The organism is uncultured Hymenobacter sp., assembly GCF_964243305.1.
In the GTDB taxonomy this organism is placed as follows: Bacteria; Bacteroidota; Bacteroidia; order Cytophagales; family Hymenobacteraceae; genus Hymenobacter.
In genome coordinates this window covers 1-84,798 of sequence record NZ_CAXTEF010000017.1, presented here as the reverse complement: position 1 = coordinate 84,798, position 84,798 = coordinate 1, and the positions used below count along the sequence as shown (strand labels likewise).

The window sequence follows — 84,798 nt, the reverse complement described above, 5'->3', positions numbered from 1 at the left end:
GCTTTAGCCCGGGTGTTCACCTCTTCCCATTCCGAACAGAGTCGTTAAGCCCCGGTGCGCCTATGGTACTGCCTTCACCGGTGGGAGAGTCGGTCGCCGCCAACTTTTATCAACTCACAATGCCCTCTTGCTTTCACCAGCGTAGAGGGCATTCGTGTTTAAAGTGATTTCAGTGTTCTGGTATTATTGATAAGTTTACCATGCAAATGTCTCCTGCAAGATATAGTCGAAGTATAGACTGGCCTACCGTGCTTATCTACTTTTTTCTTGTAGCCTTAGGATGGTCATGTGTGTATGCAGCGAGTTATTCATTAGAGGCGCAAGGCAGCTCGATTAGAAACTTAAGCTTTGCTCAACTAATGAGCTTTAATTGGTTTAAGCAACTGCTCTGGATTGGTACCGCATTATTATTGGTGGTAGCACTATTAGTTATTGACTACAAAGCGTATGACACTTTAGCGTATGTTTTATACGCAGGAATGATACTGCTTCTATTGATCACCTTAGTAATCGCTCGGCCAATTGCGGGTTCCCGATCATGGTTGGAGCTTGGCCCCGTGCGGCTGCAACCAGCTGAGTTCGCCAAGTTTACAACCGCGTTGGCTGCATCACGATTCATGGCGAGTATCAATCTGAGACATCAGAATTGGTGGGACCAGTTGATGTTAGCTGGTATCACGCTGTTGCCAGCGTTACTAATCATTGCCTCAAATGAGACGGGGCAAGCACTGGTGTTTGGCGCTTTTTTACTGGCTTACTTCCGAGAGGGAATGTCACCGATAATACTATTGCTACTCGCAGCCAGCGGGATTATACTGCTAGCGGCGCTGCTGATACCTAAGTGGTGGCTGTTCGTGGCACTTACTTTGGTGCTGGTAGCAGCGTTAGTAATGAATCAGCGTTTGCTTCGGCATTATCTGCCAGCGACTATCGGCGTGTGGGCGCTGACTATTGGAATGGTGCTGGGAGTTGATTTTTTCTATAACAATGTCTTGCAGCCTCATCAACGCCAGCGCATTGAGGTGCTCATTAACCCTGGCGCCGACCCGCTAGGGAAGGGTTGGAACTTGACGCAAAGTAAGATTGCGCTTGGTTCGGGAGGCTTATTAGGTAAAGGATTCTTACAGGGCACACAAACCAAATTTGATTTCGTGCCTGAGCAAAGCACCGATTTTATCTTTTGCACGGTGGGCGAGGAATTCGGCTGGCTGGGTTGCTTGGTGGTTATTGGCCTTTACATGACGTTGCTGGGCCGCATCGTGTATGTAGCAGAGCGACAGAAGTCGGTATTCGGGCGCACCTACGGCTACTGCGTAGCGAGTATTCTCTTCTTTCACTTTACCATCAATCTGGGCATGACGATGGGGCTGGCGCCAGTGGTGGGCATTCCTTTACCGTTTTTTAGCTACGGAGGATCTTCGCTGTGGTCATTTACCACGCTCCTGTTCGGGCTGTTAGCTCTGGACGCTTACCGGAAGCAAGATTTGGTACGCTGATAAGTTCGCTTAAATGCTGCTTAAACTACGGGCGCGAACTTGCGGTCAATAAGCTTGAGCAGCTTGGCTACGTGCTCATCTTTGCGGCTCCAATCGTAGCGCTGCGCTAAGTTCTGAGTGATGTAGAGGCGCGCTTGGTCGTAGTCAGCTAAGGAATCGAGGTGTTGAATAGCGGCATGATATTCCATGTTTTCGCCGTTAAACAGCTCATTTATAAAGCTGAATCGCTGATTAATGGAAATAGCTTCACGCAACGATTCCACTTTGGGTGCCCTGCGTTCGGCTAAGGCGGCAGGCTGGGGTTGGGCGGCTCGGAGCGCGGCTGCCAGTGGGACATTTGGGGGCTGATTGGCTTTTAGCTTCTCATGCAGTGGCGCTTCGGCTAGGGCTGGAGCGGGGGGAGACAACCCGGTGCCAGTTGTTTCAGCAGATGCTTTCTCAGTAGCGACCAGACTAGGCTGGTCAGCGATTGGCTTTGCCTGGGTAGGGGGGGTAGGAACTGCCAGCGCTGGCTTTGGGGCCGGGCTGGGCGCCGAACTGATGCTGGATGGAGCGGTCACGGTTGAGGTTGAGGTTGCGGCAGGACCATCCTGCCAGAGGTCCGCCTCAGTGAGCGGCAGCAGCGCACTCAGGGCCGACACAAGCAGCTGCATGGGCTGGTGGGGCCGGTAGTTAGCTTCCTGCTGAGCCCGAAGCTGCGCAATGACTTGGTCGCGGGTTAGCGGTTCGAGGGGGGGTAGGGAAGCGAGGAAAGTGGTGAAGAACTCTTTGTTGATGTCAAAGTAGCGCAGACTCTCACGCAACTGGGCATTGGTTGGGGCTGCGTCGGAGGAGGGCAGCAAATGCTCAAACGAGCTAGCTGGGTCGGCGGCAAGCCGTAACGCGTCAGAGACAGCCTGAGCCAGGAGGGGCTCAAAAACCGGTCGGGTGAGGCGAATATGACGGGAAAGTGTGTTTTGAAACTGAATTAGGGCCGTCTGGACGGCGGGCGCGCTGAAGTCGAAATACGGGCTGCGCAGCCGATTTAGCTCTTCCTGCCATTGGTGGAGCAACTGCCGAACCACGAACAGGTTGAGTTGCCGAATAGGAGTAAAGCTCAACACGGCGGGGCCATCGAGGGTGGTGTCGGGGACGGCGCCGAAGTGCTGGTCGCAGAGGCGGGCGGCGAGGCGGCGGCCATACTGCTCGCACTTGGCGGGGCTATATTTGTCGGTCATTAGTTTAATTGAGGAAGGCCGTTAGCGGCCCGAAGTTAGCCACAAATGCCCCTGCTGATTGTTTTAAACCTATCGGGTGCCCAGGTAGAAGTAGCGCCTGGCCAGTCGTTGCTGGCCGCCCTGCAAGGGGTAGGGATTGACTGGATGCACGCTTGTGGGGCTAAGGGACGGTGCACCACCTGCCGCATTGAGCTAGCGGCCGGACTGGATAACTTAGCGCCCCTGACGGCAGCCGAGGAGCGCTACCGCGCGGCTGGCCGGATGAGCGCCTGACCTGCCAGGCCCGGCTGCTGGCCGGCGATGCGCGGGGCCGGGTACCCAGCGCCACACAGCTGCCGCACCTGCGCTATCAGGAAGAGGCATGAAGTAGCCGGCCGGTTGGGCTAGCGAGATGGGAGGGCCGCCACCGGGCGGAAAGGTCTAACTTAGAGGTTCTAAAAACCAGGATTTACTTACTTATTCAGCGTTCGTAGTGTTTATTGAACCCCGCGTTGGTACGCGCCATCTGGCCTCGCGCCGGGGCTGGCTGGAGGTGGTTTGCGGCTCCATGTTTTCGGGCAAGACCGAGGAGTTGATTCGGCGCCTCACTCGCGCCCGCATTGCCCGGCAGCAGGTCGAAATCTTCAAGCCCGCGCTCGATACCCGCTATCACGCCCAGAATATCGTGTCGCATAATGCCCAGAGCATTCGGTCTACGCCCGTAAGCTTGCCGGCCGAAATGCTGCTGCTGGCGGCGGGCTCCGATGTGGTGGGCATCGACGAAGCCCAGTTCTTTGATAACTCGCTGGTGGAGGTGTGCCGCGAACTGGCCGACGCCGGCAAGCGCGTAATTGTGGCCGGGCTGGACATGGACTTTCTGGGCCGGCCGTTCGGGCCGGTGCCGGCGCTGCTGGCCACGGCCGAGTTCGTGACCAAGGTGCACGCCGTGTGCGTGTGCTGCGGCGAAATTGCTTCTTATTCGTTCCGCAGCGTGGCCAGTCAGGAGCAGGTGCTGCTGGGTGAAACCGACTCGTACGAGGCGCGGTGCCGGCCCTGCTTTCTGGAAGGAATGCAAACCAAAAGTCCGGCGGGCCGCAGTGGGCCGGCCGCAGCCCTGGCCGCGCACTAAAGCGGGGGTAGGGGCGTTTTGCCGGGACTGTTGGGGCCAGCAAACGGCGTGAGCTTGTTAATCAGTAGCTGTTTTTATGAAGCACCTTTTCCGCATTTTAACGGCCGGCATCCTTCTTTTCTGGCTGGGCGCTCCTACGGCAGCAGCCCAGAGCCCGGCGGGCTACGGCGACTGGCAGCTGCACTTGCCTGCCAACCGTCCGCTGGCCCTGGCTGATGCCAGCGACCGGCTTTACGTAGCCACGGAAGCGTCGCTATTTTATGTCGACAAAAAGCTGAATACCACCCAGCTGCTCTCGCGCCGCGATGGGCTCAATGATGTGGGCGTCGCGGCGCTGGACTACGATTCCGTGAGCCGCCGGGCCGTGCTGGCCTATCGCAACGGCAACCTGGATGTGATTGACGCCGAGGGCCGGGTGCGTAACATCCCGGACGTGGTGCGCAAAAATGTTCAGGGCAGCAAAACTATCTTCCAGGTCCAGGTTGCCGGGCCGCTCGCCTTCGTCTCGACTAGCTTTGGGCTGCTCCGCGTCGACCTCGACCGGCTCGAAGTGCGCGACACTTATTCCAATATCGGGGTGGGCGGGCGGCCCGTAGCCGTATTCGCGGCGGCGGTCTGGCGCGATACGCTGTACGCGGCCACGGCTGATGGCCTGCTGCGAGGGCCGCTGCAAGCCAATCTGCTCGACTACCGCAACTGGACCCGGGAGCCCAACCCGACGGCCGAGACCGTGTTTCGCTTTGTAGCCGTGTACCAGAGCTACGTGTACGCGGCGGTGAATAACAATGGGGGTTTGTACCGGCTGAGTGGGGTAGGAACCCAGCGGCAGTGGCGGCAGCTACCCAACACGGTATCGCCGCAGTGGCGGCAGCTGCGGGCCACGGCCAAGGGCTTGTTCACCCTTAATGATGCCGATGGGCTGCGGCGCCTCGACCCGGCCACGGGACGCCTGGTTCCCTTGGTTGCGGGCCGGGAGGCTGCCCAGGCGTTAGATGTGGCGCCGCAGGCCGATGGCAGCTACTTTCTGGCCAGCATTGATAATGGGCTGCTGCGGCTGCGGCCGGGCAGCGCCCCGGAGCGCTTCGTGCCCAACGGCCCGCTCACCAGCCGGGCCTTCAACATTCTGGCCGATGCGCGCACCAACACAATAGATGTATTCAGCGGCGGCTTCGCTGACCGCTACGACCAGCAGGGCCAACGCGACGGCTTCTATGAGTACCAGGGCGGGCAATGGACCAACTTCGCTTCCCAGACCTTGCCAGCGGCTGATTATCCCAACCTGCTCGACCTCTCGCGGGGCACACGCACGCCCGACGGCACGCTCTACGCGGCCAGCTACGGCAACGGGCTGCTGGAATGGCAGGGGGTAGGGAAATTCCGGCAGTTCACTCAGGGCACGCCGGGCAGCCCTCTGCTGAGTGCGCTGCCCAACGAACCCGACTATACGCGCGTGACGGATGTGGCCGCCGATGCCGATGGTAACGTGTGGGTCGTGAACCGCCACGGCCGGGTAGGCCGGTCGGGCTTGTTCCTGTTTAAGCCCGTTACCAGCGAGTGGGAAACCGTGCCGTTCTTCCCCGGCTCCAACAACCTGGACCGGGTGCTGGTCGATGACAACGGCACGGTCTGGGTGTCGGAGGCCCGCAAGGACGGCGCTGGTCTTTGGGCCATCGACCGGGCGGGAGCGCTGCCGCGGCACTTTATCTTCACCGACGAAGACGGCCTGCCTTCCAATGAGCTGTACGACTTGGTCAAAGACCGCCGCGGCTTTATCTGGGCGGCCACCAGCACTGGCGTGGCCGTGTCCGACGACCCGGTCTCGGTGTTTGAGCCCGGCAACACATTTCAATTTCGGCCGCCTTTTGTGCAGCGCGGCGAGGGCAAAGGTTATAACGCCCTGTATTCTGATATCGTGCGCTGCGCGGCCGTGGACGGCGGCAACCGCAAGTGGTTTGGCACCGACAATGGCCTGTGGCTCTTCAGCGAAGACGCCGACGAGGCGCTGCTGCACTTCACCACCGCCAACAGCCCGCTGCCCAGCAACCGCATCGTGGACGTGGCCGTGAACGACAAAACCGGCGAAGTGTTCGTCGCTACCGAGGCCGGCGTGGTCAGCTACCGCGGCGCGGCCTCTATCACCGAAGGCAAGCCAAGCTGCGCGCAGGCCTTTCCTAATCCGGTGCGGCCCGACTTCGGCGGGCAGGTAGGCATCAGTGGTCTGGCCAATAATGCGGTGGTAAAAATTACGGATGTAGCCGGCCGGCTCGTTTACAGCACCCGTGCCAACGGCGGCACCGTCACCTGGAACCTGAATGATGCCACCGGCCGGCGCGTGCGCAGCGGCGTCTACCTGGTGCTGTCCTCGGATGCCGACGGCAAGAACGGCTGCGTGAGCAAAGTAGCGGTACTTTAATTCAATGGTTGAATGGCCGAACGGATGAATGATTTTCCTACCCCCCCCCTCTTCATTCGGCCATTCACCCATTCAGCCATTAATCATATGCAAATCAAGACCCGCGGCATTGTGCTGAGTTACATGAAGTACCGAGAAACCAGTATTATAACCCGCATCTACACCGAGCGGCTGGGCGTGCAGAGCTACGTGGTGAACGGCGTGCGCAAGGCCAAGCCGCCGGGGCGTATTGCTTTGTTCCAGCCCTTCACCCTGCTGGAACTGGTAGCTTACGTGGCCCGCCCCGGCAGCGGCCTGACGCGCCTGGCGGAGTTTCGCTGCGCCGAGCCGCTGCGCACGCTGCCCTACGACGTGCAGAAAAGCAGCGTCGGGCTATTTCTCTCGGAGGTAGTGGGCCGGGCTGTGCGTGAAGAAGAGCAGAACGAGCCGCTGTTTCGCTTTCTGCACGACTCCATTCTGGCGTTCGATGAGCAGGAAGTCGGCACCGAAAACTTCGCCCTGCTTTTCCTGCTCCACCTGACCACGTACCTGGGCTTCGGCATCAGCAGCGGCGGTGAGCTGACCGACCAGGTGGTGCTGGCCGGGCACGGCGCAGCGGGCTCTGCCTTCTCCACGGGCCCAGCGGTGCTGCGCCTGCGCGAGTTCGAGCTTTACTTCGACGAGCTGCTGCACGATCCAGCCCGCAGCACGATTCCCAACGGCCGGGTGCGGCGCGAGCTGCTGGCCGTACTCATCCGCTATTACCAATTGCACGTCGAGCAGCTCGGCGAAATCAAGTCGCTGGATATTCTTTCGCAGGTGTTGGCCGAGTAAGTAGCAAGTAGTGAGACGTTAGACAAAAGACGAGGGGTAGGGTCTTAGGTTTCACGTCTTGCCATTTGTGTTCTACTACTTGTGTCTTACGTCTTGCTACTTATTTAATATCAACCACCTCGATTTCGAAGCGCAGCACGGCGTTCGGGGGAATGTCGGTGCCAGCGCCCCGCTCGCCGTAGCCCAGCGGCGAGGGAATGTAGAGCACAGCCTTGGCACCCTTGGGTAGCATCGCTACGCCCTGGTCCCAGCCGGCAATCACCTGGCCCTGGCCGAGCACGAACGTGAATGGCGTGTTGCCGTGCTTAGCCGACGAGTCAAATTCCTGGCCCGTAGTCAGCACCGTGCCCCGGTAGAGTACACTCACCGACTGGCCTTTCTGAGGCAGCTTGCCTTGGCCGGGTCGCGTGATGAGGTAGTACGTGCCGCCGGGCGTCTTCCGCGCCACCGCTTTTTTGCGCTTCAAATATGCCAGAATAATGGCCTCGTCTTGCTTGAGCTGCTGCGCGGACCGCAGCTTGGCCCCGCGCTGGCGCTCGGCTTGCAGCAGTTGCTGCTGGGCTTGCATTTCGGTCGTGGTTTTCAGCGCTTGGGCGCTGGCTAGCAGTACCAGCACGTTGCCGGTGCGCTTTAGAAAAGGCGGCACGGGCTGGCCAAACGACTTGGCAAATACCGAATCAGCCGGGAAGCGAAATACGGCGCTGTCGCCGGGCAGCAGCAGCGCCAGGGCTTCTTCCATGCTGGCCTGCACTGGCTGAGGAGGCAGCAACAGCGGCACGGGCTGCCCAGTTTGTACCCGGCGCGACGCCATCATCACCGAGTCGCGGCCGGTGCGGTATTCTAGGTACAGCAGCAGCACCTGGCCGGCGCGAAGGGGGTAGGCGGCATCAGCGGCCGGCGCCAGGGGCCGGGACTGGTAGCGCCCGCCCGCAGCTTTGCGAAACAGCTGATACTCCGTGCCCGATGGCAGGCGGCTGAAGGTTCCGGCCACCGGCGGTGCAGTTGTCTGCGCCACTGCCTGCGCGGTGGACAACAGACAAATCAAAGGAAGAAAAAGACGGAAGTGAGAAGATAAAGACATGCGCAATTGGAATTTAGGGTCAAGCAAAAGGCCGTTTCCTTAGCGAAAACGGCCTATTCCAGGAAGATACTATTGAAAAGCTACTGTACCGACAGAATTTCCATGTCGAAAATCAAGGGTGTGTCGGGGTCGATAATGCTGTTCTGTTTTCCATTTCGCTGATAAGCCAGGTAAGACGGCACGAGCAGGAGTTTGCGCTCACCTGCGTGCATAAGCGGCAGACCCTGATTCCAACCAGCAATGGGGGCAGCGCCCACGGTATAGGTGCGGCAGTCGCAGAGCGTCTGGCCATCGATAGAGGTCTCAAAAATGATGTCCTCACGCTCCTGTTGAATCAGCCGGCCAATGTACTTGATGGCCACCCGCTTGCCGGTCGCAGCCACGGCGCCTTCCGGCTTGGCAGTCAGCGCAACCAGGTACAGCCCGGCATCAGTGCGCGTGTAGGAGCCGGGACCATAGTTGTGCCGGGCCAGATAAGCCTGAATAATGCTGTCGTCAATGACCCGGTACTTATTCTCGCGGTCCAGCGCGGCTTGGTTAAAGGAGGTGGAAGGGTCCTTGCAGCCAACCAGCGCCGAGCCCGCGCCGGCCAGCAGCAACAGCACGGCAAAGAAAGGAAACAGGAGCTTTTTCATGGCAATTAAAGTGAGGTCGGCCCGCTAGTGGGGAGTAGGGAATGGCGCGGGTCAGGGGCAGCGGCCTGGCGGCTTACTTTACGTCGACCAGCTCCACGTCGAAGCGCAGGGGCGAGTTGGCCGGAATGGCAGCGCCCGAACCCTGCTCGCCGTAAGCCAGCGACGAAGGAATTAAAATCGTGGCCTTGCTGCCCTTGTTGAGCAAGGCAATTCCTTCATCCCAGCCCGGAATTACCTGGCCGCGACCCAATGGGAAAGCAATAGGCTTGCCTCCGTTGCCTTTGGCCGACGAATCGAACTCCTTGCCGTCGAGCAGGCTGCCCTTGTACTGCACACTCACCGTCTGGCCGGCCTGTGCCTTGGGGCCGGAGCCGGGTTGGGTGATGACGTAGTAGATGCCGGAGGCCGTTTTCTGGGCCGTGAGGTTGTTCTTCTTGACGTACTCCTGCAGCGTCACCTCATCCTTTTTGTTTTGGGTTTCGGCGTAGGCCAGCGTTTTGCGCTGCTGCTCGGCCATCATTTTTTGCTGGTCGGCCATCGCGTCCTTGGTAGCTTCCTCGCGGCTTTGCAGCTTGTCGGCCTTGATGAGCAGCACGATGTAGTTGCCCTTTTTCTTGAGGTTGGCCGGGGCCAGCTGGCGGGCGTTGCGCATGAAGAGCGAGTCGGCGTTGAAGCGGAACACGCCGCTGTCGCCGGGCTGGAGCAGCGCGAAGGCCTCCTGCTCAGCGCCCTTCTGCTTCACTTCTTCCAGCGGCACGCGCACGGGCAAGCCAAACTGCCGCTCCCGCGACTTCATCATCACCGAGTCGCCGGCAGTGCGGTACTCCATGTGCACGGCCAGAATCTTACCCAGGCGCTCCTTATAGGTAGCGTCTTCGCCGGTGGCCAGCTCGCGAGCCTCATACTTGCCGCCCACGTTCTTAAAAATCTTGTATTCGACGCCGGATTTGGTTTTGGCGAAGGGCGCGTCGGCGCCTTTGTTGCAGGCGGCGAGCAGACTGGCGAAACTCAGCACGCCGGCGGCCAGCGTCAGGTGCCGCGCAGAGCGGAAGGTGAAGGGCATGAAAAATAGATAGTTGAGAAGAAAAACGAATCTGAAGGCAAAGTTACGCCACGGGGGGCGCAACGGCCAGCGCGGGCGCGCCGCTCACGGCCGCCGTGGTAGCCAGCGCCACCTGATAGTCGGGCAGCAGGCCCAGAAACTTGGTTACCGTGGCATCGAGGCGCTCGTGGCTGATGCCGCCGGCCGCGTTGTGGTGGCCGCCGCCCGCGAAGTGCTGGCGCGAGAAGTCGCTCACCGAAAACTCGCCTACCGAGCGGAAGGAAATCTTGACCGCCGGCCCGCGGTCGATGAAAATGGCCGCAAACACGACGCCTTCAATGCTCAGAGCAAAGTTTACCAAGCCTTCGGTGTCGCCGGTTTTGCTGTCGTAGGCCTTCAGCTCGTCCTGGGTGATGGCGATGTAGGCAGTATTAAATTCCGGCTTCACCACCAGCTTATCCTTGAGCACGAAGCCCAGGAAGCGCAGGCGCTGCTCGGAGTGCGAGTCGTAGATGCGGCGGTGCACGGCCGAGAGGTCGATGCCGGCGCTGAGCAGCTCGGCGATGATGAGGTGCACGTTGCGCGAGGTGCTGGGGTGCCGGAACGAGCCCGTGTCGGTCATGATGCCGGCGTAGAGGCACTCGCCGATGCCGGCGTCAATCAGGTGCTGGTCGCCGAGGTCGCGGATAATCTCGAAAATCAGCTCGGCCGTGGCCGCGGCCCGCGGGTTGGCGTAGTCGAGGTCGGCGAAATTTTCGGGCTCCTGATGATGGTCGATGAGCACTTTGACGCCGGGGGCGTGGCGCACGTATTCGCCCAACTCGTTGATGCGGCCCAGGCAGCTGAAATCGAGGCAGAACAGCACCTCGGCGCGGTTGACAAGGTCGCGCACCTGCCGGTCATTCTGACGCTTATCGTAGATGACGACCTCCTCATTGCCAGCCATCCAGTTTAGAAAGCCCGGATAATCCGAGGGCGTGACGACCGTGACGTGGTGGCCGAGCTTGCGCAGGTAGCCCGATAAGGCCAGTGAGGAGCCCAGCGCGTCGGCGTCGGGCTTGTGGTGGGTGGTGATAAAAACCTGCTTTGGCTGGGCCAGCAGCGCCTTAAGGGCAGAAATAGGACTCGGCATTACCAAGGATTAAGAACCGGCAAAAAACTGACCTTCCGCCGCTTGGCGCCAAACCGGGCGTCAAAAGTCGGAAGAATTCTTGGCTCAACAACCGACGGCCCCGCGAAGGTTCTCCAAATCTCTACCCCCCTTCGGGCCGACAGGCCGTCCAGGTTTGGCTACTTTTGCACGGTCAAGATTTTACCCAACCTTTCATTTTACAATTTCCAACTTCCTAATTCAATGGCAACCAACCGCACGTTCACCATGATTAAGCCCGACGCCGTGGCCGAAAACCACATCGGCGGCATCCTGCACATGATCGAGCAGGGCGGCTTCCGCATCGTGGAGCTTCAGAAAGTGGCCCTGACGCCCGAGCGCGCCGGCCAGTTCTACGCCGTGCATAAAGAGCGTCCCTTTTATAATGACCTGGTGAGCTACATGTCGAGCGGGCCCATCGTGGCGGCCGTGCTGGAAAAAGACAATGCCGTGGCTGACTTCCGCACCCTCATTGGCGCCACCAACCCGGCCCAGGCTGCCGAAGGCACCATCCGGAAAAAATACGCCAAAAGCATCGAGGCCAACGCCGTGCACGGCTCCGATTCCGACGAAAACGCGCAGATTGAGGCAGAGTTTTTCTTTGCTGTCTGAACCACGGATTTATCGGATTAAAAGGATTAATCGGATTTCGGGGACGATTCTGCCCGGCTTGATTTCGATTCCCTACCCCCCTTTGAAAAACAAAAGGCCACTTCTGCGAGTGGCCTTTTGTTTTTCAAAGGGGGGTAGGGAGTTAAGCGGAAAGTACCGGCTCCGCCTGTGGGCTCTCTACTGCGCGGGAACTGTGCTGGTGCTTAAACAGAAACACGAACAAGACAGCGATAACCAGCGCGTAGCCGGCGAACGCCAGCCAGATGCCGGGCCAGTCCTTGCTGTTGTCGGGCAACGTGTAGTATTTCTGAATGATGAGGCCGCTCAGCGAACTGCCCAGCACAGCGCCGAAGCCGTTGGTCATCATCATGAACAAGCCCTGCGCGCTGGCCCGGATGGAAGGGTGGGTCTGGGTTTCGACGAACAGCGAGCCGGAGATGTTGAAGAAGTCAAATGCCATCCCGTAGACAATGCAGGACAGGATAATCATCCACAAGCCGCCGCCCGGATTGCCATAGGCAAAGAGCCCGAAGCGCAACACCCAGGCGACCATGCTGAACAGCATCACCTGCTTGATGCCGAACCGCCTGAGAAAGAACGGGATAGCAAGGATAAACAGCGTCTCGGAGATTTGCGAGATGGACATGATAATCGCCGGGTATCGCACCGCGATAGTGTCCTTATAGGCATCCACCGTGGCGAAGTCGTGCAGGAAGGTGTCGCCGTAGGCATTGGTCAGTTGCAGGGCGGCGCCTAGCAGCAGCGCGAACAGGAAAAAAATGGCCATTTTCGAGTCCTTGAGCAGGGCAAACGAGTTTAGGCCCAGGGCTTCGGTCAGAGTCTTGTTGGGAGTGGCCCGCGACAGCGGCGGGCATTTGGGCAGCGTGAAGGAATAAAATCCCAGCAAAATGGCGGCGGCGGCGGCGACGTAGAACTGATTGGCCGACGTTTCGAAGTGCAGCAAACTCACGACCCACAGCGCCACGATGAACCCGACGGTGCCCCACACGCGGATGGGGGGGTAGTCTTTCACCACGTCGCCGCCCCGGCTTTTCAGCACCGAGTAGGAGACGGCAATCGACAAGGCCAGCGTGGGCATGTAGAATATCATGTTCAGCAGCATGACCCAGAACATAGTGCCGGGATTATCAACCAATGGCACGGTGCAGAGCACGATACCGCCGGCCAGGTGCAGCAGGCCGTAGAGCTTTTCGGCATTGATGTACTTATCGGCTAGAATGCCCATCAGCGAGGGCATGAAGATGGAGGCAATGCCCATCGTCGAGAAGATGGCACCGAACTGCGCCCCCGACCACTGCTTAGTTTGAAACCAGTACGCGCCAATCGTTATCAGCCACGAGCCCCAGATAAAAAACTGGAGAAAGCTCATTATAATTAACCGCAGCTTAATGTTCATGCAAAGTCAGTTGAGAAAAGGGATGGACAAAACGTTGCCCATAAAGATACAACCTGTCCTTCGGGGCCAGTTCAATAAAGAATTTCAGGAGAAAAGCGGCGGCGATGCGCAAGCGTGTTGCTACAGGTGCCGCCGCATTGGCCGGCCGTAAAAAAAGGCTCTTGCTGCTAGCAGCAAGAGCCTTTTTTACTAAAACAACATTCTGTGGGGGCAACGGCTACTGGGCCAGGGCCGGCTGGCCGCTCAGCGCTGGATAGTCAGTGTAGCCTTGCTGGAAGCCTTCCGGGCCGGGCGCGTAGAACGTGTTGGGGTCGTAGGGGGCCAGCTCGGCGCCCTGGCGCAGGCGCTCTACCAGGTCGGGGTTGGAGATGAAGGGACGGCCGATGGCCACGAGGTCGGCGCCGCGGCTGCTCAGGGCTTCTTCGGCTTCGGCGGCCGTGTTGTAGCCGCCGCTCAGAATCAGCGTGTTCGTGAACGCTTGGCGCATGGCCGCTACCGTTTCGGCGGGCACAGTGGGGGCGCCCATGCTCTCGTGGTCCACGAGGTGCAAATACACCAAGTTCAGCTTTTGCAGCTCCTGAGCCAGGTAGAGGTAGGTTTCGTGGATTTCGGGGTAGTGCGGCATGTCGGAAGCCACGCCCCAGGGCGAGAGGCGGATGCCGGTGCGTTCGGCCCCGATAGCCGCTACTACGGCCGCCGCTACCTCCAGCACGAAACGGGCGCGGTTCTCGACCGAACCGCCATACTGGTCGGTCCGCTGGTTGGCCACCGGGTGCAGAAACTGCTCCAGCAAATAGCCATTGGCGCCGTGCAGCTCCACGCCATCAAAGCCGGCCTCGATAGCCAGCTGAGCGCTCTTGACAAACTCCTGTACCACGTCGCCGACCTCTTCGGCCGCCAAAGCGCGCGGCGCGGGGTGGGGCTGCATCTGCTGCTGGTCGGTCCACATCTCGCCGGCCGCCGCCACGGCCGAAGGGCCCACGGCCGCGGCGCCTTCGGGCAGGTTGAGCGGGTGATGAACGCGGCCGGCGTGCATAAGCTGCACAAAAATGTGGCCGCCCTGCGCGTGCACGGCGGTGGTAGTCAGCTGCCAGCCAGCCACTTGCTGCTGGTTGAAAAGGCCCGGCATCCGGGCGTAGCCTAGGCCGTGGGGCGAGGGCGAGGTGCCTTCGGAGATTATCAGGCCGGCCGTAGCGCGCTGCGCGTAGTATTCGGCCACCATCTCGTTGGGCACGTTGCCCAGGGCGCGGGCGCGAGTCATGGGGGCCATCACGAGGTGGTTGCGGAGCGTGAGCGAGCCCAGGCGGGCCGGGCTAAACAGTTTCTGGCTCATAAGGAAGATGCAGATTAGTACGAGCTGTTAAAGCCGCAACCCATCCAAAAGTTTCGATGAGTTTAAGCAACCGCTGGTTTTTCCCTACCCCCCTGTTTCAGGCCAACTCGCCCAGCTGCCCCAGAAAGCCTGCCAGCGCCTGCACCGCCGCGCGGTTGAGCTGCACCTGTACGCAGCGGCCCTGCTTCTGGGTAGTTACCAAGCCGCTGTCGGCCAGCACCTTCAGGTGGTGCGACACGCAGGGCTGCGAAAGGCCCATCAGCTCCTGCACGCTGGCAAAACTTAGCGCTTCGGTCCGGCTCAGGGCCAGCACCACCGCCAGGCGGTAGCGGTCGGCCAGGGCGCCGGCGGCGCGTTCCACAAACTCATTTTCCATGCATATCGGGCAAATTACCACTGGCCAGCCGCTTCTAACACTGGCCGCAAGCTCCCGGTTTAGGCCCGGCCACGAAAAAGCCCCCGGCCAGGTAGGGCCGGGGGCTTCTCAAGTAGAACAAGGTAGTAGAAGACGGTGGGCAGCACCTATACCGGGTTGGCGGCCTGGTAGCGGCGGTTCACCTCGTCCCAGTTGATGACGTTGAAAAAGGCGGCGATGTAGTCGGGCCGGCGGTTCTGGTACTTGAGGTAGTAGGAGTGCTCCCACACGTCGAGGCCGAGCACGGGAATGCCTTTGCAGCCGGTGTCGGGCATGAGCGGGTTATCCTGGTTGGGCGTCGAGCAGATTTGCAGCGAGCCGTCGCTCTGCTTGCACAGCCAGGCCCAGCCGGAGCCAAAGCGCGTAGTCGCGGCTTTAGCGAACTCCTCCTTGAACTTGTCGAACGAGCCAAACGTGCGGTCAATCTGCTCGGCAATCACGCCCGAAGGCTGCGCGCTGCCGTTGCCGCCCAGCACGGTCCAGAACAGCGAGTGGTTCCAGTGGCCGCCGCCGTTGTTGCGCACGGCCGCGGGGGCCTTGGCCACATTGTGCAGAATCTGCTCGATGTCCTGGCCCTCCATCTCGGTGCCGGCAATGGCATTGTTGAGGTTGGTGACGTAAGCCTGATGGTGCTTGGCATGATGGATTTCCATCGTCTGCGCATCAATCTGCGGCTCCAGCGCATCATAGGCGTAGGGCAGCTTGGGAAGTTCGAAAGCCATAGGGGGGTAGGAGGTAGAGTGGAAAGGAAAGGAAAAAAGAAGGCAGGAACGGGGGCTCAAGCTAGTCACAGCCACAAACTTGGTAGAGCGAAGCAATTGGCAAAACCAGCCGACGCTTCAAAAGTAGATTATTTTCGTAGTGAATTGAAGAAATTTTTCATCAACGCGGCGCATTCGACTGCCAGCACGCCCGTCACGAGCGTCGTGCGCGGGTGCAGCAGCCCGGCGCCGTGGCGCCGAAAGCCGTGCTTAAGCTCCTCAGTCCCAAACACAACACCGCGCAGCTGGCTCCAGTAGCTGGCGCCGGCGCACATCACGCAGGGTTCGACGGTGACGTAGAGTGTGCAGTCGGTTAAATATTTATTGCCCAGAAAATGGGTGGCCGCGCTCAGGGCCAGCAGTTCGGCGTGGGCCGTTACGTCGCGCAGCCGCTCGGTTTGGTTATGGCCGCGGCCAATGATTTGCTGACCCAGCACCACCACCGCACCAATGGGCACCTCACCCGCTTCCAGGGCCAGCTGCGCCTGCCGTAAGGCTTGGCGCATAAAGTAAGCGTGGTCGAAAACCGGCATACGACAATTCCCTACCCCCCTACTTGAGCACAATGGCGCTCATCACGGCCCGCGCCGTAGGCTGCCACTGCGCCTGCTCCTCGGCCGGCGCCACGAACGTGAACACGTAGAGCTGCTCGTCCTTGATGGCATACTGCACCGCCTGGTAGCGCCGGATAGCCGCCAGCTGGGAGCCACGGCGGTTGTCAGCCACCGCAGACACGAACTCGAAGCTGATAAAGTCGCGCCCATTCACGGTGCGAATGTCCTCGGCCAGAAACTCTACTTTGGAATACAGGCGCAGGATGCTGGCCTTGTAAATCTTGAGCAGCACGGCGTAGTCGGCGCTCACAAAGGGGGTAGGGCGCAGGGCGACGCTGAAATCGACGCGCCCACTGGGGTTGCTGTACACGGCCAGCGGCTTGCGCGGGGCCGGATACTTGGCCGCAATGCCGTCGTCGGGCAGCGCCGCGAAGCCCACCGGCACACCCACCGTCAGCGTCGGGCTGAGCTTGACCGAGGTCAGCCTGGGCTTAGCTGGCGCTGCCGTTCGGTTGGGCGCGGCAAGGGGGGTAGGGACCGGCGCGGCGCCCGACAAGCCCAGCAACACAAAAACCAGAAACGTTAGAGAGCGGGGTTGCATGGCGCGAGGGGGGTAGGGGACTTGCAAATAAACAACGGCCGGCACGGCAGCCCGCGCGGACGCCCTTTCTAAATTGAAACAGCCCGGCAACTAGCAAAAGTTGTCGGGCTGTTGGGAAAAGCTCTGCATTCAGGCGGCGGGCCGCTTAGCGGCGGGCCGTGGGGTACTTGATGCGTACCTTCTTCCAGTACACGTAATTGCCGGTTTTGGCCTCCACGAGGTAGGTGCCGGCCGGAATTTTGCCCAATTCCACGGGCTGGCCGGTGTTCGTAGCCGGGTCGAGGGCGGTTTGGTAAATCACCCGGTTTTTGTAATCAGTCATCACCAGCGTGCCGGGCTTGGAGAAGTTCTGGGTGAAGCTCAGCATGACGCTCGTGGATTTGGGCTTGGGGAAAACATCGATGCCCGAGAGCGTTTCCACCCGCTTGATGGGGCCCTCCAGGGTGACGGCGCCGGCCTCTTCCGTCTTGGATTTGATGACGGTGCCCGCGTCGTTCTTGCTTTTGGTTTTTACTTTCGATTGCGCTTGCACGGCCGTGCCCGTGAGCAGCGCGGCGGCCAGCGCCAGATAGGGGATAAGTTTCATGTTCGGAAAGAAGGAAATAAAGTACAGCAAAGAAACGCGCTTGGTGGGCTTCTTTGCATACTCCGTACCAAAAACGCCAGCTAGGCGGGTTTCGGCCGGTCAGGCCCGTGGCTACCTTTGCCCAAAGAAAGCGGACCCACAGCCAATCCGTTTCATCTGTTAAAATCCGTTTAATCTGCGGTCCATGCTACGAACCCACACCTGCGGCGAGCTTCGCCCCGACCACATCGGCCAAACCGTGACGCTCTGCGGCTGGGTGCAGCGCACCCGCGACAAAGGCGGCATCCTCTGGATTGATTTGCGCGACCGCTACGGCCTGACGCAATTGGCCCTGGAAGAGGGGGTAGAGAGCGAGCAGGTACGCGAGCAGGCCCGCCACCTCGGCCGCGAGTTCGTGCTGCAAGTGACGGGCCGCGTGGCCGAGCGCTACTCTAAAAACGACAAGCTGCCGACCGGCGGCATCGAAATCCGCGTCGAGCAGCTCGACGTGCTCAACCCGGCCAAGTTGCCGCCCTTCCTCATTGAAGACGAAACCGACGGCGGCGACGACCTGCGCCTGCGCTACCGCTACCTCGATTTGCGCCGCAACCCCGTGCGCCAGAACCTGATGCTGCGCCACCGCATGGCCCAGGCCGTGCGCCGCTACCTCGATGGCCAGGAGTTCATCGAAGTCGAAACGCCGGTGCTCATCAAAAGCACGCCCGAAGGCGCCCGCGACTTCGTGGTGCCTTCGCGCATGAATCCCGGCGAGTTCTACGCCCTGCCGCAGTCGCCCCAGACGTTCAAGCAGCTGCTGATGGTGTCGGGCTTCGACCGCTACTTTCAGATTGTCAAGTGCTTCCGTGATGAAGACCTGCGCGCCGACCGCCAGCCCGAGTTCACGCAGATTGACTGCGAAATGGCCTTCGTGACGCAGGAAGACATCCTCAACACATTTGAAGGGCTGACGCGCTATTTGTTCAAAGAAATCAAAGGCCTCGACTTTCCCGAAGTGCCGCGCATGACCTACGCCGACGCCATGAGCGACTACGGCAACGACAAGCCCGACACGCGCTTCGAGATGAAGTTTGTGGACCTCACCGCCACCGTGCAAGGTCAGGGCTTTCCGGTGTTCGACCAGGCCGAAATTGTACTCGGCATCAACGCCATCACCTGCGCCGCCTACACCCGCAAGCAGATTGATGAGCTGACCGAGTTCGTGAAGCGCCCGCAAATTGGTGCCACCGGCCTCGTGTACGCTCGCGTAGAAGCCGACGACCAGGTGAAATCATCGGTTGATAAGTTTTACTCGCAGGACGAGCTGCGCAAGTGGGCTGCCGCCTTCGGCGCTAATGCGGGCGACCTGCTCCTGCTGCTGGCTGGCTCCGAAGCCAAGACCCGCAAGGCGCTGAGCGAGCTGCGCCTGGAGATGGGCCAGCGGCTCGGCCTGCGCGGCAAAGATTCGTTCTCCCCGCTCTGGGTGGTCGATTTTCCCTTGCTCGAATTCAACGAAGAGGAAAACCGCTACTTCGCCATGCATCACCCTTTCACCTCGCCCAAGCCCGAGGATATCACGCTGCTCGACTCACCCGAAACTATCGGTCACGTGCGCGCTAACGCCTACGACTTGGTTATCAACGGCGTGGAAGTAGGTGGCGGCTCCATCCGTATTCACGACCGGGCCGTGCAGTCGCGCATGTTCAGCCTGCTCGGCTTCACCGAAGCTGAAGCCCAGGCCCAGTTCGGCTTCCTGCTCGACGCCTTCGAGTACGGCGCGCCGCCCCACGGCGGCATCGCCTTCGGCTTCGACCGCCTCTGCTCCCTTTTCGGCGGCGCCGACAGCATCCGCGATTTCATCGCCTTTCCCAAGAACAACTCCGGCCGCGACGTAATGATAGATTCACCTTCGCCGATTTCAGATCTGCAATTGAAGGAACTGAGTATTGCGACGGCGGTGGTGGCGAAGTAGGTTTTTCTGAAATTGGAGAAACGAAAGCGGCAACTGAAATTTCAGTTGCCGCTTTCGTTTTATAAGAGCATAGCAAGTATAATCTTTTCGCCTCTAAAGATTCTGATGTAATCATCAAAATCAGCCCAGGTCCAGCAAAACATTTCGAAACTCTGAACCCCTCTATATGAGGAAATATCTTTGCACTCAGGTCGTAACTCTAGGATTCCGATTTGCTCGAATTTATCTGAGAAAGAGCGTAAAAGCTTAGGACCCATAGCTGTAATATCAAGCCCTATTTGATATCTTCCAAGTCCAGATGGAACTTTTCTTCCTAGTACTTCAGTGTTTTCAATATCAGTAATAGTTGGCTTGTCTAATCCCTTATAAGTTGAGGCAATAAAATGATAATGACAACGGCCTTGATACTGAAATATTTGCATAAGAATAGTAGCGCAGTAATTGCCATCAGGAAGTCGGAATACTAAAACTGCGTTTTCTTCAAAAATGAATTTGGTAACTGGCTTATAAACTCTACGCTTTCGAATTTTGGGATTTGGTAAGGCCAGCTTTTCGCTGAGCTTCGTCAGTTCACGCTGGCGCTTCTGGCCTTCCTTTATTCCCAACTCATCAGTCCATACTCTGACTCCGGCACCTCTTTCAATCGCTTCCTCGACTTCTGCAATTACTTCAGGTGTCAACTGTCCCGTTTGCCACAAGGCCAGGGCAAAGGCCGTAATATAAATTTCGTAGTCGAATCCATCTTCGACGTCCAAAGGCTCTTCTACTGCTTGCTTAATTTCTTGAATGGAAGCCCCTGCATCATACATTTCCATAAATGTGCCGTAGATATCAGAGGCTAAGTCGCCATCAATTATTTTTACTCCGTCGGTTGCCATTGAATTCTATTAGAATTATATACCAAAGCACAGGCAATTTACATCATGTCCTTTCGTCTTGACCGCACCGCCCACCACGCCAGCACCCACGAACAAGCCGCGCAATATCATGCCACGCATCAGCTGGCCACAATGGCGGAGCGTCTGTTAGCTGCGGCTTATCTCAATAGTGTGGCCTACGGCTATGACATAGACAACCCGCCGCGTATGGACCGCACCGTCTTCTCCACCCGCCGACACGCGCACCAGGACGAAGATAAATAAAAAGCGGCGACTGATGATTCAGCCGCCGCTTCCATTTCTTAGCAAAATTACCGTCTAGAAATTCCGCTCGCCCACCTCACGCTTGCCCAACATCACAGCGCCAACCATCGCGACTAGGAACAGCACGGAGGCCAGCTCAAACGGCAGCAGGTAGCTCTTGTACAGCACTAGTCCGAGGCGGTCTACCATGCCGATTTGCGAGTCGAGTGTAGCCGCATCATAGCCGGCGGGCTGAATGTCGCGCAGGGCAGCCACCATTATCAGCAAGAGCGAGCCACCAGCAATGATAGCCGCAATTTTCGCCAGCATAGGTTTTTGCGGCTCGGTGTCTACGTTCAGGTTCAGGAACATAATCACGAACAGGAACAAGACCATGATGGCGCCGGCGTACACGATGATGTTCACAGCGGCAAGAAACTGCGCGTTCAGCAAGATATACTGGATTGTTAAGCAGAAGAAAACACCAATTAAGCACAGGATGCTATAAATTGGATTCTTAGCAATGACAACTCCTATTGCTAGAAAAAGCGCTAAAAAAGCTGCAAAGTAGAACGCTGATGATTCAAACATGTAAACGCGCTAGTAAAGGTTTTTATAAATTAAAAATATAACTACCTAAGCGGGCTGCAATTGGGCCTTCAGCTTCTCGGCTTGTTCGGGCGTGAGCTGAATGCCGCGACCGCTGCGCTTGTCCGGGTCGGCGGGCTCCACGAGGCGGTCTTTGCCGTAGATGAACTCGTCGCGCTCGAAGCGCGGCGGCGCCAGCTTGTCGGCTTGCAGGTAGATAGCGGCTTTCGGGCAGGCTTCTTCGCACAGGCCGCAGAAGATGCAGCGCAACATGTTGATTTCGTAGCTGACGGCGTATTTTTCCTCGCGGTACAGCTTTTCTTCACCCTTTTTGCGCTCGCCGGCCACCATCGTGATGGCCTCGGCGGGGCAGGCCACGGCGCAGAGGCCGCAGGCCGTGCAGCGCTCCCTACCCGCCTCGTCGCGCTTGAGCACGTGCAAGCCGCGGAAGATGGGCGAAAACTCGCGCGTCTGTTCGGGATAGCGAATAGTGGCTTTCTTGGAAAAGAAATGCCGCATCGTGATAGTGAGGCCTTGGAAGATAGCCGGCAAGTAAGCGCGCTCGGCCAGCGTCATCGGCTTTTGAGCCAGAACTTTGGCCCGGTTACTAAGGGATTGCATAAGAATAGGAGGGGGGTAGGGCTCAGGTAAGATAATCACTTACACCAGCCACCATTTCGCCACCGGCGGAATAACGTTGAATAGAATTAAGCCGCCGGTGAGCACGATGTTAAAAATAGCCAGCGGAATCAGAATCGTCCAACCCAGGCGCATGAGCTGGTCGTAGCGGAAGCGGGGCAAGGTCCAGCGGATCCACATGAAGAAGAAGATGAAGGCGAAGATTTTAGCAAACAGACCTATCACGCCCACTATGGTAATGACATTTTGCGCCATCGCGACCTCCAGACCACGCGAGTCAATCAGCCACTGCTTCAACTCATACTGAAAGGGAAAATTGAAGCCGCCAAAATACAATACGCTCATCACGGCCGAGGCCACGAAGATATTGATGTATTCGGCAAACAGATACAGGCCCAATTTCATCGAACTGTACTCGGTGTGGTAGCCGCCGACCAACTCAGTTTCGCATTCGGGCAAATCGAAAGGGGTGCGGTTGGTTTCGGCAAATGCGCAAACCAGGAAGATGACGAAGCCGATGGGCTGCTTCACGATGTTCCAGAAGTGCCACTCGCCGGGCACCGACTGCTGAAGCGTGATGTCGCGCAGCGAGAGCGAGCCCGACATCATCAGCACCGCAATCAGGGCCATGCCCATCGCCAGCTCGTAGCTGATGTTTTGCGAGGCGGCGCGCACGGCGCCCAGCAGCGAGAACTTATTATTGGAAGCCCAGCCGCCAATCATGATGCCGTACACGCCTAGCGAAACCATGCCGAAAACGTAGAGCATCCCGACGTTTATCTCGATGCCTTGCAGGTGAATAACGTTGTCGCCAAACGTGAGCGTGTTGCCAAACGGAATGACCGCCGACGACATCAGCGCCGTGACCATTGCCAGGCAGGGCCCGAAGATGAACAGCGCCTTGCTCGCGCCGCCAGGAAAAAATTCCTCCTTCGTGAACATCTTTACCGCGTCGGCCAACGGCTGCGCCAAGCCGAACGGCCCGGCGCGGTCAGGCCCCACGCGGTCTTGCAGAAACGCAGCGATGACTCGCTCCGCGTAGGTAGAATACGTGGCAATGAGCAGCGAAACGCCGAAAACCACCAGAATAACGAGGCCTTGCCAGCCCAGGACAGGAAGAGTCATTTTATAAGTAAGTCTTAATTGCGCTAAGTCCAGTAAGCCGGCTTAGCCGATGAAGAGGGGGTAGGGAATTGCAGATGGCCTAGAATCCCTACTCCCTCTTTCCCGGCTAAAGTGCCTTTAAGTGGACGCCTCGCGCCGTTTCAATTAACCATTCAGCCCGCCTAGTTTTAGCGGCGGGTTTTTCTCCAGCTCGCGTACCGTGCTCTCCGGCAAATCGGCAATTATCTGCTGATTTAGGACCGGCAACTCGTAGTGATTAGCTGAAATAACCGACGAGCGGTCGATGTGCGCGGGGCCTTCCAGGGTCCAGTCCTGCGTTTCTTTCTTCTCGAAGCGGCACTCGTTGCAAATCCATTCCTTCACCTCGCCGTGCTCGTCCTTGCGGGCCGTGACGCGCAACACATCCTTGCCCTTGTACCAAAGTACGACGTTGCCGGTGCACTTGGGACAGTCGCGGTGCGCAGTCACGGGTTTCGTGAACCACACGCGCTGCTTGAAGCGCCAGGTTTTGTCGGTCAGCGCGCCCACCGGGCACACGTCGATGACGTTACCGGAGAAGTCGTGGTCGATGATGTTTTCGATGTACGTGCCGATTTCCGAGGCGTCACCGCGGCCGAGCACGCCGTGTACCCGCTCCGAAGCCACCTGATTGGCCGTGTACACGCAACGGTAGCACAGGATGCAGCGCGTCATGTGCAATTGGATAAGCGGGCCAATGTCGATTTTCTCGAACGTGCGCCGCTCTTCCTCATAGCGTGTGGTTCCTACCCCGTGCTCGAAGGCGAAGTTCTGCAAGTCGCACTCACCGGCCTGGTCGCACACCGGGCAGTCGAGCGGATGGTTGATGAGCAGCATCTCCACGATGCCCTTGCGCACGTCGAGCACCTGCGGGTTGGTGGTATTTTCCACTACCATGCCGTCCTGCACAGGCGTGATGCACGAGGCCACGAGCTTGGGCATGGGCCGCGGGTCTTTGGCCGAGCCGGCCGCCACGCGCACGAGGCAGGCCCGGCACTTGCCGCCGGAGCCTTTCAGGGGCGTGTAGTAGCACATAGCCGGCGGCACGATGTTGCCGCCAATCTGGCGGGCCGCGTTGAGAATAGTCGTGCCGTCGGGCACTTCCACCTCAATGTCGTCGAAAGTTATTTTAGCCATTTATATATTGTCGAAGCTTATTGATACTCCGTGGGATGAGCAGCTAAAAGGAGGGTAAGGGCGTGTTGTTGCACCTTCTGACTATCCAGCTCTTGCGCAAGTTGTTGTTCGGTGTACTGACCCTCAAAGGCTTCTAAAGAAGCACTAGTAAGCGCGGCCTCATAAACCTCCATGATGGCTTCACGCAATTCACCTGGCATGAGATAATAGCCCCCCGCCTTACGACGCTTATTCGAACGGTAGATGGCCGACACCGAATTGCGAATGGAAGCGTCCCACGAGCGAGTACTACGTTTCTCAGCGTGTTGCTTTATGAGGTGCAGCAGTAGGATTTGTAGGAAGCTTTCAATCTTGTTAATTTTTTCGTCTTTAGACATCTCTTCAAGTTCGCCTAATAGCACCAGCGCCTCCGAGTACCGGCCCGTTTCGAGCAACTCACGCATTTCCATTAGTTCTTCCATAGCTCGCGAAATTGAGGTGAAGCAGAAGCAGTTTTAAGACCTACAAATACTCACGCCAGCACCGCCGCGCCGCGGTACGCCGCTCCCGGCTGCGTCGCCTCGCGCGGGTTGGTCACGTGCCACTCAAACTCGTGGCGGAAGTGGCGCACGGCGGCGGCCACCGGCCAGGCCGCAGCTTCGCCAAGCGGGCAAATGGTGTTGCCCTCAATCTGCTTGGCGACACTCACAATCAGGTCAATATCGTGCATCGAGCCGTGGCCGTGCTCGAGGCGGTGCAGCACCTTTTCCAGCCAGCCCGTGCCCTCGCGGCAGGGCGAGCACTGCCCGCAGCTCTCGTGGTGGTAGAAGCGGCTGAAATTCCAGGTGTTGCGCACGATGCAGGTCGTCTCATCCATCGCGATGAAGCCGCCGGAGCCCAGCATGGTGCCCGTCACGAAGCCGCCATCCGATAACGATTCGTAGGTCATCAGGCGGTTTTCACCGGCCGCCGTTTTCAGAATCAACTCCTTGGGCAAAATCGGCACCGACGAGCCGCCGGCCACCACAGCTTTCAATTCCCTACCCTTCCAAATTCCGCCGCAGTACTCGTCGGAGTAAATGAACTCCTCAACCGGCACGCCCAACTCAATCTCGTAGATGCCCGGCTTGTTGAGGTGACCACAGGCGGAAATGAGCTTGGTGCCCGTGCTTTTGCCGACCCCGATTTTGGCGTACTCGTCGCCGCCCTCGTTCACGATAACCGGCACAGCAGCAATGCTTTCCACGTTGTTGACCACCGTGGGCCGGGCGTACAAGCCCTGCACGGCCGGAAACGGCGGCTTATTGCGTGGGTTGCCGCGTTTGCCTTCCAGAGATTCGAGCAGCGCCGTTTCCTCGCCGCAGATGTAAGCACCGGCACCGGGGTGCACGTGCAAATCCAGCGAATAGCCGGAGCCGAGAATATTCTCGCCCAAAAAGCCGTTGGCATACGCCTCCGCAATGGCTTTTTCCAAAATGCGCAACACGTACAGCAACTCGCCGCGAATGTAGATGTAGCTCGTGCGGGCGCCTAGCGCGTAGCTGCCCGTAATCATGCCCTCGATGAGCAGGTGCGGGAGCTTCGACATCAACTGCCGGTCCTTGAACGTGCCGGGCTCCGACTCGTCGGCGTTGCAAACCAGGTAGCGCGGCACGCCTTCGGGCTTGGCCAGAAAGCTCCACTTCATGCCCGTCGGGAAGCCCGCGCCGCCGCGCCCACGCAGGCCCGACTTCTTAACTTCCTCCACCACTTCATCGGGCGTCATCGTCTTGAGCGCCTTTTCCACGGAGCGGTAGCCGCCGTGCTTGCGGTACACCTCAAAGGTTTCAATGCCTTCGACGTTGATATGCTCAGTTAATAGCTTGCGTCCCATATGCTTAACTTAACTTCTGCTCAATATTTATTAACCGCTCGTTGAACAAGCTTAACTGGTTGCGGGTCTGCACCCCTTCGTCCCGAAATGCATTAATAAGCATCTCCGTATTAGCGCGGTCTGCTTGCATGAGTGCTTCAAACCGTTTATTATTTTCCTGCTGCTGAAGCAAAATCACCTCCGCCATACGATTAATAGCAGCTTCAACTTTTGTGAGGCGGTCATTCATCCCATGCATCTCAATTAGAATTTCGGAGACTACCAGTGGCATATCCTGATTTTGGTCGGCCATGACATTTAATTGTTTCGCAACGAATTAGGCAGGCTGTTTTCTTCCCAAGGCAGAATCGGCCGGTGAATCAAGCTACGCAGCTCATTCAGCATGGCGTCCACCGATTCTTCGGTGTCAAGCTGCTCGTAATATTTCTCCCGCACCTGCACGATGGGCGCAAAGCCGCAGGCGGCTAGGCACTCTACTTCTTTCAAGGTAAACTCGCCATCCGGCGAAGTCTCACCGACTTTGGCGCCGGTAATGCGCTCTAGGTGCGTCGTTAGCTCATCGGAGCCGCGCAACATGCAAGGGCCGGTGCGGCAGATTTCCAGCACGTGTCGGCCCACGGGCTTGAGGTTGTACATCGTGTAGAACGTGGCTACCTCATACACCTCAATGGGCTTGATGCTCAGCGTCTCGGCCACCAAATCCTGCACCTCTGGGCTCACCCAACCGCCAAACTCCGCCTGCGCGATGTGCAGCAGCGGCAGCAGCGCCGACTTGCTGCGGTCTTCGGGGTAATGCGTGAGCAGGCGCTTGATTTCGGCCTGGGCGGCCGGCGAGAACTGCGGTTTGGCGGCGGTAGTCGGTTCCATGCAGGAAGGGGGGTAGGCGGCAAAAACTAAGCGTCCAGTTCGCCGGCGATGACGTTCATGGACGAGAGAATGACAATGGCATCAGACAGGCTTGTGCCCACCACCATCTCCGGATAAGCCTGATAATAGATGAAGCACGGCCGGCGGAAGTGCAGGCGGTAGGGCGTGCGTCCGCCATCCGAAATCAGGTAGAAGCCCAGTTCGCCGTTGCCACCTTCCACGCTCTGATACACCTCACCCACGGGCGCTTCAATCTCGCCCATGATGATTTTGAAGTGATAAATCAGCGCCTCCATGTTCTTGTACACGGCCTGCTTGGGCGGCAGGTAATAGTGCGGCGCATCGGCGTGGAACGGGCCCTCGGGCAGGTTGTCCAGCGCCTGATTAATGATGCGCAGGCTCTGCCAGATTTCCTCGTTGCGCACCATAAACCGGTCGTAGGTGTCACCCTTGGTGCCCACCGGGATGTCAAACTCAAAATCTTGGTAGGACGAGTAGGGGTTCATGGCCCGCACATCATAGTCCACGCCCGCCGCCCGCAGGTTGGGGCCGGTGAAGCCGTAGTTGAGCGCCTTTTCCGCCGTAATCGGGCCTACGTTCTGCACGCGGTCCATGAAGATGCGGTTGCGGTTAAACATCGACTCGAACTCGCGCATCACCTTCGGAAACTCCCGGAGCCAGGTGCGCAGCTTTTCCAAGGCCACGGGCGTGAAGTCACGCTCCATGCCGCCTACCCGGCCCATATTGGTGGTCAGGCGCATTCCGCACACCTCCTCATAAATCTCGTAGATTTTCTCGCGCTCCTGAAACACGTACAGGAAGCCGGTGAACGCGCCGGTGTCTACGCCCAGGATGGAGTTGCAAATCAGGTGGTCCGAAATGCGGGCCAGCTCCATCATAATCACGCGCATGTACTGGGCCCGTTTGGGCACGGTCACGCCGAGCAGCTTTTCTACGGTCAGGTGCCAGCCCATGTTGTTGATGGGGCTGGAACAGTAGTTCATCCGGTCGGTGAGCGGCGTAATCTGGTAGAAGGGCCGGCGCTCGGCAATCTTCTCAAATGCGCGATGGATATAGCCAATGGTGGGCACGCCCGACACAATCCGCTCGCCATCCATTTGCAGGATGTTCTGGAAAATGCCGTGCGTAGCCGGGTGCGTCGGCCCCAGATTGAGAGTCGTTAGCTCTTGTGAGAAGTCGTTGAGCGTGGGCACCAGCTGGTTGTGCTGCTGCTCGCGGGCTTCCTGAATAATCTTGTGGGTGCCTTCCAGCGTGTCGTTTACGGCCATATCGAATAAGTCTTCTGTCATCCTGAGCGGAGCGAAGGACCTTATCCCAGTCGCGCCGCAAGCTTTAATAATTCCGACAAAAGCAGCAGTGATAAGATGCTTTCTTCGTGAGAATGATAATAAAATTTACCGACCAAAAAACAGGTCGGTTTTGTCTTCCCGCGTGCCATCTTCCAATGGATATTGCCGGCGCATCGGGAAGTAGTCCATATCCTCGACATTGAGGATGCGAATCAGATTAGGATGACCAGTGAAGATGATGCCGTAGAAGTCGTAAGTCTCACGCTCCATCCAGTTGGCCGTCGCGTAGATATCTGTGAGCGTGGGCACCACGGGGTCGGCGATGGGAAAGAAGATTTTCAGCCGCAACCGCACGTTTTGTGTCAGGCTGTGCAGATGATAAATCAAGCCCAATTCCTGCCCTTCGCTCTCGGGGTAGTGAATGCCGCACATCGTGGTCAGAAACTGAAAGCCAATTTCCTGGTCCTGCTGCAAGCCGGCAATAATATCATGAATCCGTTCCCGCGTCGTAGTCGCCGTGAGCAGGCCGTAGGGCTCGTGCACGTCGGTAAAAGCGTCCTCGCCAAAGAGCCGGTGCAGCAATGCCAGCACCCGGGCGTTCTGTGCTTGCGTGGGGTCTTCAGCAACGGCAGTTTCCTGAGCGGCTTCGGATTCGTTAAGGTCAGCCATGTGGTTGGGGTGAAGCAGGGGGGTAGGGAAACAGCCTTTTCCTACCCCCCTGCCGGCTACTTGATGTTGTAAGACGCCAGCAGCGCCTGGTACTCCGGGGCGTTGCGGCGGCGCAAGGATTCGTTTTTGGCTAGGTCCTGCACGCGCATCAGGCCGTCGAGCACCTGCTCGGGGCGGGGCGGGCAGCCAGCCACATACACGTCAACGGGGATGATGCGGTCGATGCCTTGCAGCACGGAATAGGAGTCGAAAATACCGCCGGAGCAGGCGCAGGCGCCCATTGCCAGCACCCAGCGCGGCTCGGCCATTTGCTCATACACCTGCTTCACGATAGGCGCCATCTTCTTGGCAATCGTGCCCATCACCATCAGCAGGTCGGCCTGCCGGGGCGAAAAGCTCGGCCGCTCGGAGCCGAAGCGGGAGATATCGTAGTGCGAGCCCATCGTGGCCATGAACTCGATGCCGCAGCATGAGGTGGCGAACGGCAAGGGCCAGAGCGAGTTAGCGCGGGCAATGCCGACCACTTTTTCCAGCGAGGTAGCAAAGAAACCGGCACCCTCAATGCCCTCCGGGGCGGCGACGGTTTTGATTTCGGGGACGCGGGTATCCATGTAGAGTAAGTCGAAGTAGAAGGGGGTAGGCGCCCGGTTTGGGGCCGTTAGTCGAACATCACCTTAGCGGCAAAAGTTTGGCTGAATCAGGCTTCGTTCCAGCGCAGAATGCCCTTCTTGATGACGTAGCCGAAGCCCGCCAAGAGCAAAGCCAGGAAGATAATCATCTCCACAAAGCCCGTCGTGCCGAGCTGCCGGAAATTCACAGCCCACGGATACATGAAGATAACTTCCACGTCGAAGAGCACAAAGAGAATAGCGGTCAGAAAGTACTTCACCGAGATGGGCGTGCGGGCGTTGCCCACGCTCTCGATGCCGCACTCAAAGGCCTCGTCCTTGACCCGCGAGGAGCGGCGCGGCCCAATCAGGTGCGAGGCAATCATGGAGAAGGCCACGAAGGCCAGCGCTAGTCCGAACTGCACCAGGATGGGCAGATAGTCAGAGGGTTGGTAGTTGGAATTGATGGCAAGTAGCATAGCTTTTTCGAAACAGGGAGTAAGCCAGCAAATAGCGCTGAACAGCAAAGGTAACGCCCACCGGGTTGGGGCGCAACGAGGGGGGTAGGGAAGCAGCCAACCACTTATATAGTTGAGCGGGACGAAATAAAAAAGGCTGCTTCATTGATTGAAGCAGCCTTTTGCTTTTAAGTAACATGCGAATCAACCAACTCAGAATCCGCCCTTATCCAGGTTTAAATCTTCCTTCGGCGCGGCCCCCATGAACGGGTAGCGGTAGTCGGTAGGCGGGTTAAACGTTTCCTTGATAGTGCGGGGCGACACCCAGCGCAGCAGGTTGAGGATGGAACCGGCCTTATCGTTGGTGCCGGAGGCGCGGGCGCCGCCAAACGGCTGCTGCCCCACGACGGCGCCGGTCGGCTTGTCGTTGATGTAAAAATTGCCGGCCGCGTTAGTCAACTTTCTGGTCGCTAAATCGATAGCGTAGCGGTCCTGGGCGAAGATAGCGCCCGTCAGGGCGTAGGGCGACGTGGTGTCCACCAATTGCAGCGTCTGCTCGAAGTGAGCCTCATCGTACACGTGCACCGTGAGCACGGGCCCGAACAGCTCCTCGCACATAGTTACGTATTTCGGGTCTTTGGTCACGATAATCGTGGGCTCCACGAAATAGCCTTTCGATTTATCGTAATTGCCGCCGGCAATAATTTCGCAATTCGGGTCGGTCTTGGCACCGTCGATATACTTGGCCAGCTTGTCAAATGAGCCTTCGCTGATCACGGCATTAATAAAATTGCCGAAATCTTCCACGTCGCCCATCTTAAACGAGCCTAAATCTTCAACCAGGTAACCTTTTATTTCCTCATACAAATTAGAGGGTAGGTAAACCCGCGACGCGGCCGAGCATTTCTGGCCCTGATACTCAAACGCGCCGCGCGAAATAGCCGTGGCTACCGCCCGGGCGTGGGCTGACGGGTGCGCCAGAATGAAATCCTTACCCCCCGTTTCGCCCACGATGCGGGGATAAGTTTTGTAGCGGCTGATATTCTGGCCAATGGTGCGCCAGATGTTCTGGAACACCCCCGTCGAGCCGGTGAAGTGAATGCCGGCAAAATCAGGGTGCTGAAAAATCACCTCCCCGGCCACGGGGCCATCGACATAAATCAAGTTGATGACGCCGGCCGGCACGCCTGCTTCCTCGAACAGCTCCATCAGCACCTGCGCCGAATAGATTTGGGTGTTGGCTGATTTCCAGACCACTACGTTGCCCATCATCGCCACGGCAGTGGGTAGGTTGCCGGCAATAGAGGTGAAGTTGAACGGCGTGAGGGCAAACACGAAGCCTTCGAGCGGGCGGTGCTCCAGTCGGTTCCACATGCCGGGTGCCGACTCGGGCTGCTGCTGGTAGATTTCGCGCATGAAGTGCACGTTGAAGCGGAAGAAATCAATCAGCTCACAGGCCGCATCAATCTCGGCCTGAAAGGCGTTCTTGCTCTGTCCCAGCATGGTAGCCGCGTTGAGGCGGGCGCGGTAGGGACCAGCCAGCAGCTCAGCGGCTTTGAGGAAAATGGCGGCGCGGTGCTCCCAGGGCAGCTCGCTCCAGGCCGGGCGGGCGGCCAGGGCGGCCTCGATGGCCTGGCTCACGTGGCTGGCGTCGCCCTCGTGGAAGTAGCCCAGCACGTGCTGGTGGTCGTGCGGCGGGTTGATGGGGTGCGTTTTGCCCGTGCGCACTTCGCGCCCGCCAATGTGCATGGCGATGTCGCGCTCAAACTGCTTGAGACGCTTCAGTTCCAGTTGCAATTCGGCGCGCTCCGGCGAGCCGGGCGCGTAGCCCTTCACGGGCTCATTGAGGGGGGTAGGGACGTTAAAAAAACCGTTGGCCATAACGTGCTTGGGGTTTTGGGGTGGGGTAGGGAATCGGGCCGCAAAGGTAAGCGGGCCGGCAGGGCAGCCTACAGCAGCGCCCGCAGTTCACTCAAACAGCTGATTTCGTAGGTTATCTGCATCCGGTGCCCACGTTTGGCGGGGTTGAAATACACCTGGTCGATGCCCGCGTTGTAGGCGCCGAGCACGTCGCACTCCAGGTTGTCGCCAATCATCAGGCTTTCCGGCGCCGTGGCACCGGTGCGGGCCAGCGCGTGCTGAAACATGCGCGGGTCGGGCTTGAGGTGGCCGCTATGCTCGGAGGTTATAATCTCCTGGAAATAATCTGTGAGCCCTGACGAGGCTAATTTGATGGCTTGAATATCATTAAAGCCATTGGTGATTAAATGCAAATTATACTTCGGCTTCAAATATCCCAGCAGCTCGTGCGTGTGCGGAAAAACGGCCGACTTGCGCGGTAGAATATCCGTGAACTCGGCCGAAATAGTAATTGGAACCTCTTCCTCGGGTACGCCCAAGCGGGTGAGCGTGCGCACAAAGCGCACGGCGCGTAATTGCTGCTGCGTTATTTTATTGGCCTGATATAATCGCCACAGCGCTGTGTTTATATCGCTGTAAACGGAAATAAACTGCTCGACCGTGAAGCTGCCGTAGCGAGCCAACTTGTGAGTCAGAAACAGCTCACGCAGCGTTTCGTCAGCGTTGGTTTCAAAATCCCACAGCGTATGGTCGAGGTCGAAGAATAGATGACGGTATTTCAAGCTTTAAAAAATAGAGGGGGGTAGGAAATAAAATTAATTCTTATTTAGGGTCGAGCAAAAGCCGGCTAATGGGGCGGCCGTTGGCCAGGTGCTGACCCACGATGTCGGCCGCATCCTTGGGTCGCACGTCGCCGTAGAAAACGCCTTCCGGGTACACGACCAGGGCCGCGCCGGGGCCCTTTTTGCAGTGCTTGCACAAGTCCAGGCAATTGCAGATTTGCACGCGGTTGTGCTGCTTCTCGCCCCGGCTAAGCCAGGTTTTGAGGCCCTGCTTCCTGATTTCCAGCTTCAGGGCTTTCGCCAGGTCTTTGCCCACTTCGTCTTTTTGAGCGGCGCACACAAACAAATGATGAGCTAAGGGCATAAGGAACTACTAGCTGTTCGCTGCTAACTGTTAACTGAACCTCAGGGCTGGCCGGTCCAGCGGCGGTTTTGCAGCTTATACGCGGCCAGCTCGCGGTTCGACCACAACGTCTGGTACGTCTGCTGGTCGCGCAGGAGCTGCGGGTCTTTTTCGAGGTAGCCAAGCAACTGTTGCAGCAGCTCGGTTATCTCTTCCTTGAGAAAGTAAAACATCCAGGTGTCGAGCCGCCGGAAACCCACGAGGCCCGCGTTCTTCAGATACAGCAGCTGGCGCGAGGTTTTGGTTTGCGTGAAGTCCAGCACCTGCTCCAAATCAGCCACCACCATCTCCTGGTTGCGCCACAGCAAATGCAGGATGCGTACCCGGCTCTCGTCGCCGAGCGCCTTGAAGAGCTGCTGACCGAAAGGCAGGGAGAAATGTTTAAGCCGCATTGGGGGTTATGGCCGCAGAAGGGGGGTAGGGACCGGGCCGGCCTCTTGCTTCAAAGGTAGGGCGGTCAGCTTGTGGCGGGTCGTATATTTGTTTAACTCACGTTTCCATATGCCAGTCTGCTTGCCTTCACGCCGCTTTTTCCAGTTGTTCGCCTTGCTCCTGGTAGGGCTGGGTCTGCTCATGGCCGCGCCCGCGCAGGCGCAGGGCCGGCGCAAAGTGGTGCAGTTCACGGGCATCGTGGCCAGCGGCGACAGCCTGCTGGGCGTGCCCGGCGCCACGGTGTTCGTGCCAAAAGCCGGCCGCGGGACGGCTACGAACGATTACGGCTACTTCTCGCTGGCCGTGCTCGCCGGCGACAGCATCGTGATTCGCTCACTCGGCTACCGCAATCAGACCATCACCGTGCCGGCCGACTTTCAGCGCCAGAGCTATTCCGTGATTGTGACGCTCCAGGAAGACGCCACGGTGCTGGCCGAAGTGCGCGTGTTTCCTTATAGCACCGAGCGCGAGTTCAAGCGCGCCTTTATGGCCCTGAAGCTGCCCACCGAGCGCGGCTCGGCGGCGGCCGACAACCTCAACGAGCAGCTCATGCGGCGCATCTTCAACAGCCAGCCGATGGGGGCCGTGGCCAACTACCGCCAGACCATGCAGCAGCAGGGTTACAATTTCGACCGCCGCATGGGCACCGCACCCTCGCCGCAGGCCAACAACCCGCTGCTGAATCCCTTCAGCTGGTTTCAATTGATTAAACAGGTTAAGAGCGGCGAGTTCAAGAAGAAGGAAGGAGTAGATTATTAGGCCATTGGAGCAACCCTGCCTACGTTTTTGGGGTTAAGAAGCAGGTTTTACTTGCTTCTTCACTATGGATACGAATCTTCCCGTTTCAACCCGGCCGCGGGTTGTTATTATCGGCTGCGGCTTTGGCGGTCTGCGCCTGGCCAAGGCTTTGCGCGACGCGCCGGTGCAGGTGGTCGTCATTGACCGTAATAATTACCACAACTTTCAGCCCCTGCTCTACCAGGTGGCGACCGGCGCCCTTGAGGCCGACAGCATTGCTTATCCGGTGCGTAAAATCTTTGCCGGCCAGAAAAACTTCTTCTTCCGCATGGCCGACGTGCAGCGCATAGATGGCGCCCGCAACACCATCGTAACGAGCGTAGGCGACGTGAGCTACGATTTTCTGGTCGTGTCCACCGGCTCGCTCACCAACTTCTTCGGCATCGAGAGCATCGAGAAGAACGCCATGCAAATCAAGAGCATCCCGAATGCCTTGAACCTGCGCAGCTTCATCTTCCAGAATTTCGAGAAAGCCCTGCTCACCGAAGACGCGGCCGAAAAACAGGCCCTGCTGAACATCGTGGTGGTTGGTGGCGGCCCGACGGGTGTCGAAATCAGCGGCTCGCTGGCCGAGATGCGCAAGCACGTGCTGCCCAAAGACTACCCGGAGCTGGATTTGCGAGCCATGCAGATACTGCTGGTCGAGGCCGGCCCGGCGGTGTTGGGTCCCATGTCAGCGGCTTCGCAGCGCGAGTCGCGGCAATACCTGGAGGAGCTGGGCGTGAAGGTGCTGCTGAATACTTCCATTAAAAAGTACGAGGAAAACAGAGCCTACTATTCGGACACGGAGTTTATTCCGACCGAGAATCTGATTTGGGCCGCCGGCGTGAACGGCGCGGCGCTGCCGGGCCTGCCCGAGCAGGTCGTGACGCGCAACAAGCGCATCACAGTCAACAAGTGGAATCTGGTGGACGGCTTCAGCAACGTGTTTGCCATCGGCGACGTGGCCAACATGGTGACCGACGACATGCCCAAGGGCCTGCCTATGCTGGCGCCGGTGGCCCAGCAGCAGGCCGAGCACTTGGCCGATAATATTAAACGCATCCTGCGCAACGAGGCGCCGGTTGAGTTCAAGTATGTTAATAAGGGCGTGATGGCCATCGTTAGCCGCAACAAGGCGGTGGTCGACCTGCCCAAAAACGTGCACTTCAAGGGTATTTTAGGCTGGTTTACCTGGCTTTTCGTGCACCTGATGACCTTGGTTGGCTTCCGCAACAAGGTGGTAGCATTCGTCGACTGGGCGTTCAGCTACTTCAGTTCCGACCAGGCCCTGCGCCTCATCATCCGGCCCTTCAACCGCCGCGACATGAAGGATGACCAGGGCAAGAAAACCGCCGAGCGCCAAACCGCTACGCCCGAATACATTCCCACACCACCCGCCATTCAGGAGGCGCCGGTTTTGGCCAAGTAGGGGGTAGGGAATACAAAAGGGCGGTCATGCTGAGCCCCGCGAAGCATCTCGCTCGTCACTAATCAATTTGACCCAACGATTGAATTAGTGACGGGCGAGATGCTTCGCGGGGCTCAGCATGACCGCCCTTTTGCAGGACTTTGTTAGTTCACTACCGGGCCGGCAACAACTACCTGCATCGTTTCGGGCGCCAGGTACTGCTGGGCTAATTGCTGGAGAGTGGCCGCATCGGTGTGCTGCACCTGCTCCACAAACTGCGTGTAGTAATCAGCGGGCAGCCCAAGTAGCACGGTCGTGCGGTACTTATCGGCCTGCTCGAACACGGTGGATAACTCGTTGGCAAATTTACCCAGCATGTAGCTCTTGACCGTCACTAGCTCTTCTTCGGAAATCAGTTCTTCCTGTAGGCGCCGCAGTTCCAACTGAATTTCGCGCACGGCGAGGTCAGCGCTCTCGCCGTTCACATCGGTACCGATGACGAGCGTCGAGCCGTGCTCGCGGGCCAGGCTTTGAGCGTAGATGCCATAAGTCAGGCCCTTGTCTTCACGAATATTTTTCATCAGGCGCGAGCCAAAGTAGCCGCCCAGCACCTTCACCAGCAATTGCAGGCGATGCGTATCGGGGTGCTGGGGCGTGGGCCAGTCGCGGCCCAGCCGCAGCGAGGCTTGCAGGCTGCCGGCCAGCGGCACGTGGGTTAGCGTGGCATTGACAACAGGAGGGGGAGTAGGGAAATCTGGCACCGCAATAGCTGCCGGCGAGGGCACCGCCGCGCCGCCGAACGCCTCGCTCACCAGCTGCTGCTGCTGGGCCGCCACGTCGCCGCACAACAACACTTCGGCCGCCGAGAGGGGGTAGGCGGCCTGGTGGAAAGCGCGGGCCTGCGCCGCCGTCAGGGCCTCGTAAGCGTCGGCGTCAAAGGACCGGCCGTAGGGATGTTGGGCGCTAAACATCACTTCGGCAAACCGCTCGGAGGCTAAATAGCTGGTTTTCTGACGCTCCACGCGCACGCTTTGAATGGTGCGGGTTTTCTGCTGCTCCAGCTCAGCCTCGGGGAAGCTGGGCGCGGTGAGCACATCGAGCACCAGCGGCAGCAGAGCGGGCAGGTGGCGGCTGAGGCAGTAGAGGGTAAGCGTGGCACGGTCGGGGCCAGCATCGCACTCCAGCGAAGCGCCGTAGAAGGCTACTTCGTCGGCAATCTGGCGGGCTGAGCGGGTGGCGGTGCCTTCGAGCAGCATCCGGGCGGTGAGCTGGGCCAGGCCGGGCTGCGGCTCCTGCCACTTGCCGGCCCGGAAAATGACTTGCAGGCGCACCACGGGCTGGGCATCGTTGGCCAGCACGTGCAGCCGCGCGCCAGAGGGCAGGGAATGCACTGCTGTGGGCGGCAGCGTGACGCGGGCCAGCGGCTGCACCGGCGGGGCCAGGGTTCGGTCGAGCATATTGGTGATTGGGTGATTTTATGATTGGGTGGATGGGTAATAAAACCTGTCATCCTGAGCTGGCGAAGGACCTTATCACGTGGGAACGAGTCGTTATTACGATGGTCGTTCTTCCGGAATAAGGTCCTTCGCCAGCTCAGGATGACAGAAGGGGGTAGGGAATGCGAATTCTAGACCGATTCCCTTTAAAAAAGCTTAGTCAATCGGGCTCGTGTTGCCGCCGCTGCCGTTATCACGGAAGGCTTCTTCGAGCTTGTTGAAGTTAAAGTGCAGCGAGACGCGGATAGTCTCCGAGAGTGGATTTTGCCGGGCGTTGGGCACCAGGTAGGTCCCGTCGATGCCAAACACCTGGTAGCGCACGCCCAGACCCAAGCTCAGGTACTGGCGGTCGCCCTTATCGGGGGCCTCGTAGAAGTAGCCCACCCGCGCCATAACCAGGTCGTTGTAGCTATATTCAGCACCGCCTGACAGGTTAATTTCCCGTAATTCTTCTTTAAACCCACCCGGCGCGTCGCTGAATGAGCCTAGTGCGGCGCTGATAATGGATTTCTGGGCGCGCTCATCGTTGCGGGCCTCGATGCGCGGGTCATTAGCGGCTACGCCGTCCTCGTAATAGGGCGAGGGCACGAGCAGCTTGTTGGCGTCGAAGGTGAGCGTAATCTTGTTGTACTGGTCAATCTCGCGGGTCAGGGCCGTGCCCAGGCGCAGGTTGGTGGGCAAAAAGCTGGCGTTCTCGGGGTCGGCATACGTCATCTTGTTGCCAATGTTGGTAATCGCGCCGCCCAGGGCCAGGTTGTACACCCCAGCGCCAATGGTTAGTCCCCGGCTGTAGTAAGCACCCAGGTCCACGGCAAGCGAGTTGCCGGACTGGGCGTCGTTGCTGCCATAGGCGCCTATCAGGTTGGACCGGACGTAGCGGGCTGAGACGCCCAAACCGAAATTATCGCTCAGCTTCTGACCGTAGGAAACGGTGAAGGCAAATTCCTTGGGGTCGAAGTTCCCGGTGTTAATGTTGTTGCCATCGCGGTAATCAATGTTTCCCAGAGCGAAGTAAGTCAGCGAGGCGGCCACCGCCGATCGTTCCCCAATCTTACCATAACCGGCTATGGACTGCAAGCTCATGTCATCGGTCACCTTGCGCAGCCACGGCGAATAGGAAAGCGAGACCGAATATTTATAGGGCACAAACCCTAGCTTGCCAGCATTGTAGAAGGCCGCGTTGGCGTCGGGGGAGGTAGCGGCCCCTGCTTCGCCCAGCGCCGCGCCTCGTGCATCGGGGCTTAGCGTCAGAATAGGCACCGCCGTCGTGATGGCGTGAGGGTCAAGCTCGTACTGGGCCGAAGCCACCAGTGGAGCAGCACCCAGCAAAGTCAGGAGGAGAACAGTGGGACGTGGATGCATAAGGAATGAAAACATAAAATGGAAAGGGAATGGGCCGTGCCCGGCGGCAGCGCAAGGGCTAGTTGAGGAGAACTAATTTTTCGTATTTCGAGGCCGTGGGGCCATCTTGCCCCACGCGCACGCTCAGGCGGTACACGTACACGCCCCGCGCGAGCTGGTCATCGTAGTCGTCGCGGCCGTTCCAGCTCAGGCTGCCCTCGTGGGGGCGGCTGGCGGGCACCGTGGCGCGCAAGGTGCGTACGAGGCGGCCCGTGACCGTAAATATCTGCACCTGCACGTCGAGGTCTTCGCCGCTGCGGTTGTGGTCGAAATGAAACTGGGTGACGTTGCTGAACGGGTTGGGATAGTTGAGCACGTGGCCGAGGGCCAGCTTTTCGGTGCTGGCGGCGATAAACTCAATCTCGCGCTCGGCCGGGTTGTTGTGCGTGTCCCAGGCCTTGAGCCGAAGCGTATGCGGGCCGGGCGCGAGATCCTTGAGCACGTAGCGCACCTGGCCGGCCCGGAAGTTATCCACCTCCGCCGTGTAGGCGTCGTTGAGCACCACCAGCTTGGTAGGGTCGCGGTCGAGGGTGGCCGTGATTTCGTGGCCGATGCCCGCGCCGGTCGTGTTGATGCCGCTCTCGTCGCTCAGGCGCGCCACCAGCGTCGGGTTCAGGTTGGTCAGGCCGCCGGAGGCGAACGTCGTATCGTTGAGGCCCATCCGGATTTTGGGCGGCGTGAGGTCAGTTACCGCGTTGCGGTTGGCGCCACCGATGGCTTGCGGCCGGGCGCCGTGGGCATCGGTGCCGCGGGCAGGGTCGAAGGCGTAGAGGCTGACTTTGCCCAGGCCAACGCTGTAGTTGATATCTTTGGGCACCACAAACTCCAGGCTGAAGCGGCCGTCGCGCACCGTGGCCTGCCCATCGTAGATAATGCTTTCCTGCACCGTCACGGGCCGGGATTGGTCATCGGGCCTCGACGTATTAATCAGCGTCATTACCACGGCTGGCTTGTCGAAGATGGTTACTTGCGCCGTGCCGCTGAAGCCCGCAGCCACGCCCACGCTGTTGTGCACTTCCCCTTCCAGCTTCACCCGGCTCAGCGCCCGCAGCGTGTCGGTGGCCGCGGCCGGCTGGCCATTCAGGCTTAGCGCCCGCAGCGCTACTTGCTCTTCGGGGTAGGCTAGTGCCGCCGAAGGGTCGCCGAGCAAGGTGTAATTGCGGTTGTTGATACCGCCCTGAGGGTAGTCATTCTTGGCATTCATAATGACCGTGCCCATGCCGGGGCGACGGCCATCAGGCAGGGGCTGAAACACACGCTTAAAAAAGACTTGATTCAGGCCAGCATTTAGATTGCCCTCAACCAAGCGGGTGGTGGTAAATAGGCCGATGGCGCCCCCGAGCTGCTCATTATCGGTAAGCAGCTTCTCGCCTGATGAGGTGTAATTCGGATTGTCGTAGGCGGCAAAGTCGCAAGTGCCCGTCACCATGAAAGCCAGCTTATTATGGTTTTGCAGCGCCAGCACCGAAGCTGGCGTCAGAATCTGCTCATCGGCCAGATTTATCGGGCCCCCGTGGCCGAGGTAGTTGATGATGAGAGAACCCTGCTCAAAGGATTCGTCCACGGCGCGGTTCATGGCGGGTGAGCGCTGGCCGGCCGCCAGCGAAAACTGGGGGTAGAGGTCCAGATAGACTTTGTGAATGTTGTAGGCCGGGTCGGTTACTTGCAATTCAGTGGCAATAATCTCGGAGCCCTGACCCACAAACAGCTCGCCTTCGCCGTCGTCCGAATCGTCTGAAACCAGCGTGACGCGGTTGCGCCACTTGCCATAGCCGGCCGCCGCGTCGTAGGCCAGGAGCTTGTCCACCATGCGGCGGGCCTGCTCGGTGGCCGCTGGCGAGCCCGCCGTGGCGCCCGCCGGGATGCGCACCGGCAGCCGGCCCACGCCCACGTCCATCAGTTCCGGCGCCAGGCTCAGTTCGTTCCACTCGCCCTCATTCTCATCGAGCAGGCCGTAGTAGTCTTCCGAGGAATAGCTGGCCGTGCCGTCGCCGCCGAAGCGCCCATAAAACTGCGAAAATGACTCCCGCGACTGGTAGGTCGGCACGTAGTTTTGATTAAAAGCATCCGGACTATTTTCTCCGAACGGCTTCCGCTCCTGCTTCCACCAAGCCGGCTCAAAATTAGAGTCGTTGCTGGCCTTGGACTTGTAGTCATAGGAGGCATCGCCGAACAAGAGCAGGTTCAGGTTTTTATCGGCCGGCGCGCGGTTGTATATCTGCCGCATAAAGTCGCGGATGGCCGTCACGTCCTGGGCGCCGGAGCTGTACTCGTTGTACACCTCTTGGGGTGTGACCACAGCCACGCCCAAGTTGTTGTGGCGGCGGCGGTGGGCGGCCAGCCGCTCGGCTTCGGCGCGGAAGAGGGGGTAGGCGACAATCACCAGGTCGAGCTTGCCGTCGGTATTGAGCGCGTGCAAGTTTTGGTTGGCGACCTTGCCGAAAACCCGGGGGGTAGGCAGTGCCGCGTCGGGCCGGAAGGCCACGAACTCGCGCAAGGTGTCGGTGCGGGCTAGGAAGCTGCCGCTGGCGTCGAGGGCCACGGCGGCCGGCCGGCACGGGTTGGTCACGTCCCAGACGGTGGCGCCGGTCGCGCCGCCCAGCATGTAGCGGTTCACGCGGGCCGTGCCATTATTAACTAAAGAGCGAAACTCCAGCACCGGCCCGCTGAGCGCAAGCTGTCGCAGCGTATTGATTTCCAGATAGTCCAGATAACCAGTAGATTGAGGGGCGTTGGGGCTGTTGTAGCTCAAGCCCACGCGCAGTTCGGCGGACGCGCCGGTCGGCATCACGCCTTGGTGCAGCGTGACGTTGGTTTGGGCTACTTCGTGAAACGCGTATGTGCCGACGGCCGGCACAGTCTGAGGCCGTCCAAACGGCTGTTCGTTCACGGTGAGCCCGAAGGTTGGGGCGGCCACTGCCGTAGAGGCCACCGAGGACGTAATAGTTAGCGGCGCGCCCGCCACCAGGCCCGGCAGCCCGGCAAATTCCTTTACAAATTTTCCATTATCTTCAAAACTCTCGCCCAGCCACTGCCGGCCCGATTTGAGCACATTAATCAGGTCGTGCTCATGCACGAGGCGCTCGTTGAACGTGGTGATATCCGTCGGCGCCGCGCCGGTAGGCGTCACGGCCGGGGCAGGTGCCACGCGGCGGCCGGCCGCGCCCACGGTCAGGAAATAGTAGGCCGTATCGGCGTAGATGTTGTTGACGTGCTGAAAAAGGCCATTTCTCGCCTGCCACACGTGCGGGCCGCGGGCGTAGAAAAGCAGGTACTCATTGTCGTCGAAGGTGGCGTTGCCGTTGTCGCCCACCAGCTGCACATCGTTCTGCACGAGGTCGTCGGGGCGCGGGGCGGCGTTGGGCTGGGGCAGCAGGCCAGTGGCGTTGCCGAAAAGCTGCAGGTGGCGCGGGTCGAGCTGCTGCGGGTTCAGCCCCAGCTTGCTGAGCGTGGCGCGGTCAAGCTTATAAATTCCACTTTCCGCCACTCCAATCTTAAACCAGTCGCCCGAAGCCAGCACCGAGGCCGGCGCGTAGGCGTGCGCTTCGGCGGAGCCGGGCCGGGTGCCTTTGCGCTGCGCGGGGGGGGTAGGGGCCACGTCCGCGTCGGTGAGCGTATAGACGTAATCAAAGGAAACGAGCTGCTCCGGTTGGCCCGACTGCGGGTTGCGCCGCGCGGGCTGCAAGCTCAGATAGCTCACGGCCTGCTTGCGGGCGGTGCCGTGGCTGAGGGAGGGGGTAGGACCGGCCGGCAGCTTGGCCGCGTCGAGCAGGCGAGCATCGGCGGGGCTGAAAGGCTGATAAACCGCGTTGCGCACTTCGCCGGCCGGCACGTAGCCTTCCAGGCGCAGAGCGAAGGTGCCGATTTGCTCGTCGGGGCCGTGGTGGGCGGTGGCAAACGTGGGCACTTTGCGGCGGTTGCCAGCCGGGCTGCTCACCTCGGCATACGTGCCCCAGCGCACGGTGGCGCGGGCCGTCTGAGGTGCGGCAGTGGTCTGCGCCCGCGCCGCGCTCGCTCTCAGCAATAATAACCCCGCAAAAGTCAGCCAGAGAGTAAGATAGCGCATAGACTCAAATAAGGCAGCAAGCAATAGTTGACTTCGCAGAGCGGCCCCGGAAACACGGCCGGTTCGGCTCCGGTTCACCCACGCGGCGTATCAACTTTAAGCGAAGGATAAATATTGTGGTTTCGCTAGCGAAATAAGGCGCAACAACCTAGCCACCCTGCTGCCGGGCCCGCCGGCGCGGCACCGACAACAAGACATAAAGCAAAACCACCAGCGGCACGGCCGCCGCCTGCAAAAGTAGCAGCAGGCCCGCCGTCAGGGCCAGAAACAGAAAGCGCCGCTGATTGCCGACCCAGGCCAGACTCTTGAACTTCAAGGCGAACAGTGGCAGCTCAGCCACCAGCAGCCCCGACAGCAGCGCCGTCAGCCCCAGCAGCAGCCACGGATTGAGCAGCACCGGGGCCAGCTCAAACCGGTCGTGGGTCAAAATTAGGGGTAGCGAGGCTACTACCAGCGTGCAGGCAGGAGTAGGGAGGCCAATAAACGAGTCGCTCTGCCGGGTATCGTTGTTGAACTTGGCCAGCCGCAGGGCCGAGAAAATCGACACCACAAAGCCGGCGTAGGGCAGCCAGTCGGACCAGGCGCCGCCGGCCGTAGCCTGGCGCAGCAGCTGCATCAGGATGGCGCCCGGCACCACGCCAAAGGAAACCATGTCGGCCAGCGAATCCAGGTCTTTGCCGATGGCCGACGACACCCGCAAGGCCCGCGCCACCAGCCCGTCGGCGAAGTCGGCCAGCGCGGCCAGCGCCACCAGATAGGCGCCCAACTCCAGGCCCCGCAGCGGCTCGGCCGCGCTGCCCACGAAGATGCAGTTCAGCGCCAGACAGCCGCAGAGCAGGTTCAGGCAGGTGATGGCGTTGGGAAGATGCTTTTTCAAAAGCAGTTAGCAGTGAGCAGTTATTAGTGAGCAGTTAACAAATAAAATTAGGAGCTGATAACGCACGATTGTTAACTGCTCACTGATACCTGTTAACTGATTAAAAACGGGTTGCTCTGCCGCTCGGCGCCGATGGTGGTGGCCGGGCCGTGGCCAGGGTAGACGGTGGTTTCGTCGGGCAAGGTCAGCAGCTCGGCGCGGATGCTGCGCAAGAGCGTGGCGTGGTCGCCGCCCGGCAAATCGGTGCGGCCGATGCTGCCCCGAAACAGCACGTCGCCGCCCACGAGCTGCTGACTATCAGGGTGACAAAACACGACGTGGCCCGGCGCGTGGCCGGGCGTGAAGCGCACCTCCAGCTCGGCCTGACCCAGGCGCACGCGCTGCCCGGCCGTCAGCTCACCGGTGGGCTCGGCGGGCTGGTAGCCGGCGAAGCCGTAGGGGCCAGCGTAGGTCGGCACGGCGCGCAGCGTGGGCAGGTCGGCTGGGTGCAGCAGAAACGGGATGCCGGGGTAAATGCTGAGCACAAAGGAGTTGCCCAGCACGTGGTCGATGTGGGCGTGGGTGTTGAGCAGCAGCTCGACTTTCAGCTGCTGCGTCTCAATATAGTTTTTCAGCTCCTGCTGCTCGGCCGGCGCGTAGCAGCCGGGGTCTACGATGGCAGTGGCACCGCTGGCTTCGTCAATCAGCAGGTAGGTGTTTTCGGCGAAGGTATTAAACGTGAAACTGACGACTTTCATGAAGGCGGCTTGGGCGCGAAGAAGGGGGTAGGGAAGCAAACAGCCGGCTGGCCGCGGCAAGGTACGGCGGCCCGCTCAAACCCGGTTTTGCTCGCCACCCTCGGCGGGGAACTGCTTCCGGGCCGCTGGCCTTACCTTGGAGCCCTCATGCTGCCCGCTGCCCTACCCCCCCCTTCCGCTGCTAACGCCCAGAATGCGTCGGCCGACGCTGACTACGACTTTCTGCTCGTCGGCCACGGCATTGCCGGCGCGCTGCTGGGCTGGGAGCTGCGCCGCCGCGGCTGCCGGGTGCTGGTCTATGATGCGCCCCGCCCCGACTCGGCCTCGAATGTGGCCGCCGGCCTGATGAACCCCGTGGCCGGCCGGCGCTTCGCCCTCTCGTGGCGCGCCGCCGAGCTGCTACCCGCCGCCGCCGCCGCCTACCGCACCCTGGAGGCTGAGTTGGGCCAGCGCTTTTTCTTCGCGACGCCCATCTTCAAGGTCTTCGGCTCGGCGCCGGAGCAGCAGGATATTCTGGCTCGCGGCGCGGCGCGGCCCTGGGGCGATTTCGTGGCCGAATTGACTGAAAAAGACCCGCAGCTGCCCGGCCTGGACGCGCCGTTTGGCGGCGCCTGGCTGCGGGGCGGCGGCTACGTGGCCGTGCGCGAGCTGCTGGCCGCGCTGGCGGCTCAGGGGCAGGCCGCGGGCTGGCTGCGGGCGGAAACTTTTGAGTGGGCGCACCTCGTTAGCGACGCCACGGGCGTTGCCTATGCGCCGGGACGGGTGCGCGCGGCGCGGGTCGTGTGCTGCGAGGGCGCGGCAGCTGCTCATACTCCGTACTTTAGCTGGCTGCCGCTCACCCCTAATCAGGGCGAGGTGCTCGACGTCAGGTGCCCCGGCCTGAGCGCGGCGCAGGTGCTCAATCGGGGCGCCTACGTGCTGCCGCTGGGCGCGGGGCAGTTTCGGGTGGGCGCCACCTACCGCTGGCCGCCCTTCGCTACTGGCCCTACCCCCGAAGGCGAGGCCGAGCTGACCGGCCGCCTGTCGGCGCTCACTGGTCAGCCGTTTGAGGTGGTGGGGCGGCGGGCTGGGGTGCGGCCCGCCGTGCGCGACCGCCGCCCGCTGCTGGGTGCCCATCCGGCTTGGCCGTGGCTGAGCTTCTGCGGCGGCTACGGCTCGAAGGGTGTGATGCTGGCCCCGCGCCTGGCGGTCCTGCTGGCTGATTGGCTGGAGGGAAGCGGCGAGCTGTGGCCGGAAGTTGATTTAAAGCGTTATTATAGTTTTTATAAATGAGGTCGTTGGTTATCCCCATCTATCCGTCATCCTGAGCTTGCGAAGAATATTCTCACCGCTGAACGATTATTGTAAAGACGACTCGTTTAGCAGTGAGAGTATTCTTCGCAAGCTCAGGATGACGGATGGTTTAAGATAATACGCGTATCCCTACCCCCCCCCCTTCTTTTTTGCCACTCTCTACTTCATTGAGTATGAAGCTTCGTTTTCCGCTCCAACCGGGTGCCGGGCTGGGCCTGCTGGCCGCCGCGCTGCTGACGTATCTGCCGGCCCGCGCCCAGACGGCGCAGGAGTCATTCGGGCGGGTGCGCATTCAGTACCAGGATTTTAAGTGGCAGCAGCTTAGCACCCAAAATTTTACGGTATACTACTACCAGCAAGGCGACGCCAGCGCCCGCCGCGCCGTCGAGTACGCCGAAACCGAGCTGCAGCGCATCACAGCGCTTATCGGCTACTACCCGTACTCTAAAACGTCGCTGCTGCTTTATAACTCCATCGGCGATTTGCGGCAGAGCAACATCGGCCTCGACCCCGACGGGCAGCTGGTAGGCGGGCAAACTTCGCTCACGCGCATGAGCAAGGTGCAGATTGCCTTCACCGGCCAGCAAACCGACTTCAAGCGCGAGCTGAGCGCTCAGATTACGCAGGTGCTGCTCAATGACATGATGTATGGCGGCTCACTGAAAGAAGTGCTGCAAAGCTCCTACCTGTTGCAGCTGCCCGACTGGTTTATCGGTGGCGCCTCGGCCTACGCGGCCGAGGGCTGGAGCGTGGACATGGACGGCTACATGCGCGAGATGACCCGCCAGAACCCGACCGGCAACCGCACGGCGCCCTTTTTTCTGCGCAACCCGCGCCTGGCCGGGCAAAGCATCTGGAACTACGTAGCCGAGCGCTACGGCTACACCACGATTCAGAACATCCTGAACCTGACGCGCATCACCCGCGACGTGGAGGTAGGCATCAGCTCGTCGCTGAATGTGCCCTACAAGGTGTTTTTGCGCGACTGGCTCACGTATTACCGCGAGCTGAACCAGCGGCCCGCCACGGCCGCGCTGGGTTTGCCCGACGACAAGGCGCGCCTCAGCGGCAGCAACCGCCGCAATATCGTGTATTCGCAGCCCGCGCTCAGCCCTAACGGCCAGCAGCTGGCCTACGCTGAAAACGAGCAGGGCCGCTACCGGGTAGTAGTCGTGAACCGCGACGGCTCGCGGCGCCACACCGTCAGCCGCGGCGGCTACAAAACGCCCGACCAGCAGGTCGAAACCCGCCTGCCCGCCCTGGCCTGGCGCGGCAACACCCAGCTTGCCGTGGCCGAGGAGGCGCACGGCCGCATGGCGCTGCACCTGCGCGAGGCCCGCGGCGGCGCTGCCTTGCTAAGCCAGGTGCGCGAGGCGCTGCGCTTGCGGCGGCCGGCCTCGGTGTTTGCCGATTTTGACCAGGTGCTGGGGCTGAGCTACTCGCCCGATGGCAAGGCGCTCGTGTTCAGTGGGGTGCGCGATGGGCAGAACGACCTCTACGTTTTGCGGGCCGGCGGCCGGGTGCAGCAGCTCACCGACGACTTATTTGATGATGCGCAGCCGGTGTTTCTGCCCGGCGGGCAAGGCATTGTGTTCAGCTCCAACCGCTACCTTGATTCGGCGGGGGTGGCGCGGCCGGCCACGTTCCCGAACGTGGTAAACAACTACGACCTGTTCCTCTACCACCTCGACGGCCGTCCCCGGCCCGTGGAAACGCTGGTCAGCACTATCTCCAATGAGACGCGCCCCCGCGCCTTGAGCGCCGACGAAATTGTGTATCTGGGCGAGGAAAGCGGCGTGCGCAGCCTCTACCGCTACAACCTGCAAACCCGGCAGCGCACCCCGCTGACCAGCTTCGTGAGCAACCTGGAAGATGCGGACTACAACGCCACGACCAACGCGCTGGCGTTCGTGGCCCGCAGCCAGGCCCGCGACCAGGTGTTTCTGCTGCCCGGCTTTCAGCCTGCGGCCGGCCTTGTGCTCGGCAAAACTGCCCGCCAGCAAACCCTGGAAGACCGCTCGGTAGCCGTAGCGGCGCCGGCAGTTGCGCCCGCCAGTGCAGCCGACACCACCGCCAGTGGCCAGTCGGCTACCGGGGGGGGTAGGGCCGACAGTACGGCAGCCCGCCGGCCCAGTCAGGCCGTGAATACCAGCGACTATGAGTTTGAGGAAGACGAGCCCGTAGCGACTACCAACCGCCGGAACCGCCGTGCCGCCCCAGTGGCCGCCGCGCCGCGCAACCCCGCGCTGACGGAAGCGCCGCAGGTGTCGGGCCCCTACCGCTACGACACGCGCTTTATGATTGAGAACGTGGTCTCGTCGGTGGCCGTCGACCCGTTGCTGGGCATTGGGCTGGTCGGGCAGGCCAACCTGACTGATGTATTTGAGAATCAGCGTATCAAAGCCAGCATCTTCGGTTTGCTTGATTTCCGCACCAGCAACATTCAGCTCGGCTACACCAACAGCACGCGCCGCGTCGACTGGGGCATCAACTACCAGAAGCAGGCGTATTTCTTCGACCAGATTCAGACCTATCAGCTGCGCTACGGCCGCCACGAGGTGGCGCCGTTCGTGGCCTACCCCCTCTTTCACAACCTAACCCTGCGCGGCGGCCCGCGCTACGTCAACATCAGCCGCACGCGCGTCAACAGCCTGGATAACCTGCTGGACGTGACGCGCAGCTACGTGGGCGTCAACGGAGAGCTGGTTTATGACAACGCCATTGCCACGGGCGTCAACATGCTGGCTGGCACCCGCCTGAAAATCGGGATGCTGCAACTCAACAGCCTGGACAACAAGAACCTGAGCTACGGCAAAATTTACGTCGACATCCGCCACTATCAGAAGCTGGTCCGGCAGCTGGTTTGGGCCAACCGTGTCAGCTACGGGCAGTTTCTGGGCTCGGCGCCGCAGGTGTTTCGCCTCGGCGGCATGGACAGCTGGCTGAACTTCAAGTACGAGGACGAGCAGGTTATTTCGGCCCGGCCCAACGGTTCCCCCGCGCCCGACCCCACCGAAGTATTTGCCCAGCAGTTCGTGACCAACCTGCGCGGCTTCGACTACAGCAAGCGCACCGGGCCGCGCTACGTGCTGCTAAACAGCGAGCTGCGCCTCCCGATTGTGCAGTTTCTGACGCGGCGCCCCATCTACTCCGGCTTCTTCCGCAATCTGCAACTGACCAGCTTCGTCGATGCCGGCACAGCCTACTCCGGAACCAACCCATTCGGCGAGCGCAACTCCTACAACACGCAGGTTTCCGGCGGTTTCGGCAACTACTTCACGGCCAACGTCGTGAACTTCCGCAACCCGTTGCTGGTCGGCTACGGCTTTGGCGCCCGCACCACCGTGCTGGGCTTTTACCTGAAGGGCGACGTGGCCTGGGGCGAGGAAAACTTCGTGCGCTCCGGCCCCAAGTTCTACTTTTCGCTTGGCTACGACTTTTAATCGCAGCTGGGGCCGATGAACCAAGCTGAAGGCAGTTGCAATGCTGCGCCACCGGATTTCTCCGGTGGCGTTTTTGTTTGCCTTTGGCTGACTGAGGGGGGTAGGGAAGAGATACCATTTCAGGCAATGAGCGCTGCGGCGGGTTGTATCTTTGGGCCATCTCACCAAGGCCGTCCGCCGTGCGCTTGCTCCAGGAAATCACATATTTGCTCCAGAAAGACTTCCGGCTGGAGTGGCGGCAGCGGGCGGCGCTGGGCGGGCTGCTGCTCTACGTGGTCGGCACCGTGTTCGTGTGCTACCTGAGCTTCAGCTTTCGCGGCGGCAACCCGCCCGCCCCGGCCTGGAACGCCCTGTTCTGGATAATTATGCTCTTCGCTGCCATCAGCGCCGCCGGTCGTGGTTTCGCGCAGGAGTCGGCCGGGCAGCGGCTGTACTACTACACGCTGGTGCGCCCGCAGGCGGTTATTCTGAGCAAAATCGTTTATAACTCCCTGCTGCTGCTGGCGCTGGCCCTGCCGGCGCTGCTGCTCTACGCCGGCCTGCTCGGCAACCCGGTGCAGGATTGGCCGCTGTTTGGCCTCACCGTGGGGCTGGGCGCGCTGGGCCTGGGCAGCACCCTCACCCTGGTGGCGGGCATTGCGGCGCGGGCCGCGGCCAGCAACGGCACGCTGCTGGCCGTGCTGGGCTTTCCGGTGCTGGTGCCGCTGCTGCTCATGCTGGTTAAAGTGAGCAAAAACGCGTTGGATGGCCTTGATTTTAGCGTTAGCCGGGGCTCTATTTTGACGTTGCTGGCGTTGAATCTTATCGTGGGGGCAGTGTCTTATCTGCTATTCCCCTTCCTTTGGCGCAGCTGATATGAGAGTCGATATGAAAGCTTCCTGGTGGAAAATTCTAACGGTTGTCCTGCTCGTTTACACCGTCGTGATGGGCCTGCTGGGCCGGGTGCCGCGCCTGCCCATCCTCAACGAAACCGAGCGCAACCTGTATTTCCACGTGCCGATGTGGTTTGGCATGACCATCATTCTGGCCGCCTCGGTTGTGAACTCCGTGCGCTACCTGCGCAACCCGAGCCCGCGCCTCGACACGCTGGCCCACGAGTCAGCCAAAACCGGCGTGCTGCTCGGCGTGCTGGGGCTGGCCACGGGCAGCCTCTGGGCGCGCTACACCTGGGGCACGTGGTGGACCACCGATGTCAAGCTCAACGGTGCGGCCGTCACCATGCTCATCTACGGCGCCTATCTAGTCTTGCGCGCGTCCATTCAGGACGAGCAGCAGCGGGCGCGGCTTTCGGCCATTTATAATCTGTTTGCCTTCGCGGCGGCCATCCCGCTTTTGTTCATCTTGCCGCGGCTGGCGCAGGCCTCGCTGCACCCCGGCATGGGCGGCAACCCCGGCTTCAGCAAATACGACCTCGACAGCCACATGCGCCTCGTGTTCTACCCCGCCGTCATCGGCTGGACGCTGCTCGGCGTCTGGATTACGGAAGTGGCCTGCCGCTACGAGTTCGTCAAAGAGAAATTCTATGAAAAACAACTGGCTTAAGGCCTGGCGCCGTCTTGGCGCGGTCCTGCTGCTGACCTTGCTTTCCCTACCCCCCCTGCTGGCCCAAACCGCTCAGGCTGCCGCCGACACGCCCGAGATGGCCGACGCGCTGCGCCAGAGCGGCAAAATCTACGTCGTCGTGCTGGTTATCCTGCTTATTCTGGGTGGGCTGCTGTTTTACCTGGTGCGGCTCGACCGCAAAGTGGGCCGGCTGGAGCAGGAATTGCGCGACGACAAGTAGCCCACTGTTTTTCGCTTAAAACTCACTTTCTAGCGGACTTTTCGACCCTCTGAACTGTTCTTATCTCACTATGAAGAAAGCGCATCTGTTAGCCATTGTAGTCATTGCCGCGGCCATTGGCATCATTCTCAGCACCACCGCCGACGCCAGCGTGTACGTCTCCTTCGGCGAGGCCCGGCAGCGGGCGGCGGAAGGCAACCAGACCAAAGTGCACGTGGTGGGCCGCCTGCCCCGCGACGAACAAAAAAACCCCCTGGGCCTGGAATACGACCCCTTGCAGGACCCCAACCACTTCGCCTTTACGCTGGTTGATACCAACCGGGTAGCGCAGCGCGTAATCTATTTCAATCCCAAGCCGCAGGACTTTGACAAGTCCGAGCAGGTGGTTATCACCGGCGCTATGCGCAACGACGTGTTCATGGCCGACCAGATTCTGCTCAAGTGCCCCAGCAAGTACGTGGAGAAGGACATCAAGGGCGCCACGGCCTCGCGCTGATTATAGTTTATGCTTGTCCTTCGTCCCCAAGACCTGAAGCTACTGCAAGAACTACTCACGCAGCACCTGCCTGCTGGTACTGCCGTGTGGGCCTACGGCAGTCGCGTCAATGGCGATGCCTACGATGGCAGTGACCTGGATTTGGTTTTGCGGGGTGCCGGGTTGCGGGAGCTGCCTTATGCTGTGCTGAGCCAACTGCGCAAGGAGCTAACGGAAAGCAATTTGCCTATTTTGGTGGATGTGCACGATTGGGCCCGGCTGCCAGCCAGCTTCCACGAGCGCATTCTGGCCCGCTACGAAGTGCTTCGCTCCGGCTCCGCCGAAATGATTGCTGCTTAACACTTATCCTATGAACTTACTAATCGGAAACGCCGGCCACTTTAGCGTCATTCTCGCCTTCGCGGCGGCGCTGGTGGCGGCGTATAGCTACTTTCAGGCGGCGCGGGGCCGGCCGCTCGGTGATACGGATGCGGGCTGGCTGCGCATTGCGCGCGGCGCGTTTCTGGTGCACGGCCTGGCCGTGCTCGGTGTGATTGGCTGCCTGTTCAACATCATTTACGCCCACCGCTACGAGTACCACTACGCCTGGAGCCACAGCTCCAATCACCTGCCGGTACACTACATGATTTCCTGCTTTTGGGAAGGGCAGGAGGGCAGCTTTTTGCTCTGGATATTCTGGCACGTGGTTATTGGTTTGATTATCATGCGCTTCAACCGTCTCTGGGAAGCGCCCGTGATGGCCGTGTTCAGCGGCGTGCAGCTATTTCTGGTCAGCATGATTCTGGGCGTCGTCATCGGCGGCCTCAAGATTGGCTCGTCGCCCTTCATTTTGCTGCGCGACTTCCTGACCGATTTGCCGGTCTTCAAGCTCAACCCCGACTTCGTGCCCAAGGACGGCACCGGCCTCAACCCGCTGCTCCAGAACTACTGGATGGTGATTCACCCGCCGACCTTGTTTCTGGGCTTCGCGCTCACGCTCGTGCCGTTTGCCTTCGCCATCGCCGCGCTCTGGAAAAAGGAGCTGACCGGCTGGGTGAAGCCCGCCACGAGCTGGACCCTGGTGGGCGGCGGCGTGCTGGGCGTGGGCGTGGTGATGGGCGCCTACTGGGCCTACGAAACCCTGAACTTCGGCGGTTACTGGAACTGGGACCCGGTGGAAAACGCGGTCTACATTCCCTGGCTCGTGTTGGTGGCCTCGCTGCACGGGATGCTGCTCTGGACCAAGCGCCGCACCGGCCTGCGCACAGCCTTTGTGCTGACCATCGCTACGTTCGTGCTCATTCTTTACGCCACGTTCCTGACCCGCAGCGGCGTGCTGGGCAATGCCTCGGTGCACTCGTTTACTGACTTGGGCCTCTCTGGACAGCTGCTGATTTACCTGGGTGCCTTCACGGTGCTCTCCATCGCGCTGCTCGTTTACCGCTGGAAGAGCATTCCGATTTCCGAGAAAGAGCTAACCACCTACAACCCGGAGCTGTGGGTGTTCGTGGGCGCGACGGTGCTGTGTCTGGGTGCGTTCCAGGTGTTCGTCACGACCAGCATTCCGGTGTATAACGCGCTGCTGGGCCTGGTTGGCATCAAATCCAACCTGGCGCTGCCGGCCGACCAGATTCAGCACTACACCCGCATTCAGCTCTGGATGGGCTTGCTGGTGGCCTTGTTTTCGGGCATTGCGCAGGTGATGTGGTGGCAGCGCAACGACCGCCGCAGCCTCATCGACGCGCTGAGCTTCCCAGTGCTGCTGAGCTTGCTGGGCACGGCGCTGGTCGTGCTGCTGGTGCGCTACAACAGCAACACTATCACGGTACCTTACTTGCTACTCACGCTGGCTGGCCTGTTTGGCGTGTTCGCCAACTTGAGCACGGTGGTGGGGCTGGTGCGGCGCGGCGTGCGCCTGTCGGGTGGCGGCGTGGCCCATCTGGGCATCGCGCTCATGCTGCTCGGCATTCTCGGCTCGGCCGGCTACTCCAACATCATCTCGCGCAACGTCTCGGGCTTGGTTTATTCCAAAGATTTTGACGAGGACACCAATCGCGACAACGTGCTGCTGTTCCGCAACGAAGCGGTACCTATGCAGGGCTACGAGGTGCGCTACACCGGGCAGTTTCTCGACGTGCCCGGCGTGCCCGGCTACGTGAACAAGCAGCTGCTCTTCCACACCGACGACGAGTACAAGATGATTGCCCGCGGCGAAGTGAAGAGCGGCGAGAAAGTGTACTACAAGGCCGGTGATACGCTCAGCGTGCTGCCCGAGAACACCTACTATCGCGTCGAGTACCTGGATAAGAAAGCCAACGAGCGGTTTGTGCTTTACCCCCGTGCGCAGGTGAATGAGGAGATGGGCGGTGGGCTACTAGCATCGCCAGCGCTGTTACGATTCTGGGACCATGATATTTATTCCTATATCAGCGCCACGCCCGACCCGCGCAAGGAAAAGCAGTGGGGCGAGGAGAAAGAGCACGTGCTGGCCGTGGGCGACACAATTTTTCTCAATGACTACTTTGCCGTGTTCCGCGCCATCGAGCCGGCGCACGAAACCGCCGGGCTGAACCTGAAAAAAGGTGACCTCGCCCTGCAAGCCGATATGATAGTCTCGGGCGAGCAGCGCCAGTACCATGTGCACCCGGTGTTCGTGGTGCGCGACCGCCTGGTGGGCGTGGTAGCCGATGAGGTAGATGACCTAGGCATCCGGCTCAGCCTCAAGCAGATTGATCCGGTAAAGGGTAAGTTTACGTTCGGTGTGAGCACCACGCAGAAGGACTACGTCATCCTTAAGGCGATGGAAAAGCCCTTCATCAACCTGCTCTGGAGCGGCACGCTGCTCATGGCCCTCGGCTTCGGCCTGAGCCTGCGGCAGCGGCGCGGCAGCGGCGGCGCGGCGGCCAACCTGCCCATTACCGACGAAGCGGCGCCCGCCGAAGCGCCAGTGGCGAAGAAACCCACCCGCCGCCCGCAGCCAGTGGCCAACATCATCCAGACGGCGAAGTAGTTGGCAAGAAAGAGGGGGGTAGGGAAATGATTGCCAAGTCGTTTCCCTACCCCCCTTTTAATTGAGGAGCTGTTTAGCAAGTCGGCCGAAACACCCCAGACCGTCCTGCTGAGCAACGCGAAGCAGCTCGCGGGCGGCACTAATTCAATCGGGTGGGTAAGCTTAATCACTTCCCCACGCGAGCTGCTTCGCTTTGCTCAGCAGGACGGTCTTTCGACATGACGTCTTTCGACTTCCTAAACAACTCCTGAATAAACCCTCAGTGACTGCTGCCCCCGCTCATTCTTTGCGCATTGGTTTGTTTGGCGCCGGGCGGGTGGCCGCGCAACTAGCGCCGGCCCTGGTGGCAGCCGGCCACGAGCTGGCGTTCATCAGCAGCCGGTCCACTGCTTCGGCAGCAGAGCTGGCGGCCCGATTCCCTACCCCCCCTCCGGTGCTGGAAGTGCCCACCGCCGAGCTGCCCGCCGCTGACCTCTACCTGCTGGCCGTGCCCGACGCGGCCGTACCCGCCGTGCTGGCCGGGGCGCGCTGGCCCACCGGGGCCGTGGTGGCGTATCTGGCTGGGGCGCTGCCGCTCAGTGTGTTTGAGGCGGCGCCGCTCGTGCACGGCGGCGTATTATATCCGCTGCAAACCTTCAGCTCCGGCCGGCGCGTGGCGTGGGAAGCCGTGCCGCTTTTCATCGAGGCGGCCGACACCAAGGCCGAAAACCTGCTCCTGGCGTTGGCTGGCAGCCTCAGCGCCCATGTGCAGCGCCTTGGCTCTCCCGAGCGGCTGCGGCTGCACGTGGGCGCCGTGTTCGCCAATAATTTTACTAATCACCTGCTCGGCATTGCCCACGAGCTGCTGGCCGACGCCGGGCTGCCGTTCGATTTGCTTGCCCCCCTTATTCACGAAACCGTGGACAAGGCCCTGAGCCAGGCGCCGTTCACGGTGCAAACCGGGCCGGCGGTGCGCCACGATGCGCCCACGCTGGCCGCACATCGGGCCGCGCTGGCCGGGCAGCCAGCGTGGCAGCAGCTTTACGAAACGCTTACGGCCGGCATTCAGGCGCAGCAAGTCGGGCTGGCCAGCCAGCGGCCGGAGCCGGGCGCAAACCCTGCACTCTTGCCGCCGGTTAGTACTCTTTAAACACCTTTGCCGCCTCGGGGCATACCTTTGCGGCAGAATTCTGGCTTCAAGGCCCTCTTAATTTGGCTTCTACCATCAGGTTTCAGTTTAAAAATGGCCAGCCGGCCGTGTCCCACGTGGCGGCGCCCGGCGAGTCGGTGTTGGATGTGGCCCTCAACAACGGCATTCAGCTGCAACACAACTGCGGCGGCGTGTGCGGATGCAGCACCTGCCACATCTACGTCGAGCGCGGCGGCGACGCGCTGCCCGACATCAGCGACAAAGAGGAAGACTTTATCGACCGCGCCGTGAACCCGCGCATCACCTCGCGCCTGGCCTGCCAGTGCGTGCTGCCCCGCACTGACCTAGAGTTGGTTGTTACCCTGCCGGTGCAGGATTTTCTGGGCCACTAAGCTGCGCTTCGCAATTATGAGTTAGAAGTTAAAAGTTATGAGTTGGCAATTTGCTCACCTCTAATTTTAATTGCTAACTCATAACTTTTAACTCATAATTCATAACTCAACTCCGTGTCTCATTTCGAACCCCCCATTCAGTGGGCCGACCACGAGGACGTGGCGATGGCGCTCTACGAGAAGTTTGGCGACGACTACCCCGAGGCTAAGATTTACCGGGTCCGCTTTACCGAGATGCTGGAGTGGATTCTGGCCCTGCCCAACTTCGCCGGCACCCGCGAGCAGGCCACCGAAGGCCACCTGGAGCAGATTCAGGCCAAGTGGGTGTACGAGTGGCGCGATAATCAATAGCTTGCCGGAGCGGTACCTCAACCGCTAGCAACCCCGGCCGCGCCGGGCCCGTAGAGCAGAGCCAGGGAAGTCAGAACGCCCACTTTGCTGCTGTTGCCGCTCTTCCTACCCCGCCAACCCAACTCACCATTCTTTTAAGTTACAAACCGATGAAAACAGGGACCGTAAAATTCTTTAATGAGGCCAAAGGCTACGGCTTCATTACGGACGATACCACGAAGGAGGATTTTTTCGTGCACATCACCGGCCTGAACGGAGGGCAGATTCAGCAGAACGACCGGGTGGAGTTTGACACCCAGGAAGGCCGCAAGGGCGTCAATGCTATCAACGTAAAAAAGGTCTGAGGCCACCGTGCCCGCTCCGGCTTGTTTCCTAGCTCAAGCTATAAAAGCCCTACCGTGTCCGCGGTGGGGCTTTTTCGTGTCCGGCCCGTCAACAGGGCCGCTGTCGTACTTTTAAGAGGTGAAAGCGCCCGTGCCTATCCCTGCTAGTGCGGAGCCCGCGGCCGACGCCGCCCGCTGGCCGGGCGGGCTGCCGGGGGCCGCCGCCACGCTGGTGCGCTGGCCCAATCTGCTCATCATGCTGCTCTGCCTGGCCCTGACCCGCGCCGGGCTGCTGCTGCCGGGCCAGCCGCTGGGCACAGCGCTGCTGGCGCCGCGGTTTCTGCTGCTGCTGCTCGCGGCCCTGCTGGTGGCGGCGGCCGGCTACATCATCAACGACTACTACGACGTCAAGATTGACGCCATCAACCGGCCCGACCGGCTCGTGATTGGGCGGGTGGTGCGGCGGCGCCACGCCATGCTGGCCCACCTGCTGCTGACGGGGGTGGGGGTAGGACTGGCCGGGCTGCTCTCGCCGCTGCTGGGGCTGGTCACGCTGGGCTCGGCGCTGCTCTTGTGGGGCTACTCGGCCCGGTTCAAGCGGGTGGCGCTGGTGGGCAACGTGAGCATTGCCACGCTCACCGGCGCGCTGGTGCTGCTGCCCGAATTGCAGTTGCGCACCGGCCTGCCGGGCGTGTGGGTGTATGCGCTGGCCGCGTTCCTGCTCACGGTGGTGCGCGAAATCATCAAGGATGTGGAAGATATGCGTGGCGATGCCCACCACGGCTGCCGCACGCTGCCGCTGGTGCTGGGCGTGGCCCGCACGAAGTGGGCGGCCGGGTTTTTTCTGGCCTGCCTGGCCTTGCTCACCGTGGGCGCCACGGGCCGGCTGCTGCTGAAAGGGCACTGGCCGCTGGCCGTCTGGCTCGTGCTGCTGGTGCTGCTGCCGCTGGCCGCGCTCACCCGGCAGCTCTGGCGGGCCGACCGCCGCCGCCATTTCCGGCAGCTCAGCCATTGGTGCAAGGCCATCATGCTGGCCGGCGTGCTGAGCATGGCCCTGGCCGGCGGCGCCGGCTGAGCCGCGTTGCGGCTGGGCGAGGGGGGTAGGGAATAAAGGGTTGAGCAAGGGGCTGCCGACCGCCCAATCTTGCCCCAGAGGCGCGCCAACTGCACGCCAATGGCGCGGCCGGCGCTGCTACTATGGTTTTAAGTCGCTTATTTACGCCGCGCTTTGTCCGGCGCCCGTGCTAAACCGGGCGCTCATCCCTCTCTTCGCAGTTTCCTACCCCCACTCCACCCAAGAAATGCATCAACTCGCCACGCTCGACTACGCCGTCTTTTTCCTGTATTTCCTCATCGTCGCCGGCTACGGCATCTGGATTTACCGCCGCAAAACCGGTCACGACGGCACCGTGGAGGGCGACTCGAAGGATTATTTCCTGGCCGAAGGCTCGCTGACCTGGTGGGCCATCGGCTCCTCACTGATTGCCTCCAACATCTCGGCCGAGCAGTTCGTGGGCATGTCGGGCTCCGGCTTCAAGATGGGCCTGGCCATTGCAACGTATGAGTGGATGGCAGCGCTCACGCTCATCATCGTGGCCGTGTTTTTCATTCCGGTTTATCTGAAAAACGGCATTGCCACCATGCCGCAGTTTCTCAATCAGCGCTACAACTCCACCGTGGCCATGATTATGGCCCTGTTCTGGCTCGCGCTCTACGTGGTCGTCAACCTGACCTCCATCCTCTACCTCGGTGCCATCGCCGTGAGCAGCATCTCGGGCCTGAACCTGAACTTCTGCATGTACGCGCTGGCCGCGTTTGCCATCATCATCACGCTCGGCGGCATGAAAGTCATCGGCTTTACCGATGTCATCCAGGTGTTTTTCCTGATTCTGGGCGGTCTGGCCACGACCTACCTGGCCCTGAACCTGGTGGCCGAGCACTACGGCCAAACCGGCGTGCTCAAGGGCTTTTCGCTGCTCACTAGCGAGGCCGGCGACCACTTCCAGATGATTTTCAAGAAGGACAACCCCAACTACATCGACCTGCCCGGCCTGACCGTGCTGCTCGGCGGCATGTGGATTGTGAACCTCAACTACTGGGGCTGCAACCAGTACATCACCCAGCGCGCGCTGGGCGCTGACCTGCCCACGGCCCGCGCCGGCATCCTCTTCGCCGCCTTCCTCAAGCTGCTCATGCCCGTGATTGTGGTTTTGCCCGGCATCGCGGCCTACGTGCTGTATAAGCAGGATGTGTTTGGGGCCGCCGAGTTTGGCCAGGGAGCCGATTTAAACCCCGACCGCGCCTACCCCGTGCTGCTCAATATCCTGCCCAAGGGTCTCAAGGGCTTGTCCTTCGCTGCCCTCACCGCCGCGGTCGTGGCCTCGCTGGCCGGCAAAGCCAACTCCATTGCCACCATCTTCACGCTCGACGTGTACCGCAAGGTGTTCAACACCCAGGCCTCCGAGAAGCAGCTCGTGGCCGTCGGCAAAATCGCGGTCGTCGTAGCGATGCTGCTCGGCGTGCTCATCGCCCCGCACCTGGGCATCGACAAAAAAGGCGGCTTCCAGTACATCCAGGAGTACACCGGCTTCGTGTCGCCAGGCATTTTTGCCATGTTTATTCTGGGCTTTTTCTGGAAAAAGACGACCTCCACGGCCGCGCTGTTCGCCACTATCGGGGGCTTTATTTTGTCGGTGCTGTTCAAGTTTCTGCCCGGCTACGTCGATTTGTCGTTTCTGGCGCCGCTGGGCTTTGCCGTGCCCAATGTCGCCGGCGTCTATGAGATTCCCTTCCTCGACCGTATGGGCTTTGTGTTCGTGATTTGCGTGGCCGCGATGGTTGTCATCAGCCTCTACCAAACCGGCCGCGGCGTCAAAACCAACGGCCTCGAAGTCGATGCCAGCATGTTCCGTCCCAACCGCAGCTTTGTCATTGGCTCGGTGGCCATTCTGGTCATCGTGACCACGCTCTACACCGTGTTCTGGTAGGGGTCGGCCAGCAGGAGGGGGGTAGGGAAGCCCAAGCAACTGTTTTTTGCACTATTTAAAGTGTTTCGCGGCGCGAAACGGCTCCTAACCAAAACAGGAGCTAATCCGTTGTGAATTAACACTTGCTTTCTACCCCCTCCATGCGCCTCCCTTTCCTCATTGCTGCTGCGTGCGGCTTGTCGCTGCCAACGCTGGCTCAAATTGCCCGGCCTCCCAAACCTGCCATCCCGGTTTCGGCCCCTACCTCCCCCACCATCCTTGCGGTAGCACCTCCGGCCGCGCCTGGTTCCGGCCTGCGCGGCCTGGCCGCCGACGAGCCTAATAAGAAAAACCTGACCATCCTGCCCATCCCGGTTATCTTTTACCAGGATGAAACCGGCCTCGGCTACGGCCTGGGTGGACTGGTGAGCGGGCGCCTCGGGGCCGACACCGCCACGCGGCCCTCCAACGCTCGCGTCCAATACTGGCAGACCGAGAAGAAACAGTCGTTGATTCAGCTCGTGCACACGGTGTTCACGCCGGGCGAGGCGTTTTACCTTAACGGCGAAATCAGCCTTTACGACACGCGCCTGTTCTACTACGGTAAGGGCAACGATACGCCTGATGACAACGAATCACTGCTGGGCTACAAGCTCTTCATTATCAATCAGCGGGTACAGAAGCAAGTGGCGCCCAAGGTCTTCGCCGGCCTGCTCTACCGCTTCACCAATGTCTACGACTTCGACTTCAACCGGCAGGCCGAGAATGGCACCACCAACAGCTTCCTCACCGACCCGCGCGTAAGCATCCGGGAGCGTCAGGCCCACCGCACCTCCGGCCTGGGCCCGGCCCTGACCCTGGACACCCGCGATAATGCCTCCACCACTTTCCGCGGCAATTACGTCGACGGCACCGTGCTCTTTGCCGGCGGCGGTTTGGGCTCCGATTTTAAGTTCACCCGCTACCAGCTCGACGCCCGCCACTTCCAGCCGCTAGGCTCCGCTGGGCGCAGCGTGCTGGCCGTGCAGTATGTCGGGCAATTCCACACCGGCAAGGTGCCGTTTCGCGAGCAGGCCGGTATCGGCGCCAACATCGGCGGCACGCTTTACAACAACGCCAACCTGCTGCGCGGCATCTACGAGCAGCGCTACCGCGACCGGCAGATGATGATGGTGCAGGCCGAGTTGCGTCAGAAGCTGTTCTGGCGCCTCGATGGAGCCGTGTTCGGTGGCGTCGGGCAGGTAGCCGAAGCCCTTGACGGCTTCGCCTTCGACGGCGTGAAGGCGGCCGGCGGCGGCGGCATCCGCTTCAACTTCATTCGCCGCGACCGGATAAACCTGCGCCTGGACTACGCCGTGGGCACGGGGGGCTCGTCAGGTATCTATTTTGCCATCGGCGAAGCGTTCTAGGCGGTGTAGACAGTAACTAAAAGGGTTGTTGTCCACCCGCTCTAAGCTGAAAAGCTAATTTGCTTGTCAGCCGGGTACTATTCTAAAAGCCGCATTTCCGCTCGTCGGAATGCGGCTTTTCTTTTATTTTAAATCAACTTTACTAGTCAATCAGGCCTGGCCGGAAAGATAAATCGTTCTTGCATCTTATTGTCAAAGAAGCAGTTAATCTTCAGTGTCATTCGGCTCTGTCCGGCGCTTAGCAGAACTGGCTAATTTAACTTTTAAAATACGCCGCAATTGTTTGCGGAAATCTTTAAAAGATATTTTTCATAATTCACGGGATAAATCAATTTCAAGCTAATCTTTCTTCCAAACTCAGGCGTAGAGCGGCCTGATGGAACACGCTATGCCTTCCCGCTTCCACGCCGCCCACGAGGTGACAGCAGCGGCTCCGCTGACCACTGCGACCTTACTGCGCCGCCAGTTGCCGGCCCCGCGCGCCGGCTTGCAGGTCAGCGTTGTTATTCCGGCCAAGGATGAGGCTGAGAGCCTGCCGGCCACGCTGGCCGCTTTCGCCACCCAGGTTGATTTGCGTGGCCGCCCCCTGACGCCGGGCATCTTTGAAGTTATCGTGCTGGCCAACAACTGCGCCGACGACACGGCCGCCACTGTGCGGCGCGTGGCCCGGCAGTTTCCGCGCCTGGCCCTGCACGTGGCCGAGCTACGCCTACCCCCCGAGGAGGCGCACGTGGGCCAGGCCCGCCGCCTGCTCATGGACGAGGCCTGCTACCGGCTGCACCTGGCGGGCCGCCAAGCTAGTGGCGGCCTCATTGCCAGCACCGACGCGGATACCCGCGTGATTCCAACCTGGCTGGCGGCTAATCTGGCCGAAATTGAGGCCGGCGCCGATGCCGTGGGCGGCCGCATTCTCACCGATGCACCCCGGCTGGGCACCTGTCCCGTGCGCCGCACCCAGCTGCGCGACGCCACCTACCATCTGCTGCGTGCCCGCCTCGAGCGCTTGCTCGACCCCAACCCCGCCGACCCCTGGCCCTGCCACCATCAGCACTTCGGCGCCAGCCTAGCCATCACGGTACACGCCTATCAGCTCGTGGGCGGACTGCCCGCGGTGCAGTGCATGGAAGATGAGGCGCTGTGGCAGGCCTTGCGGCGCCACGACTTGCGCCTGCGCCACTCACCTGCCGTGCAGGTGCTGACCTCGGCCCGGCAGTGTGGCCGCGTCGAGGTGGGGCTTTCGTGGCAGCTGCGGCAGTGGGCTCACCTGAGCGAAGAGCAGCGCGAGCCCACCGTGGAGTGGCCGGCCGAGCTGGCAGCGCTCTGGCAGACGCGCCAGCAGTTGCGCGCCTGGTGGCTCGGCGGCGCCTACCCTCCTGATTTCGACGGCATCATTGAACTGATGGCCATTTCACCCGACGCGCTGCGTCAGCAGCTGCGGCAGGCCAGGACTTTCGGTGAATGCTGGGACCGGCTGATGATTTACCGCACCGGGCAAATTGGCATTATCGCCCCAGTGCCCTTGTCGCTGGCGCTGGTCGAGCTGCGCACCCTTATTGCCGAGCACGAGCGGTATGCGCAGCTGGGGCAGACTGCGCCAATGCGCGTAGTGTAAGCCAGCTTATGGGCGCCTGAGCTGCGCGGAGGCCTGGGCTGTCCGGCCAGGGCTTGGGCCAAGTAGGAGGGGGTAGGGATTCTGCGGCTCCCGTGGAGCTGGGCTGCCTGCGTCAGCTGTGCTGGTGAGCGGGTTTCTTTTCGAGCAAATCTAACCGGTATCGCTCCTGGCGCTGGCCGGCCAGGTGGCGCAGCGGCCCGCCCGGCGCGGCTTGTTGCAGAAAGGTTTCGTGCACGTCGTCGCCGGTGAGGGGGTAGTCGTGCACGGGCGGCGTCCAGTGCACGAGCAGCAGCTGGCCGCCGGGGTTGAGGCTGGTCACGAGGCGGCCCACGGCCTTCGCTAAATCAGCCGCTGACCAGTAATAACCGACTTCAGAAAGCAAAATCAAATCAAACGACTGCGCTGGGTACTCGTCCGGCACGCGCAGCAATTGAAACTCCACCTGCGGCAAATTGGCGCAGCGCAGCCGGGCTTTGGCCAGCGGCGCCTCCGTCACATCGACGGCCAGCAGGTGGCCGCAGCGCGGGGCCAGCTGCGCCGTGAGCACGCCCAAGGAGCAGCCAATCTCGAACGCCTCCGCGTAAGCAGGTAGGGGTAGGGCGGCCAGCGTGGCAGCGTATTTCTCGCGCTCGTAGGGGCTGCTCTCGAAGCCCCAGGGGTCTTCATTGGCCCGGTAGACGTCGTCGAAATACGTGGGTGGCAGGGTGCGAGGCTGGTTGGGGTTGACCACGGTAAGATGCGGAATTAATAAAACAGCTTATACGGTCTCACCCAGCATTGGTGGGCGCGGCCGGCTCCAAAAACACCTCATACGGCCCGGCAAAGTGGGCCAACATCTCGGCCGAAAGCAGAAAGCCCGCCGGGTCATCGGTGAATACGCCGGGCGCGATTTGCGAGCGGTGCGCGGCAATGGCCCGCTGCTTCTGGGCCAGCACCGGCCCGATGTGAAGCCGAAAGCCGGTCACGGCGTCGGCGGGCCGGGGCAGGTCGGCGGGGGCGGCGCGCTGCCAGGCCCAAACCACGTACTCCAGCCGGCGGGGGGGGGTAGGGAGGCCGGCCAGCGCCGTATCGACTAACTGGCTCGTGGCGCGGTGGTCGGGGTGCGAGTCGCGGCGCCAGGGCACCAGAATGGTGGCCGGCGGCTGCTCACGCAATAAGTCACGCAGCTTTTCAACGGCGGCTTCCACTGCCGGGCCGGTGCCGGGCACCTGGCTGTCGGGCAAGCCCAACGTCAGAAGATTCTCGTCTTCCACCCCCAGAATACTCAGCGCCAGCCGCAGCTCGGTTTCGCGCACGGCGCGGCGGGCGGCGGGCGGAAATGCGCGTGAGGCTGGGTGCGACATCGTGCCATCGCTCACCAGCACGGCCCGCACGGCATGGCCGGCCCGGCGCAGCAGGGCCAGCAGCCCGCCGCAGCCCAGGGCCTCATCATCGGGATGCGGAATGACGACCACCGTGGAGCCCAGGCTGGCCGCGAACCGGGCCGGGCGGCGGGGGTAGGCAGCGAAAGGGGTTTCAGGAGTAGGCTTGCTCATGCGGCGCCGCGTTTCAAAGCTGATGTTGAAGGACAGTTAGTTATCAGTTAGGAGTCAAACTGGCGGTCATGCTGAGCTTGCCGAAGCATCTCTACCGCTGACTAACCCAATCGTTGTCTACCGTGGATTACTTCCCCACGCGAGATGCTTCGGCAAGCTCAGCATGACCGCCAGTTTGACTCCTAACTGATAAGTATTCACTCTTAATCTCATCAAGCCTGCGCATTCCACAGCAGGTGTGCGGGCTGGTCGTGGCTGAGCACGTAGCGGCCGGCGTCGGCCTGGGCGCCGTCGGGGGCGGGCTGGCGCAGGTAGTGGGTCAGGTCGCGGTGCAGGCGCTCGAAGGGCAGGGGCTGGAGCAGGCCGCGGGCGCCCACGCTGCGCTCGGCCAGCTGCAACGTGCGCAGGCACACATCTTCGATGGCCGTGCGCACCAGGTTGGCGTAGGCCACGGTGGGCTCGGGCTGGCTCAGGGCGGTGGGGCGGGCGGCGTGCTCGGCGGCGGCGCGCAGCCACTGGCCGCCGCTCTCGATGAGCAGGGCCATTTCGCCCAGGCGCTGGCGCTGATAGGGGTCGTCGGTGCGGTCCAGGCTGCGCAAAAAGCTACGGGTTTCGTTGAATACGGCTTCGGCGCCGCCCAGCTGCACGGCCGCAAACCGGATGGCGCCGCCACTGAACCAAGGCTGGCGGTAGTAGTCGTTGGGCTGCCCAATCAGGTCGGAGGCGTCGATTTCCAGCCCCGTCAAATCAGCTTTAAAGCTGGCCGTGGCGCGCATTCCGAGCGGGCGCCAGAACGAGCGGTCGAGCGTCGGCGGCTGCGCGTCGGCGGGCAGCACAAACAGCTGCCAGCTTTTCTTGTCGGGCAGCATCCCGGTGATCAAAGGCCGGGTGAGGTGGCCGGCGCCGGAGGCAAACGTCTTGGCGCCGCGCAGGCGGTATCGGCCGCCGGGCAGCGGCTCCAGCTTCACGCCGTCGGCCGGGTTCTCGGTGTTCCAAACCCCAAACAGGTGGCCGGCACGGGCATCGGCCGCGTAGGCGACGCGCTGCGCGGGCTGCCCGAACAGCTGCACCAGCAGCAGGGCATTGAGGTGGCCTTCGAGCACGCGGCCCACGGCCAGGTTGCCGCGCCCGATGTGGCGCAGCAGCTGCAAGAGCGGCGCCGTGGCGGCGGGCGCGTGCAGGCCGGCCCCGCCCAGCGCGGCCGGTAGCGTGGCCGTGAGCAGGCCAGCCTCGCGCAGCCAACTGAACTCCTGGGTCGGAAATGCCCCCACCACGTCGGTCTGCGCGGCCTGGGCGGCCAGGTGCGGAGTCAGCTTCTCGGCGGTGGCCACGGCAGCCTCCGGAGTAGAAACCCGGCCGGTGGGCCTCGCTGGCGGCGGGGGGGGTAGGGCGGGCGTGAGCGGGGCCGCGACTACGGGCGCCGCAACTGGGTTTTCAGGGAAAGTCAGCGTCAGGTGAGGGGCCGCGGGCGCGGCGATGGCAACAAAATCGGGCAGGGCACGGGCCAGGGAGCTAGTATTCATTAAAATACTATACAACGAAGACAACCCATGAGTTTGCCGGCGGCGCCCGCGCCGGCTGAATGAGCCGCCTGATGAGCCGGATGGCACTTCAGCCAGCCAAGAGGGGGTAGGGAAGGCTAGGCGCCGAATGTTTAAGGAAAGCCCGGTTCCTGTGCCCGCAGCCCGGATGAGCCCCCTACCTTTGCCCCCTTATTCCGTCCACTTCATTCTGGTTTTAACCATGTCGTCCCGCCCCGTTCGCGCCGCGCTGCTCTCCGTCTACCACAAAGACCGCCTCGCGCCGCTGGTGCGGGTGCTGCAAGCCCAGGGCGTGCAGCTCTACAGCACGGGCGGCACCCAGCAGTTTCTGCGGGAAATGGGCGCCGATGTGACGGCCGTCGAAGAGCTGACGGGCTTCCCGGAGGTGTTTGGTGGGCGCGTCAAGACGCTGCACCCCAAGGTGTTCGGTGGCATCCTGCACCGCCGCCACGAAGCCGCCGACCTGGCCGAAGCTGAGCGCCACGGCATTCCGCCCATTGATTTGGTGGTGGTGGACTTGTACCCGTTTGAGGAAACCGTGGCCAGCGGTGCCCCGGAAGCCGAGGTGATTGAAAAAATCGACATCGGCGGTATTGCCTTGCTGCGCGCGGCGGCCAAGAATTACCGCGACGTGCTCGTGGTCAGCTCCCGCGACCAGTACGAGGCCGTCACCGAGCTGCTCACCCAAAAAGCCGGCGCCACTGATTTGGAGGACCGCCGCCACTACGCCGCCGCGGCTTTCGCCACCACCAGCCACTACGACACGGAGATTTTCAAATACGTCAGCCAAGGGGTTGGGCGGGAAGGGGGGGGTAGGGAATCAAGTGGGCAGCAGGTTGGACCAGCGCCCGGCACCCAGCCCGCCGCCCCCGTCACTCCACTGCGCTACGGCGAAAACCCGCACCAAAGCGGTTCGTTTCACGGCGACCTGAGCGCGCTCTTCGACCAGCTCCACGGCAAGCAGCTTAGCTACAACAACCTGGTGGATGTGGACGCGGCCGTGATGCTGATGGCCGAGTTTGCGGACGGGCCGCCAGCCTGCGCCATTCTCAAGCACACCAACGCTTGCGGCGTGGCTCAGGCCGCTACGCTGGCCGAGGCCTACGCCAATGCGCTGGCCTGTGACCCGGTGTCGGCTTTTGGGGGCGTTATCATCGTCAATCAGCCGGTGGACGCGGCCACGGCCGAGGAGCTGAACAAGCTGTTTTTCGAGGTGCTCATTGCGCCGGACTTCGCCGAGGACGCGCTGCCAGTGCTGCAAAGCAAGAAAAACCGCATCCTGCTGCGCCAGAAGCCAGTCGAGTTTCCGGCCCGGCAAATAAAAACCCTGCTTAACGGCTTCATCGAGCAGGACGCCGACCGGCAAACTGAAACGGCCGCCGACTTTCGCGTCGTCACGCAGTCGGCGCCGACGCCCGAGGAAACCGAGGCGCTGGTTTTTGCCGGCAAAATCTGCAAGCACACTAAAAGCAATACTATTGTGCTGGCGCGGGCCGGTCAGCTGCTGGCCTCGGGCGTCGGGCAGACTTCGCGGGTCGATGCGCTGCGCCAGGCCATCGAGAAGGCCCGCAGCTTCGGCTTTGATTTGCGGGGGGCGGTGATGGCCTCCGACGCCTTTTTTCCTTTTCCCGACTGCGTAGAAATTGCCGCCGAGGCCGGCATCCGGGCGGTGGTGCAGCCCGGCGGCTCCATCAAGGATGCCGACAGCATCGCCGCCTGCGACGCCCGTGGCCTGGCGATGGTGCTGACGGGCGTACGGCATTTCAAGCACTAACCTTTGCTGCCCATGAAAACGATTGGTCTGATTGGCGGGATGAGTTGGGAATCCACTGCCGAATACTATCGCCTCATCAACCAGTTGGTGCGGCAAACGCTGGGCGGGCAGCACTCGGCCAGAATTCTGCTTTACAGCGTGGACTTTCACGAAATAGAGCAGTGGCAGCAGGCCGGGCAATGGGATGCGGCGGCCGACGAAATGGTGCGTTGCGCGCAGCGTCTGGAGCGGGGAGGCGCTGACCTGCTCGTGCTTTGCACCAACACCATGCACAAGCTGGCGCCAGCCATTGAGCAGAGCGTGCGTTTGCCCTTCCTGCACATAGCCGACGCCACTGCGACCCAGATTCGGGACGCGGGCGTGCGCAAGGTTGGATTGCTGGGCACCCGCTACACGATAGAGCAGGACTTTTACCGGGGCCGGCTGCGCGACCAAGGGCTGACCGTGGTGGTACCCGACGAGGCCGACCGCGCCCTCGTCAATCAGGTAATTTACGACGAGCTATGCCAAGGCGTGATTAGGAGCGCTTCCCGCGCGGAATACCGCCGCATCATGCACGGCCTCGTGGAGCAGGGAGTTGAAGGCATCATCCTGGGCTGCACCGAAATTACGTTGCTGGTGAAGCCCGAGGACGCCGCCGTGCCGCTCTTCGATACCACTCAAATTCATGCGCAGCGGGCCGTAGCCGCAGCATTGCAGCCGTAACTGAGCGCAGCAAGCAGGCACGGGGCCCGCGCCCTACCGGGTTCGGCCCCGCGCCAAAATAGGCCGAAGTACTGCGCACTACTGGCGTACCTTTGTCCTCCCGTAGCAACCGCTACTGTTAGCTTTCTATCTCATTATCACCCGCATGGGCTTCTTCAATTTTCTCACCAGCGACATTGCCATCGACCTCGGCACGGCCAATACGCTGATTATCCACAACGATAAAATCGTAGTCGATGAGCCCAGCATCATTGCCAAAGACCGCACCACCAACAAGGTCATCGCCGTAGGCCGCCAGGCCCAGCAGATGCACGAGAAGACCCACGACAACATCCGCACCATTCGGCCCCTGAAAGACGGCGTGATTGCCGACTTCCACGCCGCCGAGGAGATGATTAAGGGTATGATTAAGATGATTGACACGCGCAACCGGCTGTTTCAGCCCTCGCACCGCATGGTCATCTGCATCCCGTCGGGCATCACCGAAGTCGAGAAGCGTGCCGTGCGCGACTCGGCCGAGCACGCCGGGGCCAAGGAAGTCTGGATGATTCAGGAGCCGATGGCCGCCGCCATTGGCATCGGTATCGATGTGGAGCAGCCGGTGGGCTCAATGATAATCGACATCGGCGGCGGTACCACCGAAATCGCGGTTATTGCCCTTTCGGGCATTGTGTGCGACCAAAGCATCAAAACGGCCGGCGACGTGTTCAACCAGGACATTCTGGATTATATGCGCCGGCAGCACAACCTGCTCATCGGCGAGCGCTCGGCCGAGCGCATCAAGATTGAAGTCGGCGCCGCGCTGACGGAGCTGGACGTGGTGCCGCCCGACCACGAGGTGCGGGGCCGCGACTTGATGACGGGCATCCCGAAGGTGATTCGGGTCACGTTCTCCGAAATCGCCATTGCTCTGGATAAGTCGGTGGCCAAAATCGAGGAGGCTGTGCTTAAAGCACTGGAAATCAGCCCGCCGGAGCTGTCGGCCGATATTTATGAAAACGGCATTCACCTTACCGGCGGCGGCGCCCTGCTGCGCGGCCTCGATAAGCGCCTGGCCGCCAAAACCAAGCTCCCCATCCACATCGCCGAAGACCCCTTGCGAGCCGTGGTGCGCGGCACGGGCAAGGCGATTAAGGACATTCAGGCGTTCAAGGGAGTTTTGCTAACTTAAAATGTGGTCATGCTGAGCCTGCGAAGCATCTTATCACCTGAGAACAAGCACTAATCATTAATTACTGCGTCGTTCGGCGGCGAGAAGATGCTTCGCAGGCTCAGCATGACAGATAGGCCATGAGAAACCTGTTCGCCTTTCTGTTCCACTTTCGGGGCGCGCTGGTGTTTGGGTTGCTGGAGGTGCTGAGTATTGGCTTGCTGGTCACTAACAGCTCGTATCAGCGGGCGGCGTTTTTCAATTCGGCCAATGCCTACGCCGGGGCGGTACTGGCCCGGCGCACGCAGGTAGCCGACTACTTCCGGCTGGCGGCCCTCAACCAGCAACTGCTGCGCGAGAATGCCGCCCTGCGCCAGCAGCTCTACCCGCCCGACCTGAGCGGCCGCGCGGCCGACTCGCTGCCCGTAGGCCGCGACACGCTCGGCCGCGTCGTGTTCCGCCGGAACAGGGGGGTAGGGAAGTTGGCGGACAGCACCGGGGCAGTCCGCGCCCGCACCATCCCTACCCACCCCGATTCGCTCTGGCTCGGCGGGCAGCTGCTGCCCGCCCGCGACGCCGAGTTTCCGCTGATTCCGGCGCGGGTTATCAGCCAGTCGCTGCGGCAGGTAGATAACTACCTGACCCTGAATGTGGGCACTGCGGATGGCGTGCGCCCCGGCCTGGGCGTGCTGGCCGGCGCCGGCGTGGTGGGACGAGTGAAGGCCGCGACCGAGCACTTCGCCACCGTCACCTCGCTCTTGCACTCCAAAAGCGCCGTTTCGGCCAAGCTGCAACGCGACGGCACCTTCGGCACGGTGCGCTGGCCCGGCGACGACCCCACCCACGTGCTGCTGGACTATATTCCGCGCCAGAACCGGCTCGTGCTCGGCGACTCGGTGGTTACGTCGGGCTACAATGCCATCTATCCGGCCGGCGTTTTCATCGGCCAAGTGGACTACTTCGTGAAAGAGCCGGACAAGAACTTCTGGACCGTGCGGGTGCGGCTGGCCGCCGACTTCACCAACCTGACCTACGTGTACGTGGTCACGCCGCGGCGGCAGGCCGAGCGCGACACGGTGGAGGCGCGGGCCGGCGTGCGCCCCGTGGCTGCCAGGGAGGAGGTGCGCCGCCCATGAGGCAGCTGCTGATTCAGTTGGTACGCTACGCCGTGTACGTGCTGGTGCACGTGCTGCTGGTAAGCCGGCTCGTGCTGTTTGAGCGCGGCTGGTGCTTTCTGTATTTGGGGTTTCTATTGTTTTTGCCCTTGGCCACGCCCATCGTGGTGCAGCTGCTGCTGGGCTTTGGCCTGGGCCTGACAATGGACATCTTCTACGATACCGGTGGGCTGCACGCGGCGGCGGCCGTGCTGCTGGCGTTTCTGCGGCCCTGGGTCTTGCGCCTGCTCACGCCCCGCGACGGCTACGACGCCCAGGACTCGGTGAACGTGCACCAGATGGGCTGGCAGTGGTTCGGGGTGTATCTGGGGTTGCTGGTGCTGGTGCACCACGGGGCGTTTTTCGTGCTGGAGCTAGGCAGCTTCCGCTACTTCGGCCTCACGCTGGCCAAGGTGGCCTTGAGCTGGGTGTTTACCTCGCTGGCCTTGCTGATTGTGCAGCTGCTGTTCTTTCCTGTGCGCCGGGGCAGGGGGTAGGGAAAGGGCAGCAATGCTCTTTCCAAACTCATATTGGCTATGTAGATGGGGGTAGGAATGCGCTGCTTCGCCCCACTCTCAGCTCCCTATCCTTCAAAGCGCCTCTTTTCCCTATTGTGGTGTGACACTGCTAGGGCTGACCGACAGCGACGCGCTGAATAAGTACCTGCTGGTCCGTAACCAGTCGCAGCACGTAGAGGCCCTGGCGCAGGCCCTGGCCCTGAAGGGTAAGGCGCTGTACGGTGCCGGCCGCACTATGGCCGCTGAAAAGCTGGCGCACGAGCTGCCCGCGCACGTCGTAGAGGCTCAGCGTAGCTGGTCCGGTTGCGCCAAGGTGGAACTGCACCGAAGCCTGCCGGCTGAACGGGTTGGGATAAGCACTCAGGCTGGTAGCAGCGTCCGCCTGGGGGGTGGTGGCCGTGATGACCGCGGGCCGGGTAGGCTCGATGAGGGGCGAGAGATGAGTGCCGGCAATGGGTTCCTCACGCCTGCCATCGGGCAGGCGCCAAGTCACGGATACGTAGCCTGGTCCCCAGCTTTGCTTGTGCAGGGCCTCGATATAGTAGCGCTTACCTGCCACCAGATTGACAGCGGCCGACTGCTGGCTGGCGTAGCGCGTGTAGTCGTGGGGCCCGGAGGTCCAGCCGGTGGAGGAAGCCAAGCGTACCTTGTTGGTGGGCAACTCATCGGTGCTCAGCCACAACTCTGCCTCGTCGTCGCCCGCAATGGAAAAGATGTAGGCGCCGCTCTGCGGTGGGCAGACGTAGCCGCGCAAGCGGGCGCCGTAGTTGAAGTCGGTGCTCGTCACAGCTTCAAACTGCGGGAGCGGGCCGCTGCTGCTCGGGGCCAGCGTGAGCGGAAGGCTGCTGACGCTGCTGCCCGAGATGTTGTTCCACTGCTCGCGCAGCAGGCCGCCCGTGCCGGTGCAGGTGCTGGGGGTAGGCAGCGGGCCAAGGTCAACCACTTCCTGGACACCGATGTCGAAGCCTTGGCCGGCCGCAATAGCATTGCCGTAAAAGTCACGGCGGCCGGGGTCGAAGCCGAATAGGGTCCGAAGGTCCAGGCCCTTGTCGACAATCGCCGAGTTGGCAGATACCAAAAAGGCGGTGAGAGTAGTCAGCCTGGTAGGGTCCGTAAGCTTCTCGTAGTTGGTGGGGTCGCGTAGCTGCGGGTCGGCGTTGAGGCCTACGAGGCTGCCGTTACGCTTTTCCTGGTCCGTGGCCGCTGCCCAGGCCGCTAGGCTTTCATACCCGCCTATATTAAAGCCGCCATCGATAAACCAGTAGTTATTCGCCTGATAAGTAAGGCCACTCGTAGTGGCTACCAGGCTGTGCGAGCTTATGCCGATGAATACGTTGTTGCGAAAGTTGAAGTTGTTGACTCCATCCCGGCTGTACTGTGCCACAGCCGGGTGAGCATCACTGTAGAATATATTATTATATACCTCGCAATTGTTGGTTGCGCCGCCGCCGACGGCTCCCACTATGAGACCAGGACCAGCATTATTAATGCTAATGTTGTAGCGGATTACATTGTTCGACCAGGAGGTGGCGGCATCATGCTGCCAGGTCACAAAGCCATAGCATTTATTCTCGTAAGCGTAGTTGTACTGCATTACCGAGTTGGTGACGCCGCTGTCAAAGTCGAATCCTCCACCGTCATACTTCGGGCTTTGATTGTTATGCGAGATGCAGTGCTGAATGATTACCTGGTCGGCCTCGTAGCACCAGATGCCCACGGGGCCATTATCATTCACTTGTTGCATATCGTAGCCGTTGTAGGCGGCTTCGCAGTACTCAATCGTGGCTTCGCGGCCCGAGAACAGAATGCCATTGCCGCTGTGATTGGTAGTGACGGTTGGGTCGCCGGGGTTGTTGATCGCCCGACAGTAGCCAATATAGACATTGGTCGAGGCCAGGCCCGCAATGCCCGCAAAACCGTTGTCATGCGCGTAGACGTTGGTCAGGCGCACATTGGTGCAGTTGTGGAACTCGACGCCCGCGCGCTGAAAGCCGCTGGCTTCTACTTGGTCTATCGTGATGCTAGTCGCATCGGTTATGAGAATGCCCTGGCCGCCCTGATTGCCGGTTTTGCGGCCCAGTCCCACGAAGTTTAGCGCGCTGATTTGGACGCCCGTCGCGCCGGTGAGCAATAAGCCTTTGCCGGCCCCACCGTCAATGGTCGCCCGGCCCGTGCCGTAAGAGCTGATAACAAGCGGGGCGCTGGCTACGCCGCCGTCGGCCGCTGTCAGCCAGATAGTGCCAGCGAATCTCTGGCCACCCTCAAACAGGAGTCGGTCACCGCTGAGAAAAGTAGACTCGTTGGCTTTGTTGATGCTACGCCATGCGCTGCCTGCTGTTGTGCCAGCATTATCGTTATTGCCGGTGCTGGAAACGTAGTAGTCGGTAGCCCTGACCGGCAACGCCAAGCCGACTAGCAGCAAAGCAAGAATTCTGGTTAGATGCTTGAGAGACAGAGAGAAAATCATGAGAGAAGTAATTCGAGAGGCAAAACGAAGCTGAGAAGGAACCACCAGCCGCCTCAATGCGAAGGGCAGCAGCTAATAATTAGTAATTCTGACTATACAATATTACTTTGCGCAAAATGATAATCAAAATAAATCATTAAATATTTAAGTATTTTTTATCCTTGTCGCTCGCTCGAAAAAGCCTGGCTACTTGGAGATACGTTGTCGCGTGATGGATTAGTTTGAACGCAGTTGGTCCGCCGCTGCCACCCGCCCCGGCCGCGCCGTACCTTTGCGCGTTATGCAGTATCTGGAAGGCCGCAAATACGTTATCCAGGCCATCTTTCTGTCCGTCGGGCTGCTGTTTCTGGGGCGCTTGTTCTACATGCAGGTGCTCGATGGCACCTACAAGCTGGCCGCCGACCGCAACACCTTGCAGCGCTTGGTGCAGGTGCCGTACCGGGGGCAGATGTATGACCGCAAGAGCCAGTTACTGGTGGAGAATACGCCGGTCTATGACCTCATGGTGGTACCCCGCGAAGTGAAGCAGCTCGATTCGGCCCGCCTCTGCGCGCTGCTCCAAATGCCCATCGCGGAGCTGCGCGCCAGTCTGCGCGCCGCCAAAAAGTACTCGCGCAACAAACCCTCGCCCCTGCTGCAAAACCTGAGCACGCCCGAGCTGGCCGCCATCGAGGACAACCTGATTGACTTTCCCGGCTTCCACCCGCAGGTGCGCATGGCGCGGTCGTATCGCACTGAGAATCTAGCCCACGCGCTCGGCTACGTGGGCGCTATTACGCCGGCGCTGCTCGAAAACCCGAAATACGCCAAGTACCAGCCGGGCGAAAACGTGGGTATCGCGGGCCTGGAGTCGTTTTACGAGAAAACCCTGATGGGCCGCCGCGGCGTGCAGTTCCGCATGGTGAACGTGCGCGGCATCGAGAAGGGCCGCTTCCGCAACGGCGAATTCGATACGCTCTCGGTGGCCGGGCAGGACCTGCACCTGAGCATCGACTCCGACTTGCAGGCCTACGGCGAGAAGCTCATGGCCGGGCGCCGCGGCTGGATAGTGGCCCTGGACCCCAAAACCGGCGAAATCTTATGTTTCGTCTCGGCCCCGCACTTTGCGCCGGCCATGCTCACGGGCAAGGGCATGGGCAACCGCTACATGAGCTTACTGCAAAACCCGGATTTGCCGCTTTTTAACCGCCCGCTGATGGCCACGTTTCCGCCCGGCTCGGTTTTTAAGCTGGTCAATGAACTGGTGGCCATGCAGATGGGTGTCGTGACGCCCCAGACCGGCTTTCCCTGCAACCAGCGGCTCGTGCGCTGCACCCACCGCCACGAATACCCCAAAAATGTGGATATCGCCATCAAGCAGAGCTGCAACCCCTACTTCTACCAGGTGATGCGCGCCACGGTGGTGCGCGGGCAGTCCAGCAACCGCTTCGAGGATGCGCGCCTGGGCCTGGGGCAGTGGCAGAAAATGGTGAAGTCGTTCGGCCTCGGCGAAAAGCTGGGCGTAGACCTGGGCCACGAAAAGCGGGGCCTGATTCCCTCCCCCGACTTCTACGACAAGCTGCTCAAGGGCCGGCGCTGGAACTTCAAAACCGTGTACTCGCTCAGCATCGGGCAGGGCGAAATCGGCATCACCGGCCTGCAAATGGCCAATCTGATGGCTACCATCGCCAACCACGGCTACTTCTACACGCCCCATTTCGTGAAGGGCATCGGCAACGGCGGCCCGCGACCCGAGTTTCAGCAGCGGCGCTACACGGCCGTCGATACCAGCCTCTTCAAGTACATCATTCCGGGGATGCAGCAGGTGGTGGACGGCCGCGGTGGCACCGCCGAGTTTGCCTCGCTCGCGCAGTACGGCATCTCGGTGGCCGGCAAAACCGGCACCGTGCAGAACGCCCACGGCGAAGACCACTCCACGTTTGCCGCCTTCGCCCCCGCCAACGACCCCAAGATTGCCATCGCCGTGTTCATCGAGAACGGCGGCTTTGGTGGCACCGCTGCCGCCCCCGCCGCCGGCCTGATGATGGAAAAATACCTGCGCGGTCGGGTCATGAAATACCGCAAGCGCTGGGAGGATTGGGTGATGTACGGCGACTTCACCAAGCGCCGGCACTAGGCCGCCAATCAGGCTGGGGCAAGGTTAACAAGCGGAGAGGGGGTAGGGAATTGCGCGAAGCTCTAACTGAGCGCCGCGCAATTTCCTACCCCCTCTCCTGGCGCTGGCGTCAAAGCCAGCCAGCTGTCCTATCGATTCCCCGCCGGGCTCACTGGCTTCTGCTCTTTCTGCTGGAGCGGGCTTGGGGCCGGTGTCTGCTGGGCCTGCGTCTGCGACTCGCGCAGCGGGTTGGTGCCGGCCGCCTGCTGCTGCTGAAACAACTCGAAGCGCGAGGCCACCGGCTGGCGCGGGAAGGAGTTGTTGCTCAGGTCCGTGTCGGCGGTTTGCAAGTAAGGGTCGAGCTGGAAGGCCACCACCTGCTTGGGCGTGGTGATAATCTTGGTGACCTGCTCGTTGTTCTTGCGCCAGATTTCGGCCGGGATATTTACCACTTCCTGCGTGCCGTCGTCGTAAGTCATCTGAATAATGACCGGCATCACTAGGCCGCCCACGTTGCGCAGGCTTATCTCATAAAAATTCAGGTTGTCGCTTAATTTCTGCTGCTGCGAGGGCGTCAGCGTTTTCAAATAAGCGAAATACTTCTGCTTATCGGTTTCGCTCACCGCCAATGGGTCGTAGTTGTTGTAAAAATCCTTCAGCTCCGGCTTGACATCCACCACGGTCTGCTTGATATCTTCCAGATTGCGCAATTGCGTAATGGTTTTTGGTGCGGTTTCTTTTTCCTGGCGCAAAAGCTTGTTTTCCACCCCCGGATTCTTGGTATTAACGCCGTAGTATTTCACGTTGTCAATACTCAAATCGGTGCGGTCGATGGTGTAGAACCAGCCGCGCCAGAACCAGTCCAAATCCACGGCCGAGGCGTCTTCCATCGTGCGGAAAAAGTCGGCCGGCTCAGGGTGCTTGTAGGCCCAGCGCTGGGCGTAGGTTTTGAAGGCAAAGTCGAATAACTCCCGGCCCATCACCGTCTCGCGCAGCACATTGAGGGCCGTGGCGGGCTTGCCGTAGGCATTGTTGCCGAATTGCAGCACTGATTCCGAATTCATCATAATCGGCGTTTGCAGGCTCTTATCAGTGCTCATGTAGGCCACGATGTTCTTGGGCTCGCCGCGCCGCGAGGGGTAGTCGCGCTGCCACTCCTGCTCGGTCAGAAACTGCACGAACGAGTTTAGGCCCTCGTCCATCCACGTCCACTGCCGCTCGTCCGAGTTAATTATCATCGGAAAGAAGTTGTGGCCCACTTCGTGGATAATAACCGATATCATTCCGTATTTCCGGTCGGCCGAATACGTGCCGTCTTTCTCGGGCCGGCCGCCATTAAAGCAAATCATCGGGTATTCCATGCCGCCCACCGGGCCGTGCACCGAAATAGCGACCGGATATGCATACGGAATGGTGTATTTGGAATAGGTTTTAATGGTGTGCGCCACTACTTCGGTCGAATATTTTCCCCACAGCGGATTGCCTTCCTTGGGGTAATATGACATGCACAGCACCGGCTTGCCGGCCTGCGTAATCTGCATCGCATCCCAGATGAATTTGCGCGAGCTGCACCAGGCAAAGTCGCGCACGTTTTTGGCGGCGTAGGTCCAGGTTTTGGTGCCGGTGGCGCGGCTGCTCTCGTTGCGCACGGCTTCGTCCTGCGAGACAATCAGCACCGGCTTTTTGGCCGTTTTGGCCTGTTGAAGGCGCTTTTGCTGGGCGCTGCTGAGCACCTGCGCCGCGTTCTGCAAGGTGCCCGTAGCGCCCACCACGTGGTCGGCCGGCGCGGTGATGCTGACGCGGTAATCGCCAAACGGCAGGGTGAATTCGCCGTTGCCCAGAAACTGCTTGTGCTGCCAGCCCTGATTATCGGAATAGACGGCCATGCGCGGATAAAACTGCGCTATCTCGTAGAGATAATTCTTGTCTTCGGGGAAGAACTCGTAACCGCTACGCTCACTGATGCGCAACTGGTCGTTGATATTATAATGCCAGCTAATATTCAGTACGGTGGCTTGCCTGGGCCGCAGGGGGGTAGGCAAATCAACCCGCATCATGGTGTGATTAATCACGTAGGGCAGTTTTTTGCCGCCCGCGCCGGTCACACTTTCTATTTTAAAGCCCCCGTCGAAATCCTGGCGCGCGATATTATCGAGGCCCTGAAACGAGAGGCGGTTATTTTGAATGGCGGCTACTTCCGTGGCCGTGGTGATGGAGTTTTTATCCAGAATGTTCTGGTCGAGCTGCACCCACACGTAGGGCAGCACGTCGGGCGAAAGGTTGGTGTAGGTGATGGTTTCGGAGCCGGTAACGGCTTGCTTCGTGTCGTCGAGGCGCACCTTGATGTTGTAGTCGGCGCGCTGCTGCCAGTACTGCGGGCCGGGCGCGCCGCTGGCGGTGCGGTAGGTGTTGGGCGTAGGCAGCAGGTGGTCGAGCTGCGCGAACTTGTCGGTGCCCGAATTGGTGGTTTGGGCGCGCAGCCCGGCGGGCAGCAGCGCCAGCAGCAGGCTGGCCAGGGGCAGCAGGGGGTAGGGAAAGCGCATCGGACAAAGGAAAATTAAAACGAAAGCCGTAGGACGGCGAAGATAAGCACCGGGCTCGTAAGCCCGGTTAAATTCTGGCACTCAGGCCGTAATTAATTGCATTAGCAGCAGCAGGGCGATGCCCAGCGCCGCGCCGGAGCAGGTCAGCACCCAGTCGCGGTGGGCCACGCCCAGCCCGCGCAGTAGCCCCAGCGCCAGAGCCAGAATCAAGCCCACTACCAGCAATTGCCCCAGCTCAACGCCTACATTAAAGGCCAGCAGCTCCACCACCGGCCGGCGCCCGGCGCCCAGCAGCGCCCGCAGGTAGTTAGCGAAGCCCAGTCCGTGAACCAGCCCGAACGCGGCGGCCAGCGCATACGCTGCCCCCGGCCATTCCCTACCCCCCCCTTGGCCGCCAAGGTGCCGGGCCCAGGGCTTGCCGGCGCGGGCAAGGTTGAACAGAGCCGTCAGCATCACCGTGACGGGAATCAGGGCCTCAATCAGAGCCGCAGGGAAACTCAGTTGCCCGAGCGTGGCCAGCGCCAGCGTGAGCGAGTGCCCCACCGTGAAGCTCGTCGCCAGGGCGCCCACCCGGCGCCAGTCGGCCAGGACGTAGGGCGCGCACAAAGCCAGCAGAAACGCCAGATGGTCCGTGGCCCGCCAGCTCATGATGTGGTGAAAACCCAGCAGGAAGTAGGTTTGGAAAACAGACATGGGGCAAGGATAGGAAAATAAATGTTGGTTTATAGGATATCAGAAAGCTGCCGCCGCTTTTTTGGAAATGCTATCTGGAGCATTTCAAGCCGTAAAACTCACTGTTTTGGGCGGCTGGCAAAGGATATTTGCCGGGCGCGGGCTCATTTGGTGGCCGAGGCATAAGGCCGGTACTTCGCCCCATGAAAAATATCTATACTTCACTCGTGTTCTGTTTGCTGTTTTGCCTGCTGCTGACCGGCACGGCCGCCGCCCAAACCCCAGCTGCCGCACCAGCGGTGGCGGCGCCCGTTTCTGCGCCTACCCCCCGCACGGCGGCCGACACCGTGCAGGCTATCCACCGCCTGTTTGCCAAGCGAGCCCGCGTGGGAGGCTTTATTGTGCTAGGAGCTATTGGGGCTGATTTAATAGCGGCCGGTATTTCGGCCGCCGCCGAAGGGTCGTCTTCCGGCAGCTCGGGCGGTGGCGGCTACGGCTGCATCGGCTGTTCGAGCGGCGGGCTTTTGCGCTTCAGCTTTGCCGACTACGTTCTGGTCTATGGGGTGCTTGCCGCCCCAATTATGGGGGTAGGGATTCAGCAGCTTGTTGCCTATGGCCCCCGGCGCGAAGCCCGGATTATTGCCGCCTATCAGGCGCACCACCAACTACCAGCCAAGGTTCGCCGCCGCTTAGTTAAGTATTTGTAGTATGTCTGGCCGGATTGAGTTTGATTCGGCAGGCAGATTCATCTGTAGCATTAGAAGCTGCTTCAAAAGCACCTAGGCTTAGCCTGCGAGCTACTGAGCAATTATCTTCAGCTCTTGGCTCACTAGCGGCCGGGCCCGAAGTAAGGCAGCTGCTTACCTTGGCCCGGCCTTCCCTACCCCCCTTCGGGGAAGCGAAGTGCTCAGGGGGCCGCTTGCTGCCCGGCGTTGCTTTCGCCGCGCCGCTTACCGGCCGGAATAAGCGTATTTAGTTGGCAAAACATGGAAAAACTGCTCGTCCTATTCGGCTTCCTGCTCTGCCTTACGGTGGTGCAGGCCCAACCGGCGCCGGGCGGCCCGGCCTTGTTCGATGCCGGCTGGCGCTTCTACCGCGGCGCGGCGCCGGGCGCCGAGCGGCCGGAGTTCGACGACGCGGCGTGGCGCCCCGTGGCGCTGCCCCACGACTGGAGCATCGAGGACCTGCCCGGCACTAGCTCCCCGTTCAGTCCCGGCGCCATCAGCCAGGTGAGCGGCGGCTTCACTACCGGCGGCACCGGCTGGTACCGCAAAACCTTTACGCTGCCCACCGGCCCGCCCGGCCAGCGCGTGCAGCTGCTCTTCGAGGGCGTGTACATGAACGCCGAGGTGTGGCTTAACGGCCAGCGGCTGGGCAGCCACCCCCACGGCTACACCAGCTTCTGGTACGACGTGACCGACAAGCTCAAAGCGGACGGAGCCGCCAATGTCGTGGCCGTGCAGGTCCGCAACGAAGGCCTGAACAGCCGCTGGTATTCCGGCTCCGGCATCTACCGGCACGTGTGGCTCAGCACGCGGGCGCCGGTGCACGTGGCGCCGTGGGGCACCTATCTCACTACGCCGGTGGTCACGGCCACCGCGGCGCAGGTCAGCGCCACTACCACGGTGCAGAACGAAACCGCCCAGGCCGCCGCGCTGACCTTGATGACCCGCCTCCTGAATTCGGGGGGTAGGGAAGTGGCCCGCACCGAGTCGAAGCAGACGCTGGGGGCGGGTGCGAAAGCTGATATCGTGCAGCGTCTCAGCGTAAGTGCTCCCGAACGCTGGTCGGTTGAGCGGCCCAGCCTGTACACGGCCGTGACAGAAGTGCGGCAGCACGGGCGCCTGCTCGACCGCGTGGCAACGCCCTTCGGCATCCGCACCATTTCGTTTGATGCCCAGCGCGGCTTTCAGCTGAATGGCCAGGTCCTGAAGCTCAAGGGCGGCTGCATTCACCACGATAATGGTCCGCTGGGCGCCCGGTCCTACGACCGCGCCGAGGAGCGCAAAATCGAATTGCTCAAAGCCAGCGGCTACAACGCCATTCGCTGCGCCCACAACCCGCCCGCGCCGGCCCTGCTCGCCGCCTGCGACCGGCTCGGAATGCTGGTCATCGACGAAGCGTTCGACATGTGGCGCGAGGCCAAAAACCCCTACGACTACCACCTTTACTTCGACCAGTGGTGGCAGCGCGATGTGGCCAGCATGGTGCGGCGCGACCGCAACCACCCCTGCGTCATCCTGTGGAGTATCGGCAACGAGATTCCCGAGCGCGGCAAGCCCGTCGGCGTGGCCACGGCCCGCGCCCTGGGCGACTATATCCGCCAGCTCGACCCTACCCGGCCCATCACCTCGGCCGTCAATGGGTTGAACCCCGACAAAGACCCGTACTTCGCCACGCTCGACGTAGCCGGCTACAACTACGCCGCCGGCGGCGACCACCACCAGGCGGCCATCTACGCCCAGGACCACGCCCGCCGGCCCCAGCGCGTGCTGTACGGCGCCGAGTCCTACCCGCTCGAAGCCTTCGGCAGCTGGATGGACGTCGTGGACCACCCCTACGTGCTCGGCGACTTCGTCTGGACGGCCATCGACTACCTCGGTGAGGCCAGCATCGGCTGGCGCGGCTACTGGCAGGACCCAAATTTCTATCCCTGGAACCTGGCCTTCTGCGGCGACTTCGACATCTGCGGCTGGAAGCGTCCCCAGTCGTATTACCGCGACGCGCTCTGGCTGCCCAACCAGGTGTCGGTGTTCGTCAAGCCGCCTACCCCCTCCTTCCCGCTCAACCCCGCCAAGCAGGAGTGGAGCAAGTGGGAATGGCACGACGTACTGGCCGACTGGACCTGGCCGGGCCAGGAAAACCAGTCCCTGGAAGTGCAGGTGTATTCCTCATGCGAGCGAGTGGAATTGCTGCTGAATGGCACTTCCCTAGGCAGCAGGCCCACCTCGCGCGCTACGAAGTACCAGGCCAGCTGGGCAGTGCCTTACCAGCCCGGCACGCTCCGGGCCGTGGGCTACAATGGCGCTAAACAAGCCGGTACCGCCGAGCTGCGCTCTGTCGCGGCTCCCACCCAGCTCCGGCTGACCCCTGACCGGAGCACCCTGCGAGCCGACGGCCAGGACCTGAGCTACGTCACCGTCGAGCTGCTCGATGGTCAGGGCATCCGCCATCCCAAGGCCACCAATCCCCTGCGCTTCGAGCTGAGCGGTCCGGGCACCATCGTCGGGGTCGGCAACGCTAATCCGCTGAGCACCGAAAGCTACCAGCGCCCCGCGCGCGACGCCTGGCAGGGTCGCTGCCTGGTCGTTATCAAGTCCGGCCAGGAAGTAGGCAAGATTATGCTTCGCGTGAGCGCCGAAGGCTTGCCGGCCTTGCCGGCCGCGGAGGTATCTATTGCGGCGCGCTAAGAAGGCGGTATTCGATAAGTGCGTATTCGCGGGTATAACCCCTACCCCCTCGGGCTAAGTTTGAAAAGCAAACGCTCGAATGAATGACGGTTGAAAGCGACGCTAATGGTCCAGGCTCGGAGCTTCAGACAATTTCGAGAGTTAAAACAGAGCTGTTGAGTGCCCGCCCGCAATTGGCTCAAGCGGGCCGGCGGAGCAGCGGCTTAAGCCGGCTATATTTGCTTTGTTTGAATAAAATTTCCTTACGCTCCTACGCGCCGTTGGCCTTTGCTCGGTTGCCAAGCCAGCGTCCTCAAACCATATTCACTCTAGTCACCAACGTGCTCCTTCCATTTCGCCTGCTGCTCTGCGCTTTCTCGCTGTTGCCAGCAATCATTACTACCGTCAACGCGCAAACACCACCCACTGCCATGCCCGCGCCAGCAGTGGCGGCCCCCACCACTCCCCGCCCGCTGACCCGCGCCGACACGGCCCGCGCCATCCACGAGTTGTTTCGGAGCCGGCGCGGAGGTGGGGCCGGCTGGCTGGCTCTGGGGGCTGCTGGCAACCTGGCCTCCATCTTGCCGGCCCAGCAAAGCACGAGCGCCGGGGTGTGGACGCCCGGCGTGGTAGCCGGCTCGGCCTTTCTGCTGATTGGGCTGAATAAGCGCATTCAGTTCCGCCCCGGCCGGGAGCGGTACGTACTCCGCGAGCTAGCGGCCACCGGCCACTTGCCGGCCAGCGTAGCGCGGCGCTTGCGGGGCAACTTTGCTCCTGTCCACGGCAGCCCTCTCGAAGAAAACCCGCTGCTGGCCAAGGAAATAATCTCCAGTGCCCCGGCTCCCGGCTCGCCGGCGGCTGCTTCCGCCCCCAGCGCCCCGGCAAGCGCCCCAGTTCCTACGCCAACTCAGCTGCTGGCCGACGCCCGCACCGACACGCTTGACGCCGTGCAGGGCCTGTTCATGAGCCGGCGGGGGGCGGGTGCCTGGCCCCTGGTCGGCGTGCTGCCCGTAGCTCGCATCCTGACCGGCGCCACGAACACTGACTTGCCCAACAATCCCGTCGCGCCGCAAACCACGTCCCCATCCAGCGGCTCCGTGGCCCTGGGCTTGGGCCTGATGGGCGCCGGCTTGGCGTACATGCTTATTCACAATGCCCCGTACACCAAGGCGCATTGCCAGGCGCTGAGCCTCGCCTACCGCAACGGCCAGCCCCTGCCGGCCGACCTGCGTCAGTCGCTCCGCCCCCGCCACTTCGAGCTAGGCCGCAAGTATCGTCAGCGCCTGGAACGCCGGGCGCTGCAGCGCGCCCGGTAGCGTGCTGCGGCCTTATGGCCCCCAGCCGGCGCGCCCAGCGGCTGGGGTGGAGGCGGTGAGGGTAGCGAAAGCTTTAGTAGGGCATCCTGAGTCTGGATAACCGAGTTGTTTGCGGAACACCGAATTTCGCGGCCTTCACCACTTAAGCCGCGGCCTGCGTTATCTTGCTGTCCGGCCTCGCATTGTACCTATGTCTCGCATCTTACCTTCAGAAGCAACGCTTGTTGCCCAGCAACTCACCAACCTCGCTAACATGGCCGAGCGCGTAGCGTCCCCGGAGTTCAAGCAGGGATTTCGTGAGTTTGTGCGGACTCGCGCTAAGGCCGCCAACTCGTCTTTGACGTACCGAGACGCACAAGGTCGTCTGGTGCAGGAGTGGCCGACTACCGGTCGCGTGGAAGTCTTAGCAGAATAGAGTCTGCAATGAGCGCTTCCGTACCCACGGTCTATGTGCTGGCTGGTCCCAACGGTGCGGACAAAACCTCACTCTATCAATACGAAGCGGTTAAAGTGCCGCGCTTGAATGGGGATAGCCTCTATCAGCAAGGCTTAGCCGTAACGGAAGTAGAGGCGGTGATGCGACAGCAATTGGAAGAATAGATACGTCAGCAGGCTTCATTTATAATTGAAACAAACGCGGCGAGCGAACGGGATTACAGCCTGTTCGCCGCACTGAAAAAAGCGGGGTACCGCCTTGAACTGCGCTATGTAGGCCTGGAATCAGTAGCGGTGTGTCAAAAGCGCGTGGCTCAGCGCGTCTTAGAAGGCGGCCACGATGTGCCAGCGGCCTTGATTCAGCAGCGGTATGCCAATGGATTGTCGCTCCTCAAGCAGCACTACCGGGTTTTTGACCGCATACAGCTTTATGACAATACCGGCACCGAGGCGCGCCAAGTAGCCGATTTTCTACCCGGTAGCCTGCCAACGTAAATTGGTTTGGTGCCCGATTGGGCCGCACCCGTGTTGGCGCATATCACCAGAATGGCAACCCTGTACCAGCGCATCAATAAGTAGCACAAGTTCTAACCCCACCCGGCGCGGTTCCTACCCCCTCGCCCCCGGCCAACGCCCCCAGCCGGCACGCCCCGCCGCCGTGGTTGGGGCGGTTCAGGGTAGTAGGAGTTTCTACGCATACGGCGTAACTACATTCCTTACTGCGACGAATTTCTCGGCAGTTCTTCCAGCATCCTCGCTATCGTTTCGCCCAGCGGGTCAATTTGCTCTTGCAGCACTATCCACACGAATTCAAAGTCGGTGTCGAAGTAGTGGTGCGTCAGCTTATCCCGCATTCGGGCGATGTTACGCCACTGAACCTGCGGGTAGGCCTCCCGCCACTCCGTCGGCAAGTTCTTGGTTGCCTCGCCGATAATCTCAATGCTTTTGACGATAGCACGACTCATCACTTCATCGGCTACCAACGCCACCATATCTGGCAGCCTGGTCCGGCACCGTTGCAGAAATAAAACTTCGTCGCGAATGTGCATCAGCCGCTCAAGCGGCAGCGGGGAAGACATATTCCGTCGTACTTAAAATATGAGGCCCGATGTACTTCGACAGCCCTGGCCTGGTCAGTACTTCCACTGGCCGGCCCAGCAAGTCTTCAAGAAAATCAACTACCTCAAAGAACCCGCGAAACGTCTTACGGCCCTCCGAGAAATCTACTAGTATATCCACGTCGCTGCTAGGCCCCGCTTCATCGCGCACGAACGAGCCAAATAGCCCCAACTGCGCTACGCCCAGCGCCCGTAGCTGCTCGCGCTGCGCCTGCAAGCGGGCAATAACTTCGGCTTTGGTTTGGACGGGTTGCATGTTATAGCTACGCGGTTAGGTCAGTGCAAGATACGTCCCCCGCCCGGCGCGGTCCCTACCCCCCCACCCCCAGCCGGCGCGCCCCGCCGCCGTGGTGGAGGCGGTTTAGGGTAGCATAGGTTACTTTA

Annotated in this window: 78 protein-coding genes and 1 rRNA gene; 37 read left to right on the top strand and 42 right to left on the bottom strand. The window is 60.8% G+C overall.

Going from position 1 to position 84,798, the window contains the following annotated elements:
* A 5S ribosomal RNA gene (rrf, locus tag ACFE70_RS11700) occupies positions 1-105 on the top strand; the annotation flags it as partial.
* Between the two features lie 143 nt (positions 106-248).
* Positions 249-1,496: a rod shape-determining protein RodA gene (rodA, locus tag ACFE70_RS11695; protein WP_375417926.1), complete on the top strand. Its 1,248-nt coding sequence runs from the start codon at positions 249-251 to the stop codon at positions 1,494-1,496.
* Between the two features lie 20 nt (positions 1,497-1,516).
* Here rodA and ACFE70_RS11690 read toward each other — a convergent pair whose 3' ends face one another.
* Positions 1,517-2,713 (bottom strand): hypothetical protein, encoded by a 1,197-nt coding sequence (locus ACFE70_RS11690; RefSeq protein ID WP_375417925.1) that lies wholly within the window; start codon positions 2,711-2,713, stop codon positions 1,517-1,519.
* Positions 2,714-2,758: 45 nt separating this feature from the next.
* Here ACFE70_RS11690 and ACFE70_RS11685 point away from each other — a divergent pair, with 45 nt between their 5' ends.
* From ACFE70_RS11685 to recO, 4 genes are all read left to right on the top strand, one after another.
* The gene (locus ACFE70_RS11685) at positions 2,759-2,986 is read left to right on the top strand and encodes a 2Fe-2S iron-sulfur cluster-binding protein (protein WP_375417924.1); all 228 of its coding nucleotides are present in this window, start codon (positions 2,759-2,761) and stop codon (positions 2,984-2,986) included.
* 199 nt (positions 2,987-3,185) lie between these two features.
* Positions 3,186-3,821, top strand: coding sequence for a thymidine kinase (locus ACFE70_RS11680; RefSeq protein WP_375417923.1), 636 nt, complete (start codon positions 3,186-3,188; stop codon positions 3,819-3,821).
* A 76-nt stretch (positions 3,822-3,897) separates the two neighbouring features.
* Positions 3,898-6,234: a T9SS type A sorting domain-containing protein gene (locus ACFE70_RS11675; protein ID WP_375417922.1), complete on the top strand. Its 2,337-nt coding sequence runs from the start codon at positions 3,898-3,900 to the stop codon at positions 6,232-6,234.
* Positions 6,235-6,321: 87 nt separating this feature from the next.
* Positions 6,322-7,047: a DNA repair protein RecO gene (gene recO / locus ACFE70_RS11670; RefSeq protein WP_375417921.1), complete on the top strand. Its 726-nt coding sequence runs from the start codon at positions 6,322-6,324 to the stop codon at positions 7,045-7,047.
* 100 nt (positions 7,048-7,147) lie between these two features.
* On the opposite strand, the gene ACFE70_RS11665 is transcribed toward recO, so the two are convergent.
* From ACFE70_RS11665 to ACFE70_RS11650, 4 genes are all read right to left on the bottom strand, one after another.
* Entirely contained in the window at positions 7,148-8,092 is a 945-nt protein-coding gene (locus tag ACFE70_RS11665) for an FKBP-type peptidyl-prolyl cis-trans isomerase (RefSeq protein ID WP_375417920.1), read from the bottom strand.
* A gap of 116 nt (positions 8,093-8,208) precedes the next feature.
* Positions 8,209-8,763, bottom strand: a complete 555-nt coding sequence (locus tag ACFE70_RS11660; protein WP_375417919.1) for an FKBP-type peptidyl-prolyl cis-trans isomerase — start codon at positions 8,761-8,763, stop codon at positions 8,209-8,211.
* Positions 8,764-8,836: 73 nt separating this feature from the next.
* Entirely contained in the window at positions 8,837-9,826 is a 990-nt protein-coding gene (locus ACFE70_RS11655; protein ID WP_375417918.1) for an FKBP-type peptidyl-prolyl cis-trans isomerase, read from the bottom strand.
* 43 nt (positions 9,827-9,869) lie between these two features.
* Complete coding sequence (locus ACFE70_RS11650; RefSeq protein ID WP_375417917.1) at positions 9,870-10,937, bottom strand: bifunctional oligoribonuclease/PAP phosphatase NrnA; 1,068 nt, start codon at positions 10,935-10,937, stop codon at positions 9,870-9,872.
* A 222-nt stretch (positions 10,938-11,159) separates the two neighbouring features.
* Between ACFE70_RS11650 and ACFE70_RS11645 the strand changes: the two genes are divergently transcribed.
* Positions 11,160-11,567 carry a nucleoside-diphosphate kinase gene (locus ACFE70_RS11645; protein WP_375417916.1) on the top strand — a complete coding sequence of 136 codons (408 nt, stop codon included), beginning with the start codon at positions 11,160-11,162 and terminating at the stop codon, positions 11,565-11,567.
* Between the two features lie 142 nt (positions 11,568-11,709).
* Here the strand turns inward: ACFE70_RS11645 and ACFE70_RS11640 are convergent, their stop codons facing one another.
* The 7 genes from ACFE70_RS11640 to ACFE70_RS11610 all read right to left on the bottom strand — a co-directional run bounded on the left by ACFE70_RS11640 (position 11,710) and on the right by ACFE70_RS11610 (position 17,234).
* Complete coding sequence (locus ACFE70_RS11640) at positions 11,710-12,984, bottom strand: nucleoside permease (protein WP_375417915.1); 1,275 nt, start codon at positions 12,982-12,984, stop codon at positions 11,710-11,712.
* Between the two features lie 217 nt (positions 12,985-13,201).
* Positions 13,202-14,317 carry an alkene reductase gene (locus ACFE70_RS11635; RefSeq protein WP_375417914.1) on the bottom strand — a complete coding sequence of 372 codons (1,116 nt, stop codon included), beginning with the start codon at positions 14,315-14,317 and terminating at the stop codon, positions 13,202-13,204.
* A 97-nt stretch (positions 14,318-14,414) separates the two neighbouring features.
* Entirely contained in the window at positions 14,415-14,693 is a 279-nt protein-coding gene (locus ACFE70_RS11630; protein ID WP_375417913.1) for an ArsR/SmtB family transcription factor, read from the bottom strand.
* A gap of 146 nt (positions 14,694-14,839) precedes the next feature.
* Positions 14,840-15,454 (bottom strand): superoxide dismutase, encoded by a 615-nt coding sequence (locus tag ACFE70_RS11625; protein ID WP_375417912.1) that lies wholly within the window; start codon positions 15,452-15,454, stop codon positions 14,840-14,842.
* A gap of 128 nt (positions 15,455-15,582) precedes the next feature.
* Positions 15,583-15,999, bottom strand: coding sequence for a nucleoside deaminase (locus ACFE70_RS11620; protein ID WP_375417911.1), 417 nt, complete (start codon positions 15,997-15,999; stop codon positions 15,583-15,585).
* A 46-nt stretch (positions 16,000-16,045) separates the two neighbouring features.
* Positions 16,046-16,648: a hypothetical protein gene (locus ACFE70_RS11615; RefSeq protein WP_375417910.1), complete on the bottom strand. Its 603-nt coding sequence runs from the start codon at positions 16,646-16,648 to the stop codon at positions 16,046-16,048.
* A 145-nt stretch (positions 16,649-16,793) separates the two neighbouring features.
* The gene (locus ACFE70_RS11610; protein WP_375417909.1) at positions 16,794-17,234 is read right to left on the bottom strand and encodes a hypothetical protein; all 441 of its coding nucleotides are present in this window, start codon (positions 17,232-17,234) and stop codon (positions 16,794-16,796) included.
* A 184-nt stretch (positions 17,235-17,418) separates the two neighbouring features.
* Between ACFE70_RS11610 and aspS the strand changes: the two genes are divergently transcribed.
* Positions 17,419-19,182: an aspartate--tRNA ligase gene (gene aspS, locus ACFE70_RS11605; protein ID WP_375417908.1), complete on the top strand. Its 1,764-nt coding sequence runs from the start codon at positions 17,419-17,421 to the stop codon at positions 19,180-19,182.
* Positions 19,183-19,241: 59 nt separating this feature from the next.
* On the opposite strand, the gene ACFE70_RS11600 is transcribed toward aspS, so the two are convergent.
* Positions 19,242-20,060 carry a hypothetical protein gene (locus ACFE70_RS11600; protein ID WP_375417907.1) on the bottom strand — a complete coding sequence of 273 codons (819 nt, stop codon included), beginning with the start codon at positions 20,058-20,060 and terminating at the stop codon, positions 19,242-19,244.
* 45 nt (positions 20,061-20,105) lie between these two features.
* Between ACFE70_RS11600 and ACFE70_RS11595 the strand changes: the two genes are divergently transcribed.
* A complete protein-coding gene (locus tag ACFE70_RS11595) occupies positions 20,106-20,324 on the top strand; it encodes a hypothetical protein (protein ID WP_375417906.1) in 219 nt (72 codons plus the stop codon).
* Positions 20,325-20,378: 54 nt separating this feature from the next.
* Here the strand turns inward: ACFE70_RS11595 and ACFE70_RS11590 are convergent, their stop codons facing one another.
* The 16 genes from ACFE70_RS11590 to ACFE70_RS11515 form a co-directional block, all read right to left on the bottom strand.
* A complete protein-coding gene (locus tag ACFE70_RS11590) occupies positions 20,379-20,894 on the bottom strand; it encodes an NADH-quinone oxidoreductase subunit J (RefSeq protein ID WP_375417905.1) in 516 nt (171 codons plus the stop codon).
* 45 nt (positions 20,895-20,939) lie between these two features.
* Entirely contained in the window at positions 20,940-21,512 is a 573-nt protein-coding gene (locus ACFE70_RS11585; protein ID WP_375417904.1) for a NuoI/complex I 23 kDa subunit family protein, read from the bottom strand.
* Between the two features lie 39 nt (positions 21,513-21,551).
* Positions 21,552-22,655: an NADH-quinone oxidoreductase subunit NuoH gene (gene nuoH / locus ACFE70_RS11580; RefSeq protein WP_375417903.1), complete on the bottom strand. Its 1,104-nt coding sequence runs from the start codon at positions 22,653-22,655 to the stop codon at positions 21,552-21,554.
* A 144-nt stretch (positions 22,656-22,799) separates the two neighbouring features.
* The gene (locus tag ACFE70_RS11575) at positions 22,800-23,810 is read right to left on the bottom strand and encodes a 2Fe-2S iron-sulfur cluster-binding protein (RefSeq protein WP_375417902.1); all 1,011 of its coding nucleotides are present in this window, start codon (positions 23,808-23,810) and stop codon (positions 22,800-22,802) included.
* Between the two features lie 17 nt (positions 23,811-23,827).
* Positions 23,828-24,271, bottom strand: a complete 444-nt coding sequence (locus tag ACFE70_RS11570) for a DUF29 family protein (RefSeq protein WP_375417901.1) — start codon at positions 24,269-24,271, stop codon at positions 23,828-23,830.
* Between the two features lie 50 nt (positions 24,272-24,321).
* The gene (gene nuoF, locus ACFE70_RS11565; protein ID WP_375417900.1) at positions 24,322-25,662 is read right to left on the bottom strand and encodes an NADH-quinone oxidoreductase subunit NuoF; all 1,341 of its coding nucleotides are present in this window, start codon (positions 25,660-25,662) and stop codon (positions 24,322-24,324) included.
* Positions 25,663-25,666: 4 nt separating this feature from the next.
* Positions 25,667-25,954, bottom strand: a complete 288-nt coding sequence (locus ACFE70_RS11560; protein ID WP_375417899.1) for a hypothetical protein — start codon at positions 25,952-25,954, stop codon at positions 25,667-25,669.
* Positions 25,955-25,959: 5 nt separating this feature from the next.
* A complete protein-coding gene (gene nuoE, locus ACFE70_RS11555) occupies positions 25,960-26,529 on the bottom strand; it encodes an NADH-quinone oxidoreductase subunit NuoE (RefSeq protein WP_375417898.1) in 570 nt (189 codons plus the stop codon).
* A gap of 26 nt (positions 26,530-26,555) precedes the next feature.
* A complete protein-coding gene (gene nuoD / locus ACFE70_RS11550) occupies positions 26,556-27,839 on the bottom strand; it encodes an NADH dehydrogenase (quinone) subunit D (RefSeq protein WP_375417897.1) in 1,284 nt (427 codons plus the stop codon).
* Between the two features lie 105 nt (positions 27,840-27,944).
* Positions 27,945-28,508, bottom strand: a complete 564-nt coding sequence (locus ACFE70_RS11545; RefSeq protein ID WP_375417896.1) for an NADH-quinone oxidoreductase subunit C — start codon at positions 28,506-28,508, stop codon at positions 27,945-27,947.
* Positions 28,509-28,564: 56 nt separating this feature from the next.
* Complete coding sequence (locus ACFE70_RS11540) at positions 28,565-29,119, bottom strand: NADH-quinone oxidoreductase subunit B (RefSeq protein ID WP_375417895.1); 555 nt, start codon at positions 29,117-29,119, stop codon at positions 28,565-28,567.
* Positions 29,120-29,205: 86 nt separating this feature from the next.
* Complete coding sequence (locus ACFE70_RS11535) at positions 29,206-29,595, bottom strand: NADH-quinone oxidoreductase subunit A (RefSeq protein WP_375417894.1); 390 nt, start codon at positions 29,593-29,595, stop codon at positions 29,206-29,208.
* A gap of 192 nt (positions 29,596-29,787) precedes the next feature.
* On the bottom strand, positions 29,788-31,455 hold the full coding sequence (pruA, locus tag ACFE70_RS11530) for an L-glutamate gamma-semialdehyde dehydrogenase (protein ID WP_375417893.1): 1,668 nt from the start codon (positions 31,453-31,455) through the stop codon (positions 29,788-29,790).
* A 68-nt stretch (positions 31,456-31,523) separates the two neighbouring features.
* Positions 31,524-32,216 (bottom strand): YjjG family noncanonical pyrimidine nucleotidase, encoded by a 693-nt coding sequence (locus ACFE70_RS11525; RefSeq protein ID WP_375417892.1) that lies wholly within the window; start codon positions 32,214-32,216, stop codon positions 31,524-31,526.
* A 40-nt stretch (positions 32,217-32,256) separates the two neighbouring features.
* On the bottom strand, positions 32,257-32,580 hold the full coding sequence (locus ACFE70_RS11520) for a ferredoxin (RefSeq protein ID WP_375417891.1): 324 nt from the start codon (positions 32,578-32,580) through the stop codon (positions 32,257-32,259).
* 41 nt (positions 32,581-32,621) lie between these two features.
* The gene (locus ACFE70_RS11515) at positions 32,622-33,011 is read right to left on the bottom strand and encodes an ArsR/SmtB family transcription factor (protein ID WP_375417890.1); all 390 of its coding nucleotides are present in this window, start codon (positions 33,009-33,011) and stop codon (positions 32,622-32,624) included.
* Positions 33,012-33,156: 145 nt separating this feature from the next.
* On the opposite strand from ACFE70_RS11515, the gene ACFE70_RS11510 reads away from it, so the two are divergent.
* Positions 33,157-33,810: a carboxypeptidase-like regulatory domain-containing protein gene (locus tag ACFE70_RS11510; RefSeq protein WP_375417889.1), complete on the top strand. Its 654-nt coding sequence runs from the start codon at positions 33,157-33,159 to the stop codon at positions 33,808-33,810.
* Between the two features lie 64 nt (positions 33,811-33,874).
* Entirely contained in the window at positions 33,875-35,260 is a 1,386-nt protein-coding gene (locus tag ACFE70_RS11505) for an NAD(P)/FAD-dependent oxidoreductase (RefSeq protein ID WP_375417888.1), read from the top strand.
* A gap of 143 nt (positions 35,261-35,403) precedes the next feature.
* Here the strand turns inward: ACFE70_RS11505 and ACFE70_RS11500 are convergent, their stop codons facing one another.
* The 5 genes from ACFE70_RS11500 to ACFE70_RS11480 form a co-directional block, all read right to left on the bottom strand.
* Positions 35,404-36,696, bottom strand: a complete 1,293-nt coding sequence (locus ACFE70_RS11500) for a M16 family metallopeptidase (protein WP_375417887.1) — start codon at positions 36,694-36,696, stop codon at positions 35,404-35,406.
* 195 nt (positions 36,697-36,891) lie between these two features.
* Positions 36,892-38,097, bottom strand: a complete 1,206-nt coding sequence (gene porV / locus ACFE70_RS11495; RefSeq protein ID WP_375417886.1) for a type IX secretion system outer membrane channel protein PorV — start codon at positions 38,095-38,097, stop codon at positions 36,892-36,894.
* Positions 38,098-38,155: 58 nt separating this feature from the next.
* Entirely contained in the window at positions 38,156-42,202 is a 4,047-nt protein-coding gene (gene porU / locus ACFE70_RS11490) for a type IX secretion system sortase PorU (protein WP_375417885.1), read from the bottom strand.
* A gap of 148 nt (positions 42,203-42,350) precedes the next feature.
* A complete protein-coding gene (locus tag ACFE70_RS11485; RefSeq protein ID WP_375417884.1) occupies positions 42,351-43,079 on the bottom strand; it encodes a CDP-alcohol phosphatidyltransferase family protein in 729 nt (242 codons plus the stop codon).
* Between the two features lie 92 nt (positions 43,080-43,171).
* Positions 43,172-43,816, bottom strand: a complete 645-nt coding sequence (locus ACFE70_RS11480) for an MBL fold metallo-hydrolase (protein WP_375417883.1) — start codon at positions 43,814-43,816, stop codon at positions 43,172-43,174.
* 147 nt (positions 43,817-43,963) lie between these two features.
* Here ACFE70_RS11480 and ACFE70_RS11475 point away from each other — a divergent pair, with 147 nt between their 5' ends.
* The 16 genes from ACFE70_RS11475 to ACFE70_RS11400 all read left to right on the top strand — a co-directional run bounded on the left by ACFE70_RS11475 (position 43,964) and on the right by ACFE70_RS11400 (position 62,002).
* A complete protein-coding gene (locus ACFE70_RS11475) occupies positions 43,964-45,088 on the top strand; it encodes an NAD(P)/FAD-dependent oxidoreductase (protein ID WP_375417882.1) in 1,125 nt (374 codons plus the stop codon).
* A gap of 194 nt (positions 45,089-45,282) precedes the next feature.
* Complete coding sequence (locus tag ACFE70_RS11470; RefSeq protein WP_375417881.1) at positions 45,283-48,552, top strand: hypothetical protein; 3,270 nt, start codon at positions 45,283-45,285, stop codon at positions 48,550-48,552.
* Positions 48,553-48,737: 185 nt separating this feature from the next.
* Positions 48,738-49,406, top strand: a complete 669-nt coding sequence (locus tag ACFE70_RS11465; RefSeq protein WP_375417928.1) for a heme exporter protein CcmB — start codon at positions 48,738-48,740, stop codon at positions 49,404-49,406.
* Between the two features lie 13 nt (positions 49,407-49,419).
* Entirely contained in the window at positions 49,420-50,094 is a 675-nt protein-coding gene (locus tag ACFE70_RS11460; protein WP_375417927.1) for a cytochrome c biogenesis protein, read from the top strand.
* Positions 50,075-50,335 carry a CcmD family protein gene (locus tag ACFE70_RS11455; protein ID WP_375417880.1) on the top strand — a complete coding sequence of 87 codons (261 nt, stop codon included), beginning with the start codon at positions 50,075-50,077 and terminating at the stop codon, positions 50,333-50,335. Before ACFE70_RS11460 ends, ACFE70_RS11455 begins: the two co-directional genes overlap by 20 nt.
* A 70-nt stretch (positions 50,336-50,405) precedes the next feature.
* Positions 50,406-50,831 (top strand): cytochrome c maturation protein CcmE, encoded by a 426-nt coding sequence (locus ACFE70_RS11450; RefSeq protein WP_375417879.1) that lies wholly within the window; start codon positions 50,406-50,408, stop codon positions 50,829-50,831.
* A gap of 9 nt (positions 50,832-50,840) precedes the next feature.
* The gene (locus ACFE70_RS11445) at positions 50,841-51,170 is read left to right on the top strand and encodes a nucleotidyltransferase family protein (RefSeq protein WP_375417878.1); all 330 of its coding nucleotides are present in this window, start codon (positions 50,841-50,843) and stop codon (positions 51,168-51,170) included.
* Positions 51,171-51,180: 10 nt separating this feature from the next.
* Positions 51,181-53,820, top strand: a complete 2,640-nt coding sequence (gene ccsA, locus ACFE70_RS11440) for a cytochrome c biogenesis protein CcsA (RefSeq protein WP_375417877.1) — start codon at positions 51,181-51,183, stop codon at positions 53,818-53,820.
* A gap of 262 nt (positions 53,821-54,082) precedes the next feature.
* Positions 54,083-54,949, top strand: a complete 867-nt coding sequence (locus ACFE70_RS11435; protein ID WP_375417876.1) for a Rossmann-like and DUF2520 domain-containing protein — start codon at positions 54,083-54,085, stop codon at positions 54,947-54,949.
* 62 nt (positions 54,950-55,011) lie between these two features.
* A complete protein-coding gene (locus ACFE70_RS11430; protein ID WP_375417875.1) occupies positions 55,012-55,341 on the top strand; it encodes a 2Fe-2S iron-sulfur cluster-binding protein in 330 nt (109 codons plus the stop codon).
* Between the two features lie 114 nt (positions 55,342-55,455).
* Positions 55,456-55,692, top strand: coding sequence for a Fe-S cluster assembly protein IscX (iscX, locus tag ACFE70_RS11425; RefSeq protein WP_375417874.1), 237 nt, complete (start codon positions 55,456-55,458; stop codon positions 55,690-55,692).
* 149 nt (positions 55,693-55,841) lie between these two features.
* Positions 55,842-56,036: a cold-shock protein gene (locus ACFE70_RS11420; protein WP_375417873.1), complete on the top strand. Its 195-nt coding sequence runs from the start codon at positions 55,842-55,844 to the stop codon at positions 56,034-56,036.
* 130 nt (positions 56,037-56,166) lie between these two features.
* Positions 56,167-57,090 (top strand): geranylgeranylglycerol-phosphate geranylgeranyltransferase, encoded by a 924-nt coding sequence (locus tag ACFE70_RS11415; RefSeq protein ID WP_375417872.1) that lies wholly within the window; start codon positions 56,167-56,169, stop codon positions 57,088-57,090.
* Positions 57,091-57,316: 226 nt separating this feature from the next.
* Positions 57,317-59,002 (top strand): sodium/sugar symporter, encoded by a 1,686-nt coding sequence (locus ACFE70_RS11410; RefSeq protein ID WP_375417871.1) that lies wholly within the window; start codon positions 57,317-57,319, stop codon positions 59,000-59,002.
* A 140-nt stretch (positions 59,003-59,142) separates the two neighbouring features.
* On the top strand, positions 59,143-60,390 hold the full coding sequence (locus tag ACFE70_RS11405) for a BamA/TamA family outer membrane protein (protein ID WP_375417870.1): 1,248 nt from the start codon (positions 59,143-59,145) through the stop codon (positions 60,388-60,390).
* A gap of 388 nt (positions 60,391-60,778) precedes the next feature.
* Entirely contained in the window at positions 60,779-62,002 is a 1,224-nt protein-coding gene (locus ACFE70_RS11400) for a glycosyltransferase (RefSeq protein ID WP_375417869.1), read from the top strand.
* A 112-nt stretch (positions 62,003-62,114) separates the two neighbouring features.
* On the opposite strand, the gene ACFE70_RS11395 is transcribed toward ACFE70_RS11400, so the two are convergent.
* The 3 genes from ACFE70_RS11395 to ACFE70_RS11385 all read right to left on the bottom strand — a co-directional run bounded on the left by ACFE70_RS11395 (position 62,115) and on the right by ACFE70_RS11385 (position 65,060).
* On the bottom strand, positions 62,115-62,732 hold the full coding sequence (locus ACFE70_RS11395) for a class I SAM-dependent DNA methyltransferase (protein WP_375417868.1): 618 nt from the start codon (positions 62,730-62,732) through the stop codon (positions 62,115-62,117).
* Between the two features lie 37 nt (positions 62,733-62,769).
* Entirely contained in the window at positions 62,770-63,537 is a 768-nt protein-coding gene (locus ACFE70_RS11390) for a PIG-L deacetylase family protein (protein WP_375417867.1), read from the bottom strand.
* 212 nt (positions 63,538-63,749) lie between these two features.
* Positions 63,750-65,060 (bottom strand): acyl-CoA dehydrogenase family protein, encoded by a 1,311-nt coding sequence (locus ACFE70_RS11385; protein WP_375417866.1) that lies wholly within the window; start codon positions 65,058-65,060, stop codon positions 63,750-63,752.
* 220 nt (positions 65,061-65,280) lie between these two features.
* Here ACFE70_RS11385 and purH point away from each other — a divergent pair, with 220 nt between their 5' ends.
* The 5 genes from purH to ACFE70_RS11360 all read left to right on the top strand — a co-directional run bounded on the left by purH (position 65,281) and on the right by ACFE70_RS11360 (position 70,358).
* The gene (gene purH, locus ACFE70_RS11380; protein WP_375417865.1) at positions 65,281-66,852 is read left to right on the top strand and encodes a bifunctional phosphoribosylaminoimidazolecarboxamide formyltransferase/IMP cyclohydrolase; all 1,572 of its coding nucleotides are present in this window, start codon (positions 65,281-65,283) and stop codon (positions 66,850-66,852) included.
* A gap of 12 nt (positions 66,853-66,864) precedes the next feature.
* Entirely contained in the window at positions 66,865-67,557 is a 693-nt protein-coding gene (locus ACFE70_RS11375) for an aspartate/glutamate racemase family protein (protein WP_375417864.1), read from the top strand.
* A gap of 145 nt (positions 67,558-67,702) precedes the next feature.
* On the top strand, positions 67,703-68,728 hold the full coding sequence (locus ACFE70_RS11370) for a rod shape-determining protein (RefSeq protein ID WP_375417863.1): 1,026 nt from the start codon (positions 67,703-67,705) through the stop codon (positions 68,726-68,728).
* A 119-nt stretch (positions 68,729-68,847) separates the two neighbouring features.
* On the top strand, positions 68,848-69,843 hold the full coding sequence (gene mreC, locus ACFE70_RS11365) for a rod shape-determining protein MreC (protein ID WP_375417862.1): 996 nt from the start codon (positions 68,848-68,850) through the stop codon (positions 69,841-69,843).
* Positions 69,840-70,358, top strand: coding sequence for a hypothetical protein (locus ACFE70_RS11360; protein WP_375417861.1), 519 nt, complete (start codon positions 69,840-69,842; stop codon positions 70,356-70,358). Before mreC ends, ACFE70_RS11360 begins: the two co-directional genes overlap by 4 nt.
* A gap of 130 nt (positions 70,359-70,488) precedes the next feature.
* Here ACFE70_RS11360 and ACFE70_RS11355 read toward each other — a convergent pair whose 3' ends face one another.
* Positions 70,489-72,846 (bottom strand): right-handed parallel beta-helix repeat-containing protein, encoded by a 2,358-nt coding sequence (locus ACFE70_RS11355; RefSeq protein WP_375417860.1) that lies wholly within the window; start codon positions 72,844-72,846, stop codon positions 70,489-70,491.
* A 280-nt stretch (positions 72,847-73,126) separates the two neighbouring features.
* On the opposite strand from ACFE70_RS11355, the gene mrdA reads away from it, so the two are divergent.
* Positions 73,127-74,962: a penicillin-binding protein 2 gene (mrdA, locus tag ACFE70_RS11350; RefSeq protein WP_375417859.1), complete on the top strand. Its 1,836-nt coding sequence runs from the start codon at positions 73,127-73,129 to the stop codon at positions 74,960-74,962.
* Between the two features lie 128 nt (positions 74,963-75,090).
* Here mrdA and ACFE70_RS11345 read toward each other — a convergent pair whose 3' ends face one another.
* Positions 75,091-77,484, bottom strand: coding sequence for a M1 family metallopeptidase (locus ACFE70_RS11345; RefSeq protein WP_375417858.1), 2,394 nt, complete (start codon positions 77,482-77,484; stop codon positions 75,091-75,093).
* Positions 77,485-77,565: 81 nt separating this feature from the next.
* The gene (locus tag ACFE70_RS11340) at positions 77,566-78,177 is read right to left on the bottom strand and encodes a HupE/UreJ family protein (RefSeq protein ID WP_375417857.1); all 612 of its coding nucleotides are present in this window, start codon (positions 78,175-78,177) and stop codon (positions 77,566-77,568) included.
* A gap of 182 nt (positions 78,178-78,359) precedes the next feature.
* Here ACFE70_RS11340 and ACFE70_RS11335 point away from each other — a divergent pair, with 182 nt between their 5' ends.
* The 4 genes from ACFE70_RS11335 to ACFE70_RS11320 all read left to right on the top strand — a co-directional run bounded on the left by ACFE70_RS11335 (position 78,360) and on the right by ACFE70_RS11320 (position 83,461).
* Positions 78,360-78,863 (top strand): hypothetical protein, encoded by a 504-nt coding sequence (locus tag ACFE70_RS11335; protein WP_375417856.1) that lies wholly within the window; start codon positions 78,360-78,362, stop codon positions 78,861-78,863.
* Positions 78,864-79,142: 279 nt separating this feature from the next.
* A complete protein-coding gene (locus ACFE70_RS11330) occupies positions 79,143-81,566 on the top strand; it encodes a glycoside hydrolase family 2 TIM barrel-domain containing protein (RefSeq protein ID WP_375417855.1) in 2,424 nt (807 codons plus the stop codon).
* A gap of 320 nt (positions 81,567-81,886) precedes the next feature.
* A complete protein-coding gene (locus tag ACFE70_RS11325) occupies positions 81,887-82,861 on the top strand; it encodes a hypothetical protein (RefSeq protein ID WP_375417854.1) in 975 nt (324 codons plus the stop codon).
* 423 nt (positions 82,862-83,284) lie between these two features.
* Positions 83,285-83,461 carry a hypothetical protein gene (locus ACFE70_RS11320; protein WP_375417853.1) on the top strand — a complete coding sequence of 59 codons (177 nt, stop codon included), beginning with the start codon at positions 83,285-83,287 and terminating at the stop codon, positions 83,459-83,461.
* Between the two features lie 551 nt (positions 83,462-84,012).
* Here ACFE70_RS11320 and ACFE70_RS11315 read toward each other — a convergent pair.
* Positions 84,013-84,375, bottom strand: a complete 363-nt coding sequence (locus ACFE70_RS11315; RefSeq protein WP_375417852.1) for a DUF86 domain-containing protein — start codon at positions 84,373-84,375, stop codon at positions 84,013-84,015.
* Positions 84,353-84,670, bottom strand: a complete 318-nt coding sequence (locus ACFE70_RS11310; RefSeq protein ID WP_375417851.1) for a nucleotidyltransferase family protein — start codon at positions 84,668-84,670, stop codon at positions 84,353-84,355. The genes ACFE70_RS11315 and ACFE70_RS11310 overlap by 23 nt, the downstream gene beginning before the upstream one ends.
* Positions 84,671-84,798: the final 128 nt, after the last annotated feature.

Coding starts and splice junctions, on each gene's coding strand:
- ACFE70_RS11625 (WP_375417912.1), bottom strand. CDS start 15,454: ATGGCTTTCGAACTTCCCAAGCTGCCCTACGCCTATGATGCGCTGGAG.
- ACFE70_RS11310 (WP_375417851.1), bottom strand. CDS start 84,670: ATGCAACCCGTCCAAACCAAAGCCGAAGTTATTGCCCGCTTGCAGGCG.
- ACFE70_RS11615 (WP_375417910.1), bottom strand. CDS start 16,648: ATGCAACCCCGCTCTCTAACGTTTCTGGTTTTTGTGTTGCTGGGCTTG.
- ACFE70_RS11660 (WP_375417919.1), bottom strand. CDS start 8,763: ATGAAAAAGCTCCTGTTTCCTTTCTTTGCCGTGCTGTTGCTGCTGGCC.
- ACFE70_RS11405 (WP_375417870.1), top strand. CDS start 59,143: ATGCGCCTCCCTTTCCTCATTGCTGCTGCGTGCGGCTTGTCGCTGCCA.
- ACFE70_RS11655 (WP_375417918.1), bottom strand. CDS start 9,826: ATGCCCTTCACCTTCCGCTCTGCGCGGCACCTGACGCTGGCCGCCGGC.
- ACFE70_RS11520 (WP_375417891.1), bottom strand. CDS start 32,580: ATGCCCTTAGCTCATCATTTGTTTGTGTGCGCCGCTCAAAAAGACGAA.
- ACFE70_RS11545 (WP_375417896.1), bottom strand. CDS start 28,508: ATGGCTGACCTTAACGAATCCGAAGCCGCTCAGGAAACTGCCGTTGCT.
- ACFE70_RS11590 (WP_375417905.1), bottom strand. CDS start 20,894: ATGTTTGAATCATCAGCGTTCTACTTTGCAGCTTTTTTAGCGCTTTTT.
- porV (WP_375417886.1), bottom strand. CDS start 38,097: ATGCATCCACGTCCCACTGTTCTCCTCCTGACTTTGCTGGGTGCTGCT.
- aspS (WP_375417908.1), top strand. CDS start 17,419: ATGCTACGAACCCACACCTGCGGCGAGCTTCGCCCCGACCACATCGGC.
- ACFE70_RS11600 (WP_375417907.1), bottom strand. CDS start 20,060: ATGGCAACCGACGGAGTAAAAATAATTGATGGCGACTTAGCCTCTGAT.
- ACFE70_RS11575 (WP_375417902.1), bottom strand. CDS start 23,810: ATGGCTAAAATAACTTTCGACGACATTGAGGTGGAAGTGCCCGACGGC.
- ACFE70_RS11540 (WP_375417895.1), bottom strand. CDS start 29,119: ATGGATACCCGCGTCCCCGAAATCAAAACCGTCGCCGCCCCGGAGGGC.
- ACFE70_RS11610 (WP_375417909.1), bottom strand. CDS start 17,234: ATGAAACTTATCCCCTATCTGGCGCTGGCCGCCGCGCTGCTCACGGGC.
- ACFE70_RS11345 (WP_375417858.1), bottom strand. CDS start 77,484: ATGCGCTTTCCCTACCCCCTGCTGCCCCTGGCCAGCCTGCTGCTGGCG.
- ACFE70_RS11585 (WP_375417904.1), bottom strand. CDS start 21,512: ATGCAATCCCTTAGTAACCGGGCCAAAGTTCTGGCTCAAAAGCCGATG.
- ACFE70_RS11390 (WP_375417867.1), bottom strand. CDS start 63,537: ATGAGCAAGCCTACTCCTGAAACCCCTTTCGCTGCCTACCCCCGCCGC.
- ACFE70_RS11330 (WP_375417855.1), top strand. CDS start 79,143: ATGGAAAAACTGCTCGTCCTATTCGGCTTCCTGCTCTGCCTTACGGTG.
- ACFE70_RS11340 (WP_375417857.1), bottom strand. CDS start 78,177: ATGTCTGTTTTCCAAACCTACTTCCTGCTGGGTTTTCACCACATCATG.
- nuoD (WP_375417897.1), bottom strand. CDS start 27,839: ATGACAGAAGACTTATTCGATATGGCCGTAAACGACACGCTGGAAGGC.
- ACFE70_RS11515 (WP_375417890.1), bottom strand. CDS start 33,011: ATGCGGCTTAAACATTTCTCCCTGCCTTTCGGTCAGCAGCTCTTCAAG.
- ACFE70_RS11450 (WP_375417879.1), top strand. CDS start 50,406: ATGAAGAAAGCGCATCTGTTAGCCATTGTAGTCATTGCCGCGGCCATT.
- ACFE70_RS11360 (WP_375417861.1), top strand. CDS start 69,840: ATGAGGCAGCTGCTGATTCAGTTGGTACGCTACGCCGTGTACGTGCTG.
- ACFE70_RS11650 (WP_375417917.1), bottom strand. CDS start 10,937: ATGCCGAGTCCTATTTCTGCCCTTAAGGCGCTGCTGGCCCAGCCAAAG.
- mreC (WP_375417862.1), top strand. CDS start 68,848: ATGAGAAACCTGTTCGCCTTTCTGTTCCACTTTCGGGGCGCGCTGGTG.
- ACFE70_RS11570 (WP_375417901.1), bottom strand. CDS start 24,271: ATGGAAGAACTAATGGAAATGCGTGAGTTGCTCGAAACGGGCCGGTAC.
- pruA (WP_375417893.1), bottom strand. CDS start 31,455: ATGGCCAACGGTTTTTTTAACGTCCCTACCCCCCTCAATGAGCCCGTG.
- mrdA (WP_375417859.1), top strand. CDS start 73,127: ATGCAGTATCTGGAAGGCCGCAAATACGTTATCCAGGCCATCTTTCTG.
- ACFE70_RS11480 (WP_375417883.1), bottom strand. CDS start 43,816: ATGAAAGTCGTCAGTTTCACGTTTAATACCTTCGCCGAAAACACCTAC.
- ACFE70_RS11335 (WP_375417856.1), top strand. CDS start 78,360: ATGAAAAATATCTATACTTCACTCGTGTTCTGTTTGCTGTTTTGCCTG.
- ACFE70_RS11470 (WP_375417881.1), top strand. CDS start 45,283: ATGAAGCTTCGTTTTCCGCTCCAACCGGGTGCCGGGCTGGGCCTGCTG.
- ACFE70_RS11455 (WP_375417880.1), top strand. CDS start 50,075: ATGAAAAACAACTGGCTTAAGGCCTGGCGCCGTCTTGGCGCGGTCCTG.
- ACFE70_RS11535 (WP_375417894.1), bottom strand. CDS start 29,595: ATGCTACTTGCCATCAATTCCAACTACCAACCCTCTGACTATCTGCCC.
- nuoH (WP_375417903.1), bottom strand. CDS start 22,655: ATGACTCTTCCTGTCCTGGGCTGGCAAGGCCTCGTTATTCTGGTGGTT.
- ACFE70_RS11400 (WP_375417869.1), top strand. CDS start 60,779: ATGCCTTCCCGCTTCCACGCCGCCCACGAGGTGACAGCAGCGGCTCCG.
- porU (WP_375417885.1), bottom strand. CDS start 42,202: ATGCGCTATCTTACTCTCTGGCTGACTTTTGCGGGGTTATTATTGCTG.
- ACFE70_RS11385 (WP_375417866.1), bottom strand. CDS start 65,060: ATGAATACTAGCTCCCTGGCCCGTGCCCTGCCCGATTTTGTTGCCATC.
- ccsA (WP_375417877.1), top strand. CDS start 51,181: ATGAACTTACTAATCGGAAACGCCGGCCACTTTAGCGTCATTCTCGCC.
- ACFE70_RS11445 (WP_375417878.1), top strand. CDS start 50,841: ATGCTTGTCCTTCGTCCCCAAGACCTGAAGCTACTGCAAGAACTACTC.
- recO (WP_375417921.1), top strand. CDS start 6,322: ATGCAAATCAAGACCCGCGGCATTGTGCTGAGTTACATGAAGTACCGA.
- ACFE70_RS11475 (WP_375417882.1), top strand. CDS start 43,964: ATGCTGCCCGCTGCCCTACCCCCCCCTTCCGCTGCTAACGCCCAGAAT.
- ACFE70_RS11505 (WP_375417888.1), top strand. CDS start 33,875: ATGGATACGAATCTTCCCGTTTCAACCCGGCCGCGGGTTGTTATTATC.
- ACFE70_RS11630 (WP_375417913.1), bottom strand. CDS start 14,693: ATGGAAAATGAGTTTGTGGAACGCGCCGCCGGCGCCCTGGCCGACCGC.
- ACFE70_RS11460 (WP_375417927.1), top strand. CDS start 49,420: ATGAAAGCTTCCTGGTGGAAAATTCTAACGGTTGTCCTGCTCGTTTAC.
- nuoE (WP_375417898.1), bottom strand. CDS start 26,529: ATGGAACCGACTACCGCCGCCAAACCGCAGTTCTCGCCGGCCGCCCAG.
- ACFE70_RS11370 (WP_375417863.1), top strand. CDS start 67,703: ATGGGCTTCTTCAATTTTCTCACCAGCGACATTGCCATCGACCTCGGC.
- ACFE70_RS11500 (WP_375417887.1), bottom strand. CDS start 36,696: ATGCTCGACCGAACCCTGGCCCCGCCGGTGCAGCCGCTGGCCCGCGTC.
- ACFE70_RS11420 (WP_375417873.1), top strand. CDS start 55,842: ATGAAAACAGGGACCGTAAAATTCTTTAATGAGGCCAAAGGCTACGGC.
- ACFE70_RS11620 (WP_375417911.1), bottom strand. CDS start 15,999: ATGCGCCAAGCCTTACGGCAGGCGCAGCTGGCCCTGGAAGCGGGTGAG.
- ACFE70_RS11375 (WP_375417864.1), top strand. CDS start 66,865: ATGAAAACGATTGGTCTGATTGGCGGGATGAGTTGGGAATCCACTGCC.
- ACFE70_RS11645 (WP_375417916.1), top strand. CDS start 11,160: ATGGCAACCAACCGCACGTTCACCATGATTAAGCCCGACGCCGTGGCC.
- purH (WP_375417865.1), top strand. CDS start 65,281: ATGTCGTCCCGCCCCGTTCGCGCCGCGCTGCTCTCCGTCTACCACAAA.
- ACFE70_RS11595 (WP_375417906.1), top strand. CDS start 20,106: ATGTCCTTTCGTCTTGACCGCACCGCCCACCACGCCAGCACCCACGAA.
- ACFE70_RS11635 (WP_375417914.1), bottom strand. CDS start 14,317: ATGAGCCAGAAACTGTTTAGCCCGGCCCGCCTGGGCTCGCTCACGCTC.
- ACFE70_RS11355 (WP_375417860.1), bottom strand. CDS start 72,846: ATGATTTTCTCTCTGTCTCTCAAGCATCTAACCAGAATTCTTGCTTTG.
- ACFE70_RS11690 (WP_375417925.1), bottom strand. CDS start 2,713: ATGACCGACAAATATAGCCCCGCCAAGTGCGAGCAGTATGGCCGCCGC.
- ACFE70_RS11640 (WP_375417915.1), bottom strand. CDS start 12,984: ATGAACATTAAGCTGCGGTTAATTATAATGAGCTTTCTCCAGTTTTTT.
- ACFE70_RS11560 (WP_375417899.1), bottom strand. CDS start 25,954: ATGGCCGACCAAAATCAGGATATGCCACTGGTAGTCTCCGAAATTCTA.
- ACFE70_RS11315 (WP_375417852.1), bottom strand. CDS start 84,375: ATGTCTTCCCCGCTGCCGCTTGAGCGGCTGATGCACATTCGCGACGAA.
- nuoF (WP_375417900.1), bottom strand. CDS start 25,662: ATGGGACGCAAGCTATTAACTGAGCATATCAACGTCGAAGGCATTGAA.
- ACFE70_RS11675 (WP_375417922.1), top strand. CDS start 3,898: ATGAAGCACCTTTTCCGCATTTTAACGGCCGGCATCCTTCTTTTCTGG.
- ACFE70_RS11685 (WP_375417924.1), top strand. CDS start 2,759: ATGCCCCTGCTGATTGTTTTAAACCTATCGGGTGCCCAGGTAGAAGTA.
- ACFE70_RS11410 (WP_375417871.1), top strand. CDS start 57,317: ATGCATCAACTCGCCACGCTCGACTACGCCGTCTTTTTCCTGTATTTC.
- ACFE70_RS11320 (WP_375417853.1), top strand. CDS start 83,285: ATGAGCGCTTCCGTACCCACGGTCTATGTGCTGGCTGGTCCCAACGGT.